The following is a 115,343-nucleotide window of genomic DNA, read 5'->3' as shown; positions in this document are numbered from 1 at the left end:
CAATAAATTACGTGCCAACTTTAAGCGTGGATAAATCATATTAAGCCAATCAGAATGAAATCGGCCATTAGATTCGGTATTACTTACCAATCTCCCGCCATCAGCATCCACTTGATTTGATCGTTCAAAATATAATTCCAGATCTTCCGTAAAGTTATCCTTGTACACAAAATCATTGCCAGTGTTATAAGGAGGATCAATGTAAATCATTTTCACCTTCCCTAAATATGTCTCTTGAAGCATTTTTAGTACATCAAGATTGTCACCTTCAATAAAAATATTTTTTGTAGAATCAAAACCAATGCTCTCCTCTCGCGAAGGCCTTAGAGTTTTAGCGATTGGCGAATTAGCAGTTAGAAGAGCCGCCCTCTTGCCTGGCCAGTTAATCTGATACCTCTCAGTAATTCCATCAACTACTGCCGCAGATAACTCTTGCTTCAATAAATCAAAGTCTATTTTTTTTGATAAATTACCGTTTTTATCAAATGCTTCGACGACGCAACTAGGAAACAATCTAAATATTGATTCAATATTTAGATCTGTAATATTTGCTGAATGCATTTTCATTTTTTCCATCTCATATCTTCCTGTTTCAAATTAAGCAGTTAATTGCTCAATTAAATTCTTTATTTCACGAAGTGAAGCATTAAGCTCCACTCTTTTATTGAATTGCTTCTCTTGTTTTAACTTTGATTCAATTTTCATCAATTCATTAGTATTCTTTTTAAATTCTTCATTTCTTTCAAATAATGCATCTACGCCCTCACCTCGTCTTGGTTCGATGGGACTTAATGCCTGCAAGACCTGTTCGTAAATTGAAGCGAGACTAAGTGAATATTGCAAATCAACCCTTTGACTATCAACTGCCAACCATTCAGTTGAGTAGTAATCAGTAAGCACCCATTTGCCATCAGCTGAATTACTCTTCCGCTTATAGGCAGCGACTAATCTAACCTTGTCACCGCTTTCAACTTCAAATAGAACCGGAAACATCACGGCCTGATCTATACATCGAAGTACATCATCGCCAAGATCGACTCCTTTGAGTACAACCTTGAAAACTTGTAGCTCGGGCACACCTTCAGTAGACGGTAGATTTATTGTTTCAGGTGCTAGCTTGTAGAGCCAAACTATCTGCTCAACCTGTTTTACAAACAGATCTTTTAGCTTTCTTGTCAGTGATCCATGTTCATAAAACTTGGTTTTTGGGATAACTCGCCCAAAATACGCTTGCTTAGGAAAGTTAAATAACGTGCTTGTCATTTAACTTCCTGCACAACAATGAAGGAAATAAGCTCAAACTCATCAAGTCCCGCAATCGTGTTGACTAACGCTGTTGTCTTGCCACTTGAAAACAAGCTATCTAAGTCCTTCTCTTCCTTCACGTCAATCATCGACTTGATCGCTTTACTTAGAAGTTCAGAGTGCCCTTGCATCTTGCGACCATCGGCTGTTTCATCATTAAATCGCCTGCAAGCATCTAGTACTGGCTCAACCTGACCTTTGCAGCTACTTCTTACCAAATCAAGCAGTGGCTTTACTTCCGTATGGTTAGCCACAACATTGCCGTCCTTGCCTACGTACACAAGGTAGTACGGGTGCAGACGATTATGCTGATTGATGTTGACGCTTTCGTTACGATTACGGAGTGTAAAGATTGCTCCAGCAGGTAGCCCTTGCTCTGGTTTAGCGGCAATGACGGCATGCATACCATTTGGTAAGCCTGCTAAGTCACCGTTTGTCTTTACGTAGTTCAACAAGTCCATGCGGAAGTCGTTCAACCCCAAATCGGTGATCGACACGCCTGTTTTTAAATCCTCAAGCTCAATCACCTCTTCTTGCAGTTTTCTCAGCTGTTCTTTTCGATAAGCAACATCATTAGCTTGCGAACTTAGTACGTTGTCATCGCCCGTAGCTGTCACGTCAGCAATCATCATCCGACTTTCGACACGCTCCTTCAGATTAATGTACTCATCAAGAGATATGTCAGGCCAGTAGTTAGCAAGCTGGATGCTGTCATTTTGCGATCCGATTCGATCAACTCGACCAAAGCGTTGGATGATGCGAACGGGATTCCAGTGAATGTCATAGTTCACCAAGAAATCGCAGTCCTGAAGGTTTTGACCTTCAGATATGCAGTCAGTACCTACAAGTATGTCAATGTCGGCTGACTCGTTCGGCAGGACACACATTTTCTCTTTGGATCTTGGGGAGAACAAGGTAAGCAACTCTTGAAAGTCATAGCTCCTTTTCAACGTGGACTTTGGTGCATCCTTACCAGTCACACGAGCACTGTTCAAGCCCTTTTCGCTTAGAAGCATAGGAGCAAGCTGCTCATAAAGGTAGTTGGCTGTGTCAGCAAAAGCCGTGAAGATCAATACTTTTTTGTTGCCAGCATTTATTGGGTTGTCGATTTTCTTAAAGATCAGGTCTTTAAGGTGCTGCAACTTAGCGTCATCGGCAGGCGTTATTTTTTTCATTGAAGTTAACAGAGCATCAATGATCTGCATGTCAACTTCAAGATCGTGTTTCCACGACGGCAAGTCCATGTCGGCAAGATTAATCTTTACCTTGCTGCCAATTTCATCATCACTTAGAAGAGGAACATCATCTTCGTCAGCCTCAAGCGTTTCAACCTTGTCCGTCCAATCACTTACTGAAGTAGCTGTACTGCCTTGATCGAATGCAGCAATCTTTTGCAAAGTACTGCTGTGATTGTTCTTAAGGCTTTGAAGAGTTAACCTGAACGACTCTACAGAACTTTCCAATCGCTTGAGCAAGTTAACGGTCATCAACGCTTGCAGACTCTTCTCACGGTCTAGCTGTCTTAACTTTCCTCGATTGCCCTCAACCTGCGTGTCATACATGTCCTCGTACTTTTTAAGGCGACTCGGCAGGATGTAGCTAACAGGTGCGTATACAGACAACTTCAAGAGGCTAAGCTGTTCAAAAATCTCATTGAAGCTCATCACATCTGTTCTGTGTGTGAGTTTGCAATTAAATGAAAGTGGCTTACGACGCTCAGGGAACTTGCCAATGTCAGTCGTATCGTAGAACGTCTGTATGTGCTTTCTAGAACGTGCAATGGTCACACTATCTAGCAGTTCAAAAAAATCAAAGTCCAGCGAATCAAGAATTGCTCGTGCTGTACGCTCTTCAGGTGGAAGCTTTGCCCAACGATTGAATGCAAGCTGAGCATTGCGGAAAATATCTTCCACTGACTTACCTGTCCGCAAGCGTTTGGTTAGATTTTCTGAGTCACCTTCATACGCTAATGCGAGCTGATTACGTAAATCAGTGAAACGGTTATTCACGGGTGTGGCTGACAACATCAACACCTTAGTCTTTACGCCTTGGCGAATAACTTGATTCATCAGCTTTTGATAGCGTGTCTCTTTGTCCTTGTATGCGTCGTTGTTACGGAAGTTGTGTGACTCGTCGATCACCACAAGATCGTAGTTGCCCCAATTAATTCGATTCAACGGCGTACCAAAAGACTCGCCCGAAGTTCTACTCAAATCAGTGTGAGCAAGAACATCGTAGTTAAAGCGGTCTTGAGAAAAGATGTTTGTCTTAAGGTTGCGGTTGTAGTTCAGCCAGTTATCAGCCAACTTCTTAGGACACAAGACAAGAACAGACTTGTTCCGAAGCTCGTAGTACTTAACGACCGCCAGAGCCGTGAACGTTTTGCCAAGTCCAACGCTGTCCGCAAGAATGCATCCGTTGTATGTCTCTAGCTTGTTAATGATCCCTGTTGCAGCATCTTTTTGAAAGTTGAACAGCTTCTTCCATATCTGCGTCTCTTGGTAGCCTGTTCGATCATTAGGCAGCACATCTTCATCAAGGTCTTCGAGAAACTCGTTGAATATGTTGTAGAGCATCAAAAAGTAGATGCGTTCAGGCGAGTTTTCTTGATACACAGACGCAATGTGGTCGCAAATCTGCGTTGTCACATCTTCAAGCTTGTCCGTGTCATTCCATATCTGTTCAAACAACGTCAAGTAGGTACTTGTAAAGGACTTGTCGTCCATCTTGTTTACTAGGTTCGAAACGGCATTGCCTTGCTGATAGCCAAGGTCAACGGCTGTAAAACCATGCAGTGGCATGTAGGCAGTGTCTAAGCCCTCTGACTGCACACATGCAAACTGCTGCATGGGTGCTCTAGACTTGTTTGACTTAAACGTAGCTTTACGACGTAACCAGTTAGCACATTCCTTGGCTATTGCTCTCTGAGTCAGTTTGTTGCGAAGCTGTATCTCAAATTCTGTACCGTAAAGACTCTTCTCACGATCAAGCTTAGGTATGTGAAACTCTCGACGCTCCTTGGTTACCTTGTCAGTAACTTCATCGGCTGTAAACGTTGGGGCTGTAAAGATGAATTGGAGTGAGTCGATCTTTTCAAGCTCAGTCTTCAAAGCTTCGTATGCATACATGGAGAAGCACGAAGCTGCTACCTTGAGACGGGATGCAGGCTTGAGCGTGCCTTTAAGGTCGTCACCTAACAGGTGATTGATGTTGTCTAGTAGCTCCATGGCTTAGCCCTGTGCCTTCGACTTTTTTTGCTGTTTCTTAGAGCTTTGTGCTGTGTCCACATGCTTGACAAAGTCCTTCATAAACTCCCGAAGCACTTGTGCTGCTGGAACATCCTTCTGATGACATGCAGACATGAACGCATCCCGTAGCTCAGGCTCTAGACGAATACGCATTCCAGCATCTTTCATGTCATTCTCTCGGTTACACAATGTGTATCCAATGTAACCCAAGTGGCATGTTTATGGAAAGTCTTTTTTATCAAACTGAGCTGCAAGCTGTCATAGCTGCTGCCCATGGTGGTCAGGGGTTAAAAATCATCATCTTGAAAGCGTAAGTACTGCCCAGCAACTTTTTACGCAGCTGAATTTTTTGACTTGCACAGCCTTTTTCGGTGAGCTGCAATGCTTTTAAAGCCCTACAAGCGGCGTATTGCCACGCAGAGCTACATGCACCAGCACTTTTGCTTAAAACGCTGTGTAGGGCTTGTACGCAAATCTTCGTCTAGCCGTGGCATTTGTGCCACGAAACGCAGCTAAATAGCACTGAGCATAAATTACACAAAACATGCTCAGTGCAGCTAAGTCGTTGATTTTATTGAGGCAAAAAAAGGCAAAAAAGGGGTAGGAATTTTGAACATACGAAAACATACTAATAGCACTGTTTCAATATCAAAGCGGAAAAGACAAATGACCAAGCAAGCTAAAACACTTAACGAACGCGAACTGCAACGTTTGCTGGATTTTGTGAACAAAACAAAAAACGCAAAACGCAATCGGGTGATCCTGCTGCTTACGCACTTGGCAGGAATGCGTATTGGTGAAGTTGCTGCTGTGCGTGTTTGCGATGTGCTTGCAAGCGATGGCACTGTGCGTGATGAAATTAACCTTACAGCTGCTCAAACAAAGGGCAACCGTAGTCGTAGCGTATTGCTTAACGAACGTATGCAAGCTGAGATTGCAAGCTATATCAGCACAGTTCGCGTTCGTGATCCAAAGCAAGCCCTTTTTGCCACACAACGCAGTGCAGCGTTTACAGCCAATTCACTTACCCAAGTTGTTAACGGCATTTATAAGCAGGCTGGAATGGACGGCTGTAGCAGCCACAGTGGTCGCAGAGGCTTTCTTACTAACCTAGCTGAAAAAGGCGTGAGTGTTCGCGTAATGATGGCACTTGCAGGACATGCAAATATGGCGACAACACAACGTTATATTGATTTACGTCCGGGTGTGCTGCGTAACGCTGTTGAATTAGTTTGAAAGCTTATTGCTTTTGCACATACATACCATCTTTAACAGTGTAGTCTGCCAATGCATTACTGACCATTTTTTCATCTGTAGTGTGATAGTAAGTGCGTTCTATTTGGGCAATAGAAGTTCCGCACATCTCAGCAATTGCAGTAATTGGCACATTACTATTCATACGTTTGGTAATAAAATAATGCCTACAGCTATAAGGCACTAAATCACGGTCTTGCCTGTTGATTTTCGCAATTTCTAAGATTTTATCGAAATGATATCCAATTGCTCGAGGTGAAATTTGACTGGTACCGTTATTACTAAAAACTAGATAGTCAGACAACATTGCTTTCGCTTCAGTGTCATTTGCTTTTTTAAAATGCAGTTTATGTACGAGCTTGAAAAGTCTTTCCAAATACCTTTCTGAATCTTTAACCGCAAATCTTCTGGTCTTTCCTGTTTTACTTGTAACGCCCCGAACAGTTATTTTTACAAGATCAAATTCTTTGGTTCTAGCCCTTTTATGCTCCATATCCTTAACATCAGCCCATGTAAGCTGCATCTGCTCTCCACGACGCATACCTGACATCAAAGAAACACCTAGGTAATAGCCAGTAATAGCTTTAGTTAGATTCTCTTTATTTTCTAGGTCTTTCTCAGCTTCGGCTATGTAGGCCCTCAAAGCAATTGTTATTTCATCAAATTCGTAATCTGTAAATGTGTTTCTACGGTTAGCTTCATCACCCGTATCTATGCGTGGAAGTTTCTTAAAGTCAAAACTGTCAATATACGTTTCACCACGTTTGTATAGCCACTTCATCATTGCATTGACTGTGGACTGCTCGTTTGCAATCGTAGTTGTACTTACCTGTAATTTCTTTTTACCTTTTGTGCGATTAATTAGGTAATCCTCACCGTCCGTCCGCTCAAGTTCTTTCAGCTTTACATCGCGACCAATAAAATTAAGCCAATGCTCAAGGTGCGTCTTGATAGTTCCATAACGGCCTTTAACAATGCCATTAGGCTGCCCTATTTCTTTCTCACGACTTTCAAGATACTTTTCTACGCCAATTTTAGTTGTGAGTGAAAAATACTTTTTCCCGGCAAGTTCGCCAGCTTTAAGCTCGTGATAGTGCAGCTTAGCCTTATCGATTGCCGTACTCTTATTTCGGGTTTTTAAACTAAATCGGGCGTATTTGTGCTCTTTGGTAAGCCACATTCGGAATTGCCAATACTCTCCACGCTTGTAAATTACAGCGTCATCAAATATTGCCTCTTCACCTTCTTCAAATGTTTTTTTCTTAAGCGTCATTTAGGGCTGCGGGTTGCTACGATTTTGAGTAGCTGCAATTTTGTGCAGCTTTACGTGCAACTTTAAGCTCGGTGCTTAATAAAATCAAGAACTTATTTTGGTGTGTGTCACTTCTGTGTAACTTCTAAATCGTTATAAATCAACAACTTACAATATAAAAACTACTCCCACTCAATAGTCGCAGGAGGTTTACCGGAAATATCGTAAACCACTCGGTTTATTCCCCTAACTTCATTGATAATTCTGTTAGATACTCTACCTAATAAATCATAAGGTAATTCAGCCCAATGAGCAGTCATAAAATCACTGGTAACCACTGCGCGTAAAGCAACCACATATTCATATGTTCTGCCGTCGCCCATCACACCCACAGATTTAACAGGTAAAAATACAGCAAAGGCTTGTGATACTTCGTCATACCAACCCGCTTGTCTTAATTCATCAATAAAAACAGCATCCGCACGTTGTAACAGATCAACAAATTCCGCTTTAATCTCCCCCAGAATTCTCACCCCTAAACCAGGACCTGGGAAAGGATGTCTGTAAACCATTTCCTGTGGCAGGCCTAAGGCAACACCCAGCGCGCGAACTTCGTCCTTAAACAGCTCACGAAGAGGTTCAAGTAACTGTAAATGTAGTGTTTCTGGTAAACCACCCACATTGTGGTGTGATTTAATGGCATGTGCTTTACCGCTCTTCGCTCCCGCTGATTCAATCACATCAGGATAAATGGTACCTTGAGCTAACCATTTAACTTGTTTTAACTTGTCCGACTCTTCTTGGAATACTTCAACAAAAATACGGCCAATAATTTTACGTTTTTGCTCCGGATCTGTAACGCCTTGAAGCTCTTTAAAGAAACGCTCCTTAGCATTCACGTGAATAACTTTGACACCCAAATGTTGAGCAAAAGTAGCCATTACCTGCTCAGCTTCTTGGTAACGCAACAACCCATGATCAACAAAAACACAAGTGAGTTGTTGGCCAATGGCTTGATGAATTAATGCCGCTGCAACTGAGGAATCCACACCACCTGAGAGTCCCAGCAATACTTCATCTTGACCCACAGTTTGGCGAATATGATTGACCGCTTCGCTCACATAATCAGGCATGGTCCAAGAGCTATCGCAGCCACAAATTTGATGCACAAAACGCTCAATGATTGCTCTGCCTTTTCTGGTGTGGGTTACTTCAGGATGAAACTGAACGCCATAAAAGCCTCTTGTTTCATCTGCCATACCCGCAATTGGAGTGGCCGCATTATCACAGATTACTTTAAAGCCTGATGGTAATTCAGTGACTTTATCGCCGTGACTCATCCACACTTCAAGTAAACCATGGCCTTGGTCATTAGTGCGATCTTGAATATCTTTTAGTAATGCTGAGTGACCTCTGGCACGAACCTCTGCATAGCCAAATTCACGATGGACTGCATTCTCAACGCGCCCCCCCAATTGTTGTGCCATGGTTTGCATGCCATAACAAATACCTAAAACTGGGACACCTAACTCAAACACTACTTGAGGTGCGGAAGGTGGAGTACTCTCAGTCACCGATGCCGGTCCGCCAGAGAGAATAATTCCCTGTGGGTTAAATTCACGAATGAATGCTTCACTGACATCATAGGGGTGCAATTCACAATACACCCCAGCTTCACGAACTCGTCTTGCAATCAACTGCACATACTGTGCACCAAAATCAATAATCAGAATTTTTTGTCGAGACATACACAATCAATCAATATGGTAATTAGGAGCTTCTTTTGTTATATGCACATCATGCACGTGTGATTCACGAATACCGGCATGGGAGATTTCCACAAACTCAGCTTTTGCATGAACATCCGTAATGGTCGGACAACCCAAATAACCCATAGAAGCTCGTACTCCTCCCATGAGTTGATGAATCACCGCTAATACTGACCCCTTATAAGGAACACGACCCTCTACCCCTTCAGGAACGAGTTTATCAGCATTGTTTTCACTGTCTTGGAAATAACGATCACTGGATCCTTGCTGCATGGCGCCCAGTGAGCCCATACCACGATAAGACTTGTAGGAGCGACCTTGGAATAACTCAATTTCACCAGGTGCTTCTTCAGTTCCGGCAAATAAACCACCAATCATGACAGCACTGGCTCCCGCTGCAATGGCTTTAGCAATATCTCCAGAATAACGAATGCCCCCATCAGCCACACAGGGTACTCCAGTACCTTGTAGCGCTTCTGCCACATTACGAATTGCAGTAATTTGCGGAACACCCACACCGGCAACAATACGTGTAGTACAAATAGAACCTGGACCAATACCCACTTTCACCCCATCAGCGCCAGCTTCAACCAAAGCCAGGGCACCCGCTGCTGTAGCAATGTTGCCACCAATCACAGGGACATCAGGGAAATGATGTTTAACCCAACGCACGCGATCAAGGACCCCTTGGCTATGTCCATGGGCAGTGTCTACCACTACCACATCCACTCCTGCAGCAACTAATGCAGCCACACGCTCGTCAGTCCCCTCACCCACTCCCACCGCCGCACCAACCAACAATCGACCACTTGAGTCTTTTGTGGCGAGAGGGTGCTCAGTGGATTTCATAATATCTTTAACGGTAATCAAGCCACGTAACTGGAACTGATCGTCTACCACCAACACTCGCTCAAGGCGATGTTGATGCATTAATTTCATGGCCACATCACGGGAATCGTTTTCATGCATGGTGACCAAACGATCGCGTGGCGTCATGACATTTTTAACAGGTTGATCTAAGCGACTTTCAAAACGCAAATCACGGTTGGTGACAATCCCTACTACCTGCTTACCCTCTAAAACAGGTAATCCTGAAATACGATATTGACGAGTCAGTGCAATCACATCCCTGACAGTCATGTCTGGGGTTACGGTTATTGGATCTTTCACCATACCTGACTCAAAGCGCTTTACTTTAGCCACTTCACGTGCTTGCTGTTCAATGGATAGATTTTTGTGAACGATACCAATCCCCCCCTCTTGAGCAAGAGCTATGGCTAGACGTGACTCGGTCACTGTATCCATTGCAGCTGAAATAAGAGGAAGATTAAGTGTTAATTGACGAGTGAGTCGGGTGCTTAAGGAGACATCCCGAGGCAACACCGTTGAGTGTGCAGGCAGTAATAACACATCGTCGAATGTGAGTGCCTTTTCTACTACACGCATGGTAAAACCCCTTGGCAAAACAATATTATACGCATGACTTAGCTGATCTTAAAGAGAAATTTAGGGTACATGAAGGAATTTAAAGGAAAATTCAAGTATTTAAACACGTTAGGCACGTTGGCGTCGTTGCTCTTTAGGGTTGACCAAACGTGGTCTATAGATCTCAACACGGTCCCCTTGATTGAGTTTTGTGTGATGTGGCCTTACCTTTCCGTTAATACCAAAAACCAACTGTGCTTTTTCATGTTGAGGGACATGGTCCAAGATATGACTCAATTGAATAGCATCTTCTAACGTCGTTAATTCTGGTACGCTTAATGACGTTAGCCATTGTTGATCACGTAGGGCATAGACCACCTTAATATCCACGTATTCCCCTACTATGCAAATCATCAGCGCGTGAGACAAAGGCATCTACCATGGTATTGGCTATGTGTTGAAATACTGGGCCCACTACCTTCTCTAGCAATTTACTCGAAAACGTCCACTCCAAGACGAATTCAATTTTGCATGCATCTTCTCTTAGGGCTTTAAAAACAAATTCACCTCGTAAATGCTGAAACGGGCCTTCCACCAATTCCATTAATACCCGCTCACCAGCCACTGAGGTATTACTGGTGGTGAATTGCTGCTTAAGACCATGAAAATTAATAAAAATCGTGGCTTTGGTGTGTTCTGCTTCACGCTCATGAATGACTGCTTCACTACACCAGGGTAAAAATTCAGAATAGCGTGGGATATCCTCCACCAATTGCCACATAGACAAAGCGGGATACATCACTAACACACTTTTTTCAACTCGTGTCATACCACTTCCATTTGAGTTAGAATAATCAATTCAACCTATTAAGATACCTGTAAATGAGTATTATCGACAACCGTAAAGCATTTCATGACTATTTTATTGAAGATCGCTTCGAAGCTGGCATTGTCCTGGAGGGCTGGGAAGTGAAGGCTATTCGAGCTGGTCGTGCACAAATTAAAGAAGCCTACATCACGGTTCTTAATGGTGAACTATGGCTGTTAGGCTCACACATTAGCCCCTTACAAACTGCCTCTACCCATGTTAAACCAGATCCCACCAGAACCAGAAAACTCCTGTTACATGGTAATGAAATAGCCAAACTAATTGGTCAGGTAGAGCGCGCTGGTTACACCTTAGTTCCTCTAAATATGCATTATGCAAAAGGGAGAATTAAAGTGGAAATTGGTCTTGCTAAGGGTAAAAAACAATACGACAAACGTGAAGCTGAAAAACAAAAAGACTGGCAACGTGAGCGTCAACGAATTCTCAAACAGGGTTGAGTTGACGAAATACAATACATTGTTTATAAATACATTTAATTGTCTTTCATTGTGAGTGTCTGTTAGAACTCAATAGTTTAGCCATCCAACCCCCGCCAGACACAATCAATAACCAATAATAAATAAAACTGATCAAATTCATCAAAAAGTCTGACTATCTCTTATAGTAATTTCTCGTTATTGTTATTCCTATAACACGTTTCACCCACAAACCATAAAAACACACGTGGGCCCATTCTTTATTTTGATTCACCATTGAGGAGAGAAGCCATGGCAGTAAAAAAGTATAATGCCGGTGTAAAAGAATACCGCAGTACTTATTGGGAACCCAATTACTCTGTAAAAGATACGGATATTCTTGCTTGTTTTAAGATCACCCCCCAACCAGGAGTTGATCGTGAGGAAGCCGCAGCGGCTGTTGCTGCTGAATCCTCAACGGGTACCTGGACCACCGTTTGGACCGATTTACTAACTGATTTAGATCACTACAAAGGTCGTGCTTATCAAATTGAAGACGTACCCGGCGATGACACCTGCTTTTATGCCTTCATCGCTTATCCATTTGATTTGTTCGAAGAAGGTTCTGTGGTTAACGTCTTTACCTCATTGGTAGGTAACGTATTTGGTTTTAAAGCCATTCGTGCGTTGCGTTTAGAAGACGTACGTTTCCCCATAGCCTACGTCACCACTTGCGGTGGCCCTCCCCATGGTATCCAAGTAGAACGCGACATCATGAACAAATATGGTCGCCCTCTGTTAGGTTGTACCATTAAGCCTAAACTTGGCTTGTCTGCTAAAAACTATGGTCGTGCTGTGTATGAATGTTTACGCGGCGGTTTGGATTTCACCAAAGACGATGAAAACGTTAATAGCCAACCCTTTATGCGCTGGCGCCAACGTTTTGACTTCGTTATGGAAGCCATTCATAAGGCAGAGCGCGAAACAGGTGAACGTAAAGGTCACTACTTAAACGTTACCGCTCCTACTCCAGAAGAAATGTATAAACGCGCTGAATACGCTAAAGAAATCGGTGCACCTATTATTATGCATGACTACATCACAGGTGGTTTTTGTGCCAACACGGGGCTTGCCAACTGGTGTCGTGACAATGGTGTGTTACTTCACATTCACCGTGCAATGCACGCTGTATTAGATCGTAACCCGCACCATGGTATTCACTTTAGAGTATTAACCAAGATCCTACGTTTATCTGGTGGCGATCACTTGCACTCAGGCACTGTGGTTGGAAAACTCGAAGGAGACCGTGCTGCCACATTAGGCTGGATTGATTTAATGCGCGAAAGTTTCATTAAAGAAGATCGTTCACGCGGTATTTTCTTTGACCAAGACTGGGGTTCTATGCCAGGCGTCTTGCCCGTTGCCTCAGGTGGGATTCACGTATGGCATATGCCGGCACTGGTTAACATTTTCGGTGATGATTCAGTTCTTCAATTTGGTGGCGGCACATTGGGTCACCCATGGGGGAACGCTGCCGGTGCTGCCGCTAACCGTGTGGCGCTAGAAGCTTGCGTAGAAGCGCGTAACCGTGGTGTCGCCGTAGAAAAAGAAGGTAAAACCGTATTAACTGATGCGGCTAAACACTCTCCAGAACTACGTGTTGCCATGGAAACCTGGAAAGAAATCAAGTTTGAATTTGACACCGTCGACAAACTCGACGTGGCACACAAATAAACCAGATTGCGAGGAGAAAAAATTATGTCTGAAATGCTCGATTATAAAAGCCGTTTAAGTGACCCTGCTAGCCGTAAATTTGAGACTTTTTCCTATTTACCAGCACTCACTCAAGAACAAATCCGTCAACAGGTTGAGTACATTGTAAAAAAAGGCTGGAACCCAGCCATTGAACACACTGAACCCGAACATTTGATGGATACCTACTGGTATATGTGGAAGCTACCCATGTTCGGTGAGACTGATGTGGATGCCATTTTGGCTGAAGCAGAATCTTGTCATAAAGCCAACCCCAACAATCACGTACGCTTGGTGGGTTATGACAATGACAAGCAATCTCAAGGGGCGGCCATGGTCGTCTATCGTGGTAAAACAGTCTAAGGTGTAGGCCTATGTCTGATCTACTCGATCAATACCGCATCCCAACAGAACCCTACTACCGTTCTGTTGCGGATGAGGTATCTCTCTTTGAAGCCGCTTACTCTGTGCGTATGCCAATGATGCTAAAGGGACCCACAGGATGCGGTAAAACCCGTTTTGTTGAATATATGGCCTACCGTCTTAATCGACCATTAATTACGGTAGCCTGTAATGAGGATATGACAGCCTCTGATTTGGTGGGACGTTTTCTGCTGGATCGTGATGGCACGCGCTGGCAGGACGGTCCTCTGGCAACGGCTGCTCGTCTGGGCGCAATTTGCTATTTGGATGAAGTGGTAGAAGCACGCCAAGACACCACCGTGGTGATTCACCCCTTAACCGATAACCGTCGTGTATTACCACTGGAAAAGAAAGGGGAGCTATTAAAAGCCCATCCTGATTTTCAGTTGGTTATATCCTACAATCCTGGTTATCAAAGCTTAATGAAGGATTTAAAACAATCCACCAAACAACGTTTTGGCGCGCTTGATTTTAACTATCCTGAACATGATATTGAGCGCGATATTGTGGCCCATGAAACGGGCGTGACCACTGAAATTGCCGATAAGTTAGTGGCCATTGCTGAACGAGCAAGAAACCTCAAAGGTCACGGTCTTGATGAGGGAATCTCAACGCGCATGTTGGTTTATGCAGGTAATTTAATTGCTAAAGGAGTATCGGCACACAATGCCTGTCGTGTGGCTCTAGTTCGTCCTATTACAGATGATCCTGATATGCGTGACGCATTAGACGCCGCCGTCACGACTTTTTTCTAGTCACTGACAATGACCTCTCAATTAGGTGAATACCAAGAACTGATTAGTGAATTGCCAGAGCGCGTGCAGGAGTTAGTACACGAGCACTGGCATGAAGCCTGTCGTTCTCTCTCGCCTTTGGGATTACATCATTACCTTCAAGGGGCACTCTCTCTCACCCACTTAAGACGTGGAGAAGAAGTCATATTGGCTTGGGTGACATGTTGCCCGTTAATTAGTAAAGATATTGGTGATGAGATACTTGATGATCTCATTAACTGCGCCCTTTCTTTGTCATCTAAAACCTCTGCAACGGTTGTGGAACGCGTCTTAAGTACTAGCCCCATTGCAGCAAGACGCTTAAACGATAAAGAACTTTTTGTGCAGTATTTACAGTTTCTCCAACAACTCTCAGCCAGCGCTCCACGGGGTATTCGACCCATGCTAGAGAATCTAGAGAGACTGTTTGAACAACTCACATTGGGAGGATTGCGACGCTGGGCTCAATGGGGAGCCAGTGCGTATAAAACCCAATTTGAAGAACAACTACAGTACTTTTCGCTCACCAGTCGTGAGTCTTTAGCTGTATTACAGCAAGAACGAAAAGGTGTCTTACTCGTTGATATTCAACGACGTATTAATATGTACTTACGAGCGCTCTGGGGACGTGACTTTTTTATGCGCCCCACCGCAGGTGACCTTGATAATCGACAAGGGAGCCAACCCTTCATTGAAGACTATTTATTTCATCTGCCTGATGCCCTAGATGATTTTGCTGGCATTTCAGCCATTGAACTCTATCGAGCCACCGCCGCCCATTGCGCAGCACACATGGTGGAGACGACAACTCCCTTATCTGCTGAAGCCTTGAATCCCTTACAAATGGCCATCATTGGACTGATTGAGGACGCCCGTGTTGAAGCATTGAGTTGTCAGCGCTTTCCTGGCCTTAAAAAACTATGGGGTGGTTTTCATACCATTACTCCAGAACAAAATCATCGTGCCGCAGATTACTTTGCTCGTCTAGCACGAGCATTAATTGACGACACCTATATTGACCCTGATCCATGGGTCAATGAAGGAAAAGTATTATTTACAACACAACAACAACGCCTTCACGATAACCAGCTCTCTTGGGATATCGGTGTCACGTTGGCTCATCGCTTCTTAGAAAAACGACTTGAATTTAATCCACGTCAAGATGTAATAACTATCCCCTATAGAGATGACAATCGCTATTTCTGGGAATTTGAGGGGTTTGATTTTGAGCGCGCTCTTGAAGCGGGATATGAATCCACCAAGCAAATCAGAAAACACGTTAATGTCATGGAAATGGCTAATGAAGTGGATGTAGAAAATGCGGGGGAAGATGCTGAGGAGATTTGGGTTTTGCCCACCGAACTCTATCCCTATGAAGACATGGGGGTATCTTACAATGAGAGTGAAGGGACTCCTCCTATCTCTGATCCCTATTACTACAGTGAATGGGATTACCACATTCAACTCGATCGTCCCTCGTGGAGTACAGTATTTGAAAAACACAGCAACAGTGACGATCCAGAAAAAATTAACGCTATTACCCTAGAACATAAACGTCTTATTTCACGCATGAAATTCCTTCTTGATGCCCTTCAGCCTCAAGGGGTGACGCGTTTGCGTAAACTCGAAGATGGCGATGAAATCGATTTAAATCGGGCCATTGATAGCGCCATTGAACTGCGAATGAATAAACAACCTGATCCGCGCATCATGATGCGCTCGATCAGAAAAGTGCGTGATATTGCCGTTTTGGTATTACTTGATCTCTCCCAATCCACCAATGACAAAGTGGTGGGTAGTGACAAAACTATTCTTGATTTAACCAGAGAGGCTGCTGCACTGTTAGCTGATGCCATACACAAGGTGGGTGACCCTTTTGCCATTCATGGCTTTTGTTCAGACGGACGCCATGAGGTCAGTTACTTTCGCTTTAAAGATTTTGACCAAGACTATAGCGATCAAGCAAAAGCCAAACTCTCTGGCATGACAGGACAATTATCCACACGCATGGGAGCGGCTCTACGTCATGCAGGTCAGCATATGGCCAAGCAGCGTGCACAAAAAAAATTGGTGTTATTGATTACCGATGGTGAACCCGCAGATATCGATGTACGTGATCCGCAATATCTGCGTCAAGACACTAAAAAAGCAGTAGAAAGTTTAGGACGTCAAGGGGTTCAGACTTTCTGCATGAGTCTTGATCCACGGGCAGATCAGTATGTGTCCCGGATTTTTGGTATAAAAAACTATATGGTGGTTGATCGGGTAGAACGCTTACCTGAAAAATTACCTCTACTGTATGCGTCACTCACACGCTGACGTATTACAATAAACAGACTATAAACATAAAAAAACAATAACAATAAGTAACCATAATTAAGCGCAGTATTTTTACATTGGGGAGGCAACATTATGCATTTGGGAAGAACAACCTTATCGAAGTTTCTCATTGAGAATATTAGTGGCACACAAGACGGTGCAGCTCTTGCAGCCTTACTCGTTGACGTGGCGGCAGCAGTTAAAGCCATTTCTGCTTTAAGTGCCAAAGGGGCTTTAGGAGGCGCCACGGGCACCCTTGATACCATCAACGTACAGGGCGAAACACAAAAACCTTTAGATGTTTTATCTAACACCGCCTTTGTTAATACCTTTCAGTTAGGTGGTTTAGTGGCAGGAGTTGCTTCTGAAGAGATGGATGACCCCTTCCCGATTCAACCTCCTCATACCAGAGGACCTTTCTTAGCTATTTTTGATCCACTTGATGGCTCATCCAATATTGATAGCAATGTCTCTGTGGGATCAATTTTTTCTATTCTACGTGCCCCTGAAACAGGTGAGCCTGTTTTACAAGATTATTTACAACCAGGTGTAAAACAAGTGGCGGCAGGCTATTCTGTCTACGGTCCAGCCACACTCATGGTAATTACGGTGGGTAATGGTACCCATGGTTTTACGCTTGATCGTGAAGTGGGGAATTTCATCTTAACCCATCCTAATATGCAAATTCCTGCTGATACCAATGAGTTTGCTATAAATACCTCTAATGAGCGTTTTTGGGAGCCTCCTGTCACGCGCTACATTGGTGAATGTAAAGCAGGCAAAACGGGTCCTCGAGAAAGAGACTTTAATATGCGCTGGATTGCCTCAATGGTGGCTGAAGTGCATCGCATTATGATGCGTGGCGGTATTTTTATGTACCCACGAGATACCAAGGACGTCAGTAAACCTGGTCGTTTACGCTTAATGTATGAGGCTAACCCCATGGGCTTCATTGTGGAACAAGCGGGAGGACGCGCATCAACTGGACGTGAGCGAATTTTAGATATTCAACCGGATCTCATTCACCAACGTGTACCCGTCATTTTAGGTTCGCGAAACGAAGTGGACCGGGTTGTACATTATCACGCCCAATATGATGCAGGGTCAGATCAACCTTATGAATCGCCACTCTTTAATGAGCGCGGTTTATATCGTCCATAAAATAATAACCACATAACATAACATCAAGCGAGGTCACCATGTCACGTAAACATCCTATTATTGCTGTAACCGGCTCTTCGGGTGCTGGTACTACCACTGTCATGAACAGTTTTAAACATATTTTTAGACGTGAAAAAATTCACGCACAAATTGTTGAGGGAGATTCCTTTCATCGCTACGATCGCAAAGCCATGCGCGCTGAAATGAAAGCGCAAGAAGAAAAAGGCAATATGAACTTTAGCCACTTTGGCCCTGAAGCTAACCTATTAAAAGAACTGGCAACACTATTTAAGTCTTACGGCGAAACGGGCACAGGTAAAATCAGAAAATACCTTCATGACGCAGGAGAAGCTGAACCCTTCAAACAAGAGCCAGGGACCTTTACACCTTGGATGGATGTGGAACAAGGTTCTGATTTAATGTTCTACGAAGGTCTACATGGTGCCTATGCGGATGCTGAAATCAATGTGGCTGCTAATGTTGATTTATTAGTGGGAGTGGTTCCTATTATCAACCTTGAGTGGATTCAAAAGTTGCATCGTGATCAAAAGTTACGTGGCTATTCACAAGAGGCTGTTACGGATACGATTTTGCGCCGCATGCCTGATTATGTCAGTCATATTTGCCCACAGTTCTCTAGAACTCACGTCAATTTCCAACGTGTTCCCACCGTTGATACCTCAAACCCATTCATTGCCAATGACATCCCCTCAGCTGATGAAAGTATGGTGGTCATTCGCTTTGCCAATCCTAAGGGTATAGATTTCCCCTACTTGCTTTCTATGCTCGATGATTCCTGGATGACACGACCTAATACACTGGTGATTCCTGGGGGTAAAATGGGACTGGCTATGCAATTGATTTTTACACCGATGATTATGAAACTGATGGATATTAAAAATAAGTCCTTTTAATTATGACACTTCAATTTGTTTTTTTTGATTTAGATGGCACCTTGATTGATACCGCAGGAGAAATCACTGAGGCCACCAACCGTGCTCTTGCTATGGATAACATCTCACCTCTACCAAGAGAGTTAGTGCAAAACTGGATTGGTAAGGGAACGGCTTGGTTATTTTCTCAAGCACTCGAGAGCGCCACAGGAGAAGGTAGCCAACAAGGTGCACGCTTTCAGCGTCTCTATCCTGAATTCTTAAAACAGTACGAAATTGTCACTGGACAATTGAGCGAACCCTTTTCTGATATGGAAAAGGTGTTGGCGCTAATAAAGAAAGAAGGAGTGAAATTGGGGGTGGTCACCAATAAAGAGCGCTCGTTAACCTTGCAACTTCTTGATCATTTAAATCTCACTCATTATTTTGATGTGGTGGTGGCAGGAGGCGACGCCAAACGAGGCAAACCCTACCCTGACCCACTGTTACTCGCTCTTGAGAAAGCAGGAGTAGATCGCTCTGGGATTCTTTTTGTGGGTGACTCAATTAATGATGTTGAGGCAGCTCGTGCCGCACAAATTTCCATCTGGGCCTTCACTCATGGCTATAATCATGGTTTACCCATTAGTGAAGCCAATCCTGATCGCGTCATCAATGGTTTTAACGATTTATACGAACAATTAAAAACAGAATTTACTTTTTTACCAATACATTAAATTAGAGAGGTATTAGAACATGGCACTCATCTCCTTAAGACAATTACTCGATCACGCAGCTGAAAACGGCTACGGACTTCCTGCTTTTAACGTCAATAACTTGGAACAAATTCAGGCTATTATGGAAGCTGCTAAAGCCACCAATAGTCCTGTCATCATGCAAGGTTCTGCTGGTGCCAGAAAATACGCAGGTGAACCCTTTTTACGTAAGCTTATTGAAGCTGCTGTGGAAATGTATCCAGAAATTCCTGTGTGTATGCACCAGGATCACGGCTCCAGCCCGTCAGTTTGTCAGCGCTCCATTCGTTCAGGTTTTTCTAGTGTGATGATGGATGGTTCTCTCATGGAAGACATGAAAACCCCCTCAAGCTTTGAGTATAACGTTGATGTAACGCGTCGCGTTGTGGATATGGCACACGCTGTTGGTGTGTCTGTTGAAGGTGAATTAGGTTGTTTGGGCTCACTTGAGTCGGGCATGATGGGTGAAGAAGATGGCCATGGTTCTGATGAACAATTAAGTCACGATCAACTCTTAACTGACCCCGAACAAGCTGCTGATTTTGTGCGTAAAACCCAAGTGGATGCGCTTGCAATTGCTATTGGTACCAGTCACGGAGCCTACAAATTCACCAAAGCACCAACAGGAGATACTCTGGCTATCTGGCGTGTTAAAGAAATCAATGCCCGTATCCCTAATACACACTTAGTCATGCATGGCTCCTCTTCTGTTCCTCAAGAGTGGTTAGAAGTGATTCGTGCCAATGGTGGTGACATCAAAGAAACTTATGGTGTGCCGGTTGAAGAGATTGTTGAAGCCATTAAGTACGGTGTTCGTAAAGTCAATATTGATACTGATATTCGTCTTGCAATGACCGGTGCTATTCGTGCTCACTTATTTAAAAACCCTGGTGAATTTGATCCGCGTAAATTCTTGAGTGACGCTAAAAAGGCGGCAGTAGGTATTTGTAAAGCGCGTTTTGAGGCTTTTGGTAGTGCTGGCCAAGCCGCCAAAATCAAACCTATTAGCTTGGAAATCATGAGCGAGCGTTACGCTAAGGGTGAGTTAACACCACAAGTAAAATAATTTAATCAAATTAGGGAGAGGAAAACCAATCATGACACAAGTGAGCACCAGCACAATGGCGAATGCAATTCGTGCATTAGCCATGGATGCCGTTCAAAAAGCCAATTCCGGCCACCCTGGAGCACCCATGGGTATGGCCGAAATGGCAGTAGCCCTATGGGGACGACATCTTAAACATAACCCTAAAAACCCACTGTGGCCTGACCGTGATCGCTTTGTGCTATCTAATGGTCACGCCTCTATGTTGATTTATGCCCTACTGCATTTAACAGGCTATGACTTACCTATTGAGGAAATTAAAAACTTTCGTCAATTACACAGCAAAACACCAGGTCACCCTGAATACGGTATAACTGCAGGGATAGAGACTACTACCGGCCCTCTCGGTCAAGGTATTACCAATGCTGTGGGGATGGCGTTAGCTGAACGAATGATGGCGGAACAATTTAATAAACCTAATCACGCTATTGTTGATCACTTCACTTACGTATTTATGGGTGATGGCTGTCTCATGGAAGGGATTAGTCATGAAGCCTGTGCATTAGCTGGAACCTTGGGACTCAATAAACTCATCGCCTTTTGGGACGACAATGGTATTTCCATTGACGGTCATGTGGAAGCCTGGTTTGCTGATGACACACCAAAGCGCTTTGAGGCTTATGGTTGGAATGTGATTCGTGCTGTGGATGGTCATAATGTTGAAGCCTTATCAACAGCTATTGAGAGCGCTAAAACCAGTTCAAAACCAACACTCATTTGTTGTCAAACCAACATTGGTCATGGCAGCCCCAATAAAGCCGGTACTCATGATGTTCATGGTGCACCACTGGGGCATGATGAAATCGCAGCCTCTCGTGCTGCACTCAATTGGCCTCACGCTCCTTTTGAAATCCCACAAGAAGTGTACGCGGCATGGGATGCATCTGCATCAGGTCAACAAGTCGAGCAAGCTTGGCAAGATAAATTCAATGCCTATGAAAAAGCCTACCCACAGGACGCCAAAGAATTTTTGCGACGCATGGCAGGTGATTTACCTAAAGAGTTTGAATTAACGGTGATGGAGTTTATTGCTAAGTGCCGTGATAAAGGAGAGACCATAGCTTCACGTAAGGCCAGTCAAAATACCTTAGAAGCCTATGGTCCAACACTGCCAGAGCTCTTTGGTGGTTCTGCTGATTTAACAGGATCAAACCTCACCAATTGGAGTGGTTCAAAATCGCTCAAAAAAGGAGTGCCAGGTAACTACTTAAGTTATGGGGTACGTGAGTTTGGTATGAGTGCCATTATGAATGGTGTGGCATTACATGGTGGCTTTATTCCCTATGGTGGCACCTTCTTAACCTTCTCAGACTATAGCCGTAATGCTTTGAGAATGGCCGCTCTCATGAGAATTCGCAGTATTTTTGTGTTTACTCATGATTCCATTGGTTTAGGGGAAGATGGTCCTACTCACCAGTCCATTGAACATGTGTCAAGCTTAAGGCTCATCCCCAATATGGATGTATGGCGTCCAGCCGATACCACAGAAACTGCTGTAGCCTGGGCTCAGGCAATTGAACGCAAACATGGTCCAAGTTGCTTGATCTTTAGCCGTCAGAACCTCCCTTTCCAATCACGGACCCCAGAGCAGATAGTAAATATCGCCAAGGGTGGCTATGTGTTGAAAGAAGCGGAAGGACTGGCACAGGCGGTCATTATTGCCACAGGCTCTGAGGTATCAATCGCAGTGGATGCTCAACAACAATTACTCAAAGAGGGGATTCCAGTACGTGTGGTCTCAATCCCTTCCACCTTTGCCTTTGATCAGCAAAGTAAAGAGTACATTGATAGCGTATTGCCTCCTGGTATACCACGTGTTGCTATTGAAGCCGGTTCCACTGCCCTTTGGTGGAAATATGGAACAAAAGCGGTATTAGGTATTGATACCTTTGGTGAGTCAGCTCCTGCTGGCGCACTCTTTAAACACTTTAAATTAACTGCTGAGCACTTAAGCTCAACTGTCAAATCGATCTTGTAGTTATTGCAGCGCAACAACCAATTGCTTGGTTGTTGCGTAATTTTCACTTGCAGTTTTCCATCTGTCACATTTTCGCAACAAACTCTTGACATAAATTTGCATTCATTCAGAATTGTAGTGTCGTACTTAGTCTTTAATTCTGTTTTAGTTATACATAGAAAAGTTCCACAAAAATATACTTGTCTGCACAACAAGGGCAGGATTAAAGGAATTTAAAAACTATTAGGGGGTTTTCACAATGAAAATTACTAGCTTTTTATTTAAAGCTCGGAGTGCTTTTTTAGCGCTCATGGGAGGGGTTGTACTACTCTCCTCATTGGATGCCAACGCTATTCCAGTATTTGCCCGTCAAACTGGATTTAAGTGTGTGGCCTGTCACGTAGGTGGGGAGTATCCACAATTAACTGCATTGGGTCGTTACTTTAAGTTAACAGGTTACACCCAAGGTGATGCTAAAAACATCTTTGGTGAAATGACTACTAACTTGGATCGTTCACCGTTTTCTGTATGGTTGCAAGCATCTAAACAGTGGTATGCAAATACTCAACCAAATGGGATAAATGGTACGGCACCTACTTCTGCGTTTGATGCACAAACTATTAGTTTATTTACTGGCGGTCACTTGACAGATAACTTAGGTGCTTTTATTCAATGGACTGCTGCCAAATATGATCCTTTAACTACAGTATCTACTGGACCAAGCACACCTTTAAATTGGACTGTATCAATAGATAACTCTGAAGTTCGTTTAGCAGACCATAGAGTTAATAGTTCTGGTGATTGGATTTATGGTGCATATCTTAATAACCGTATAACTATGTCCGACGTTTGGAATACGCAAGAAAATTGGACTTCAGATTGGATTGGTTATTTTAATTCAGGGTTTAACGGTGTAGCTGGTTTAGCACCTCAAACACAGCTTCAAGGTGGATTATCCCAACATAATGTAGTTGGACTAGGTACTTATTTATTCAAAGATAAAACCTGGTATGGTGAACTAGGTGTTTATAGAAAAGTCTCAAACGGGCCCTTATCTGTTTTTACAGAGGGGGTAGATGCTGCAAGTGCACCAAGCTATAACAATAACTTGTATACACGTTTTGGTTATAACAAAGAATGGGGACCTCATGAAGTCTTTTTTGGTCTTCACGGACTGTTTGGTTCAGGTGACCCTTATGGTGTAAACAATTTATTTAGCCTAGCAAATGCACAAGCCACATGGCAAGATATGGGGGTAGATGCACAATATCAATATATTTTAGACCCTCATTATTTCGCAGCACATTTCCGTTTAACACATGAAAATATGCAAAATAGCGCCCCTCTAGTTGGCGGAGTTGTAGCTAATAATGCTAATACATTAAATGAGTATTGGGCTGATATGACATACATTTATAAAGCTAAGTACGGTGCAATGTTATTCTTCCATGGTGCAAGAGGAACAAATGACACGACACTGTACTCTAGCGGAGTAAATGGTAGCCCTGATTGGGATTCAATTATGCCAAGTGTTTTCTGGGCACCTTATCAAAATATTCGTATTGGCGTAATGGAGACTTTTTATACACGTTTAGGTGGTACCACCTCAAACCTAATTACCAATGCCAATAACCTCCCAGGTTCATTAAGTCCACACTCATTTAACACTACCATGCTCTATGGCAGTGTAATTTATTAATATAGAGAGGAATGACTATGAAAACAATTACCAAAATCATCTCACTCTCAGCCATGACACTGGCTCTAGCCTCTTGTGCTGATTTGGGATCCAACCCAACTCATTCCAGTGAGAGAAGTCGTAATCTAAATAATCCAAACGTGACAGGATCTACTTATGCACAACAAGTTTGTTCAACTTGTCACGGATTAAATGGTCAATCAATTAATCCAACATTCCCAAACCTGGCTCATCAGACAAAAGAATATATAGCAGTTGAGTTACATGAATTAAAGGATGAGACGCGTCTTGACCCAGCTGCTCAACAATTCATGTGGGGTGTTGCTCGTAATTTAACTGACAAACAAATTGATCAACTTGCGGAGTATTTTTCTAAACAGCCTGCACCTGTTAATACAGCTTATGCTGATCCTAAACTAGTTGTTGAAGGTAAAAAAATATGGCAAGAAGGGAATCTATCAGGTGGTGTTCCTCCTTGTTCAGGTTGTCACGGAGAAAACGCTGAGGGTAATGCTAATATTCCGCGACTAGCTGGACAACATAGTGATTATATTTACAAACAATTAACCGTATTTAATGACGACTATGAGTTAGTAAATGATCACAAAGACATTCAAAGTAACCTTGAAGATCCGGGCGTTACTGAAAACGGTGAACCTTGGCGCGCCGGCAACAACGGTGCTGTTATGGAGCTTATGTCTCATGGCCTAAGTAAAGAGCAAAGAATGGCAGTAGCTAATTACTTACAAACATTAAGATAAACATTGCTTTTAGTAACAATAAAAAACCCTGCTTAGGCGGGGTTTTTTATTTCTGTCGTAATAATTATTACTTCTCTTGCTAAAGAAAGCCAATCTCGGTAAAGTAAAACTATCTTTCAATTTTTATCATAATCATTATGTTAAAAAACTTATTAATTTCATCAGTATTTGCACTTACCTTAATATCCTGTGCAAATAATTCCACAACAAGTTTTGGCTCTGGACAAGGTGATGCTGTTGATCCTGTTAAATCACAATTATTTGGCGACATGCCCCTGCCTCCTGGAATAAAACTTAATAACGATCACTCTATGATTTTAGGTGGTGGCAATAATTGGGCAGGACACGTGGAACTAGCTGGGAATCAAAGTTTAACTGATACCTATGTTTTTTTTAAAAATCAGTTTCCAGTTGCCGGATGGACTTTAGTCTCAGCAACAAAATCCAAATCAAGTTTATTAGTGTTTACAAAAGCTGACCGTATCGCAACTGTTGAGATAACAGATGGTGGAGGAATTATGGGTAGCAATTCAATTATCCTTCTCACAGTAGCTCCTAAAGACACTCTCGACCCTGGTGGATCATCGAGCAGCAGTCCTACTAACCTACCCGCAGGTCAACCAGCTCAATAATCACTTTTGTATGTTGATGCAATACTTACTGTATTTGCATGTAGACGAACGGTGATGTTGAGATCATTACCATAGCCGCCACCCATTACCACAGTGCAGGATGCCTTGTGCTTTCTTACCCAATTAAAGACCTCTTTATCGCGCTTTATTAAGCCCTCTTCTGTAATCTTAAGGCGCCCTAACCGATCATTGTCATGGGGGTCAACACCTGCCAAATAAAACACAAAATCAGGTTTTATTTGTTCCTCAATATGACTTAACGCATTTTCTAGTAAATCCAGATATATGACATCGTTACAACCATCAGGTAGAGCAATATCAAGATCACTTTTTTCTTTAGTGAAGGGATAGTTATTTTTACCATGCATAGAAAAGGTAAAAACATCTGAATATTGAGACAAAATAGCAGCGCTACCATCACCTTGGTGTACATCTAAATCAATAATAACAATACGCAAATCAGGATAATTGTCTAATAAAGCGAGTGCCGAGACTGCAATATCATTAAATACGCAAAAACCACTACCACGCTGGTAATGAGCATGGTGAGTTCCTCCGGCCAAACTCACTGCTATCTGATTTTTTAACGCAGTTAATGCAGCCTGATAGGTGGCTCCCACAGAGCGAAGAGATCTTTCCACCATTTTGGGGCTCCATGGAAAACCAATTTCCTTGATTTCTGACTCAGTGAGTGTTCCCTCTATGACACGATGAATATAATCCCTGTCATGGGCCAAAAGGAGATTTGTTAACTCAATTTTTGGTGCTTCATGAAATACAATATTTGGTAATTGACGAACCTCGTCAAAGAGCATGGCATATTTATCCATAGGAAAACGATGCCCAGGAGGAAGAGGTAATACAAAATGATGGCTATAGTAAACGTCTAACACATTGAATTAGTACGCATGCTCTTTCAACGCTTCCAGAGTAACCACCGAGAGTGCTCGCACATGAGTGCTTTGTAACACCACAGGAGGAGCCACTCCAGAAAGATAGGCTTCCTGCCAACGGGTTACACATAAACACCAACGATCTCCCGGTTGTAAGCCTTTAAATCGATATTCAGGACGAGGGGTAATAAGGTCATTCCCTCTTTTCAGAGAAAAGTGTAAAAACTCTTCGGTCATAACAGCACATACCACATGACTACCCACGTCATCCATACCCGTATGACAACATCCATCTCTAAAAAAACCTGTTAAAGGAGAATAAGAGCACGCCTCTAGTGGCCCATCCAGTACATTCTTAGCATTGATTTCCATAATTATCGACTTTTAAGACTCATCCTTGATAACACACTGATCTTATCAACTCTTTCATGTTTATAAACTGCTGCGATGTGAATAAACAATACCCCATATAAAGAGTAATTTAGCGTTGTGTGAATAATACCAAACACATGGTGTAGATATTCTTTTGTGACGGGATTTAAATTCATAATAAAACTGATTCTAGGCCATGATATTAAACCAAACAATGTCAATGGATGAGTACTGGCATCCTTCCATGCAGAATCATGTAACCAGCCGGTTAATGGAACTAATAGAATTAAAATATATAAAAGGGTATGCCCTAAAATTGCCAAACGTTTCTCCCATATTTTTAAATGAGTGGGCATGGTGGGGGCTTTGTGTGTAATACGCCAGAGAATACGTAAAGCAACTAATAATAAAACTGTAATACCTAATGACTTATGGAAATTAATAATTGGTCTAATTACACTCTCACCCCACCATTCATCCGTTAGTGCCAACACACCATTAAATAAGATTAATCCCGCAATAAGCCAATGGAGTAATTTCGCAAAATACGTGTAATTTTCAGAAGAAGTATTCATCAATCCGCCAAAACGTCAATAAAACAATTAGTTAGTAGAGTTTTTTAATTGTAAAGGGTTCCCTTAAAATGGAACCTAATAACAAAATCCCATTCAAAAGAAGTACCTTTAATTACTTGAATCATTATGAATCAACTTGATGTTGCTTTTTATCGCTGTTCGCCAAGGCTTGCTCCCCGCCCTGCCCCCCTTATAAGCTACATCTTGACCATTGGCGTCACACTGCTATGGTTAGGGCTATTAAGTCGTGCTGTTGCAGTTAATAGCCTCTTGGCCTGGTCTGCTGGTATTGTTTATGTGGGATATGATACGTTTTTGATTGTTTTTATCACACTGACTAGTTTTCCTTTAGTTTTCAAAGAAAAAGAAACCAAAAAAAATCCTCAATCAAGCAATCACACTGTGGGGATAATTATTCCAGCGTACAACGAGGCACCCGTATTGGTGAGAACACTTCACTCTCTCCTGACGCAAAGCGTCCAAGCTGACAAAATAATCTTAGCAGACGATGGCTCCACCGATAATACCAGTGACGTGTTACAAGAGTACCTTCAACTTGATAAGCCACAACTTGGACATATCAGCTCAGCCTCCCCTGTCTTTCCTAATGTCTATTGGCTACGCTTATCTCACGCAGGTAAAGCCCATACACTAAACCACAGCCTTACTCATTTACACACTGATCTTGTCATGACGGTGGATGCTGATACAAGACTCGATCCTATAGCCATAGCAGAAGCCAAAGATTATTTTAATCAACATAAAGAGGTGGTTGCTGCTACAGGTATTTTGACTCCTCAATGCTATCCTAATGTAAAAGGTAAAATTCTAGAATTCTTTCAGCGTTATGAATATGTCAGAAACTTTATTTCACGCTACAGTTGGATGCGAGTTGAAAGTTTATTACTGATCTCCGGTGCCCTTGCCCTATTCAAACGCGATGCGTTAATCGCTGTGGGTGGTTTTGATCATGAGTGTTTAGTGGAGGATTATGAAGTGATTCATCGTCTTCATCGCTACAGTGTTGAGCATCACCTTAATTGGCGTACTGCAGTTATTGGACAAGTGCAAGCCATCACAAGCTCACCTTCCACTGTCAGCTCCTTTTTAAAACAACGACGCCGTTGGTTTGCAGGCTTTCTTCAAACCCAACATTGGAACTTGGATATGATTGGTAACCCTAAATTTAAATTACTTGGGTTAATCATGATGCCCATCAAAACCTTCGATACCCACCAACCTGTCTATGGGTTATCTGCCTTCGCTCTGTTATTGTGGTATTTGGTCAGCGCTCAATGGCCATTAGTGATTGGTATCTTATCCATCATGTTAACCAAGGCGGTATTTGATAGTATTTATCATGTGTGGTCAGTTATTCTCTATCGACGCTGGACTGGACAAAAACATACTACGCCGCTTGTTTATGCATTGCTCTCCTCGTTTCTAGAGCCCTTTAGTTTTCAATTATTGCGCCACTTAGGAGCCACATTGGGCTGGCTTCACTTTATGACTGGACAACGTCAATGGGGTAAAGAATTACGTCGCGAGGCCTCTTAAGTTTATTTAACTTGATCAATCAAGTATGAGGGAATAGGTAATCCCTCTTGATGCCAAGAGTTTAAAAGCTCTTCTAGAGATTCTGTTTCATCAAATAAGCTTTTGTGAATCCCAGAGCGCACTAATACACTATCCATATTCATGGTTGAGGCACCCAGTACATCGTGATGAATAGAATCCCCTACCATCACAATACGATGAGGTTGCGTGAGATGATACTTTTCCATGGTGTACTCATAGACCAATGAATCAGGTTTACCGATAAACTCAACCAATCCCCCCAAGCTCTGAAAGTATTGACCATAAAACCCTACACTTGGCTGAATGCCATGTGGGGTAAAACGATTTATATCAGGATTAATACATAACAAGGGTAAATGGCGACGATTTATTTCTGACATCAGTTTCAAATAAAATGAATGTGATTGATCCTCTAGGAGTCCCGCTAAGACCACAGCCTGATAGTCATCTAAGTGAGTAAAATTCTGCTCTATCCCACCTAATGACTGATAGTCAGAGTCTAACCAAATCAATTTTTTAGAGGTGAAGGTACTTACTTTTGCGTGCTTAACAGACAATGCCCAACGAGCCACATCACCACTTGTCACAATATGTTGAGTAAACTGCGGAAGTAATCCGATTGCTAATAATCTTTGACGATTTATCTCAGCAGGTTTACCTGAATTACTCAAAATAATTATCTGTTTATTGAGTCCTGACAGTTTTTCTAAAGTCGCATTAACATGTGGATAGAGAGTTAATCCATTATGTAATACTCCCCATTGATCAAATAAAAAGGCTTGATAGTGCCTAGCAATTGACAGCAGTGAATCAATAGACCGAATTGTGTGATCACAGGAATCTATTCCATGTATTTTCATTATCGCTACTCCTTAAAAGAGACCAACCTAACAGGTTATCCATTGACCATGAGCATATTGTCTAAACTCATCATTCTGCCAACTCAGTACATGTAACCAGTGACCATCTACCAAGCTTTGTAATAGTGGATGTTTATTAATCACTGTCTCAATTGCACTCTCAGATGCATCAATAATGACCGTTAAACGTTGCGCCTCATGTAACCACTCCTTACCATCATGAAGCGATTGTTGAGCCAGTCCTATTCGTAAGTCACCACTATTACCCTCAAATACGCCAATGTCCCCACCCACAACGTTATGTAGTAATTTATTACCACTGCCAAATAAATCAGGCAGAGTACGCGAGGTGAAATAACTCATATTGATCCAATGAGCTACAATCATCGGTGCTAACAGTATTTGTTCTAATTGTGTTAAGTCAGCATCCTCATCAGCATTGTATTCATGGAGAAAGATCCTTCCCTGTAATTGACAGTGCCGAGTTTTGGAGCGTTTAGCCACGATCAGTGCAGCATTATTAATTAACCCCCATTCAGGCCTTACCTGAGCCCAATTGTGAGTTTTTTGTCTTTTGGATGCGTGAGTGAGACTTAACTGTGGATCTAATAATTGTTCTGTGGCTTGATTGAATACGCTTAACAGTGGCTCAAGTGATTTATCCTCACTCACATGAAGTAACTCAATACACTGGGCCGTTGTATTATGATGGGCTGCAATGAAGCGTGTATCCTGAGGGAGTGCATAGCCCTCCTCAGCCAACCGTTGACGTAATGTATAGTCATTAAGCAATTGCACCATCAATAAGGCATTAAGTGCTCCTGATTGACCGCCACAGGCACCACAATCTAAGGAGTGTTGATGAGGATTATTTACAGTTTGTGCGCCATGGCCAACGATAATAACGCGTTTGGCTAATTTATTATTAAGATCAGTTCCTTTTAAAAAGGCTTTGATAGCAGAGATCTTACTCTCCTCACTCATGGTAAGAGTTAACTGATTAATACCCTTAGAAACCTCTTGATAGTGATGAGGTAATTGAACAGTAGGACGTTTAAATAAATTAGCCACTAGAGAAAATAAATAGGTGAATCCCATTCCCTCAACCCATAATAAAGAAGAGAGAGGATGACTTTTGATCTGTTCTTGATAACATTGAACAGCATGACTCACCTGCTTCTTTATTTTTGCTAGTATTCCTGTCTGTGGGTCACTTGATGTATCTTTAACAAGACCAACTGGCTTCAATAACCCATGAAAATAATGGGTCTCTTGACCCGGTTGTTTATAAGTCACGGGGATACCAAAAAAACCAGCAAAACCCCGAGTTTCAATACCTGGATCTAGACTCTCGAGAGTTTGTCTCATGGGTTCAGAGCGGACATCAATACAAAACACCATTTGGGTATGGCATACATCAGTATTGTTTAAAGCCGTAGGTGCTGGCTGTAACACTTTAATTAATGTTTGTTGATACTGGTATTCTTTTAGCCACAAAGCACTATAGAGATAATTAAGGTGATCTTGTTGTGCTGTTGATTGATCATCACACCATTGTGCTTGCCAGTCAAACCAAGCTGAATCCTCTGTACGACTTGTGTCGTCAATTAAAAACTCCCAAGAGAGAATAATAGCTAATAAATCACTTAAAAAACTGCCTTTGAGTGCCCCCTCACCATACTGATCTTGGTAAGCGCACCACGAGGCCCAACCTGGAAAACTAAAGAGAGCCTGTTGAAACCATTTTTTCCAATGGAGTGAATTAACCGATAATTCATTAACAATAAAGGGGATTGCCCCTTGTGAATCGAAAGGTAATAATTTGATTCGTTGGCTTATTAATTGATTAAAACCAGCAAATTCTAAATTCCATCTTTTCTCAAGATGGTTTCTCCAGAATGCATATAATCCTTGCGGTGTGTCATCACGCCACTGGCTTTGTTGTTTATCTGCAAAGGCTGCTGTGGTTTGAGAAATTTGATAGCGAATTGCATGATGTAACTGACCGTTGAGTGGTTGTTTCTCATCAACAATCTGAAACAAGCTCTTTTTTGGTTGCAATGGCTGTGTTGCCTCATGGTCATTCCATTGAAGATTATCACCATGCAAAAAAGTATAGTGTTGAGCTTGTTTTTTTAATTCCTCATTATTTAAAACACTTGGTGCTAAAGGTATCGAAGGGGTATCTAACAATGACTGCCCAGTGCAAGCAGTAAACTCTGCAGCCCATTGTTTAAAGGGTGTATTAACTTTATGCCAAAAGGGATTGACAGCAATTTGCTGAGTTAGCGACCATTGTGGCGCAATAGATGTTAAGGCCTCTTTTAATGCAAGATCAAGTGTGTTTTTCAAGATGTCAGGGGATTCACTATAAGGTTTCATTTAATACTCTCCCAAGAGCATTGGTGACAAGTTGTTTTGGTTGATGAAAAACTGCCTCCACAGGCCGACTTACCCAGTTCGTCCACAAGGTATCTAAATAAAACCCTTCATAAGCGAGCGTATTAAGCCGTGATGAATTGGCTAACATTTGATGACTCATGATCAACCAATGGATAAGATAAGTGACAGCAAGAATGAAAAGTATGGGTAGTGTAATAAATGAGGGTAAGGGTAATTCTGTTGGGATCACTGGATGCAACAATACATGCAACATCATGAACACGGTAATAAATACGCATTGCATGATTAGTTTGACCCACACAGTCAGAACAGTATCTTGTTTCATTAACCATAAACCAGGAGACAACAGTAAAGCCAAAAATAGACTCTGTTGTATGGAAATGGCAGCATAACCCAACGAGTGATGAACCACTCTACCGGCCAAGAGTATGAATAGAATTGAGAGAGTGAAGGCTAATAGCGGTGACAACCATCTGGCTGATACCTCCCCAAACCTCTCTTTTAACTGTTGCTTAAGTGGTTGCTCATGAACCCGGTGCCCTGATAATAAAAACGCCTGCGCTTTATACAATGAATGGCCAAGTAAATGGATAAATGCCATTTCATACCAGCCTTGAGCACACTCAATAAGTAGAAAACTCATTTGCGCAGTGGTTGACCATGCCAATCTCACCTTTATAGAGACTCTCGTTAACATGACGATACTTGAGAGAATGAGACTAATGAGTGCCATAATGGCGACCACTTCTCGAACTGTAACGTAATGCGTCCACCAGGGATATAAACGTAGCCACATCATGCCCGACAAATTCACCACTCCTGCGTGCATAAAGGCAGAAACGGGGGTGGGTACTTCCATCACCTGTATAAGCCAACCATGAAAAGGCATGATGGCGGTTTTTAACATAAAAGCAACAGCAATAATCAGTAGATACAGCATGACACTACTTTCTTGGGTTAATGACAGCGCATGAGAGAGCGTTGTAATAGACCAAGAGTTGTAATGTATGGCTAAGCCAAATAGACCAATTGCCATTAATAAATTCGCAATCATGTCGTTCACGAATTGTTTATGAGCAATGGTATGGGTATGAGGACGATGTGGGTAGAACAACAATAATTTATTCACTAATAAGCCTACCACTACCCAGGATAAGTACACAGCAAGAATTGATTGGCTAAGTAATAGCACCACCACACAGGAAGTAAGACTAAGTAATAAACGGAGAAAATAAGCACGGTTTTTTTCACCATCTAAATAGTCATAGGCAAAAGAAAAAATAACAATACTCAATAACTCAACCAGAGTGAGTAGAGAGAAAGACAATAAGTGAGAGGTATCATGATTTTGAAAAGCACTCACAGACAAGGTGATAGTAATCAATAATGACAGAGTAAGAATCAAGGGTATTCTCTTTACAAGGTTCATTGAACTGTAGGAGAGAACAACGGTTAATCCATGCAATAGTAGAAGGAGTGGTAATGTCATTTTGTCTAACCATTAAAAATATAAGGTTAGTTTGACAGCGGGCTATTAATAAGTAAAATAGATAAAATGTATTTTATTATTCACTTTTATAGAACAATGTGAAATGAATCAACTCAACTATCATCATTTATATTATTTTTGGCGTGTGGCTAAAATAGGCCATTTAACACAATGCGCAGAGAAACTACATATTGCTCAATCAGCTCTGTCAGCGCAAATCAAACAATTAGAAGAGGAAATAGGCCAACCCCTCTTTCTACGTAATAATCGTAAACTAACCCTAACAGACACAGGCTACCAAGTACTACGGTATGCGGAGGCCATATTTAATTTAGGTAACCAATTACTAAATGAAATCAAACAAGGAATTGGTAGCAGCAACAAAATTATCCGTATTGGTGCAGTAGCCACCCTCTCTCGTAATTTCCAGGAGAACTTTATCCGCCCCATTTTTGAGGATCCTGAGGTACGTTTAGTATTAGAGTCAGCAAGCTTAAACGAATTATTAGAGCGTTTAAAACTTCATCACCTTGATTTAATCCTGTCCAATAAACCAATCGCCACAGACCATGAAGCCCATTGGCGTTGTCGATTGATTGCTAAACAGAGTGTGAGTTTAATTGGTCCACCACGACGTTCAAAAAAAGCCTTTAATTTTCCTGAAGACTGCCACAATTTACATTTACTGTTACCCGGCATAACCAGTGATATACGTAGCCAATTTGATGTATTGTGTGAATCACTTAACTTTCGGCCTGAACACTATAGTGAAGTGGATGACATGGCTATGTTACGTCTCTTAGCACGTGATAAGACGGGAGTAGTGTTGGTTCCTGAAGTGGTAGTACAAGATGAATTACAACAAAAAACCTTAGAAAAATACTGCACGCTACCTAATGTATCGGAGAACTTTTACGCCATTAGTTTAAACAAAGCCTTTCCTTCTGATATATTCAATAAATTGTTAGGAGATAATTAATTATTTTCTGTTAAAGTGCTGACTAACAAAATATCGCATATCCTGCATATTCTGTTTAAAGTGTCGACAGCCATCGCAAAACAGTAAATGAAAGCGAATATTGAGTTTTTCTAACCAAGTTAAGGATCGATCCTGCCCTTGGGAAATAAGCTCGGTGGTTTTATGACAATTCAACATTTTTTTTACTCGTATTTTCTAAAAACCAATTATTCTCTAGACATTCTCTTAATCGTAAACGTGCTCGATACAGTAAAACATTAATGTTAGTAACCGTTAAATCAAGACTGGCTTCAATTTCTTTTACCTCTAGCCCCAAATATTCGCGCATCATAAATATCTGCCCTTGTTTTTTTGGAAGATGCTCAAGACAGATTTCTAAAACTAACCAAAATTGTTTATCAATTGCAGTTTGTTCGGGGTTACTCCAAGCCGCAGGCTTCTCATCATCAAGCCACATCCCTTTTTGATCAAATAATTCATCAAGATTTGCCTCATCATCCTCAGTCATAGAGCTGATAGTAATCTGGCGTGATTTATGGCGAATTAAATCAATAATTTTATTCTTGAGAATAGCGAATAACCAAGTTTTAAAGGCTGACTCACCCTGAAATTGCTGGCTATTTTTTAAGGCCCCTAGGATGGCCTCTTGCACCACATCCTCTGCCATATGTTTATCACCCAACTGCATCATGGCAAACTTAATCATAGTTCGCCTTATCTCTTCAAGAAATTGGGGATTATTAAGTATAGCCGCCTCAAGTGTGCTCATAATGCATCCGATTAATAACTATGAGCATATTGTATCTAACAATACTAATTATCTCTCATCTTTTAATAAAATTGAGAATACCCCATCACTTCGATTCGTTTATCTAATAAGATTTGCCTATTGGGATTTAAGGATAGTGCCCTATCAATGCGTTTATCACGTTCATGTAACAGTTCTGGCAGCGATGTCTTAACTGCCAGTGACATTACCGTATTTAACCAATTGGCGATCAACTTATTAGGTAAATAACTATCCTGTTTACTGTCCGCATCATCAATCCGCCACTCTTTAGCGAATTTCAGTGTTTTTTTAGCTTCCTGCCAATAATCGCCAACCACCCATTGGTTAACCAAAAACCAACCGAGTGGCTCACCGGTTAAACTTAAGTCTAATGCGGCAATATGTGTTGTAATCTGCTGATTCAGTTCAATATGTGGTGGTTGCCAGCGTTTAAAAAAATGAATATGGAGAGAATCACGTTGACCGCTAGCATGGCGATGCATAAAACATTGTGCACCCGATTGCTCATCGATATAGTCATTGGGCGGATAATGATCTTCTTCGTTTTTAGAAATAGCTTTGCATGAAATATTTAGGGGAATATTCATGAATGCATGAATAATACTTCCAAAGCGTTCTCTTAAACGGTAATCACTCTCTGCAAACTGTCGATACGCCCTAGCGCTAGCGGTCATTTTAATGATTCCTTACATTTTTTTAGCACCACACTTAGGAGCGCATTTGGCACCACATTTATTCATTTTTGCACTACATTTTTTCATATCTTGCTGCTTATCTTTCATATTTTTACCAGCGCACTTGGTCATTTTTGCATTACATTTCTTACCACTACAGGGTGCACAGGCAGCATAAGCACCGCCTACTGCTGCTAATAATGAGGCTGTTGCTAATGCTGAGATCAGTTTTTTGTTTTTCATGTTAAATTCCTTAATCAAGTGTATTAATCAATTTGTCTAATAAGACAAAATATAGTCGTCACACCACAACTTTTATTACACTCTCAGGATACTTTTTTAGAATTTAAAATCCATTGCTCTAATGTCTGATAGAGAAAGAACAAAATCAGCATCATCAAACCGATGAAAATTAAAATTAAATAATTCAGCGAAGGTAGCGGGGCAAATGAAAACAACTGTGCCAGATAGGGAACATTAACAATTAACTGCAAGGAAAATAACGTAAGAATCACTACAACCCATGTCACTTTGGGTGTGTTAATCAAAGAGCTAGAAGCTAATTGAAAGACCAATAATAAGGCTAAATTAGCTAATACCAACACCTCAAAAGCCATAGCCCGCGATTGGTTCACTTCAGTACCAATATGAATCTGCCACTGATAAACCATCAACACAACCACTGTAATACATAATCCTTGGACAATACTTCCCCACAAATACTGCACGTTTAATAAATGCTCAGTCTGTAGTCTGGGGGCTCTCGTCATGATATCTTTTTGATTAGTGTGTGCTTCGAATACAATTGAGCAAACAGGGCCAATTACCAGCTCTAAAAAGGCAATGTGCATCGGCATTAAAATTTGTGGGTAGCCAAATAAAACAGGCAATAACGTTAAGCCTATCACTGGGATATGAACTGCTAAGGTATAAATGAGGGCTTGACGTAAGTTGGCAAAGATTTGTCGTCCAAGCCTAATGGCTGACACAATGGATAAAAAATCATCTTCCATTAACACTAAGGATCCTGCCTCACGAGCTACATCAGTCCCTCTCTTACCCATAGCAATTCCAATATGAGCTGCTTTCAGTGCGGGCGCATCATTCACCCCATCACCGGTCATAGCAACAATTTCGCCCTGCGACTTTAACATCTCCACAACCATTAGTTTTTGCTGAGGGGTCACCCTAGCAAATACATTGACTGTTTTCATGAGTGCCAATAAGTCCTGTTTACTAAGCCCAGCTAACTCTTCACCAGTAACGGTTTGGGTGTGATGTATTCCTGCCTGATGAGCCAGTGCCTTTGCCGTGTGCGGATGGTCTCCAGTCATCATAATGACTCTGATTCCAGCATGGTGACAGGTGGTTACTGCATCAGCTACGCCAACACGTAATGGATCATTAAATCCAACTAACCCCACCCATTGAAAATCAAACTCATGTTGATGTTGCGGCAACCGATCGGTTTTACCATATAACGCTTTCGCAACTGCTAACACTCGCCAACCCCGTTGAGCCATGTCAGCCACTGTTTGAGCTATGCGTTTTGATTGCATGTTATCTAAATGACACAAATCAATTATGGCTTCGGGTGCCCCTTTGGCGGCAACCACTCGCCTTGTCTGATCAAAAGATTGCCACAGATGTGACATTGCTAATAATTCAGGGGATAAAGCGTAAGCCTGTATGAGCGACCAATCAGGATGGTTATGTTCTGTATCAGATAAATGCTGTTTAAAAAACTGTAGAAAGGTCATCTCCATGGGGTCATGTGGAGTCATGTCACTTGCTAATACTGCGTACTCTAATAATTCATGAAACTCTTCTGGTAGTGATTGATTGTCTAGGGAGTTGATCTCAAGCAATGTATTTTCTACTGCAAGACCTGCTAAAACCATTCGATTTTCGGTCAACGTACCTGTTTTATCAACGCAAAGCACAGTCGTTTCGCCTAAGGTTTCAATAGCACTCAAGCGCCTTGTCAGTACACACTCTGATGCAATTCGTCTGGCACCCAGAGCAAAAAAGACTGTCATAATAACCGGAAACTCTTGAGGAAGAATTGCCATTGCCAAGGTAATCCCTGCTAACAGCCCCTCTAACCATCCTCCTTTTAGCCACCAATATAAGGATGATAAGAGTACACAAAGACCACCAGCGATCAAGGCTAAGCGTTTGGTTAATAATGTAATTTCTTGTTGTATGGGAGAAGACTCTAAGGAGAGACTTGTCAGAGAATGGCTAATCTTACCAAGTGCCGTTTTGTTACCAATCTCTGTGATCTCAATTAAGGCTCTACCACGCACAACCAATGTCCCTGCGTAGATAGAATCATGGTTAAACTTATTAACTGCTTCAGCTTCACCGGTTAACATGGATTCATCAATGGCTAAGTCCTGTCCATCTTGTACAACTGCATCTGCTGGAATACGATCTCCCTCAGACACCAAAACCACATCTTCACGAACCACATCTTGACCTGCGATTCGGGTTAATTGTCCATCACGAATAACTAAGGCTCTAGGACTGGCAAGATGTTTTAATGCATTCAATGCGTTTTCAGTTCTTCTCTCTTGCAAGACAGTAATCAACATAATAATGATGATAAAGCTCACTAAAGCCAATGCTTCTGCTATATCCCCTAACACAAAGTAAATAATGCCGGCACCCAACAACAATAAAAACATGGGTTCTTTGAGAATGTCTTTTGAGATGATTAATAATATACGCTCTTCATTAGCGTACAGAATATTCCTACCTTCACGTCGTTGACGTTCAAGTACGGTATTAGTATTTAAACCGTGCGGAAAAGAGGTATACATATTTCCTCATCATAGTTGTGATTCGGAAAAATTCAAGATAGGTATTTATACAAATTATGCCAGTTTTGAGAATTTCATACCCAACCATAAGCTAAAAAAGCGTTTCATGTTTAGATATATAGACGAATTCTTAAGTCCGCAATGAGAATTACTGAGCGTTCTTGTAAAGGCTCTCTGATGATGATTAAAACTGCTCTCCTAAACGGAAAAAGCCCTATTTCCTACTTATTAGCAGACCTGCAGCCGCAGATTTTTGCCACACGCTTGTACGTAGCGGCGCAGCGTGGCGACCGATGGTGAATGCTTACCTGTTGCCAGCGATTTTTCAAGACGGGCAACCGCCGGCGCTTGCCTGCCCATACGCGCAGCAAGTTCAGCCTGCGTCAGTCCCGCATCCTGCCTAGCCTTGAGTAAGGCATCGAGTAGCTCACCTTCTTCACGCTCGATGCGCTCAACCTCGGCCTTGACGCCGGAGCGCTTCATCAGGGTATTGATCACTTCATCATGAGTTTTCATGCTTAACCTCTTTCAAGCGGCTCATCGCCGTATCTAACTCGCGCACGGGAGTGCGGTTGGTCTTCTTCACAAAACTGTGCAACATCACGATCCGCCGTCCCACTTAGGTGCAGTAAAACACGCGCGCAATTCCTTCCGCACCTATGAGCCGAAGTTCAAACAAACCGTAATTCATGGCCTTGGTATGCGGCTCACCCAGATTGGGACCCAGCGCCATCATGCGCCGAGTTAACACCACATATCGCGCAGCCAACGTGTCGGGCAAGTTTAAGATCTCATCTTGGACGGTTTTGCTGTAATAGCGGATTACGTATTACATTACGAAAACAGTAACAAATTTGTTAATTTCAATCAAGCCTGTAACGATCGCCTTGCCGCACTAGAAGGAGCTGTGACTTGTCGAAGAAATGTATCAGATCAAACAGATAAGCTGATTATCGCCGAACATAACAAGGTAATTGACGCGTAAGAGAATTTGACTTTTTATAAATATAACGACACAAAGGAAGGGTTTCACCGTAAGATGAAACTGATTCAGAAAAGAGCTTATGGATTTAAAAACTTTGGCTCCACACCAAAAGAGGGGGCACCTTAATCGAATTAGTCTAAACTAAATCCTTGATTTTGCGATCAAAAAGGAGATTAAAGTGCCCAAGAACAATCTTATCCTAAATTTACCTGGTTTTTCCATAGTAAAAGTAAGTGGTTATCAACCTTTATTATTAGATGTGAAATATAACCGCTTAGCCCGCTGTAGCCACTGCCACAGTAAACAGGTACGTAAAAAGGCATCCTATATACGAACAGTTCATCATGAACTAATAGGCCATAGGCGCAGTATATTAAGGTTTAAAGCCTATAAGTTGTACTGCCATACCTGTTGTCGTTATGGTAACCAACAATTCCCAGGTATTAATAAATATCAACGTGCTACCTGGCGAGCTCAGGCAGCAGTATTTCATGACCATAGTCGTGGTGTATCTCAAAAAGACTTGGCTGAACGCTACAATAAAGGCAAAGCTACCATAGAACGTTGGTATCAACGTCACTACCAACAACAGCATGGAGAGCTCTTAACTAAGGTCTGTCCATTAGTGCTTGGTATTGATGAACACTTCTTTAGTAAGAAAGAGGGGTTTGCTACCACGCTTTGTGATCTACGAAAGCATAGGATCTTTGATGTGGTTCGTGGCCGTAGTGAGGGGGACTTAAAGGGCTATTTGCATCAGTTACCCGGCAAGGAGCAAGTTAAGGTCATCTGTATGGATTTAAGTAGTACCTATCGCTCTATTGTTAAAAAGTACTTCCCTAATGCATTAATTGTTAGCGACAGGTTTCATGTGATTCGTTTAATTCAACATCAGTGCATGATGACGTACAGAGAACTCTGTAGTGAGATAAAAAGCAATAGAGGGATCTTGGCGTTATTGAGAACAAGGCCGGACAACCTAAGTCAAGATAAAAAGGGCTAAAAGAGATCTGTTCTTAGCTCAACATCCAGCTATTGCAGCTATTTATCAATTCCAACAACAACTTCATACGTTGTTAATGAAAAGGGCTTTAACGCAACAGGCGTGTCGTGAAGTGATTCCTGTATTCCTAAATATGCTAACTGAGTTAAAACAAAGTGCTTTTAAACCATTATCTGCCTTAGGTAAAACACTCAGTTCATGGAAAGAAGAGATTGCGAGAATGTGGCGTTTTAGTAAATCTAACGGTATTACAGAAGGGTTTCACCGTAAGATGAAACTGATTCAGAGAAGAGCTTATGGATTTAGAAACTTTGAGAATTACAGAGTGCGTGTTAAGGTGCTCTGTGGATGATTAAAACTGCCCCCTTAAATGGGAAAGAGCCAAAACTTTGAGAATTACAGAGTGCGTGTTAAGGTGCTCTGTGGATGATTAAAACTGCCCCCTTAAATGGGAAAGAGCCGAAAGAGCCGACATAACCTAAAACTGGGGTGGCTGATGGGACTCGAACCCACGACAACCGGAATCACAATCCGGGACTCTACCAACTGAGCTACAGCCACCAGAGAAACATTGGCGTGCCCGACAGGAATCGAACCTGTAACCCCCAGCTTAGAAGGCTGGTGCTCTATCCGATTGAGCTACGGGCACCCATCAGGCTAACTAAAATGAGATTGGTCGGGGTGGAGAGATTCGAACTCCCGACATCCTGGTCCCAAACCAGGCGCGCTACCAGGCTACGCTACACCCCGAATTTGCTATTATCAACTGTCACAGAATAAAAATCAATCACCAAACGAATTTTTTTGCTTATCAAATTAGTTAACTAGTTGTATTAACAAATAGAATTTAATAAAAAATTATTGGATGATGTCTGCTCCCGGCGGAGGAGTAAAACGAAAATGCTCCGTTTGAAAATGTGGTGTTTTATTAAGCGCGCCAAAATGAATAATCACAGTATGCTTAAAACTGTCGACCAACTCCATCACCGCCAATGAGTTTTCATCAAAACCCATTCTAATAGACTGAAAGCCCGCCTCTTGAGTTTTAGGAGTGGCATTTACCCACTGCAATCCGTTATTTTCAGGAGCCTCAGTCAAATTAAATCCTTTTTCTAACGCATTGTCACCTGCAAGAAGTGCTGCTGGTGTGGATCCTAAACTGCTACCCAATGGTTTACGTGTTACCTGTTCTAAATCAGGATCCCAAATCCACAAATTCTTACCATCACCAATAATACTTTGTTGATAGGGTTTAATATAATTCCAACGAAATAAACCTGGCCGAGAAAACTCAAATACTCCTGTAGAGGTTTTACCAATGGGCTGACCCTTTTCGTTCAGACTAGTTTGGGTAAACGATGCGCTACCTTGTTTAGTATTGGTAATGAAATCATTTAATCGAGAGAGACCACTTGCCCAAACATTTAACGACAAACAACACGCCATTAACCCTATCAATACTGTATTTTTTTTAATCATTGCTCTCTTCCTGGGACTAATACTTCACGGTTTCCATTGGTAGCCATGGTGGATACCAACCCTGCTTTTTCCATTTCTTCAATCAATCGTGCCGCACGGTTATATCCTATGCGTAAATGTCTTTGTACAAGAGAAATTGAAGCGCGTCTTGTCTCTAAAACGATGGCTACTGCTTGGTCATATAATGGATCTTTTTCTGCTGAGCTATCGCCAAACAAATTCACTCCACCACCTTCAGCCTCTGAGGTATTAGCAGCACCATTGAGTATGCCATCAATATAATCAGGTTCCCCTTGTTTCTTGAGAAACTCTACTACTCGATGCACTTCATGATCAGCCACGTATGCGCCATGAACTCGTTGCGGATAGCCGGCTCCTGTGGGCAAATACAACATATCTCCTTGCCCTAATAATGATTCAGCACCCATTTGATCTAAGATCGTACGGGAGTCTACTCGACTGGATACCTGAAAGGATACCCGCGTAGGGATATTGGCTTTAATTAAACCTGTAATCACATCCACCGAGGGGCGCTGTGTGGCGACCACCAAATGAATACCAGCAGCACGCGCTTTCTGTGCTATACGCGCAATCAACTCCTCTACTTTTTTACCCACTACCATCATCAAATCTGCCAATTCATCAATCACCACCACAATATTAGGCAATTGAGTTAAAGGCTCTGGTTCATCTGGTGTCAGTGAAAAGGGATGCGGAATTGATTCCCCTGTTTCTTCAGCTTCTTCAATTTTTGTGTTGTAACCAGCTAAATTTCTCACCCCTAAAGCAGACATCAATTTATAGCGTTTATCCATTTCTGCCACGCACCATTGCAGAGCATGAGCAGCCTCTTTCATATCCACGACTACAGGCGCCAGTAAATGAGGAATGCCATCGTAAACGGATAACTCCAACATTTTAGGATCAACCAAAATCAAACGTACCTGTTGCGGGGTGGCTTTATAGAGTAAGCTTAAAATCATGGCATTAATGGCGACCGATTTACCTGATCCTGTGGTACCTGCCACAAGCAAATGGGGCATCTTAGCAAGATCCACTACCACGGGGTTTCCTGCTATATCCTTACCCATAGCCAGAGCCAATGACGACACCATATCGCCATAAGCTTGAGAGCCTACAATTTCAGAGAGTCTCACTGTTTCGCGTTTCGGGTTAGGTATTTCAAGCCCCATACAACTTTTACCAGGAATAGTCTCCACCACACGAATATTTCCCACCGACAAGGCCCGGCCTAAGTCTTTAATTAAATTCACTATCTGACTACCCTTCACCCCCACAGCAGGCTCAATCTCGTAGCGCGTAATAACAGGGCCAGGATAGGCAGCAAGAACCCTCACTTCCACATTAAAGTCAGCGAGTTTGCGCTCAATTAAACGTGAAGTGAATTCAAGAGTTTCTTGTGAAACCATTTCCCCTGAAGTCTCGGCCATATCAAGTAACGATAAGGGTGGGAGATCCGAGTCTGGCATATCTTGAAAAAGAGAGACTTGTTTTTCTTTAACAGCACGCGTTGACTGCGGAATTTGAACCACGGGAGGAGCGATAATTAAGGGCTCTTGTTCCTTGAATTGACGTCTTGCTTCAACCACAGTAGCTTCTCTCGCCACTTCAGCCTTACGCCCCACTCGCCTATCCTGCCAGGCACGTAGCTCGTTAATAGCACCTAACACCCCTTCTTCCACCTTGATACCGATCCATTCAGACAAACGAATCCACGACATACCCGTCGTCAACGATAAACCCGCAGCAAAAATTAACAATAACAGCATCAACGCGCCACTTATTCCTAGCGCAGTGGATAACCCATCAGCTAATTCACACCCAATAATGCCACCTGCACCACTACATGAACCTGCTCCTGTGGGGTTAAGAGGTAATCTGAAAGATGCGCCAGCAAAGCGCATGGCTTCGATGGCTGAAGAAGAAAACAATACAAACACAAAACCAATTACACTGGCCCAAAACCAATGTTTATGTTCGTAACTTTCTTTGATACCAAGCTGTACTTCACGGGCTTCTAACATAAAGTGATAGGCACGCCGCGCCATTAATAACAACCCAAACACAAACCATGCAGCTGAGAACCCATACAAGTAAAGTAACAGATCAGATAAATAAGCTCCCACTCTGCCACCCGCATTGGCTATCTCTTGCCCCGATGCCAACACTGACCAACCAGGATCACTACGATGGTAGGTAATTAAAATCATTGCCAAATACAGGGCACAAATAACTATTAATCCCCATAACGCTTCACGAATTAATTTCATGAGTTTTGCAGGAAGTGCTGTTGACTCTTCTGGGAGAGGCTTCGTTTTTGCCATATTCTTCAGTTAGTTATATTAATAAGAGACATTATATCTTGGGTTTGAGATGTTATAATCGTAGTTTTTTATACTGCGAGGATAGCATGAGCCAACCACAACATCATTCTCTCATCATTCTCGGTTCCGGCCCAGCAGGATATACAGCTGCAGTTTATGCCGCACGAGCCAATTTAAAACCCGTTCTCATCACTGGACTTAACCAGGGTGGACAGTTAATGACCACGACAGAAGTGGATAACTGGCCAGCCGATGTGGATGGCGTGATGGGGCCAGAATTAATGCAGCGTTTTCAGGCGCATGCAGAACGTTTTAAAACAGATATTATTTTTGATCATATTAATCAAGCACAACTTACCCAAAAACCTTTTTTACTCACTGGTGATAATGGTCAGTACACCTGTGATGCCTTAATTATTGCTACCGGTGCTTCTGCCTTATATTTAGGATTAGAGTCTGAATCTGCATTAATGGGTAAAGGTGTATCAGGTTGCGCCACCTGCGATGGTTTTTTCTACCGCAATGAGGATGTTGCTGTAGTGGGTGGTGGGAATACAGCGGTGGAAGAAGCGCTCTACCTATCCAATATTGCGCGTACAGTTACTCTTATTCATCGACGCGATAAACTGCGTGCAGAACCCATTATGATTGATCAACTGATGGATAAAGTAAAAGAAGGTAAAGTTAAGATTGTATGGAACCACGTGGTTGATGAAGTCCTTGGAGACAATGAAGGGGTCACAGGAGTACGTGTCAGAAACACACTTAATCAAGACACACAAGATATGGCGTTTCGTGGCGTGTTTATTGCCATTGGCCACCGTCCCAACACAGACCTTTTTGTGAATCAGCTCGAGATGGAAAACGGTTACATTATCACCCATGCAGGGCGCAATGGTGGCGCCACCCATACCAGTATCCCCGGCGTCTTTGCTGCAGGGGATGTACAAGACCATATCTATCGCCAAGCTATAACCAGTGCCGCAACAGGCTGTATGGCAGCTCTAGATGCACAGCGTTACTTAGAAAGCTTACATCACAGTCAATGAGATCTGTTATTGTTCTCATCTTACTGGGTGTTATCCTTTGGGGAGCGGGGCTTGGCTCTCGCTCCCTAATGCGCCCTGATGAAGGGCGTTACGCAGAAATTGCTCGTGAGATGGCCATAAGCCATGATTGGATTAGTCCGCGGTTAAATAATATTCTCTATTTTGAAAAACCCCCCTTGCAATACTGGGCCACAGCAACAGCCATCAACGCCTTAGGTGTCAACAACTTTAGCGCACGATTTTGGACTGCGCTATGTGGTTTATTAGGCATTGTCATCACTGCTTTTACTGCCCTTCGTTTATGGGGCAAGCTCGCCGCACTAGCAAGTACTGCCGTATTAAGTAGCTCTTTGTATTATGTGGCATTAGGCCACATTAATACGCTTGATATGGGAGTGAGTTTCTTCATTACTGTAGCGATGAATTGTTTCTTGCTCGCCCTGCATGAAAACCAAAGACGTTACATGTGGTTTGCTTGGCTTGCTGCAGCGCTGGCTTTTCTGTCAAAGGGATTAATTGGTCTTGTCTTACCAGGTGCTGCGCTAGTGATGACTACTGTTGTAACCTGGCGCTTTCAGGTATGGAAAAAAATACAATTGATACCTGGCTTATTTCTTTTTAGCCTAATTGCCCTACCTTGGCTTATCGCTATTCAATTAGCCCACCCTACTTTTTTACATTTCTTTTTTATTCATGAACACCTTGATCGCTTTACCACGACTATCCACCGTCGTGTAGAGCCATTCTGGTATTTCATTCCTATTTTATTAATTGGCTTTCTCCCCTGGACACTGCTCCTCTTCGCTAGTATCAAACAGGCACTCAATGCTCCTTTCAAATCTCATTTTTCTGCTGAGCGTTTTTTAGCAATATTTATAATTATTGTAATGCTGTTTTTTAGCATTTCAGACTCCAAACTTCCTTCCTATATTTTGCCTATCTTTCCTGCCTTGGCTTTGATTACAGGGCGCTATTTATCACAACGTAATCGATTACCTTTCTCGGTCTCAATGACTGGATTACTATGGGGCGCTTTCTTGGTCTTTGCAGGACTAGTATTACATTTCCCACAATGGGGAAATCAATTAGGTATTCACCCTGACCTCGATCCTGACATGGTTATTCCCTATCAAAACTTAGGGTTGGATTTATGCTATGCAGGGCTAGTCTGGGGGCTCTTTTTTATTCTTCATCGCCTCACTCCACAATACACTGCCCAGCTTGTTATGATTGGTTTTAGTGGACTAATCAGTACCCAGGTTATGCTGCTTGGTAGCCAAGCACTCTCCCCTATCGCCTCAATGGACAGTATTGCCAGTAAACTAAAGACAGAGTTCAGACAAGCTAGTCATATTTACAGTGTGGGAACCTACGATCAAACGCTTGATTATTATGTACAACGTACTGTTACGTTAGTGGACTTTAAGGACGAATTAGCCATGGGGTTAGAACTAGAGCCTCAACAATCTATTCCCTCTCTTGCCTCTTTTGCCCCAGTATGGGATAAAGATTTACAGGCTATTGCCCTCATGCAACCAAGCACCTATCAAGAATTACAACAGCAAGGGTTTGCCATGCGGGTGATCTACAAAGACTACCGGCATGTTATAGTGGCGCGCATATGAACACCATTTCTTTTTTATTAATTTTAACCGGCGTACTACTGAACGCCACAGCACAATTGTTGCTTAAAGCTGGTACCAACGCTATTGGCCACTTTGAATTTAACTTAAATAATATTTGGCCCATAGGTTGGCGCTTAGCCACAGAGATCCATATCTTAGGAGGATTATCCTGTTACGTGGTGAGTGTGGTGGTGTGGATTCTTGCGCTCTCTCGTGTACCTGTCTCGATTGCCTATCCGATGCTCTCCATTGGTTATATCGTGAATGCCTTAATTGCAGCCCTGTGGCTAGGAGAGAGTATGCCTTTTACTCGTGTGGCTGGAATTTTTATTATTATCTTGGGAGTATTGTTAATTGCCCGTAGCTAATCGCCCTTTTATTCCGTTTGCTCGTCCAACCATTGATGAAACCATGGTATCAGCAGTGTCTGATACCTTGCGCTCACTATGGATTACCTCAGGCCCCCAAGTTCAAGCGTTTGAAAAAGCCTTGTCTGTTATGCATGGCGATCGACCCGCTCGAGTATTTACCTCAGCGACGGCTGCTCTTGAAGTGGCACTTTTAACCATTGGAGTTGGGCCAGGTGATGAAGTTATCATGCCTGCGCAAACTTTTTTCTCGTGCGCTAACGCTATTAGACATACTGGTGCAACACCTGTATTTGTGGATGTTGATCCTGTTACGCGTAATATGGATTTAACCTTGGCACGATCTGCTATTACTCCTAAAACCAAGGTTTTGATGCCTACTCACTTTGCCGGTTATCCCTTAGACATGGATAAGTTGTATGCTCTTGCTCGTGAGACAGGATTACGTGTTATTGAAGATGCAGCTCTAGCTATTGGTAGTAAATGGCAAGATAAATTAATTGGCAGTTTTGGTGATATCGTCAGCTTTAGTTTTCATCCTAATAAAAATATTACGACCATTGAAGGCGGAGCACTTATATTTGCTTCTGAGGCTGAAGCCAAACTTAGTGAAGCCTATCGTTTTCATGGTATTTCACGTCTTCCTGATGGTACTCGTGATATTACTGTGTTAGGAGGAAAATATAATCTGCCAGATGTTAATGCACGCTTAGGTCTTTTGCAGTTACAACGCTTAGATGAATTCATTGCTAAACGCCATCTTTTAGTTGAACGTTATTTTGATCGGTTAAGTGGTTCACCTCTAACGCTTCCTGTTAGAGGTGACAGAGGACATAGCTGGAATTTCTTTGCTCCTTTGTTACCTTTAGAGCAAATCACGGTTACACGAAAAGCTTTAATGGATCTCCTTCATCAACAAGGAATTGGCACGGGTATCTCCTATGAAGCCATTCATTTGACTAGCCTGTATCGTCAGCTGGGTTACCGTGAAGGGGATTTTCCTCATGCAGAAAAAATTAGTCACAGCACACTCACCTTACCACTCTTTCCTACTCTTCATATTGAAGAAGTCGACTACGTCTGTGATACATTATTAGAACTGATTAATCACCATAAACGATAACAATATGACCGCCGTTAAATTATCAGTAGTAATACCGGTTTATAACGAAGAAGAAGGCCTACAAGCTCTCTTCGATCGACTTTATCCTGCCTTAGACAAACTCAATCGCTCCTATGAAGTGGTTTTCATTAATGATGGAAGCCGTGATCGATCCCCTGCGCTTTTACGTGAGCAATTTGAATTAAGGCCTGATGTGACTCGTGTGGTATTGCTCAACGGCAATTACGGACAACATATGGCCATCATGGCAGGTTTTGAACAGGTACGTGGCGACATCATTATTACCCTTGATGCTGACTTACAAAACCCCCCAGAAGAAATTCACAAACTCCTTAACGCCATGGATCAGGGACATGATTATGTGGGCACCATTCGTGCCCAGCGCCAGGATACCACCTGGCGCCGAGTTGCTTCACGTCTAATGAATCGTTTACGGGAAAAAATGACCCGTATTCATATGACCGACCAAGGGTGTATGATGCGCGCCTATGATAAAAAAATCATTCGCGCTATCTCCTCGTGCCGCGAAATCAACACCTTTATTCCAGCGCTAGCTTATACCTTTGCCTCAAACCCGACAGAGGTGACTGTCGCTCATGAGGAGAGAGCCGCCGGTGAATCCAAGTATTCTTTATATAGCTTAATTCGACTTAATTTTGATTTAATTACCGGTTTCTCGGTGGTACCCTTACAGTGGTTTTCATTAATGGGTATGGGATTATCTGTACTCTCTGCCTTATTTGTTATTTATTTGTTTATTCGCCGTCTCATTATTGGCCCAGAGGTTGAGGGAGTCTTTACCTTATTTGCAATCACATTCTTATTGATTGGTATTTTATTATTTGGTATCGGTTTATTAGGGGAATATATTGGCCGTATTTATCAACAAGTAAGAGATCGTCCACGCTTTTTGATTCAAGCCATTCTTGAATCAGATGAAAACAAATAAAAATAGTAATAATAACTATTAAAAAGGACTAGCTATGGTTAAAGCAGTGGTATTTGCCTATCACAATATAGGTGTTAAAGCACTCAAAGTACTGTTAAAACACAATGTAGATGTATCCTTGGTACTCACCCATGAAGATAATCCCAATGAACGTATTTGGTTTGATAGTGTGAAAGTACTGTGTCAAAAAAAGGGATTAAAAGTTATTACTCCAGATAACCCCAATCAACACAAAATAATAAAAAAAATTAAACACATTAAACCTGATTTTATTTTTTCTTTTTACTATCGCCATATGTTAAGCGAAGATATTTTAAAGTTAGCAAAACGTGGTGCGTACAATTTACACGGCTCATTATTACCTAAATACCGTGGGCGCGTACCCATCAATTGGGCGATTATTCATGGCGAAAGCGAAACAGGCGCCACCTTACATGTCATGACTAAAAAACCTGATCAAGGAGATATCGTCGCTCAACAAGCAGTACCTATTCATATTGACGATACTGCCAAAGAGGTATTTGATCGTGTTACTGATGCTGCTGTTAAAGCTCTTGATGATGTGCTACCCAAGTTAATCAAAGGTAAAGCACCACATCACAAACAGCACCTCCATGAAGGCAGTTACTTTAGTGGTCGCAAAGCAGAGGATGGCCAAATTAACTGGTCAAGCACAAGTTTTTCCATTCATAATCTGGTGCGTGCAGTGGCTCCCCCTTATCCAGGCGCATTTACTTACGTAAATGGTCAAAAATTAACTATCCTACGTACTTCATTAAAACCAACCAATGATGCTATAGCCAAAACCATGGGAGCAGACAACACACCACTCTACATTTTGGCTTTAGAGCTGGATGGACAGCCCCTTGATGGTGATGAATTCAAAAAACGCTTTCCCAAAGGGGTACGACCCGATTGCTAAAGTAAATTCATTTACTCAAAAAACAACGTTTAGGCTCAAGGTAAAGTAAAAGCTATTGGATCGCCTTAATAAAGTTCCCTAAAACCGGTATAATAGCTTTTTTAATTTTTGGTTGATGTCATGAAAAAGATATTAATTCTTGGGGTAAATGGGTTTATTGGTCATCATTTAAGTCAACGTATTTTAAACACTACCGATTGGGAAGTGTTTGGCATGGATATGCAGAGTGATCGTGTTAGTGATTTAATTGATCATCCCCGTTTTCATTTCTTTGAAGGTGACATCACAATCAATAAAGAGTGGATTGAATATCATATTAAAAAATGTGATGTGGTTCTACCCTTGGTTGCTATCGCTACTCCAGCCACTTATGTACAGCAACCATTACGTGTATTTGAACTTGATTTTGAAGCCAATCTACCGATTGTTAGAAGCTGTGTTAAATATAAAAAACGTATTCTCTTCCCATCCACCTCTGAAGTATATGGCATGTGTAAAGATGGCGAGTTTGATCCTGATAACTCAGACCTTATTCTTGGGCCCATTGAAAAACAACGCTGGATTTATTCATGCAGTAAACAGTTAATGGACCGTGTAATCTGGGCGTATGGTACTCAGGAAGGGCTTGATTTTACCCTATTTAGACCCTTCAATTGGATTGGTGCAGGACTCGACAGTATTCATACAGCTAAAGAGGGTAGCTCACGAGTTATTACCCAATTCTTTGGCCATATTGTGCGTGGCGAAAACATTAAATTGGTTGATGGCGGTACACAAAAACGTGCTTTCACCTACATTGATGATGGTGTATCAGCATTAATGAAAATGATCGAAAACAAAAATGGTGTTGCCAGCGGTAAAATCTATAACGTGGGCAACCCAGTAAACAACTACTCTGTAAAAGAGTTAGCACAGATGATGTTGAAACTTGCCATGGACTATCCAGAATACAGCGAGAGTGCCAAACAAGTTCAGTTGGTTGAAACCACATCAGAAGCCTATTACGGGCGTGGTTATCAAGACGTACAAAACCGTGTTCCAAAAATCACCAACACCTGTAATGATCTTGAATGGAAACCAACCGTTTCTATGCAAGATGCATTGAAGTTTATTTTTGACTCTTACCGTGGCCAAGTTGCCGCTGCTAAGGGATTGGTTGACTAATCATGTCTCAAGAGAACGAACCAGCAGTTCAAGTGGGTATTGTAATGGGTAGTCACTCAGACTGGGCCGTCATGGAACAGGCTGCGATCGTTCTCAAACAATTCAATGTTTCCTTTGAAACCAAGGTGGTGTCAGCCCATAGAACACCTGACATGATGTTTGACTATGCACACAGTGCAAGAGAGAGAGGCCTTTTATGTATCATTGCTGGTGCTGGTGGAGCAGCCCATTTACCTGGAATGCTTGCCTCAAAAACCACGGTTCCTGTACTAGGAGTCCCAGTCCCCAGTAAATACCTAGCAGGTCAAGACTCCCTCCTCTCCATTGTACAAATGCCAAAAGGGATTCCTGTGGCAACCTTTGCTATTGGCGAAGCCGGTGCCACAAACGCAGCCTTATTCGCCGTCAGTATTCTGGCGCAACAATCTCCACAACTGGTCCAACAACTCAGTCAATATCGTCTTGATCTTGAACAGTCTGTTAAGGCCATGACCCTTCCACCCCAACAGTAATGAGTAACACATTAGGTTTACTAGGTGGCGGCCAGCTGGGCAGAATGTTTTGTTCAGTTGCAAGACGTATGGGTTATGAAGTTATTGTTGTTGATCCTGATCCTGATGCGCCGGCTAAACATTTTGCCAGTGAACATATCTGTCTTCCCTATGAAGACCCAAAAGTATTGGATATATTAGTCAAACAATGTGCTGCAGTGACTACTGAATTTGAAAATATCCCTGCTCCCCTGTTGGCCGCTTTAGAAAAACAACTTATTGTGAGCCCTCCTTCTCAGGCGGTGGCAATTGCACAAAATCGTATTTTAGAAAAACGTTTTTTTAAGCAAGAAGGCTTTCCTGTTGGGCACTTTGTTGTGGCAGAGTCGGCTCAAGAGCTTTCTCAACAGTTACGTGATATTCATTATCCTGCGATTATTAAAACTGCGCGCTTTGGCTATGATGGTAAAGGTCAAGTAAGAGTAGCCAATGAATCAGAACTACTTAATACTCTCAACACACAACCAGGCTTATTTCCTATCATTGTTGAAGAACAAGTTCCCTTACGCCTTGAGATTTCTGTTGTTTTAGGGCGTAACAGACAGGGGCAGTTTAGTGTGTGGCCTATCGCAGAGAATAAGCACCGTAATGGTATTTTAGATATCACCATTGCTCCTGCAAGAATTCGTGATGAACTAGCGAATCGCGCACGTAAAATTGCCTGTGACATCGCTGACAAACTAAATTACGTGGGGGTGTTGGCAGTAGAGTTTTTTGTAACAGGTATTGATACATTACTGGTTAATGAAATGGCGCCAAGACCTCATAACAGTGGGCACTTTACCATTAATGCCTGTGTTACTGATCAGTTTGAACAACAACTACGAATTTTATGTAATTTACCCTTAGGTTCAGCTGAAGCGTTAACTCCTGCGGTTATGGTAAATATCCTGGGTGACATCTGGGAGTCAGGCTCGCCCCATTGGGATCAAGTATTGTCTGAGCCTACTGCAAGCCTTCATTTATATGGCAAAAAAGAACCAAGAAAAGGCCGTAAGATGGGACATGTTACCGTATTAGGGCACAGTGCAAGCGATGCCCTAAAAAAAGCAGAACACATTAAACAGATCCTACATATTCCAGATTAAACAGCGTCTTCGTTAACTTCACCGGTACGAATACGTACCACATGGCTAACATCCGTAACAAATATTTTTCCATCGCCAATCTTACCGGTTCTCGCTGCTGCAATAATCGCATCAATTGCAGTTTGTTCCATGGCTTCTGTGACTACTACTTCTATTTTAACTTTAGGTAAAAAATCAACCACATATTCAGCACCACGATAAAGTTCTGTATGTCCTTTTTGGCGACCAAATCCCTTCACCTCAGTAACGGTTAAACCAGAAATACCAATATCTGACAGCGCTTCACGAACTTCATCTAATTTAAATGGTTTAACAACAGCTGTAATTAATTTCATAGCATCCCCTATGCTTTTATCACTACTACCATAACTTAATACTTATCTTGCTGTAATAATAACATTAATTAGTAGTTAGGCGCGCAGCGTAACTAAAATGCTCGAATTCATCTATAAATAATATTTTCAAGTCGTTGTCAGATATAAAGAAAAACCGCCTAGCTTTAACCAGGCGGAAAGGGGTGCTTCACGAAGAGACCACTACAACACTTTAGAAAAACGCCGATGATCAGTTTCATGCCAAAGATAATAATCAAAGGTCATGGCAATAGCACGAATCACAAACCAACCGGCTTCATTCACTTCAATTAGCGTATCTGAGACAGACAATAATTTAGCCTCCTCAAACTCTGCAAGACGATCTAGCGCATCCGTAAAATAATCATTGAATTGGATATTAAATTGTTGTTCAACAGCTAACTTATCAACTCTCCCCTGGCACATAAGAGACATAATCACTTGACGTCTTAATTGATCGTCTTCATTCAGTTCAAGGGCTTTTTCAATAGGTAATTGACCAAGAGACAACGCCTGCGAATACGTATCAACAGTTTTCAGGTTTTGACTATAGCACTGCCCTACTTCACTAATTGCCGATACGCCAAAACCAATTAAGTCACAGTCTTTAAGGGTGTGATAACCCTGAAAATTTCTATGTAATTGTCCTTCTTTTTTAACACGCGCTAGTTCATCATGTGGAAGAGCAAAATGATCCATTCCTATGTACTCATATCCTTCCGCCATAAAGAAGCTTACCGCCTCATCTAACATATCGCATTTTTGTTGTGCGTTAGGTAAATCCTCTTGATTAATGCGTCGTTGTGGTTTAAAGCGTTCAGGTAAATGCGCATAACCATACAAGGCAATACGATCAGGACGAAGAGACACTACTTGCTGAAGAGTACGTAAAAATGAAGCTGGCGTTTGTTTGGGTAAACCATAAATCAAATCCATATTAATAGAATCAAATTGAAGTGCTCTGGCTTCTTTCATCAGGGACTGAACCGATGAAAAAGACTGAACACGATGAATCGCCAATTGAACATTAGGATCAAAATCTTGTATACCAAAACTTAGTCGATTGAACCCTAGTTGTTTTAGATGAGCTAACCGATCTTGATTAATAGTACGAGGATCCACTTCAATCGATTTTTCACAGTTATCACGCCAGTGAAACCGATAGTTCAAATGAGACATTAATTCACCCAATTGCTCATCAGTTAAAAAAGTGGGTGATCCCCCGCCTAAATGTAACTGAGCTACCAGAAGATCTTCTACCCGACCGTGATCGAGTAACCGAGCAATATGATCAATCTCACTAAATAAAGTTTGTAAATAAGACATGGCTGCGCCATGATTTTTAGTCACAATTTTATTACAACCACAGTAATAACAAATAGACTCACAAAATGGAATATGAATATATAGAGACAATACCCGTGGCTTATCACGACGTGCTTCAATAGCACGCTCTATAGCCTGCCCTTGCCTATCAGTATAAAAACGGTCCGCAGTAGGATAAGAAGTATACCGAGGACCCGGTATATCAAATCGACGTATTAACTCTGATGCAATCATGTCACACTATCCTATGTACTGTTAGAACCATTATGAGTTAATGACTAAAAAAAACGTTGATTTAAGTCAAACTTTTTAAGGACAGGTTACAATTAACCACTATGACACGAATTGCTTTATTTTCTGATATCCATGCCAACTTGGAAGCTTTTAGTGCCTGTGAAGAGCATGCACTTCAAGAAAAGGCAGAACTGTTTGCTTTCCTAGGTGACCATGTAGGTTATGGTCCTGATCCAGAGCGTATCCTTGATCGATTGATTAAATACCGTGATGAGGGACATATTGTTTTACTAGGAAACCATGATGAAGCGTGTTTAACTGGTCCCCAACTTATGAGTAATCATGCTAGAGATGCCATTTTATGGACTATCCCTCGTTTACAAAATTATCATTTTGAATTTATTTCCTCTCTTCCCTTTACCTATGAGTTACCACCCTTACTGTTAACTCATGCATCCGCTCATGAACCTGAAGGCTGGCATTATTTAAATAATGATGAAGAAATTAAACACAGTTTCAAAGAAGCCGAACAACCGATTGTAGTAGCAGGTCATGTACATCATCAAATGCTGTATTTTGAAGATGGTGAAAAAAACATACAGTCCTTTATCCCTACCCCAGGCCAGGTGATTCCTTTATCCACGAGACGGCGCTGGGCAGCGACCATTGGCTCTCTTGGTCAACCCAGAGATGGTAATAGCGCCTCTCAATACGCACTATTTGATAATCAACATAACACTCTTATTTTCCATCGAGTGCCCTATGATATTGATCGCACCATTTATAAAATTTACCATCGTGGTCTTCCCCCTACTCTTGCTGAGCGCCTCTCAAAGGGCCAATAACTATGGATGTATTAGAAAGAGGCACCCACGTTGATCGCTTTATTATCAAAGAATTACTGTACTCAGCAGGTGGTGCCTATCTTTATGAGGTGGAAACAAAAGAGATTAATACACCACTTATCATGAAAATCCCCAAACTAGGGCCAAGCCAACCGGTGTTTGGTTTAGTCAGTTTTGAAATGGAATGCTCTATTCTGCCTGTTCTCAAAGGATCTCATGTACCTCGTTTTATTGCTGCCAATCCGTTAGCCATTCAGCCCTACGTGGTGATGGAGAAGGTAATCGGTGAACCACTGATTAATTGGGTTAAACCCTTAGGTCTTTCTTTAGAAAAACTACAGCTATTGGGCATAGCCATAGCCAATGCTGCTCATAGCCTACATCGCCAAGACACAATTCATCTAGATATTAAACCTGACAACCTCATCATCAAAGAAAACAATGAGGTTGTCTTTATTGACTTTGGTTTTGCTCACCATAGCTTGTTACCCGATTTATTTGCAGATAACCCACGTCAAGCAATCGGTTCAACCCCTTATATCGCACCAGAACAAATTGAACATATTCGTCTTGACCCAAGAAGCGACCAATTTGCTATCGGGGTAACGCTCTATCAATTAGCTACGGGAGAATTACCCTTTGGCATACCTGTCACTTTAAAAGAACTACGTCAACGTCACTGGTTACGACCAACTCCCATTCGTCATTTACGTCCTGATCTGCCCGAATGGCTGCAAGAAATTATATTTACCTGTCTTGAACCCTTAGCAGAAAAACGTTTTGCCTCTACCGCCCTACTGGCTCGAGCTTTTGCTGATCCTGAGTCAATTATGATTACTGAACGAGGAAGACGTAGTCGTCCTGATTCAATGTGGGCTAGATTAATAAAAGGATTTAGACCTGCCATTGAAGTAAGTCCTGTACCACAGTACTCACCCAGTGAACAGGTCTCTAACGTACCATTAATTGCTGTATTAATTGATTTAGAGGACCATCATCCAGAACGTATTAAAGCCTTAAGATATGCCGTATTACGTGCTATGGAGCGCCATCCTGATAGTCATTTATCCGCTTTAAATATCATTGAAGTCCCTCTCGAGGGAGCACAAGAAAGTGGGGCTGCTGAACGCCATCATAAACATCGTATTTTACTTGAGCATTGGTTAAGACAATTACATATTCCTAAAGAAAGATGTAGTGCCCATGTTATTGAAACAACAGATATTGCTCAAAAGACTATTGATTTTGCAAAAAACAATTACGTAGACGTGATTATTGTTCTAGCTAACCAAGAAAGTAGCGGGAGCTTTCTACGGGTGAATAGATCAACAGTCACACGTCTTGTAGAGGAAGCTCCCTGCAGTGTGCATGTGGTTCGTCCAGGCAACTAAAAGTGGTAGCCTACACCTACGCCAAAGAGCGTCGGGTCAGGGTGTAAATTGAATGTACCACCAGCACCATTGGTAACGCCAACATTAATAAATACTTGCTTAATATCGGCATTCAATGACCAATGTTTATCTAATGCATAATCCACACCCACTTCAGCATCAGGACCAAAATTATTTTGTGTTAGCCCAAGACCGCTCACTAAATTGGTGTTAAAGGTTCTCATATAAGTCACCCCTGCACCCACATAGGGAGTGAACTTACCTATGGAATCAAAGTGATACTGAGCGTTTAATGTGGGAGGCAACTCTTGAAAGCTTCCTATATTGCCACCGCTTAGAGAGACACTATGACTGACTGGGTAAGATAAGACCAATTCAGCGGCCCAATGGGGATTAAAAAAATAAGTCACATCCACATCAGGCTGTAAACGCCCCCCCACTTGCATCGAATCCGTTGGTGCACCACCTGCTAGGCCACTGTCATTTGATTTTGTGTAGCGATGTCGAGTAACCGTACACGCACAAGCCATGGAGTGGTACCTTGTTGATCCGCAAAAGCTGTACTCATCCCCATGGCTGTGATGACCGACGCCAAAACAGTCTTTTTGACTATATGTTTCATATCCCCTCTCCCTCATAGCGTTAACTATGTTGTGCAATGCCCTATTGTTTCTAGTATTTTTTTATATTGTTATTATTTTTAAGCAATTTAATGAGCTAACATGTGCGAATAAGTCATCACCACATCAGCGATTAAAATAAACGTAGCAGCCACTGCAATAAGGTTATCTGTAAAAAAATCCATAATGGTTCTCCTTAATCAATAATGCTCACCGCGAGCACCATGAGAACCATAGTAAGGATTATTACAAGGTGAAATATTGATTTAGATCAAAGTTACGTTAGATGATCAGGCAGAGATGGTGACTGAATGTAATTTTTTTTCATCGATCAGGGTAATATGCCGTCCCTGTACTGTGATGAGTCCCTCTTCAGCAAAACGTGATAGGATTCGACTCACTGTTTCCAGCTTCAACCCTAAATAATTACCCATATCTTCTCGTGTCATGCGTAACACCAATTCTGACGCGGACTGCTGTCGGGCATGAAAACGTTGGGATAAGTTAATCAAGAAAGCAGCCATTTTTTCTTCAGCACGCATACTACCCAGTAACAGCATTAGATTGTGGTCTTTGACTATTTCAGAGGATAGAGTTTTATTAAAATTGTGTTGTAAACGACTCATTTCAGATTCTAGTTCTTCAAAGGAGTCAAAAGGAATTTTACATACTGTACTGTCTTCTAGTGCAATGGCATCACATGTGTGACGTTCATTACTAATAGCATCTAGCCCCATAATCTCACCGGATAACTGAAAACCGGTAATTTGACTACGGCCATCCTCGTGAAGGATGAGTGTCTTGAATGATCCTGTACTTATAGCAAATAAGGCCTCAAGAGGATCTCCCTGAGAGTATAGCAATTCTCCTTTTTTAACGGGTAGACGGTGCTCCATATACTGATCAATAACCAGTACTTCTTCATCGCTCAAGCCTGCAGGAAGACAGCGCTCACGAATGGTGCAGCAGCCACAAACGGATTTTAATTCAATCGGTTTTACCATAATCCCCGCTAATCTTTATCATATTAATTAACTATTAGTTAATGTTTATACTCAAACTAATTTTACTACTAAAAACTTTAATATCGAAATTTTTAAAATTCTTATATTTGGTTGCAATTTTTAATAAAGCCTTGTATATTTGTACGCATACGTACTATTTATATGTATTTGTATACCCTACTTTAATCAGGAGACAGTAATGAAAGCTTTATATATTAGTGCCTTGTTAGCGTTGGCGAGCACCTCAGCATTAGCAGCAGACAATACCTACACAACAGATCCTAACCATACTTTTGTACGCTTTTCTTACAGCCATTTTGGTTACACCACCCAATTAAGCCGTTTTGATACGGTATCTGGCTCAATTAATTTTAATGCTGCAGAAAAAACTGGTGACGCTGATATTACCGTTGATACCCGTTCTGTGAGCACTGGTTCAAAAATCTTCAACAACCATATTCAAGACGCTGATTTTCTTGATACAGAAAAATTCCCAACAGCCACATTCAAATCGACTAAATTTGTATTTGATGGCGATAAACCAAGTGCTGTAGAAGGAAATTTAACTTTAAAAGGGATTACCAAACCTGTTACCTTAAAAATTACTTCTTTCAAATGCATGCCTCATCCTATGACTAAGAAAGAAGCTTGCGGTGCTGATGCTACAACTACCTTAAAACGTACTGATTTTAATATGGGTAAATACGCCCCTTACGTTGGCGATGAAGTCACTGTATCCATCGCTGTAGAAGCCAGCAAGAAATAATCCACGTAAAGCGTAGTACCAAGTTGGTGCTACGCTCTTTTCTCATCAAAAATAATTGAATTAAATTAGCTCCTTTATCAAGCCCAGACGTATAAACAAATTCTATGAATCACCTGCTTTAATCCTTCACGGGAATACGAACGCCCTCTGGCGCATGGAGGAATGCAAATGGATTTAAAAACTGCCGCTGCCAAAATAACGTCCGGTCGACTTCACTCAATCTCGCCTCATCACAAATGGCTTGCCATTCATGTTCTATCACATTTACCTGATGGTTGATGATAGCAATCGCCTCTTGTCTTGCGAGCAAAAAGGAAGGAGCAGCAATAATGCATGTAGCTAAATGACTACTGCGATCTCCACCATGAATGAGCATAACTTGAGATGCCTGTTGCCCCGATCGTGATTGAGGGCAAATGTCATATGCAGGTGTTAAGGATAACTGATAACCGTCCCAGAATGCTGAGTGATTACGTGCATGATCATCTGTGTTACCACACAGAATATTAAAAACAATCCTTGAAAATAACTCACGTAACGTTGCTTTGGGCTCGCTGAAGCGATGGCGAATAATTTCTGCAAGCTTTTCATAGCTCGCATAGGCGGCCATCATTTCATCAAGTTCAAACAAGGTCAACGCTGAAACCATGGCACGCCTCCGCCATTGATCACCCTTAGTAACTTGGGCTTCCCCCAATATTACTGACACTCCTCCGGTCAGCCCAATCTTTCTCCACTCTGAAGAGCGAGGTTTGCCGCACGTCCAATCAACCACGCCCAATGGATAGAAAACGTACCGTCGCAATACCTAATCCTGTCATCACTAGCGACCCTGCTAGGTGAATGAGAACATGTAAGCTCGCCCACAGGTATTCTGCACGCATCAATAGGGCTACGGCTTCTGCAGAAAAGGTAGAAAAAGTCGTTAACCCACCCATAAACCCTGTGATAATAAATAACTTTGCTTCAGGAGGAAAACCAGCGCGCTCAGTAAAAAAAGCCACTGCTACCCCAACCAAATAACCGCCTATTAAATTAGCCGCTAACGTACCTAGAGGTAAGGTAGGGAATAGCGGATTAAGTACCATACTTAACCACCAACGAAGCCAAGCACCAAATGCTGCACCCACACCCACAGAAATTACAGCCCATACTCCCATATACTCTCCAAAACAGATCAAATTATATTCATTCAGATAGAAGCAAAGTGATAGACGAACATCCCTACACTTTCCCCTAACGGAAAAACTGTAGGCATTATCATCCTTTATTGAATAAGGCGGTTAGATAGGAAAATGCCATTTCCTGTAGCTTTGAATATAGCCATTTTCGGGATTCAAAACAACCCCTTTTAAACTGTATAAATATACAGTATTATAATTCCTATGACGCAACATTTGGCTTTTTTCCCTGCTCAAGAAGAGCAACATACACTGAATCTTTTACGCTATCTCATGCCTCACCCTGAGAGTACGTTCTTTTTTCGTGCTCAAAGCAATGCGTTACAGGCCTCTGGGATTGTTAAAGAAGATCTATTAGTGGTTGACCGTACACTTACTCCTCACTCAGGACAGGTAGTGGTAGCTTACCTACGTGATGAATTTGTGGTGCGTCGCTTAATCATTAGACATAACAAAGGCTATCTGGAAGCGGATGACCCACGGTATCGCACAATACAGTTAACCGACGCAGAGGACTCTCTTATCTGGGGAGTAGTGACATGGGTACTACATCGACCATAAATAGTGGTATTGCTCTTATTGATGGCAATAATTTTTATGTTTCCTGTGAACGGGTATTTAATCCTTCTCTAAGAAGGCGTCCTGTCGTCGTGTTATCCAATAATGATGGCTGCGTTGTATCACGCAGCAATGAAGCCAAAGCCTTAGGTATTGCCATGGGCACTCCTTTTTTCAAAGTAGCCCATTTAGTGAACAGCCATAACCTAGTGGCACTGAGTTCTAATTTCGCTTTATATGCCGATATGAGTGAGCGCATGATGCGCTTATTAAAACAGTTTGCACCCAGCCAAGAAATTTACTCTATTGATGAATGTTTTTTAGATATAAGCTCATACAAACAGCCTTTAGAAGAGTTTGGTTACACACTTAGAAAAACACTTCTAAAGCAATTGGGATTACCTGTAGGAGTGGGTATAGGGCCCACTAAAACACTGGCTAAATTGGCTAATCATCTGGCTAAAAAAAACCTAGAATTTAAAGGAGTATGTGTGTGGCCTCACTTATCACTAACACAACAACATGGCTTTTTAAAAATACTACCAAGCTCTACCCTGTGGGGAATTGGCGCCAACTTAGAACAGTCTTTAGCTAAGTTAAATATCTTTACACTCTGGGATTGTTACCATACCCCTCTATCTGTTATTCGTTCACACTTTAATGTCATGCTGGCTAGAACCATAACTGAATTAAGGGGCGAAGTGGCTCTGGCTTGGGAGGAGCATCCTTCAGCACGTAAACAAATTATTTGTAGCCGCAGTTTTGGTCAACCTACCCTTTCCTACTCATCTGTAGAAGAGGCTGTGATTTTTCATATGCATCGAGCAGCGCTTCAATTGCGTGAAGAAGGATCTCTTTGTCATACAGTGGGCGTATTTATTCGTACCAACCCCTTTCGTCAAAAAGAAATTCATTACAGCAATCATGCTCTTGAATCTCTAGCAATAAGTAGTGATGACACACGTCTTCTTAATCAAGCAGCGATCAGAGGATTGCAACGTATTTTCAAACCAGGACTGCTTTATCATAAAGTGGGCGTCGTATTACTTGATTTATCCGATAAAACCAAACAACAGCAACAGTTATTTAGTGACATTGATCTACACAGCAGTGAACGATTGATGCACTCCATTGACACACTCAACCAACGCTTTGGTGGCAACACCATTACCTTTGGCAGCAGTGCTCTTAAACATTTATCACGCTCTTGGTCTGTGCGCCTTGAAAAACGCTCACCTCGTTACACCACAGAATGGGATGAATTGGCTATTGCTTATTAACGTACTTCCGCTAACCACTCTTTGACCCAGTTATTAGCAGGATGCGTCAGTACCTGTTCTTTTTCTCCTGCCTGAATCACTTGGCCTTCGTTCATCAACACCAAATAATCCGCCATGAACACCGCCTCATGAATATCATGAGTCACAAATACCATAGGTAGTAACAGTTGGCGTTGTATCTCTATTAATTGATCACGTATGTGCCGGCGAGTCATAAAATCCAAAGCGGATAAAGGCTCATCCAATAACAGTAAACGCGGCTCACTCATCAGAGTGCGCGCTAGTGCTACACGTTGTCGTTGACCACCTGACAGTTGACGAGGAAAGAGAGAGAGAACCTCAGTCAATTGATAGCGCTGTGCAAAAGTTGTGGCTTTCTCTCGCGCATCCCTACTTGTTGGTGCACGATGTCCGTATACTATATTCTCTAGAGCACTCATGTGCGGAAACAATGCATCATGCTGAAAAACAAAACCCACCTGCCTGTCTCTGACGGACAAATTAATATTATTTGTCTGATCAAACCAACATTCCTCACCGAAACGAATAACTCCTTTATCAGGCCTAATCCATCCTGCTAAGGTTTGTAACAAAAGAGATTTACCTGCGCCAGAAGGACCTAACACAACGCTCAGTTGTGAAGGTAACTGTAATGCTACTTCTAAACTAAAACCAGGAAGTTGTGTGTGACAGTGAACGGCAAGCATCACCAACGACTCCGGGTTAATAAATAAGTGATCACCATAGACAAGACTGCGATGAGAGTTAACAACAAAGCCATGATCCACGCACTACGATTGTCCCCTGATTCAAACGCGGTATAAATAGACAAAGAGAGCGTAGCCGTTTTTCCGGGAATATTGCCCGCCACCATCAAGGTGGCACCAAACTCTCCTAACGCTCGCGTGAATGATAATATTGCTCCTGCCACAATACTATTACGAGACAAAGGAGCTATGACGCGAGTGAATGTTACCCATCCAGACTTACCTAAACTCTGACTCGCTAAAATGAATTCTTGATTAACTCCAAGAAAGCCTGAACGCGTAACGCGTACCATTAACGGTAATGACACCACAGAAGCCGCTACCACGGCAGACTGCCAGGTAAACAATATACTCATACCATTGAAGCGATACATTAAGGCACCGATCGGCCCGGTATGGCCTAACAAATAAACCAATAAAAATCCTACTACAGTGGGAGGTAACACTAAGGGAATGGCTACCATCGTATCAAGCCAGAGCCATTTTTTGGTTTGTCCAAAGACGAATAAGTACGCTAGAGCAATACCTAATATAACAACACACAATGTTGACCAACTCGCAATCCATAATGACAGCAGAAGTATCTGCCCAATCTCCATCATGGCGTTTGAAATCCATAATGAGCAAAGATAACTTTCGCCTCTCTACTGTTGAGATAATTAAGAAATTCTTGAGCTAATTGTTTATGTTGGCTGGCTTTAACAATAGCCGCTGGATAGACAATAGGTGTATGAGAATCCTCTGGAGCGTAAGCCGCGATACGTACTTTGTCAGCCATCTCTAGGGCATCTGTTTTGTACACAAGTCCTGCCTCTACATCCTGCTCAGCCACATAGGTCAATACTTGGCGAACGTGAGAGGCTAAAATTAAATGAGCTTCTACCTGATGAGTTAAATCATAAAAATGAAATACCTGAGTGGCGTACATTCCAGCAGGTACAAACCGAGGATCGCCGATACTAATTTTTTTGGCTTGGGCTAAATCTGTAAAATCATGAATCTCAGTCGAAGACTGGATGGGTACGATTAAAACCAATTGGTTATGAACCACTACACTGCGCGAGGCAGGGTCAATGAGGGAAGTGGTTTGCAAGGAATCCATGACTTTGTCTGAAGCACTAATAAATAGATCAACAGGTGCGCCTGCCTCAATTTGACGAGCGAGGGTACCTGACCCACCCCAATTAAAGCGCACTGTTGCTTGAGGATGGGTAGTCGAAAAATCCTGCGCGATTTGCTGAAGTGCATTAGTGAGACTCGCTGCTGCAGAGACAATTATCTCCTCTGCGTTAACCTGTATACTTAAACCCAGCAAGACTATAGCCCATAAAAAACGTTGCATACGAATATTCCTTACCTTAACCTAACATGCTTGTGCATCATCGAGAAGTGCACGTGCGCGATTCAAGATTTGTTGTTGTTGAGTCGTATCAAAGCGCTGCCACTGGCGATACACCATAGATAAACGATGATTTTTCATTAATTGATCACGATGTACATAATGAAAATGCCAGTATAACGCATTTAACGGACAGGCATTTTCCTCTTCACGGAGCTTAAAATTATAGTGACATCCTTTGCAATAATTACTCATTCTATTAACATAAGCTGCACTCGCCACATAAGGTTTGGTGGCAAGTAATCCACCATCAGCAAATTGGCTCATTCCTAACGTATTAGGTTGCTCTACCCATTCAAAGGCATCAATGTAAATGCCTAAATACCAAGCACTTAATTCTTGCGGTGAAAAACCAAATAACAAGGCTGTGTTACCAATAATCATTAAGCGTTGTATATGGTGTGCGTAGGCATATTGAAGAGACTGGCCAATTGACTGGGATAGACAACGCATTTTGGTCTTCCCAGTCCAAAACCACGATGGTAAAGGACGCTGATGCTGAAAAAAATTAGTACTCTGGTATTGATCACCGTGCGCCCAATAAAATATACGGATATATTCGCGCCAGCCAATAATTTGTCTAACAAACCCCTCTACCGCAGCAATACTTGCCCGACCTTGATAATAGGCATCAATAGCCCGATTCACCACTTCGCGCGAACTAATCATTTTAGTGTTTAAGGCAAAAGATAATAGCGAATGAAATAAGAAGGGCTGATCCACAACCATAGCATCTTGAAAGCGGCCAAAGTTAACTAAGCGATGTTCAATAAAGTCATCTAAATAACTGAGTGCTTCTTCACGGTTAAGTGGCCAAATAAAGTGTTCAGCATCAACCTCCCCCATAAATTGAATTGATTGTTGTTGGATGGTTTGCCACAAACCGTGATGATTATGTTCGATGAGTTTTGGAGGGGTGAGTGCCACATCATTGCGCCAAGGTTGACGATTGTCTTCATCAAAATTCCATTGCCCGCCCTCAGGTTGACCTGAGGCATCTAATAAAATGTGATGCTGTTTGCGCATGGCACGATAAAAGCGTTCCATTAACCATTGTTTGTTATTAAAGAAACGAACGCCATCAAGCCGTTGTGTATAAAAATGTTCAGTAGAAACGCAATCAAGCTGACCATTAAATTGATTTTTTAATGCAGCTAATAATGAATCCACACGAAATTCATCGGGTTCTTGATACTCAATACGTTGGCATTGGTAGTGTTGCGCTAACTGAAGTAGATTACTAGATAGACTATGTAAGTTTGCTTGATCATCAATTGTTAAATAGTGAACACGGTGTCCGGCAGTTGTTAAAGAGCGAGCAAAATCTCTCATGGCAGCAAAAATCCCTAGGATTTTTTGTCCATGATGAACAACATAATCTGTCTCATCACGACACTCCATTAACACATAAATGATCTTGTCATTTTTAGTTGCAAACCAAGAATGACAGGGATTAAGTTGATCGCCTAAAATAAGTCGCAATGTTGACATGAGCTAATCCGGGTTAAAATACTGTGTTAGAGAGAAACCACATTAAACTGTTCCTTGATTGAGTGAGAAAAACCATGAGCGAAGAAGTGATTACTGTAAAACCCAAAGCCGCCATCATTCTAGGCTACAGTGGCCTTATTCCTTTTATTGCCTTTAGCTTAAGTATTTTCCTTGATTCTTATCGTGCTAGTATTTGGCGCGATGCCCTACTTACTTACGGATCTGTTATTTTAAGTTTTGTTGGAGCACTACATTGGGCTTTTGCCATGCTTACCAAAGACCTATCGCCCCTAACACAGAAACAACGTTACGCATGGAGTGTTATACCAGCTTTAGTGGGATGGTTTGCTCTATTAATCCCTCCATTTGTTGCTGGCATTTCATTGGCAATTTTTTTCATCGTACACTATGACCAAGACAGGAGACTCAGTAAACACATGCCCTTACCCGCATGGTATTTACCCTTACGCTTACAGTTAACGGTTGTGGCGACTGTTGCTGTTTTAATAGCAGGACTAAGTGCACCCTAAATGACTCGTCCTTTCCAGAATTGATAAATCAGCATCAGCCAACCGATCATCATTAATAAGCCACCAATTGGGGTGATAGCACCCAGCCAATGAATATTTGTTAAGGCTAAGGCATAGAGTGACCCGGAAAAAATAATTATCCCAAGTATTAAGGCTTGTGTTGCACGCTCTAAGCCACTCACCCGTGAGGCACCTAAAGCCAATAAGGCTAAGCCATGCAACATTTGATAATGCACAGCAGTTTGCCACCATCCCTGTGCTTGCACACTTAAACGATGTTCCAGTGCGTGAGCGCCAAAAGCACCCATTAAAACCCCTAAAAACATAAAACAAGAACCAACTGTGAGAGTAAAACGCGTTTGATTCATGGTGATTTCCTCAACTATATCAGAGCCCTAGATACGCCTCACGAATATGAGGATCATTTTTCAACTCGTCTGCACTACCACTTTGCGTGATGGTTCCTGTCACCATTACATAGCCACGATCAGCAATTTCTAGAGCAGCGTAAATATCCTGTTCAACCAGCAATACAGTAATACCTTCGTTACGGATGGTACTTAAAATCTCAAGCAGTTGATCAACAATCACCGGCGCCAAACCAAGGCTCATTTCATCAACCAACAACAGTTTTGGGTTAGCCATTAACGCGCGTCCCATGGCACACATCTGCTGCTCACCACCTGACATACTGCCAGAGCGCTGCTGACGTCGCTCATACAATTTAGGAAAGAGTCCATAAACACGCTCAAGAGAGGCCTCTATAGCCGCTTTTCCCTGACGACGGTAAGCCCCCATCAAGAGATTTTCATGGACACTCATTTGATCAAACAGTAATCGTCCTTCCGGCACTTGTACCAAACCACTTTCAAATACTTTCTCTGGAGTTTCATCATATAAAGAACGCCCAGCAAAAGTAATATCACCACGCCCTTTAAGGGTTCTCGATAATGAGCGCAATAAAGTGGTTTTACCAGCGCCATTACTACCCACAAGTGCCACAATCTCACCTTCATTAACCCTAAAATGCAGATTATTTAATACATCCACATCGCCATAACCTGCGTACCAGTTATTTAACTGTAATAGAACCTTGCTCATACTCGTCGTTTCCCTAAATACGCTTCGATAACACGCGCATCATTTAATACTTCTTGCGGTGTTCCCGCCATAATTTGTTGACCATGATGAAGTACCAACAAGCGATCAGATAAAGACTGAATAACTTTCATCATGTGTTCAATCACCAGGATAGAAATTCCTGTTTCACGAACAACTTTAATGGCCTCGATCACTTCATCAATTTCCACCAAATTAAGACCGGCCATAACCTCATCTAGTAACAACAACGTCGGTTTCATGGCCATGGCCTTAGCAAGCTCAAGGCGTTTCCGATCAGGTCCACCTAATTCTTCTGCGCGTTGATGGGCTTTACTCTGTAAATCCATACGACTGAGCCACTCCATGGCTTCATCCCGCGCTTGAGATAAGGCTTTATTGGTAGTGGTAGTGCCATACAGTGCCCCCACTGCTACATTATCCAATACGGTAAGTCCAGGAAAGGGCTTCATGATCTGAAAAGTACGGCCAATACCAAGACGGGCACGTTCAAATGCGGGCAAGGCAGTAATATTTTGTCCTTGAAACACAATATCACCAGTAGTTGGAGTGAGTGTGCCACTAATCAAACTCACTAAGGTGGTTTTTCCTGCCCCATTGGGACCGATGAGTCCTACTGTCTCACCTGGCATAATATCTATGTGTACGCCATTAACAGCCAATAAACCGCCAAAGCGTTTGGAGATATTTTTTAAAGATAAAATAGGTGTAGTCATAGACGATACTGACGAATATTATGGATAAAGTAACGCCATCCGGTTACGGGAAATCTCAACCAACAATCGGTTAGTCCTTTGGGCATGAGTATCACAGCAACAACAATCACCACACCAAAGAAAAGGCTTGCAACACTTGATAACGTTGAAGACAACAATTCAGAAACAGCTGAAAGTAAAGCAGCACCAATCACAGGACCCAGTACTGACCCTGGACCACCAAACACCGCCATAATTATCATTTTCACATTTAGGCTTAAATCAAACGCACTATTGGGATCAATGAAAGTAATCCAGTAAGCATGAATGCCTCCTGCCAAGGAACTGAATACCCCCGCTAAAGTGAAAGCCAGCACTTTATAACGAGTTGTATTAACCCCCATAGATTGAGCCGCATCCTCGTTCTCACGAATAGCAATTAAGCCAAAACCAAAACGACTGCGTGATAACCAAAACACAGTCAGCGTAGCAATTACCAATAAACCAAGTGATAACTCATAAAACAACGTATCACTTCTTAACAAAGGAAGTACTAAACCAATATTTCTTCCAGCTATATCTAAGTTAGAAAAAATAGCACTCATCACCTGTGATAGAGCAAGGGTAGCAATGGCAAAATAATGACCGCGTAAACGTAATACAGGCACACCCATAGCTAAGGCAAATAACACTGAAAAAATAACCCCAATCACCAGCCCCACGCCAAATGGCAGATTCCATTGCACCATGGCAATGGCCACACCATAACTGCCTAAACCAAAGAATATGGAATTACCAAAAGAGGCATATCCAGCAAAGCCACCAATAATGTTCCATCCCTGAGCAAGAGTAGCCAACATCAATGCATTAATAGCAAATTGTACTAACGTCGGTCCTGCAATCCACGGTAGGACTATGAGTACACCTAACACTATTATCAACAATAAAGGAAGTAAGCGTTTCATTATGCTGTTTTCCCAAGTAACCCTTGCGGGCGAATAATTAATACCAATACCAACACACCAAAACTTGCCACATCAACAAAGGTGGGGCCCACATACAAAGCAGTAAGAGATTCAATTAATGCGAGTAGTATTCCACCAACAATCACACCTAAAGGATTTTCTAGTCCACCAATAATGGCAATAGCAAAACATTTAGCAGTCAGTGTGGCACCGATATAAGGAGTGATTTGTGAGACTACACCATACAAGTCTCCCGCAGCCCCAGCCAATGCCGCACCAATACCAAAAGTCAGTGCATAAATTTGTTTTGGATTAACCCCATATAATCTTGCTGCAGATAAATTTTGTGCAGTAGCCCGGATGGCACGCCCTACTTTTGTGTGCAACATCATTAACCACAATCCAACTGTAAGACACATGGCTACTACGAAAGAGAACAATTGTACTGTTGGGAAAGTTAAGTTAAACCAAGTCACATGCGTTCCTGCATAGGAGGGATTGATAGTTCTAAAGTCAGCGGTAAACAGTAATTGAGCAACAACCATAAAAATCACATCTAAACCAAATGTGATCAATAACGTATTGAACATTGGCGAACGCGCAATTAAACTTAATACATATCGTTGTAGCACATAGCCCAACATAAACAGCATAATCATGACAAGAGGCAGTGCTAAAAAGGGATCAATACCTAATAATGTAAATAAATAGTAGGCAGCATAGCCACCTAACATTATCAGTGCGCCGTGTGCAAGATTAACAATATTGAGAACACCCCACACCAAGGCAAGACCTAATGCCATAAGTGCATAGAGTCCCCCTAACAGTAGGCCATTCACAATAACTTGAAATAATAAGTCCATATTTTATTCTTTATTAACTAAAACGGGAGTGCGCTTTTCCAACCACGCACTCCCGTTACTTTACAATTATAAAGTTTAACGTTTATCCCAACTTGGCATTGGGTAAATTGGTTTGTTGATTAAACTCTGACCATAAATATCCACCACTGCGTCATGCTGAACTTGAATGACGGTTTGTGGCAAACTAATTTGGCCTTCCTTATTAAAGGCTACGGTGCCATACAATGATTTAAAGTTAAGTTGCGTGATGGCATCACGAACCTTCTTAGGATCAATACTGTTAGCTAACTCAATTGCTTTAGCAAAAGCTTCAACATCGGCAACCGCGGAAGCGGCATGGTAATCAGGATCGTAGCCAAACTTAGCTTTATAGGCACTGGCAAATACTTTAGCATCACCAAAATACTCATCTTTGTTTTGTGGTGAAGGCACCCAGGACGTCATCCCGAAAGCATAATTGGCATCTTTACCCAATGCGTGACGAAAATCTTCTGTTGGTACACCGACAGTAAAGGAGTACATCTTAGGATTAAAGTTTAGACTTTTGGCCTGACGTATAAAATTCAATACTTCAGTCTCATGTCCTGCAACTAATACTGCATCAGGATTAGTCGAGCGTAGCTTGGAAATTAAAGTTGAAAAGTCGCTGGCATTGGTACTGTAGCGTTCATCTTGTACCACTTTCATTCCAGCTTGTTTCACCCATTGACGTGTACCCTCAGCAACGGACACATCAAAAGCATCATCAGCATACAAAATAGCCACGGTCTTAGGTTGTGGGCCCAGAGTTTTCATCATACTAACGGTACTTTCAAAGTAACGGCTAGCTACCGGGAGTGTACCAAAGATGTATTTGTAGCCTCGATTAAAAATTTGATCGGAAGCACCACCACCTTGAATCATTGGTACTTGAAATTTCTCTGCCACAGACGAATCTGCCAAAGCAAAATTACTAGCAAAGGGCCCTAGCAAAAAGTTGACTTTATCTTGGTTAAGTAGCTGAACGTACTGACGAACGCTTAAGTTACTATCCGATTGGTTATCAAGGATTTTAAGTGCTAATTGATAACTTTTTCCGGCAATCTTAACGCCTCCTTTGGCGTTGATCTTGGCCACAGCAAAATTGTAACCATCGCGATAGTAACGGCCTGTATTAGCTAACGCACCGGTTTCTTGTACTGATGCACCCAAAGTAACCGTATCTTGTGCTAAAGCCTGTCCCATTACTAACACACTTGCCAGAGCGATTAGAGTCTTTTTCATAGAGCCTCTCCACACATATCGAAAAAAATAGTATTTTAACAGGTTATAAGAAATTATTTCACTGTTGCCATTTCTGTGTAAAAAAACTCCTTAAGCAGGAGTGAACTGATTATCGGTATTATTTCAGTACTTTTCCTGTGCTGTCAGATACAGATAAAAATAGCGGGATACCCTGAGCCACACTTTTTCCAACCGTGCAGAAATCCTCAAACTGATCAAGTATGCGATCTAAGTGATTAATCTCGTCAGCCGCTTTCCCTAATATTAATTCAATGTTGATTTTAACAACACGTAATCGACCTTCTGCATTACGACCTATTTCACCACTGGCATTGGCTTTTATAGGAGAAGCATGATTGTTAAATTTATGTAATGCAAAATGCAATGAGTCAGCCATACAATTTGCAACAGCAGCCAACAACAATTGACCAGGAGTGGGACCAATCCCCTGCCCTAATGGCGCGTCTTCATCACTTACTACAACAGGTTTATTGTCACCAAAATGAATTGCAAATTGAAATTGATTGTGTTGAATTAGTGATACATGAAGTTTTTCACTCATAGCATCCCTCCTACTAAGATATTTTTTTAAGAGCGCGTTGATGTTGTTGGATTAAATAGCCGAAAACAAAACCCAATAGTGGAATGGCCACAGCCACCAGTAAAAATAAACTGTTTTCATGCCAATGAGCCAACCATTGTGCAGATAAAATAACCCCTAAAGACTGTCCTAAAAAGAATAAAGAGGCAAATAAAGACACCGCTGTCCCTCTCACTTTAGGCGTCATCTGTGTAGCATTAGTTTGCATGGTGTTGTGAATCATATAATAACCCATACCCAGTAAATAACTCGATGGTATAGCAATCCACCAACCAGATACGATAGCCAACAATAACCAGCCAAGACCCAACAACCCACCACCAACGAAAGACAAACCCACCTCACCTAATAAGCCAACAAAATAACGCGCAAAAAAAGTATAAGAAAAGCCTCCGACACCAAAACTCATCATGACCATGCCACCTTGAGTCAGCGATAATCCCGCTTCGTGGTGAAGATAAGAGGGAATGAAAGCCAAGGGGCCAAAGACAAGTACTCCTTCAGTAAATACCGTAAATAACACCACCCTGGCCCACGGCGTTGTTAGTACCATACCAGTTTGTTTGATGATCCCTAAATGAGCAGAATGATGTTGAGGTGTATGGTGAGTCGTCGCGTTACTAACCGATTGCCAATATACGCCAATACCAATACTGAGATAACATAAAGCCATGAAGTAAAAGGCGTATTGGTAACCTAATTGATCAGTAAACAAGCCACCAATAAATTGTCCGCCAATTACCCCCAACACTTGACCTGCTAAAAAACGCGCTAAGGTAGCCTGCCGATCTTCATAGGCAATGGTATCCCCAATCCATGCCATTGATAAGGGAATGATGCCCGCCGCTGTGGCACCTGCCAGCAAACGAAAAAGATACAAGCCATTCATGGTGTCAGTTATAGCAGCACCAAGACTACCAATGGTACTCAATAGAGTCATTATGCCAATTAAGCGATACTTACCAACTCGGTCTCCCAATGGGCCATAGATAATCTGACAAAACCCATAGGCCACAGAAAACAATGAAATAACTAAAGAAGCCTCTTTGGCAGTAACGTGAAAATGGTTAACTAGGCTTGGTAACATAGGATCGCAAATCCGGTTAGCTGCGGCACTTGAAAATGCAGCAATGGAGAGCCACACGACAGCCTGCGAATGAAGAGCAGTTTTATTCTTATTCAGCGACATATTTTTTAGTAAGGTTCCAAATTAATTGAATAATATACACTTTTATCAGCGGTTGTTAAAAGCTTTTTTGCCAACGAGTAATTAACTTGGTTAGATTAAGACCTGTACTAGCATGTAATTGTTGGGCACGCGTTCTTAATTCTTGCCAATTTGGCGTATTAAGTGACAAATCCACTCCTGCAAAAGCAATAGTATTACCTTCATCGCCTGAGGGAAGATAGCCAAACTGCTGACCAAAAACCTGTTCTAAGTATCGAAGACTGCGTTGAAAGCGCAAACGGTAATTAAATAAATTAATTGTCACAATCCCCGTTGCCGTTAAATGCGACTGGCAGAGTTGATAAAACTCAATACTATCAAGGCGTCCTGCTTGCGCATTGGCATCAAAGCCATCAACCACTATTAAATCAAATTGCTGTTTACTCTGCTTAAGCCAATCAAAACCATCTGCACAATGTACCTCAAAGTTATCGCTATTATCAGGACATTTAAAAAACTGTCTAGCGCAGTGAATAACCCTTTCATCGATTTCCACAATGTGAATATGACTTGATTGAGCATATTTATATAAAAATTTTGCGAGTGAGGCACTACCAAGTCCAATCAGTAAAATCTGTTGAGGCATACCCTCATCACGCAAAATCAGTGAGAGCATCATCTCTTTGGTGTAGTCCAGTACCAACTGATAAGGTTTTGATACTTTCATTGCCCCCTGAATCCAGTCTGAACCAAAATGAAGGGTTCTAATTCCCATACTCTCTCGAATATCAACGCTGTAGGTCATAATATCTATCTATTTGTGTAATAAAAGGTATTATACGTGGTGATAATATATTGACTAAAGAAAGGTGAACACTCTTGATTCAATTGGTTGTTTTATTTTTTATCTTGTTAAGTATTTCTATGCATTCTTTTGCTGAACTCACCAATAATCCTCTAATTGGTGGCGGCATAGAAGTTCAACCAGCCTACGATGGATCACGCAATGAGGTGGCTTATCCTGTTCCTCTTATACGTTATTTTGGTCAGCATTGGTTTATTCGTGACACACAAGAAATATTAGAAGGAGGCTTACGCCAAGAGTTATTACCCGGTTTATTTATTGGTGCACAATTAGCCTATGAACCTGGTCGCCTTACTTATCAGTCTAATCTGTTACAACAACACCAAATACCAGGTATTGCCCCTAGCGCTTCAGTCGGTGGCCATATTGAGTGGGATACCCAATGGGGCCCTATGCCAATTAATTTATTACTCCGCGATCGTCAACGTATGGGTCCCGTAAGTGGTGCATTAATCGATGCCAGGCTCACTGCTGGCATTCTTGATTATCATCACTTAGGACTTGCTTTATACAGTCAAAGCACATGGGCCAACCATACCTATAACCAAGATTTTTATGGCGTCAATACTACTTTGGCAAATCAAAGTGGGCTCAGCAATTACACACCAGGAAGTGGTTTACTATTTAATTCCTTTGGGTTGATGGGTGGCTATAGCTTTAATAGCCATTGGGCACTATTTGGTTCAGTTGAAAATAGACGTATGACGAGTCTAGTCACTCAAAGCCCTTTAGTTGACGCAGGCAGTGTACGCTACATTAACCTTAGTCTAATTTACCAATATCCATAGGCTCTAGGAACAAACCTCCGAATAAACTGTCTCCACAAAATACCAGGTTACGAGTACACTATTTATTTTAATTTTATAACTAATTTTTTGAAGGACGAATCATGAGCCAAATTATCCCAGACGTGGCGCTTATTGATAACAGTGAAGAACGGGCTCCCTTAGTACTCGTATTAGATTGCTCTGGCAGTATGAATGATGAGAACAAAATTGGGCTCATGAATGACGGACTTAAAACGCTCTCTCAAGAGTTAAAAGATGATCCTATCACCGCTCGTTGTGGACGTATTTTAGTTATTGCCTTTGGCGGTGACAATAATGTGGAAATTATGGGTGAATGGACTGACGCGATGGATTTCACCCCACCCAATCTTTACGCAGGTGGGCTCACCCCAATAGGCGCTGCTATGCGTTTGGCTTTAGATGAAATTGAAACACAAAAAAATGAAATGCGGAATGCAGGTGTTCCCTACAAGCGTCCTATTCTCATGCTTCTATCTGATGGAGAGCCGACAGATGATTGGCAAGGGATCGCAGCCGCATGTAAAAATGCTGAAAATGCTCACAAAGTTAATATTATGTCGATTGGAATTGGAGCAAGTGCCAATAAAGACATATTAGGACAATTTAGTAATAAAGGCGCTTTAAGTCTTGACGGTTTGAAATTCAAAGAACTCTTTGTATGGCTAAGTCGCAGTATTCAGGCTGTATCAAGAGCACAAACTGGGACCACAGTACAACTTAATCCGGTAGACAGCTGGGCACAAATTTCGACCTAATAATCAGCTAAAAAGACATGAATTTATGAATTGGAGAGTATTTCAAGGCTCAGCCAGAGGTGGCCACCATATTGATCAAAACATACCTTGCCAGGACTACGTTTATTACCAAACCCACAATCAATTACTTTGTGCGGTAGTGTGTGATGGCGCAGGTTCAGCCAGTTTAAGTGATCAGGGGGCAGCTTTTTTTGCTGAACATATTACAAAAAAATTGATTAGTCGAGTAAGTATTGGGCCCTATACCAGTGAAGAGCTGACGCCTGTCATTGAAAGCTGTATCGCCGAGGTACGTGAAGAATTAATCGCCACACTCAATCCTGACCACACTCTTCGTGATTACGCTGCCACAGTAGTGGGATGCTTAATGAGTACTGAGGGAGGATGTTTCTTTCATATTGGTGATGGATTCGGTGTATATCAAGCAGATAACCAACCGGCCATTGTTTCTTTACCGGAAAATGGTGAATACGCATCAGAAACTTTTTTTGTGACAGGGGATGATTGGCAAGCTCATTTGCGTCTAACCCTATTACCGAGCCCTCAGAAAGGAACATACTGGGGCTTAATGAGTGATGGTGCAGCCACTTTTGCTATTGATAAACAGCGCACAGGTTTTTTCCCTGCGTTTATTAACCCAGTACTGAATTATTTAAAGCAAGTTGATGAATCAGCAGGTAGTGCCGCCCTACTCAATCTATTAGAAAGCCCAAAAACGACTGCTATCACGAGTGATGATAAAACACTCTTTCTTGCTACGTTAATTGAATAGCCTGCGCTATAGCGAGTGTATGTTTTCTCCTTCTTATAAGTTAGTGTGGCCAGATGGCAAAACTGAAAAAACACAACTCAACTCCATTGGGAAATCTGGCGGTGCCGGTGAAATTTTTAATATAACAAACCATCCACACTTGGTTGCAAAAGTTTATCATGCTGAAACCAAACCAGAACAACTTAAACAGTATGCACAAAAAATTCATTGGATGGTTCGTAATAAACCCGAGTTACCTACCCTCCCTCAGTCTATCCAGCATGTGGTTCAATTAGCCTGGCCCGTTGCCGAGGTATATAAAGGATCGTTCTTTGTCGGATTTGCGATGGAGAAAATCGATTTTGAACGAACCATTGAATTAGATTATTTATTAACTAGACGTCAAGCAGAACAAGCAGGCATCAGTGTTGATTTTGGTAAGTTAATGGCAGTGGCCTATAACTTATCCTCAATTATTAATACCTTACACAATAAAAAAATTGCTGTCGTTGATTTAAAACCAATGAATATCAAGGTATATAAAAATGAGTTATTGATATCAATTCTTGACTGTGATGGTTTTTGTATTTATGCCGATGATTTCCAATCAGATGCACCACAGGTTACACCAGAGTATTTGGCTCCAGAATTTCATAATAACGTAGTCAATCGCCCACACAATCAAGATGCCTTTGCGCTAGCAACAATTATTTTTAGATTACTGAATTATGGGATACATCCTTTTGTGGGGGTGTCAGATACCAAAATGAAATATCCCACTGAACTCGCGAATCGAATTCAACATACTCTTTACGCCTATGGCATGAAACCTCATGCCGGAATTCGACCTGTGCCAGCAAGTATTCATGAGACTTTCCCTGATGATATCAGAACTTTGTTTGACCGAGCTTTTGGCTGGGTGCCAGGGGGTAGACCAGGAGCCTATGAATGGGCAATGGTTACTGCTCAGTACGCCAATAAAAGTTCAGGACAAATGGATGTATGTGTCAATGGACATATTAAATTTGTAGAGAAATCATGTCCCACATGTATGCGTGATCAAATTTTACATCACCATCATCGCAATAAAACACGCTTAAAAGCCAAGTTAAAAGCCGTACCACAACGCACCATTCGTCATGTACATAAAACCATTAACCGTACTCATGCTAATCCTTTTCAGGCTGCATTAGCACAATATCAAGGACCCACAATTAACTACAGCGGCAATATTAACTTAAATGGCCCCAATGTCCCTTTGACCACCGCAACCGCTAATGCGCTAGCTACTGAAATTATCTGGGTGATAGGTCTACTTATTACTTATTGGTGGTTAAAATAATGAGTTTAACTTCTCTTGTTATCGTTCTTTTATCTCTGATTGTGGCCGTATTATGGCGCCCCCGACATAGAATTGATGGCTCTGCTTGGGGTTTACTGTTTGTTTTTATATGTTTCGGCTTAGTGACTTTATGGTTTGTTTTTCATCAAGATCTGGCTACCCGTTCGATTACTTTTAATCACTTCAAACCCAGTTTGTTTTATTGGACACTAGCAGTGGTGTTAGTGGTTTTTCCCAGAGTTGGTTGGGGGTATCCAGCCAAATGGATTATTGGTCCCTATTTTCCAATGGCCAATAGTGAATGGTTCTATCTTAATCAAGTATTGATTTTATTATATGTTTTCCTGGGTATTTTAAATGCCTATATGTTTTTAAAATTTAACGACTCAGTATGGATTGATTTTAAAGAAAGTTGTTATATGAACCTACTTGTCTTGATATTGGTACGTATTAACTTTATCTGGTTACATATTTTCAAAAATATTTTTGATTTAATAAAGCAATTATTTCAAAAAAACACTCCTTAACCTATTGATTTAATTTCATAAAAAAAAGATACATTTTAACACTAGACAAATTCTAAAAGAATTAGTAAGGTAACGAACAATCTTTTTTATCACTCAGGAGTACTTTAATATGACTATTAAATCCTTCGGTTACGCCGCTCACTCACCCACTGAGGACTTATCTCCTTTTCATTTTGAACGACGTGACCCTCGTGATACTGACGTAATTATTGATATTGAATACTGTGGTGTCTGTCATTCAGATCTTCACCAAGCCCGCAACGATTGGCAAAATAGTAAATACCCAATGGTTCCCGGTCACGAAATTATTGGTCGTATCAGCTTTGTAGGAAATAAAGTAACCAACTTTAAAGTTGGTGATCAAGTAGGTGTAGGTTGCATGGTAGATTCCTGCCAACATTGTCATCCATGCCATGAGGGCCATGAGCAATATTGTGATGAATTTCCAACTCTTACCTATAACGATGTCGATCGTCATGATCAACTACCAACTTATGGTGGCTATTCCAACCACATCGTTGTATCCCACAAATTTGTCGTTAAAGTACCAGAAACCCTTAACCTAGAAGGGGCAGCACCATTATTATGTGCAGGTATTACAACCTGGTCTCCATTGCGTCATTGGCAAGTTGGGCCCAACAGTAAAGTGGCTGTTGTAGGTTTAGGTGGACTTGGTCATATGGCCATAAAACTTGCTAAAGCATTAGGTGCTGAAGTGAGCTTATTTACCAGGTCAGCTAATAAAGAGGCGGATGCGAAACGTTTAGGTGTTGATCATATTATTCTCTCCACTGAAGAAAATGCGATGAATGGCGTTAAAAACAAATTTGACCTCATTATCGATACTGTTCCCTACGCCCATGATTTAAACCCTTACGTTCCTACCCTTACTATCAATGGAACACTGGTGTTGGTTGGCTACCTGGGTGATCTTGATCCTATGGTTAACTCCGTACCTCTTATTATGGGCCGCAAATCTATAGCCGGATCACTGATCGGTGGTATTAAAGAAACACAGGAATTACTAGACTTTTGTGGTAAACATAACATTACCTCAGATGTTGAAGTCATTAGTATGCAAGACATCAACCACGCCTATGAGAGAATGCTAAAAAGTGATGTGAAGTATCGTTTTGTCATTGATCTGAAAACCCTCAACAAGTAACCATTCATTAGAAACCTCAACTCTACAGAAGCGGAATATCCTGCTTCTGTAGCTGTTCTTATCGCCGTTTACCCCTCTTTTTTATTGTTAAAAGAATAACTTACACTCTTGCATTTTGTACGTATACGTACTATATTAGTACGTACAGAAACCAATTAACTACAAGGAGTCAATTCATGTCAAAAGTGGTCGTGGTTTATCACAGCGGTTATGGGCATACCAAAAAGCAAGCTGAGGCCATTGCAAATGGTGCTAAAGCAGCACTGATAGCAATTGATGCTGAAGGTAATATTAGCGAAGAAGAGTGGCAATTGTTAGATAATGCAAAAGCAATTATATTTGGCTCCCCCACTTATATGGGGACTGTCAGCTGGCAATTTAAAAAATTTGCAGACGCTTCGTCAAAAGCGTGGTTTACACAGAAATGGAAAGATAAAGTGTTTGGTGGATTTACTAATTCAGCAACCATGAATGGCGACAAGCATTCCACCATTCATTATTTTATCACTCTAGCCATGCAGCACTCAGGCATATGGGTCGGTACAGGACTCATGCCATCAAACGCAAAAAATGCTAACCGCGATGATATTAATTTTGTGGGCTCATTCGCTGGCGCCATGATGCAAACACCTTCTGATGCATCAAGTGATGAGGTCAATAGTGGCGATCTGGAAACAGCTCGCCTGTACGGTCAGCGTATTATGACATTCGTTGAAAAAAATTAAAGCAAGTAGGAGGTGGTCAATCTATACCACCTCCCTAATTTAAATTAATAAGCGTTGGATTCGATTTGTATTTGATCACTAATCTCCTTCACCCCTTCAACTTTACGTGCATCACGCAAGGCAACGTCCTTATCAGCAGGCTCAAACACCAATCCACCTAGAATCGCCGTACCTTTATACACAGTTACATCCACATGGCCTAAGAAGGTATATTTTTCATGTTTGTAATTTTCCAAAATTTGATCTTTGATTTTTTGATCAGCCGTTTCTTCTTCTGCTGTATAAGGCGTTTGTGTTGCGCAAGCTGTTAAAGCTGCTAGGAGAGCAAGACATAATGATCGTTTAAAAAAGTTTACTGTTTTCATATATTTTCCATCAAATTGATTATTACTTGGTATCAATTATGACAGTAAACACACAGAAAAAATCTATCAAATAAGTAAAAAAGGTAAGTTAATAACAATTTGTAATAACTTTTTCCTAACTTTACACTTAACCCATTGAATTACGTCATACTAAAAAAATTGATAACAAATTTTGGATAGGATTTCATGACAGTTTGGCTAAGATATGTACCTTGGTGGTTAACAGGTTTACTTTTCTTATATACAGAACTCAATACACCTGAAGATATTGGCTACTTCACCCTACTCTACTCTAAGTTATTTGCTATTTTGTTTTTAATTGGTTTATACGATCTATTCCAACAGCAACATTCCATTAACCGCAACTATCCACTGATTGGTCATCTTCGTTATCTGTTGGAATCAATCCGCCCTGAAATTAGGCAATATTTTGTTGAAAGTGATGAGGACAAAGTACCCTTTTCAAGAGCGCAGCGCTCATTAGTCTATCAACGAGCAAAAAAAGAATCCTCACAACGTCCATTTGGTACTTTAGAGCATACTGAAGCGTCAGGTTATCAAACTCTACTTCACAGCCTTAATCCTCAACCAATAGTAGATTTAACCCACTTAAGAACTGTCGTGGGGAGTGAGCAGTGTCTTCAACCCTACTCCATATCATTATTTAATATTTCAGCGATGAGCTTTGGTGCTCTATCTGCAAACGCCATCATGGCACTTAATCGAGGAGCAAAACTTGGGCAGTTTATTCAAGATACAGGAGAAGGATCAGTTTCTCCCTATCATTTGCAGTATCAAGGAGATTTGATTTGGCAAATTGCCTCAGGTTATTTTGGATGCCGCACTCAAGAAGGATTATTTGACCTCCAACGCTTTAGCGAAGTCAGTAATAAACCCAACATTAAAATGATTGAAATCAAACTATCACAGGGAGCGAAACCTGGCCATGGTGGAGTACTCCCAGGAGCCAAAGTCACCGCAGAAATTGCTATGACTCGATCTATTCCTGTTGGAGAAACTTGTACCTCTCCTGCGAAACATAGCGCCTTTAACAACCCGATTGAATTACTGGACTTCATCAATCTATTACGTGATAAATCTGGCGGTAAACCTGTTGGTATTAAATTGTGTATTGGTCAACCTAAAGAATGGTTCGCTTTAGTCAAGGCAATGATAATTACCCGCCAACATCCCGATTTTATTGTTATAGATGGTGCAGAAGGTGGTACGGGTGCCGCGCCTATTGAGTTTGTTGATCATGTTGGTTTACCACTTGAGGATGGTTTACATCTTGTGAACCAAACATTATTGGCTTGTGGATTACGAGGAAAAATTAAGATTGGCGCGTCAGGTAAAATTATTTCCGGTTTTGATCTATTTAAAGTATTAGCTTTAGGGGCGGATTGGGGTAATTCAGCTCGCGGTTTTATGTTTGCTTTAGGTTGTATTCAATCTCTCTCTTGCCACACTGACACCTGCCCCACTGGGATTGCAACACAAAACAAACAACGTCAAAAAGCACTTAACCCAGAAGATAAAGGAGTGAGAGTCTGGAACTATCACGATGCAACACTAAAAGCCTTAGCTGAGCTGGCAGCTAGCGTAGGTCTCCAGCATCCTAGTCAGGCGAATTTAGAATTGATTATGGAACGCCAAAGTAAAGGACAACTCATGCCACTATCAAACAAACTTTATCGCTTCCCTCAATCATTATTTACTGATACGTCACTCACCAACAAACCATACGTAGAAGGTGTACCCAACTACCTCATCGATGCTTGGAATCAGGCTTCTGCAGTCACGTTCTAAAAATTCATTAAGTGGTCGTTTTAGCAATGGTTGTTACTTGATGAGCAGAACTATGTTGCATATTGGTATAGAAAGCAGTGATTAACTCCTCATACTTTCTCCATGTTGCAACATTTAATGCCATCAAGTGTGATTGTTGTTGCAAAAAGAACTGGACCACTTCTTGGGCCTGGATCGGTTGATGGTTTTCAATAGATTTAACCACCTTATCAGTTAGATGATCGGTATTCTTTTTAATGTGATCAAGACGATCGGTCGCATACTCTTTTTGTACATTAAATAAGTTACTACTTAAGGTCCAAAATGGCATCCATATGGCATTTAGTTGTTCCATACTAATTGATTGAGTGTTCTTGTCATTGTTATTAGTAAAAGTCATTTTTCTCTCCCTATTTAATTCTCAATTGAGTGAATAAACTGCGTGATTTTTGGTGCAATCTGTTCACGAAATATACGACCGTTAAATGTGCCGTAATGACCAATATTAGGTACTAATAAATAATCTTTAAAGTGATCGGGTAAATTATTGGTGATCTGCAGTGCCGCCTGAGTCTGTCCAATACCACAGATATCATCTTTTTCACCTTCTATCACTAAAAGATGAGTTTTTTTAATGTGAGCAGTATCTACACGATGCCAACGGCTCATCATTTCACCTTTTGCTAGACTAAATTTCAGAAATACTTGATCAATGGTCTGTAAATAAAACTCTGCCGTTAAATCCATTACAGAAAGATATTCATCATAAAAGTCTTTCTTTTTTTCAGCGTCTTCATCATTACCCTCAACCAGAGACTCAAACATTGATTCAATAGATTGAAGATGGCGCTCAGGATTCATAGCCATAAAACTATTTAATTGTATAAATCCAGGATAAACCTTTCTACCGGCTCCCAAATTAGGAGGAGGAACAATTTGAATTAGATTTTTTTCAAACCAACCTAAATCATGTTCGATAGCAAATTGATTGACTACTGTAGGGTTTTGTCTTGCATCAATAGGTCCTGCAACAAGAGTGAGTGACTTTGGCTGGCATCGATCACCCCAATCAGCCATAATGGCAGTGGCAGCAAGTGCAGCGACGGTTGGTTGACATACAGCCAATACGTGAGTACCCGTTCCTAAGAAATGCATAAAATCAACTAAATAATCAATAAAATCATTGAGGTTGAATAAATCGGAAGCCAAAGGAATTTGTTTACAGTTTAGCCAATCAGTAATGTATACATCATGATGAGGTAAAAAAGTTTCGACTGTTTGTCGAAGTAATGTTGAATAATGCCCTGAATAAGGGGCGATAATAAATAATCGTGGTAACGACTTCTCACAATTCAGTTTTTTAAAATGAACCAACTGACAATATGCTCTTTTCAACACTACCTGATCTTCAACCAGATATCTGATGCCATCTATTTGGGTTTCATGTATGTTCCATTTCGGTTTTTCATGAATCCCTGAGAATTCCTCAAATACGGTAACCCAGGCATTAAGTGTATTAACCCATTGATCAGAAAAGCCTGAGTGAGGCATTTCTTTTATCAAGCTTTTAATAACTCGGCTTGACTGCCTTGCTGGACTTAACATTAAATTGAGTGATTCTTCAATAAAATAGAGCATATTTTTCTCGAATAATAAATAACTAATAGTTACTTTTAAACTATCAAGATATAAAAAACCGTTACTTTTTATAATAAGTTATTACTTAACACCTAAAAAATGACAATCGAATGACAGTCGTATGAAGTTAAAATAAAAAACAATAAAAACCATTAACCGGTAGCCTATAAATGAACTATTTCACTTAATATCTTCTAATTAATAATAAATTCATCTATTTTTTAAAATAAGTAACTTATTAATATCTTGGAATAAATATGAATAAACCTCATTTAATTTATTTTGCTGATCCCATGTGTTCATGGTGTTGGGGCTTTTCTCCTGTAATTGATGCTATACAGGCAAAATTTGGTGAACAATTACCGATTAAGTTGATAGTTGGAGGATTACGTCCTGGCAATCAACAGGCAATGGATGAGGCGGAGAAAGCGGATATTCGCAGTCATTGGGAACATGTTCATGAAGCGTCCAATCAACCTTTTGACTTTGGTTTTTTTAATCGCAATCATTTTGTTTACGATACGGAACCAGCAGCACGAGCAATTGTAGTCATTCGTCGACACAGTATGCAATTAGCTATTCAAGCATTAAAAGAAATACAACATGCATTCTATGCAGGTAATAAAGATGTAACAGATACAAATGAATTAGCGGCTATAGCAGAAAAATTAGGTCTTAATAAAGAGAGTTTTAAGACAGAGTTATTGTCAGAAGAAACCAAAGACGAAACATGGACAGATTTTGCACTAACTCATAACTCAGGTATACGTGGCTTCCCTACTCTGATTGCTGGAGTCAATGATGAAGAGCAGTTCACATTGATTACCCATGGTTTTCAATTGAGTTCAAAGATCATACCTGTATTGGATAATTGGCAACATAACTTAATTTCAACACAATGAATAGTTCACAACCATTAGAAAAATTAACCTTATTTTATGACGGAGCTTGTCCCCTCTGTCGAGCTGAAATACTTTTTTTATCGCGACGTAATCATGACGGACTACTTGACTTTATTGACATACAATCAGAGCGCTATCTACCTGAAAAAGTAGGTGTTTCCTGCGAACAGGCTTTATCAGCAATGTATGCGCAATATGCAAGTGGTCAGTTAATTCATGGGATAAGTGTCTTTCCTGAAGCATACAAAAGAGCCCAGTTACCGTTATTGGCATGGTTTTTCTCAAGAAAAACCTTACAGCCTTTATTTACAGTGGGCTATCGCTTCTTTGCTAAAAACCGCCATCAAATATCTAAACTAATTGGTCCTGCATTATTATGGATAGTTACAAAGAAACGGATTAGAGATAAGTAATTTTAAAACCTGCTGAATAATTACGTTATAGTGTATTCATTTATTAATCTTCTTGCTGAAACAAATTTATACTTCAACAACCACAATAGAGCCTTCACCACTATCCAGAATGTCATACTGAGTTTCAAAATGCTCAAATCCATTCGCTTGGATTAAATCAATAAATTTATCCTGATCTTCTAAAGCAGATATTTTATTTAACAACTTGTTATCCTCGATAAAGTAATCTACGTTACTTACAAAAAGATCACTACAATCAAACGCTTCAGGCAAAAAGATATCATAATAGTTACCGTTATCTTCTTTTTCTGGTAACTCGTCTTCGTTATATTCTAAAGTTGCGTAGGTCCATAAATTTGTAATGACAATTTCATCATCTTGATCATTTTTGTATATATCAGTGACATTAAAACTTTTGAAACATTCAAATTTATAGATTGTGTGCATTCGTTATATCCATGTTATGTATTTACAGAGCGAAAACTATCAAGTGTAGGAAACATATCGCATTTCATAAAGTTGATTGCTGTATCAGGTGTGGCTGTTAGCCAGTCATTAAATTGTTCTTCATCTAAAATAACGGGTGATCTTTTTTCATCATCTATCCTGTGAAACCTTTTCATAACAGGATGAGTATCAACATTACACGTTAACATAGTAAATGAAATAATTTTTTGGTTTGTTTCTTTATCTATCCAAGTATCCCATAGAGAAGCGATACCAATTGGTCGTTTATCAATTCTTTGTATACAGTATCGTTCAGGTTTACCCGACTCATAGGACGGCTCGAAAAAATTATCTAGAATACATAAGGCAAAGCGTCTATTAAACCAAGAGTCTTTATAAGATGGCTTGGTTTTGACGGTTTCATGTCTCGCATTATAAGTATATCTTTGAATCTTTTTATCTTTTGACCATGATGGAATTAAACCAAACTCTGCTAATCCACACTTATGTCTCTCATTTTTACGATCAAAGATGATTATGGGTGCTGGGTAAGAAGGAAAGACTTCTTTTGGATAAGTATGTGGAAGGTCTACATCGAGTACAGATTTAGTCCAATCTTTATTTTTAGTTGGTGTGAAGTTAATACACATTATTTAAACTATTTGGTTAAATCTCTGGCGGAGAGAGAAGAAGTGCCGTAAAACAGAAAAATCCTTATAAATCATAAACGCTTACAACCTTTTAAGACCAAAAATGTGCTCTCTTTGTCCGACCAAATTACACCCAAAATTTATCGGAAAAATTGAGTCTGGCAAGCCCTTAAGTAATTATTAAATCAAGTGAACTGGCACCAGCGCTCACATGACATCCCCTCACTTTAGGAAGCAAGACTTTTCTTCCCTCTCTCTGAGCGCTTTCTAACACCACCAAACCCTTGTTCGAGAAATCATGTACGTCATCGTAGATGCGCCTGGGATTGCGCCCCAACGATTTAGCAATGGCGTAAATCGATTCATTACCACTGGAAGAAATCAATTTTTTTAAAGTCTCGCGTTTCTTGGGATGAAAGTGGATAACGCATTCACTCACAGGAAAGCTCACATCTCCCACGACATAAAAACTCCAAATCGCATCTAATATCGCTTTTTTGCTTGCCTGAAATCGATTGCTATTGCGAATGGCAGGCCAGGTCTTGATAAATTGTTTTTCCCCCACCAACTCAATCAAATCGCGCGCGCGCATGTAATTGACACTCTGAGTAACCACATTGGCTTTTTGAAGATAAAACTCTTTTGACCAATTACGATACGTGAGCTTACCCTGGTCCCAGAAGGCCATGCGCTTTGCTCTTTCCCATTGTAGCGGTTCACTTTTTTTCATATCAATTACCAATCTCTTGAAGCGCCAAAGCTTGCTCTACCAAGGCGGGCTTCACATCCCCAATCAAGCTCAGATTTTCGAATGGCGGCAAGAACACTAAGTTTTCAAACTCATTGATCAAATCAATCCAAGGCATTGAAAAGGTATTGGCGCACAAGGCATCTATCGGAAAATTCGCGCCGTGTGCATTGGCATGCGCTAAAAATTTCTCAACACTTTCGATCTGTCCATTTAAAACATATACATCAAACAAATCCCGGGCAGTCTGACGAGCACCCTGCACTTCTTTGCCGTAACCAGTTCCAGAAATCGTGCGTAATTTGCGATGATATAAACCACCAATTTCTTCTGTCACGACCAGACCAAATTGTTTACGAGGCCATATGTCCGCATAAAGATCCTCTATAAACGAGACCTTAATCATTTGTTCCCCTACCATCGCATTGGCATGCAATTGACGGGCCCACTTACCATCAGACTGGGCATCCACACCCTCTAAACGTACGCCAATTTTGCCCAGCTCAACGGCTAGCTTTTCGGGGTTGAAGGCATAGCCTACAAAAAAATCGAGGTCGTACGAGACCCGATGCTTTAAGTAATAACGCGCTAAAGCAGTGCCGCCTGCTAAGATGGCATCTGGTATACCCAATTTTTCCAAGCTGGGGAAAATCGTGTCGAGGAGCTCGTCCTGAGCTTTGTATAAAGTAACCGTCATATATGACAGTTTATACATATTTCTAAGAAATTGCCACTACAGGTAAATATAAGCTGCTCGAAAGCGATCATTTAAAATGTGCTAGCACACCTACACCTTTGCAGACGGGAATATTCATAGAGGCCCTTGCGCAAATTAGTTACCCAACTAGCGCATCTAGGCAATCTTGATAGAACTCAATATCAAGCTTAGTCACCATGTCATCAGATAAGTCAAAAAGCTGATGACGACATGAGACCGACAAATAGTAGAGATTTAGTACTTTTTTAGCAATCTCCGCCAAATTCACCTCATTATGAATGGACTCGATGGGTCCCCTAAGTGTCACTTCACCAACTATCATTAGACCGTCTCGGACTGATTTTTTCAATAAAGCACCCGACAAAGCAATGAGTGCTGCAACGCTTTGTTATTAAAAAACCAATGGTTTTAGTAAAAATATTTACAGTGTTTTGCTAGATTTATTATTTAATAAGGTATTTTTATATGCTTATTTTTATTGTGGCCAATATCTTTTCCCTTCATATTAAGTAATAAGCCAGGAAGATCATATAGAATATATTCGAATACAAAGTTACATCTACAATGCTGGAATAACTTCATTTTGCGGTTTGTTTTTGCTCGGTTTTCCAAATACACGGAAAAGCCTTTAAAAATGGCGGAGAGGGGGGGATTCGAACCCCCGATACCTTGCGGTACGCCTGATTTCGAGTCAGGTACATTCAACCACTCTGCCACCTCTCCTGAATACGTGATTATACTTTTTAACCGTTTACTCGTAAAAGTTTTTGCTCGAGTACTTCCCAGCGCTGTAAACACGTTTCAATCTCGTGTTGCAATACTGCTAGACGATCTTGCAACTGTTTCACCTCATCTTTTTGGCTAACATAGAGTGATGGATCAGAAAGTCTTTCATTGATTGTGAGTTGTTCTTTTTCTAAAGTATCAATTTTTTCTGGAAGCGCCTCTAATTCTTGTAACTCTCGATTAGTCATTTTTTCAGGACGGTTTTTTGGTTTATCTCTTACTTCCTGAGTGATATGCTTTTTTTCAGTAGCTACAGTATTAGCCGTATCTTCGGTTTTCTTAAGAGAACGATTTACATAGGCCAACCAATCACTATAACCCCCAGCATTTTCCGTTACTTGGCCCTTACCATCGAGAACAATAACTTGCGTTACCACATTATCTAAAAATGCACGATCATGAGAAACTAAAAATAACGTTCCTTTATATTCACTGAGTAACTCTTCTAGCACCTCAAGTGTATCCATATCAAGATCGTTAGTGGGTTCATCGAGTACGACAACATTAGCAGGCTTCGCAAACAGTCTAGCCAGTAAAAGGCGGTTTCTCTCACCACCTGATAAGGATTTCACTTTCGCTCTAGTGCGCTCAGGTGGAAATAAAAAATCTCCCAAATAACTGACACGATGCTTACGTTGACCATTAATTTCTATAAAATCTGAACCAGGGCTAATGGTGTCTATCAATGTGGCTTCAGGATCGAGCTGTTCACGTAATTGGTCAAAGTATGCTACTTGTATTTTTGTACCTAACTTAACTGACCCCTCCTCAGGCTGTGACTCACCAAGCAAGGTCTTGAGTAAGGAGGTTTTTCCTGATCCATTGGGACCAATAATGCCAATTCTGTCTCCACGTTGAATGCGTGTGGAAAAAGAATCAATCAGTAGTCGATTTTCATAGGAAATTTTCACCTTATCCAACTCAACCACTAATTCTCCTGATTGATCACCTTCATGAAGATTAAGCTGCACTGATCCCACTCTGTCGCGTCGTCTTGATCGCTCAACGCGGAGTGCTTCAAGCCGCCTTACTCTACCTTCATTACGTGTTCGACGAGCTTCGATTCCTTTACGAATCCAAACTTCTTCTTGTGCCAGTAATTTATCGAATTTAGCTTGATGACTCTCTTCTACAGCAAGAAGCTCTTGTTTACGAAGTTGATAGGTGGCAAATGAATGACCAAAATGAGCTAACTGTCCTCGATCTAACTCAACAATATCTGTTGCCACATGGTCTAAAAAAGCACGATCATGAGTCACAAACACCACACTGCCTCTGAATTCTTTTAAGAGATTTTCAAGCCATTCAATAGCATCAATATCCAGGTGGTTTGTTGGCTCATCTAATACAAGTAACTGAGGATCATTAATTAACGCGCAGGCAATACCTAATTTCTTACGCCATCCACCAGAGAGCTGCGTAACAGTCTCATCACCTTTAAAACCAATACTATGAAGTAAAGTATCGATGCGATGTGTTGGCGCCCATTCATTATGCAGAAGGCTTGCTTGAGTCACAACATCTAATACGGTTTTATGGTCATCAAAATGATCTTCTTGAGCCACATATCCTACAATAAGCCCCGGTTGCAGCCAGCGCTCTCCACTATCAGGTAACACAGTCCCCAATACTATTTTTAATAGAGAACTTTTTCCTCCCCCGTTTCGACCAATCAAGCCGATACGCTGCCTCTCTTCTATAACAAGATTAACATTATCTAACAGAGCGTGATGGCCAAAGGCCAAGGATAAGTGACGCAGAGTAACTAAGGGCATGAATCATCGACTAAAAAAATTCGTATGATATTCTAGCAATAAAAACCTGTTGCGGGGCGCCATTATTTAAGCCCTTTAATACCCCCAGTGCATACTCTACCTCTTTGCCATTTGGAAAAAATAATTCTCCTTGAATTATCGGACCAATTTGGTGAGCGTTATCAATAGGTCGGTAGTAAGCTTCAAAACCTGGCTGAAATTGATTAGTAACACGGTAAGACAATGCATACCCTCCGCGTAGTGCATAGCGCATGGTTGCATTACTACCTAAATCCTTTTCTGCAAGAATATTTAAACGCTGTTGAAGTCTACCGGAGTCTTTTTCAATCAGAGGGCCAAACTCTAGTGTGTCAGCAATACCTGGTAAAATATGTTGGGAGTAAGCGGCTAAAAACCCCCAATCAACGGCATATTGGCCTCGATCGGTTAACTGAAAAGTATTTTCCCATTCATGACCGTAGAGTGTGTTACCTGTTCCAGGAAGGTGTTGATACTCAGTAAAATAAACTTCGCTTTTCCAATAATCTGTAAAAGTGTGGCCAAGAGACGTTAAAAAACCATTACTGGGAGCAAAACCTGGTCTTGAATCACTCACAGCATAAGCACGGCTTTCTAATTCTGTCTGTCCCTTGACCACATGGGGAGAATACACAACATAATCATCGTCAGCTAAAACACTTTTCATACTGGTTAGTAAAATCATAACTACACATATACCAACCCAATTGTTAGGTTTCATGGCTTTTCCTAACATGACTATTAATGACTACGAACTATACCTACTTCTTTTCTGTTGTAATCGTTATAAAAGCCGTACTCCCCTGCGCTATAAGGCCCCACATACTCTTTTGCCTGTCCTTTAGGTGGTGCAACTATTTCAGACGCAAAGGCTTTTCCTTCTAACTCAACCGGTTCAGAGGTAAGATTTTTCACAATTAAAGGGACTTTTTGACCCGCTGGTATATCAATCGTTTGCGGTTCAATCCCCTTGTCGGTAATGGTTAATATATAACTGTCTTGGGCGTAAGCTGATAAAGCTTGGGTTATGGATAAAAGAACACACAGTGACATGATGTTTTTCATAATGATTATTTCCTTAACAAGTTAAGTTAACTTTAAATGAGAATCATTATCATTGTCAAGTAAATAAGAATCATTTTCATTTAAAAAAATAGATTCTGATAAAATATTAAAAAATAAGCCCTGGTAGCTCAGTGGATAGAGCAACCCCCTCCTAAGGGGTAGGTCGCACGTTCGATTCGTGTTCAGGGCGCCAATTACATCAATCTTTAGAAAACTTATTATTCAAAAAAATAATTCGTCACACTTTAATCGCCATAGGAGTTTAAGGTGGCTACAATCAGGCAACTATCAAATAGCAAATCGTAAGTTCAAATTAGGCGCAAATCACTACCTTGCAAGACAAAATATTTAAAAAAACTCAGATGCACGTATTTGGGTAAGGTAAGTTGAATCGGAAATCGAAAGAAATATTTACATTGATGAAACCGAGGCTGAAACAACCTAATTAACCGAAATCATTAAAAGACATAAGATAGAAGTAACAATACAAAAACGTTCAATCAAAAAAGAACAATACTGCTTAAAAATCTTAACTGAGAGCTTTGCACAACAAGTAGTTCTAACGCTTAAGCGGTGTCTGTCATATCAAGTCGTAGCTAGGGCAATTGACGCCGTAACCAAACCGACCTTACATACAGAATTACGGGTATGTCGGCCCTTTCACCATATCCGCTAAATCCTAATCAGATTGGGATTTTTGACTTTTCTCAACTATGATAACCGTTTACGTGCGCTACCTAAGGAGCGTTGGGTATCCAAAATCCTTGTTTTTACCCAAAAAATAGCAGCTATCTCTATTTCTCTCCTCTGACCTCGAGAGCGTTCTCCAAGCCACTTTATTATAAAAAAGTAGGCGCTTAACAGCACCTACCTTGACCAGAGAAAACGCTACAATTAAGCCGACAATTCGGTTTTTTTCTGTGGCTTTTTCCCTAAAACCCCTGCCATTACTTCACCAATTATGCCGCCAAAGTTAGCTGATTCAACCACAAGAATAAGCATAGGCCCCCAGTAGTAGAGATTAAGTTGCAAGAAGAAATCACCCATAGGGTGAGCAATATAATGCAAATAGAGGTAGCTCAGTGGTCTTAACAACAAAGGGGGGAGACAAGCCACATATCTCCCACCCTTCTCACCGTATATTCTGGAAGTAACATAACCCACACCAAAGGGTACGAAAAACACATCAATCATCCATAACACATTAAATGTGGCAATCCCTTTGTACACCTCCACATTCACACCTAGAACTAAGTCACATACTAAATTAATAATGAAACCAACGATAACCCCATACAATCCTCGACGTTGATTAACAGTCATTGATCTACTCCTATTTTTGTTTTAATGACCCATTAGCTAATTTTTGCTTACAGCTCTCTAACACTCCTTGTGGCACATCAATTTTTGATCCCGACAGTACTTCATTACAATCAGCATGCGGAAAACTCATCGAACGGTACACCGTCACACCAATAAACAGAAACATACCCAATAACAGCACCACCATAGCAACAATCGTTTTCACATAGTCCCCTGATAATTTTATGTTTCTTGTAAAAAATGAAATTACATTAACACGGCTATTAACGCTAGATCAAACACTTCACCGTAGCCATGTTTGCCGATAGCGTCCATCAGGATCGTACTCATCGGTTTGTTTTTGTATGTTAAAGTGCCGACCACCACGAGGATCGGTTCCTTTACCCGCAATATAAAGCCAGTTGCCATAATTGCTATATACATCATAATCAATCAGTTGAGACTCAAACCAGCTTGCCCCCACACGCCAATCACCTTGATATTCATTTAACCAGAAACTTGCTACCACTTGTCTTAGTCGATTGGATAAATAACCCGTATGGTAGAGCTCACGCATGGCCGCATCAATAAGATCAACGCCAGTTTGACCATGACTCCAAGCAAAAAACTGTTGCTGATTAAAAGCGGGAGGTTGAGCCTGACTATTAACAGTCAAACCTTGAAATAAAAACAAATTAGTCTTTCGTTGATAAAACAGAAAACGAAAGTAATCACGCCACAGTAACTCAAACCACAGCCAATAGGTGCTCTCATTCGCACCCGATTGATTCTCAAACTCATCAACATAAACCATGAGTGTGCGTGCTGAAAGGATGCCGTGGGCGAGCCATACCGACCATTTAGAAGAATAATGAATACCCTGTAATTGATTACGAGTCGCTTTATAAGAGGAGGCATACCCTCCTTTGAAATAATCTTCAGTAATATAGGTCGTGATTTTTTTATAATCCGTTAACCACAGTCCATTGTGCACAGGAAGAGATGTGCGTGGATCAATTGAATACGCTTGGGTACTAGACAGCGTATTCTGGGCAAACTCACTATTACGCCATTCATCTGCCACATGTAAAGGAGGTAATTGATTGTGTTGTGGGGCTGTAAAACGAACGTTTTGCGCTTCAATCTTTTGCCGAAAACGAGTGAAACTCATCGGAAAATAACTCAGCACCTGTTTAACCAAGGCCTTATCAATCATGGTGGACTGAAATACAGTAATGACTTCAATACCCTGCTTTACTAAAGCACGAATCTCTTGTTCCTCTTCCTCAGCGGCAATGGTTTCTGCATAAATCCGCTGAATACCAAACTCTCTACACCACTCAACTAAGCAGACCACCGGGTCACCATTAGTTTGCCATAATACACTTCCCTGTCTTTCTAATTGCGTACGAAGATGTGCCAGTATGTGGCTCTTGAAAGCGCGATTGTGCTCTGCCTGACGGACAAAACCCCATTCAGTATGATCTTGAAATCGGGAGTTTTCGATATAGACGGGTAACACTTCTCGACACTCAGTGAGCGCTTGATGAAGTAAAGGGTTGTCTTCTAGACGACAGTCGCGACGAAACCAGTAAATTGCTCTTTGTATCATCTTAGCGCCTTATTTAATTTTACTATGGCGGCAACGCTCAGAGCAATATTTCACCTCGTCCCACACCTTGGCCCATTTTTTTCTCCAGGTAAAAGGTCTTTGGCAGACACTACAGATTTTAACCGGCAAATGTTCTTTTTTAACGCCCTTCATCGAATTCGAATCCCAATTGTAAATGGCTGGAGGTGGATATTGGTTTATTACGCGCTCGATTAGTGGTTCGTTTTCTTGAACCATGTCGCTCAACCACATCCCCTACCTTTTTTATAACTTGAACACTCTGACGACGTTCGAACAATTTAGTTTTAGCTTCGCGAATACTATTTTCATAATCAACGATAGGTCGAGGAATATCCCTACCTACATAAACCCCCAACTTATCCTGTAAAGACTGTGGCATACGCCAGGGTTCAAATATCCATGTATCAGGTACACGTTTAAGATAAGGACACCAGCGTCTAACAAACTCGCCTCGTGGATCATGGTCTTTGGCTTGTTTAATGGGATTATAAATACGCGGAATATTAATGCCTGTGGTGCCTGATTGCATCTGTATTTGGCTCCAATGAATACCCGGCTCATAATCAAGAAATTGCTGAGCCAAGAATAATCCAGTCTGGCGCCAATGTAACCATAACGGATAGGAGGCTACAGATACCAGTAATGCACGCATCCTAAAATTTAACCAGCCCTGATGAATTAACATGGCCATACACGCATCAACCAATGGCCAGCCTGTTTTACCCTGTTGCCACAGAGTGAGTTTATGTTGATCAAACTCATTTTCACGAAGTCCATCGTAACCACGATGCATATTACGCCATTCAATTTCGGGTTCACTCTCAAGCTTTTGAATGAAATGGCAGTGCCAATATAAGCGACTTAAAAAGGCTTGTAAGCCCTGACGCTTTATATCTCTTGGTGAGCCTGTTAGCCCTTCAAGCTCTAAACGCGTCCATTGAACGAGCTCGCGCATACTAATAGTGCCGTGACTTAAATAAACGGATAGTCGTGAGCAGGCTGTGGGCGCTGATAGCGGTGAAGAGATACCGCCTCGATAGCGTTTAGAGCCTAATTCCAGAAAATGTTGCCATGCGGCTAAAGCATGATGACGCCCCGCACGGGGGCGAACGTGCATATCAACAGCCTCAAAACCCAATTCTTTTGATGTTGGAATACGAATTTCTCTCAGGCTATCCTTACTCCACCAGGAACCATTATGAGTCTCAGGCAAAATCTGGAGCGGACGACTCATATGCGCCTCCCAAGCATCTTGCCACTCATCCCGCGAGCGCAATCTCCTTACTACACCAAACTGTTGAAACTGATGCCAAATGATACCCATATCGTCACACCATTTAGCCACCTGTTTATCGCGCTGATAACTCCAATTGTTACCTGTCTCCTCATGAGAATAGAGAGTGGAGAAAGGGTTTAGAGAGTGAACATGGGTTAATACCGCAACCGCGTCACCAGTGAGAATATGTAAATAGCCTCCTAACTCCTGAATTTGCCGATATAAATCCCTTAATGAAGCAAGGGTAAATTCATAGTGTTGGGCGGATTGGTCCGGTTGCTGCCATTGCTGGGGGTCGAGAATATAGAGACAAAAAACACGAGAGGCCAGTAAAGCCTGCCGTAAAGCTTCATGGTCGTGAATACGTAAATCTTTTTTAAACCAAACAACGCTATCCATGAGAAAACATCACCCTTGTTGGAGTCGTTGGCTAAGGTGGTAACCAGATAATATCGCCCCCTCCACTCGTCCACCCATTTGCCAATCTCCCACGGCACCAAGCCTAAGTGCGTTATCCCACAAGCTTGAAGGCAAGGCTTGGTTAAGAGATATAGCATGCTGCCATGAAAAGGGCATGATATCTCTAATTTCACTAGGTTGATTGAGTTCTCGCCATTGCTTGATGACAAAAGAGATGAAGTCATCTATCCCAATGGCGCTATTGATTACGCTCCATTGTTGATCAAAATGAAGTGTCCACGGTAATCCGGCTCTTCGTCCTGGTTTAGAACTGTTATTAGCAAGCCAGCGTAAGCTTCCTTGATTAATGAATGCGGCATCAAAATCAGGTTGTTCAACAAAGTTTAACAACGCCCCTTGTGTTGGTAAAAACACCACCTTGTCTAATAAGGGCAACCAACTAGGTTGAAGAGTACTAACGAGTTGAGTAACTATAGGAGCTGGTAGGGCACACAACACCCTATCAAACACGTCTTCACTGACACTCTCATCAGTAAATTGTAGCTGCCATTGATTAGCATTAATCTTAATGAGTTGACTGACCTCATGCTGACAACGTAGGTCAACATCCTCTACAAAAAACTGCATAAGTGCAGCCATAGTGGGTTGTGCTACCCAACGCTCCACTAAGTGATTGGCAACTGCATGGACGTCTTTAGTTCTATGACCTATCACTTTAATCTTGGGATTCCAACGCTGAACAAGACCCTGCTTTACCCATTTATCTAGTAAAAATTGGGTGACAGGTGAGCGTACTGTGAAATATTGCGCACCCGCATCAACCTCAAGTTCTACATCAGAAAAACAACCTAACCTGCCGCCAAAATTCAACTTTTTTTCAAAAACAGTTACAGAAAACCCTTGTTTTTGCAAATAATAAGCTGCACTCAACCCGGCTAAACCAGCGCCAATAACAGCAACGTTTGGAGGGCTCATGGTGACTTAGCGGCACGTGAGCGAGATGGACGACTCAAAATAAAGATCAATAATGCACCGAACAAAGCTAATATTGTGTGATTAACAGAGGAAATCTGAGACAAATAGCTACGCCAGGCAAAATCAGAGAGGATCATGTCCACACTTACGTACCCCAATAATGCGCCTGCCAAGACAATAATCGACTTAAAGCGATTCATTAAGTGCATCAAAAAGGTACTACCCACAATAATTAAAGGGATAGATAACATCAACCCAAATAACAATAAGAGCGGATTCCCACGGGCAATGGCTGCAACACTTAACACATTATCAAGACTCATCACCACATCAGCGATAACGATGGCTCGAATAGCCTGTGTTAACTGACTGGTGGCTGGAATATCTGATTCCTGATGGGACTCATGACGTCCTTTCACTAAGCGCAATGCTACCCAAAAAAGAAGCACTCCTCCAGCTGTCATAATAAAAGGGAAAGACAATAAACCTGCGGCGATAATAGTTAAGAACATTCTAAAAATAATGGCAGTCACGCCACCAATTAATAAAGCCATACGTCTATCACGACCCACCAGAGCACGGGCTGCCAAGGCGATCACCACAGCATTGTCACCACTTAAAACTAGGTCAATACCGACAATCTGTGGTAGTGCCAACCAAAAAGATAAATGATTAATTTGTTGCCACATATTTTATTTAACCGTTAACACGAGTTTTCCCATGTGTACACTAGACTCCATTGTTGCGTGAGCAAGAGCTACTTCACTTAAGGTAAATTGTTGATGGATAAAGGTTTTAATCTTACCTTGAGACAGCATCGGCCATACCTTCTCGACTAACTCATCACGTACTTTTTTCTTAAAACTTAATTCACGTGCGCGCAAGGTGGAGCCTGTGATGGTGAGCCTGCGGCGCATGACTTCAGCAAAATCCACAAGCACCTTTGATCCGCCTAAAAAGGCAATAATAACAATTCTACCGTCATCTTTTAAGGCTTTGATTTCTCTAGGTAAATAATCCCCTGCTACCATATCTAAGATGACATCAACCCCTTTTTTATCAGTCAATACTTTCACCACCTCAACAAAATCCTCTTGACGATAATTAATTGCCCTCTCTGCCCCTAAACTTTCACAAAAGGCGCATTTTTCAGGACTTCCCGCCGTAGCAAAAACACGATGACCCAGTGCGTTAACTAATTGAATTGCCGTAGCACCGATGCCACTACTACCCCCTTGTACTAAAAATGTTTCACCAGGAGAGAGTCGACCGCGTTGAAACACATTACTCCAAACAGTAAAAAATGTCTCCGGTAAGGTGGCTGCTTCCACTAAACTCATACCATTGGGAATGGGTAACAGCGTTTCTTGAGGGGCCACACAATATTCAGCATAGCCGCCACCGGTTACTAAGGCGCAACACTCTTGACCCACTTGCCAACCACTCACCCCCTCACCCACACTGACAATGGTACCGGCAATTTCCAAGCCCATAATCGGTGAGGCACCACTAGGTGGCGGATAAAAACCTGCACGCTGAAAGCAATCAGGGCGATTAATGCCCGCCGCCGCCACCTCAATTAACACCTCACCTTGAGAGGGCTTGGGAATATCTCCTTGTAGAATTTTAAGAACGTCAGGAGTGCCCGGTTGATCAAGGCCCACATAGCGCATAGTGCTAGGAAGAGATGCCATGAAGTAATCCTTTTAAATACAGTGTTAATTAATAGAGAATAACATTCTCTATGGGATAATGAGAATATGCATAGACGACTTTTAATTGATTCTTATTGGCGACCTTTTCTTACTCAGGGGCTAGTAAGTAAAGAAACAAAGAATTGGCTTACCTACCCTGCCTCACTCACAGAGCGTTTACGCCAGAGCTTTGGCGAGATAGAAGTAGTGGTATTACGGGATGAATTGGGTTTCCCCCTAGCTGATGAATATGGCTATGTAAACAACCCAAAACAGCCTTGCCGAGTGAGAGAAGTGTTGTTATGTCACCATGGCGAGGCATTAGTCTTTGCCCATAGCATTATCCCCCTCACCCCTCAACTATCTAAACACTACGCCTTAGCTAAGCTTGGTAACCAGCCACTTGGACATTGGCTATTTCAGCAACCGCAAATTAGCCGCCAAGCACTTTTTTTTAAACAATTAAGAGCACACCATAACCTCTATCGCCTCATTCCCACCCCCCAACACCCCTCTTATTGGGCTAGACGCTCATGGTTTAAATTACATAATGAAGGATTATTAGTCACTGAGGTGTTTCTTAAAAGAATGCCCTATTTCAAAGCATAATAGTATTAAAATGGTGCGCTTACCTCAAAAAACCCTATTAAAAATACTATAATTTTGTTTAATTAACAGCTTTAATTATATGTTTTTAAAAAATAATTTTAAATTTGTAACAAGATTATTCAAATGAACTATTTTGGTTCGTTTCTTGCTTAATAATAAACATAGTTAATTATTGAGATCAATTATGGATACATTAAAAAATAGTAGTGATGCACTCTTTATTCTGTTGGGCGCCATTTTAGTGTTTGCAATGCACGCTGGTTTTGCCTTTCTTGAATTAGGTACTGTGCGCCGCAAAAACCAAGTTAATGCATTAGTTAAAATTCTGATGGATTTTTGTATTTCTACCATTGCCTACTTTTTTATTGGTTACAGCATTGCCTATGGCGTAGATTTTTTTGCTTCAGCACAAACCTTGAGCGCTAAAAGTGGTTATGAATTAGTTAAGTTCTTTTTTCTACTTACTTTCGCCGCTGCTGTTCCTGCTATTATTTCAGGTGGTATTGCTGAGAGAGCGCGTTTTGGTCCACAACTCATTGCCACCTTTATATTAGTGGGTTTCATCTATCCATTCTTCGAAGGAGTTGCTTGGAATAACCATTATGGTATTCAAGATTGGCTAACCCATCATTTTGGCTTTGCTTTCCATGATTTCGCAGGATCTGTAGTAGTTCACGCCGTAGGCGGATGGATTGCTCTACCTGCGGTGTTACTGTTAGGCGCTCGCCATGGTCGCTACACACGCGATGGCCTGATCACAGCTCACCCACCTTCAAATATCCCGTTTCTTGCCTTAGGAGCCTGGATTCTTGCTATTGGCTGGTTTGGTTTTAATGTGATGAGTGCACAAACGCTGGATAAAATTAATGGTTTAGTCGCCCTTAATTCCCTTATGGCCATGGTTGGAGGAACACTCACTGCTTGGTGGATAGGGCGCAATGATCCTGGTTTTGTTTATAACGGTCCCTTGGCAGGGTTAGTGGCTGTATGTGCGGGATCGGATGTAATGCATCCATTAGGCGCTTTAGTCGTAGGTGGCGTAGCTGGAGTTCTTTTTGTGGTGATGTTCACTCAGGTACAAAATCGCTGGAAAATCGATGATGTACTCGGTGTATGGCCGCTACATGGGCTATGCGGTACATGGGGTGGTATTGCCGCAGGAATTTTTGGTCTGCCCTCATTAGGTGGACTGGGAGGCGTGTCACTCATGAGTCAATTAATTGGTACCTCTTTAGGTATTATCATTGCCCTTATTGGTGGCGCTGTAGTGTATGGGATTCTGAAACGAGTAGTAGGTATTCGTCTTGATCAAGAAGAGGAATATATGGGAGCTGATTTAGCCATCCACAAAATCAGTGCCACACCAGACTAATAAATTACATGAACAAGGACGTAGATCTCAATGCTCCACGTCCTTGTGCTTATAAAAACCACTTAATTCAACCTCACAATCATTCAGTTTCTCTATTCAGGTAAATCTTGGTGAGTGGTTTCAGGTAACAACCAAGGTAAAAATAATCCCAACACATAAATTAAACTAATAATTAAGGCTGCCATGGCTAGACTACCAAATGACTGAATGATGCTACCAGCTAGCACTGGAAATACCCAAGCTATAATCCGTGCCCCATTAAATATTACGCTAGCTGCGGTAGCGCGAACACTGGTTGCAAACAACTCAGGCGGATAAATCGCCATCCACACATAAGCACAACCTAAAGTAAAGAAACCGTTAATTGGGGTCAACCACAATAACCACTGTGGATCACGCACCCAGCCATAACAAATCCAAGTAATGATAAGAGAGCCTAAATAAGTTATAAAAAGGAAACGGCGTCTACCCAGTTTATCGATAATAAAACCAGCTATAAGATAAGCAACAACTGCCCCTATAGTGTAATACAGCCCTGAGCGAGCCCCCCACTCAGCAGGGTTTGGTAAACCAGCAGCCTTAGCCAAGGACACTGTATAACGCGGCAATAGGCTTGAAATTGCCCACCAACCAGTGGTGGTAGCAAGAGATAACAAGAAAGTAATGACCGTTCTACGTAGCGCTTCTTTTTCACGAAATAACTGAAATAAAGTAAAAGGACGTTTACCTGAATCCACCTGACTCGAACCTGTGGCCCCCCAGCGTTTCGAGAGAATCGCTGCCTTCCATTTTTCTGACTCGTCTAAATTGCGGCGTAAATACAATACAAATAAAGCAGGGATTGCCCCCACCACAAACATTAAGCGCCAGCTTTCAGCACCCAATGGGTGAGTTGTTGACAAGCCATACCATACCGCGGCAGCCAGTAAGGTGCCCCAACCAAAGCCTGACTGAAGGAATCCGGCGCCAATAGGGCGTGCACGATTAGGCCATGTCTCAGCCACCAACGAAATACCAGTAGCCCACTCACTACCCATTGCTAAGCCCGTTACAAAACGAAGCGCATCTAATTGATAGAAATTCTGTACCAATGCAGTCAAACCAGAAAATAAAGCGTATAAAAATACAGACCAGAGCATAACCCGACGTCGCCCCAAATAGTCAGCTAAAATCCCTCCTACTAATCCACCTATCCCCCATCCAAGTAGAGTGATACCAATCACTGTACCCGCATATAAGGGCCCTAAAGGAAGTAACTGAGCTGGCAGTAAGGATTTGAGTAACATGGGGATAACCACAATGAGTGCAAAGGCTTCGTAACCATCAAATACCCATCCCAGAAAGCTACCTAATAATATTTGCCAATGTTTAGCAGTAAGTCCTGCGCGCCAATTGGACTGTGTCATACTTAACTCTCCTTACTTAAAGCTGCAATAAATTTTTTTAATTATAGAGATTGTCACAAAAAATCGTTTTTAGGTTAGCATTAAGTTAAATAAATAACTATTCTTAAAATTCAACTTATCACCTTATGTCAAAAAATACAGGACCTCTCTCTGGAATTCGTGTGTTGGAAATGGGACAGCTCATCGCAGGCCCCTTTAGTGCCAAAACCCTTGGTGATCTCGGTGCTGAAGTCATCAAAATTGAACCACCAGAAAAAGGTGATCCACTCAGGCAATGGCGTCTTCTCCATGAGGGAACTTCGGTCTGGTGGGAAGTACAATCACGTAATAAACAAAGTGTCGCCATTGATCTTCGCCAACCAGAGGGGCAGCAGTTAGCTTATCGTTTGGCAGTGGAAGCGGATATTCTGATTGAGAACTTTCGTCCAGGTACACTGGAATCCTGGGGCATGTCCTATGAAAATCTTTCTCAAGATAATCCTGGTTTAATTATGTTAAGGATTTCTGGTTACGGCCAAACAGGACCCTACCGCGACTTACCTGGTTTTGGAGCAATTGGCGAGGCCATGGGTGGACTGCGTCACCTAACCGGGCAACCAGGTGAAGTACCCGTTCGCGTAGGGTTGAGTATTGGTGATACACTCGCCGCCCTACAAGGCAGCATCGGGGTGTTAGCTGCCCTATTTGAACGACAAAGAAATAATGGCCAAGGACAGGTCATTGATATGGCACTTTATGAAGCAGTTTTTAATTGTACCGAAAGCCTGCTCCCTGAGTACAGTGCCTTTGGCGCTATCAGAGGGCCTGCGGGAAGTGCGTTGCCTGGTATTACCCCAAGTAATGCCTATCCCTGCCTTGATGGCTATGTGTTAATTGCCGGTAATGGCGACAGCATTTATCAACGTCTCATGCGTGCCATAGGACGAGAGGATTTAGCTTACGACCCAGATCTTGCAAATAACAAAGGAAGATCCTTGCAAGCTGAACGAATAGATCAAGCAATCAGTGCCTGGACCCAACTCTACCCCATTGAAAAGGTACTTCAAACACTTGCAGAAGCATCAGTGCCAGCAGGTAAAATTTACACCATTAAAGATATCAGTGATGACCCACACTACCGGGCAAGAGAGATGATTGAAACAGTTACCACTGCCAACGGACTCAACATAGAAGTGCCTGGTGTTATCCCCAAACTCTCAAGAACACCAGGATCAATACGCCACAGAGCACCTCTCTTAGGTGAGCACACTAAAACAGTACTCCAACAACTAGGCTTAGATGACAATACCATTCACGCTCTAGAAGAGAAAGGAATTATTCAATGAAGGAAAAAATCGCCATCAATGAAGTGGTGACACGTGATGGTTTTCAGTCAGAAAAAGAATTTGTTGCCACCGCAGATAAAATCAAACTGATTAATGAATTATCCCAATGTGGTTACAGCGTCATTGAAGTGACGTCTTTCACAAGTCCTAAAGCCATCCCCATGTTACGCGATGCAGAAGAGGTGATGAGTGCAATTAAACGAGAACCTCATGTCACCTATAGTGCCCTTATCCCCAATTTACGAGGAGCTCAACGCGCCATTGACTGTCAAGTGGATTTGTTTAATCTGGTAATGAGTGTGAGTGAAAGCCATAATCGCGCAAATTTACGTATGAGTTGTGATGAGTCATTCGCCACCTTAAGTGAAGTGATTGCACTAGCCCATCATCATAATATACGCGTGAATATCTCCCTATCAACCAGTTTTGGTTGCCCCATAGAAGGAGCCATAAGCGAACAGACTGTGACTCGATGGATTCAGCGCTTTGCTCAATTAAAGGTATGGGGTATTAGCCTCTGTGATACGACGGGTATGGCCTACCCAAGTTTAGTCACCACATTAAGTCAACGCACACAAGAGTTATTTAGCGGTATCACAACTCTTCACTTTCACAATACACGTGGGATGGGACTTGCTAATGTGTTAGCAGGGATACAAGCTGGAATTCGCTCTTTTGATGCCTCTTTGGGAGGATTAGGTGGCTGCCCTTACGCGCCAGGCGCCACCGGTAATATCACCACAGAAGAGCTTGTTCATATGTTGGATTTAATGGGCTACGATACAGGTATGAATTTAGATAAATTACTCAACGCAGCTCAACAGTTAACAGACTTGATGGGGCGTATTCTACCCAGTCAACTGTTAAAGGCGGGACCGATTACACAATTGCATCAGCCCCCCACACAACCTCACTGAGGAGTCCCACCTAGCTCGATAGCTTTACCTTGTGAAAGAGATGTCAGGTATACACTCAAAGCGCCAAGCTCCTCGCTGCCATAATCAGGTGGAGTTCCCTCGATAGCACCACCGACACATTTACGAATTTGATCTTCAAGCGTCGTAATGTGACCTTGTCTGATACGAGGAAAGACGGCTGCGGCATTCATCAAACTTGGCATTGGCTTCCCATTAGGTAAATGGCCAGCTGTTCGGCCTCCTGCCACGTGACAGGTTTCACAGACACGACCGTTACCTTGAAATTTAGCTGTAGTAAATAATTGATGTCCTTCTTTGATTTTGGCTTCAACATCAGGATTAGAGGCTGCTTGGGCCATGCCCACTAAAAGTAAAGTAGTAAGGGTAGCAAAAGTACACTGCAGTAATCTCTTCATAATCTGACTCCTCTGTTTGTTTTTTTGATAACTCACACCATTACGTTAAATGTGAGAGGCCTATTATTAAGAATGCTTCTCAGACAACAATTGATTAATCGCAGTGATGTCTTGATCATTTAGGATACCCACCGCAAATTTAAGTTCAATGCGTGACAAGATCTGTTGGTAACGTGCATTAAAATACGTTGATTCAGCTTGAATATAGTCAGTGGCAGTGGTCAACAAGTCAATCATTGAACGTGTGCCGATACCAAAACCTGCCCGTGTTCCCTCTAAAGATAATTTAGCAGACTCAAGGGTCGCTCTGGCTGCCTCATAACTTGCCACACTATTTTTTAAATCAAGGAAAGCTTGGCGCGTATCCAGGGTGACTTGGTCTTTGACATTATTTAACTGATCTTCCTGAGCGCGCTCTAGACTATGGGCTTGCCCCACTTGCGCGGAAATCTGACCACCATCAATAAGAGGAATACTTAAACTTAAAATCGCTCCAGCTTGATTGGTTGTTAAATCAGGGAAAGTCTGTCCACGTATGTGTGCACCAACACCATTTAGGGTAACAACTGGCCAACGCGCACGTCGATTTATTTCCTCTTGTGCCTGTGCGGCCTTGACCTGTTCTTCAGCTTGGTGAATCAGGGGTTGGTTAGCCAAGGCCTGATTTACCCATTGCTCCATGTCATCGGGACTTGGGCCAAGAGGAGTAAATTCTTTTAAATCAGCGACACTCTTAATATCCGGTTGATGAGTGACTCGTTGTAACTGACTATATGAAATAGACAGTCGATTACGCGCATTGATTTGATCTGCTAATGCACTTTGCCAACGGGCTTTAGCTTCATTCACTGAAATAATATCGCCAGTACCGACACGTAAATTTTCTTCTGCTTGTTCTTTGATGTTTCTAAGTAATTTTTCCGCTTCATTGGCCACGGTTAATTGCGATTGAGCTTGTAGAATACCAAAGTATGCAACCGTGACCTGTCTTACTAATACCTGTTGAGCACTTAAGTACTGTTGTTCGCTGGCTCTAATCAAATCATCTGCCTGTCCCATCGCAGCTAAAGCCTGACCATTAAAAATAGCCTGACTCAAAGTAACACTGTAAGCATCTGTGGGGAATACCCCTTGAGTAGGACTACCGCCGGCAATTAGGGGACTAATATAAGAGCGATTTCGTCCGGCATCAGCACCGGCGTTGACATGTGGCAAATAAGCTGAATTGGCTAAAGGTCTTAGCTCTTTATTGGCTTCCAATTGGTGCTTTGCTTGCGCCAACTGAGGATTAGAATCAAAAGCCGCTTGATATGCATCCAGAAGGTTTTCTGCTCGCGCACTACCCACACAAAAGAGGGATACGACAAGGCACGATAAGAGAGGCGGTGTTAATGTATTAGTTAGTAACCTCATGCAATCACTCAACCAAATAAATAATTAGAAACCTTATTATCTCATAAATGCCGTAAATTGCTGAAAATTGATCAACTCAGCGAACCAAACTCATCTTGGTCTATATTTATATACCATGAACCAACATGCAGCTGATAGCGCACCAACAACGGATCTTATTACCCATAATTCTGGAGAGATGAAAAAAGCAACCATGGCAAGATTAAGCGCTAATATAAAAAAACCAATATAAAACACCCACTGTTTATTCACAATTATCCCCTAATCACTAGCGTTTTAATTTTAACCAACGATCAATTACTCCAAGAGCAACCAATACGAAGAATAAAATTAAACCAATCACAATACCACCAGCAAAAAATAATATTGACGAGTCCATAATGAGTTTTCTTTTTTAAAACTGTATTACTTTAACAGATATAACATGCAAGTTAATTACTAACTATTAATTAAAAAACGATAGAATTTCTGCCACTACCTCTGTTGGCTTTTCTTCAGGAATGTAGTGACCGCAGTGTAGAGCACGGCCATCTACCTCAGCGTGTGAAAAGTGTTTCCAGTCAGCAATTGGATTAAAACAGGTCTCTATGATACCTTTGCTTCCCCACAACACTCTTAAGGGTTGGGTGAGTTTTACGTTTTCATCTAAATTAATTTGATCATGAACAAGATCAATGCTCGCTGCCGCTCGATAATCCTCACACATGGCATGGACAATTGCTGGATTATTAATGCTAGCTTGATATTCTCGCCAGCATAGTGGATCAAAGATACTTACTCCCCCAGCTCGATCCATATGTTGCTGTAACCAAAACTCGGGATTGCTGTTAATCAATGTCTCTGGCACAGGGTATGGTTGAATCAGAAAGAACCAATGCCAATAACCCGTGGCAAATTGCTTGTTGGTCTTCTCATACATGGTATAAGTTGGAGAAATATCTAACACCATGAGTCTTTCTACCGCATCAGGGTAATCAAGCGCTAAACGATGGGCGACTCTCCCACCCCGATCATGACCACACACTGAAAAAGTGCGATATCCAAGATGAGTCATTAAGGCAATTTGGTCTTCTGCCATGGCTCTTTTGGAATAAGCAAGATGGGTAGCATCACTCGGGACTGATGAGGAATGACCATAGCCCCTTAAATCGGGAATAATGACATGAAAGTGCGCTAATAACTGAGGGACCACTTGATGCCAAATCGCTTTGGTTTGCGGGAAACCATGGAGTAATAATAGTGGAGGTCCTGACCCACCTGTTAAATAAGATATATCTACCTGTCCTGTGGAGGACTCATAGGAAAAGGTCTTTTCTGCACAATCCGGGAAAAGTTCAAGATTAGTCATATTGGTTTAAGAGCAACTTGATAATTATTGATTATAACGAAGAGAAGATGGCGTCCCCACGGGGATTCGAACCCCGGTTACCGCCGTGAAAGGGCGATGTCCTAGGCCTCTAGACGATGGGGACTTAGAATAAGGAACCAGAGGAATTCCTAACCATTCAAGCCTGCCATTATAACGTAAATAAACTTAAGTTGCCAATTTTTTGGGGATAAACCTATTATTTAATTTTGCAGTTGTTACACGTTTCTAGAACGATACCAATCCCGTGTAAATTTAAACCACATAAATGCAGTTATTAAAGCTATCGCTTTTTGCAAATACCATAGATTCTTGAACCCATACGGTTCACCAAACAAATTAAACAACACCAGTAACAATAATACCGTCAAAGGGATCCCGTAGTAGCGTCTATAATCACTTTTGTAGCGACTGACTAACCACAAACCACAGCTGGCACTTAACCAACCAATAATAAGACCTGCCAACACATCAATTGGCCAATGAACCCCCACAGCAATACGCGATAGAGCCACAGCGATTCCGATTATCCACAAGAGTATTGTTGACACACCCCGTGTTGGTAAACCTAAAGTGAGCAAACCAACACAAGTAAATATCGTCGTCGCATGCCCTGACGGGAACGAACTGTATTTTAAATATGGCCCCAATACGTCAAGATGATCTAATACAGCGGGAGGACGCAATTCATTTACGAGAGGCTTGAGGCCATGGGAAATCATATAAGCCAGTAAACTGGCCCATAACGTCGCCCACACCAAATCCGGTCGTCTTGCAATAAACCAAATCATGATGAGAGGCGTCACACCCGCATCGCCAAAAAATGTTAATACTTCCCAAACACCATCTTGTCGAATCTGCCTCAACCAAAAATGTAAAAACAAAAATAAATCACGATTCAATGACAAAGCTAAAATCACAATTAATAATATAGCTGCCAAGAGAATAGGTAACCCAATATGATGTTTATTTAATTTGTAGAAATAAGGCGCAACCATTTTAATTTACTCTCAATAACACTAAGCCACCTTCACTTTTTAGAATCTGATGTTGGGGATAATCGGCTAGTTGGTCAACACGTAAAAACACAAGCTCTCCTTGTTGTGCATGACGATTTTGAGTGGGGCGACCGAGCATAACAGCAAAGCTTGGCATACGATTATCTGCAACAACAGGTTGATTAAATTGCTTTGCGTAACGAGCAAGATCAATGACAGGTTGTTGCTGTAAATTAGCGATCGCGGGGAGAATTAAATATAACAACAATATATGACTGGAAAGCGTCACTGATAATCGTGTTGACTCAATCAGCGTATAGGTAAAAACAAAACGCAATAGCACAGCGAGTATGATTGTGGCGATAATAACAATGGTTAACCATACATAGTACTCATTATTAAATACATCATGTGTTCTTGATAACATCGCACTAATGTATGGGTTATGAAGTTGCGCTTTTATCGCTTCTATTTTACTTGGTAAGATTGCTAAGAGTAGCCATTCAATAACTGCTACCCCGCCCCACCATAGTGGATTTTTTAACGCGTTGACATACATTCCCATTAATAAAAAAAGAGGCGTCAAGCCAATTAACAAATAGTGAGGAAGTTTGGTTTGTGCAACGCTAAAAATGACGAACACACTAATAAACCAAACGAGTAAAAAACGCAGTAAAGGATTTTTATTTCTCTCTACAATACCTTTAAATAGGCTTCGTATTAAAAGAGTAGTATGTGGTAAAGCTATAAACAGTAATACAGGAAAGTAATACCACCAATGACCTGTATGTCCTTGAAGCGTTCCCACTAAACGTCCGACGTTTTCACGAAGTAAAAAATAATCAATAAAGGCTTGTCCCATTAAATGATATTGCATCACATACCAAGGAAGCGTAATCAATAAAAACAGTACCCATGCTGGCCAAAATAAAATCGCACGAAACCATTGGGAGAGTTTCTTTTCGGTTAAGAAAAAGAAAAAACTACTGACTAATGGAATCACTACAGCAATAGGTCCTTTAGCTAAGAAACCTAACGCCATCCATAAATAAACGCGTGGAATAAGTGCTGCACGTCCTGTTTTGAAATAACGATATATATCAAACAAGGTAGCAGCCACCAAGGCACTAAGTACTCCATCCATGGCAGCCGCTTGGGCTGAGACCACGACCCCTAAGGAAGAGGCACAGAATAACTGAGCTAATTGTCCTGTATGAGGATGTAAAAACTCGCGCGCAAAACGCATTATTAACCAAAGCCATAATAAACAGGCTAATTCTGAGGGAAGACGAAATACCCAAGGGTGAGCACCAAACAAATTGACTAAAGGCGCTTCAAGCCAGAAAGCCAAAATGGGTTTTTCATAAAAAGGTGAACCATTTAGTGTGGGAGTAATAAAGTCATGGCTGCTCGCCATTTCAATAGCCACCTCAGCATACTCTCCTTCATCCTCGTCAAATAAAGGTAAACGGGTCATGGCAACCCAAGTTAATATGAGTAGCAATAATAAAAAAACACCCCGCAAAGCTGTTACTCGAGGGGTGTTTTTCTGTTGTGTCACTAACTCCAAACCCATAGATTAGGAGTCACTCCAACGCTTACGTCCCTGACCTTGGCTCTGGTTTTGAGGACGTGGTCGTCTGGCGAAACCATCTTGCTGTTTTACCCCGTCAGGAAAAAAACGTGATTGGGTATGAAGCGGTGCTTGATCACCAAACATCGATTTATTGCGTCTAGCCCCTTCAGTACGAGGACGAGCTACTCCATCTGTACGAGGACGAGCCACTCCATCTGCACGATGACGGGCTGCGCCATCTGCACGTGGAGGACGAGCTACTCCATCAATACGAGGACGACCTGCTGCATCAGGACGTGAACGAGACACACCATCAGAGGCTGAGCGTGGACGAGTAACACCATCATAACGTGGACGCTCATCTTGCAAGAAGGCAGGTTGACCACCATCGAAACGACGTTTTTGAGAATGACGTGGCTGTCCTTCATTCTTATTAGAACCAAAGGAACGCCCACCAGCGCCAGCACCATGCCCATGACGTTGCCCTTGTGGTTTGCTCTTCTGGGGTTTAATCGGACGTTGTGGCTCAAAACCGGGAACGGTGTGAACATTAATAGACTTACCGGTGAAGCGTTCAATCTTTTTAAGATGCATGAGATCGCGACTTCCTGCTAAGGAGATAGCAGTTCCTTTTTTTCCTGCTCGCCCTGTTCTACCAATACGGTGCACATAATCTTCAGCCATTTTAGGTAAATCATAGTTGATAACATGCGAAATACCAGGAACATCAATCCCTCTAGCAGCAACATCGGTGGCTACTAACACACGAAAACGTCCTTGTCTTAATCCATCCAAAGTTCTGTTTCTTGCACCTTGATGCATATCACCATGTAATGCAGCGGCACGATGCCCCATACCAGCCAAGTCACTAGCTAATAAATCAGCATCACGTTTTGTGGCTGTAAACACAATTGCTTGATTCACTTCAGTATCCGTTAGCAAATGCGCTAACAAACGATTTTTATGTGCCAAGTCATCAACATAATGTAAACGCTGCTCAATATTTTCATGAGAGGCATGTAATTCAGTGGCCTCAATACGTACAGGATTTTTGAGTAATTGATTGGCAAGACGTAAAATCTCGCGATCCATGGTTGCTGAAAAGAGTAAGGTTTGACGGTTTTCAGACACGGCGCTAGCAATCTCTTCAACATCATCAATAAAACCCATATCAAGCATACGATCTGCTTCATCAAGCACCAACATCTCAACTTTTGATAAGTCAATACGTCCTTGATTCATTTGATCTATTAAACGTCCCGGTGTTGCCACTAATATTTCATAGGGTTTGGATAACATACGGTTTTGTACGTGATATGAAGTACCTCCCAAAATAGATACGATACGCACCTGTTTTAGGTATTTGCCGTATTTTTTAGCGGCCTCAGTGATTTGCGTTGCTAATTCACGAGTAGGTGACAAAACCAGTAATCGTGGACCACGGCCTGCGCCTTGAGTAGTAGAGAGCTTATGTAAGGCAGGCAACATAAAGGCAGCCGTTTTACCTGATCCAGTACGAGAAGTGACCAACAAATCAGAGCCGTTTAACAAAGCAGGGATAGATTGGGCTTGTACGGGGGTGGGCACAGTGTAGCCAGCCTCGTGTACCGCGCGTGTAATACGCTCGTCTAAGGGTAAATCATTAAAAGTAATTTCAGTGGTTTTTTCGTTCACAATCAATTTTCCAATATAAAAGTGCACCCTAGGAGAATTAACAAACACTTCTCCGAATCTCATCAGAGCACAAGATACATAGCGGAAACGTCCGCCGGTCAATGTCACTAACCGGCAAACCAGAAATTCGATGGTTGAAATATGGAGGTCAGAGACAACTTAAGTAAACTGAGTTACTTGCGAGCACTATACCGGATTTTCAGATAGATGCAAGTTTTTTTATTTATAGAGGTTTATAATCTTAAGGCTAATTAAGATTAATTAAAGAATTATCCTTTACGATTGTAAAATATTCTACACAATAGGGAATGACATCATGAATGCAGCGCATACTAAAATTCCAGCAACGCTTATTCCTGGAGATGGTATTGGTCCAGAAATTGTTGAATCCGTAGTCACTTTATTAGATGCTATTGACGCTCCTTTTGAGTGGGATAAACAAATTGCAGGAATGGCTGCAGTAAATGAACATCTTGACCCTCTACCTGAACCGACTTTAGCAAGTATTCGACGCACAGGGCTGGCTCTTAAGGGTCCTCTAACTACACCTGTCGGTGGCGGTTTTCGTTCAATAAATGTGCGCTTAAGAGAAGAGTTTAAGTTATACGCAAATGTTAGGCCGGCCAGTACTCAAATGCCTGGTGGACGTTATGAAGATATCGATATTGTCCTTATTCGAGAAAACCTTGAAGGGCTTTATGTGGGGTTTGACCACTATATTCCCATCGATAATGACCCACACGGAGCAGCGATTTCCTCCGGCGTAAATACTCGAGCAGGAAGCCGCCGTATTGCTCGTTACGCTTTTGATTATGCTGTAAAAAATAACCGTAAAAAAATAACCATTGTTCACAAAGCCAATATTCTAAAAGCACTAACAGGTATTTTTTTAGAGACCGCTCTGGAAGTGGCCAAGGATTATGGTAATTCAATTCAAGTTGAAGAGAGAATTGTAGATGCCTGTGCTATGCAACTTGTCATGAACCCTTCTCAATTTGATGTGATTTTAACAACCAATTTATTTGGTGACATTCTTTCCGATGAAATTGCAGGTTTGGTGGGCGGTCTAGGACTGGCACCTGGAGCTAATATTGGTGAACATGCAGCTATCTTTGAAGCAGTTCATGGCTCTGCTCCTGATATTGCTGGACAAGGTATTGCTAACCCTATGGCATTACTCTCCGCTGCAGCCATGATGTGTGATCATGTACAACGTAACGATCTTGGCGTTAAGATAAGACAGGCGATACATGACGTGCTGGTTGTCGATAATATCCGCAGCAAAGACTTGGGAGGGAATGCGAACACCAAAGAGATTACTCAAGCATTACTTAAGCGTTTAAAAGGGTAAACAGAGTTGCTAAACAGACATTCAAATAACTTTTTAAAGCTGTATTGGTTATTAGGTGGGTTAGCTGTGTTGAGCTTTTTACCTTCGCTGTGGTTTTACGTAGTGGGTGAGGAAGGGGTTTATACCATTGGTGCGATGGAAATGTGGATGCGTCACGATTATCTGCATCAAACCACCTTCGGCGAATTCTATAATAGACCTCCCATGATTGTATGGGCTATCGGAATGGTGGCAACACTCACCGGCTTCAAACAGATTGTTCTTGCAGCGCGCTTAGTGAGTTTACTATCAACCTTAGGGATGGCTTTCTTAACCGGCATCCTCGCTCGTTTAGTTATTAACGATCGAGGATTCATTTTATTCTCTAGTCTGATTACATTAACCTTAGGAGATTTATTCTTTTATCGTGGCTGGCTAGCCTATGCAGACCCATTGTTAGGTTTTTTTACCATGGCATCGATTACTCTTATGGTCTTTGGTCTGAAATACAATTCTCCATTTAAATTATTACTTAGTGGGATTTTTATAAGCGCCGCTTTTCTTACAAAATCTCTCACTCCATTTGCTATCTGGTACTCAGCTTTATTCGTTTTATCTTGGGATCACAAGAATAAACGTCTTCATTATGCTCGAGGTATATGGTTAATTATTCCTATTCCTGTATTGATTGCAGTGATCTGGTTTGGTGTTGTCAATCAACACCAACAAATGGGGCAATCTATGATGAGCGATGTCATACAAAAGGTGTTTGCATCTGAATCAATAGTGAGTTATGTGAAAAAGATAATTATTTTCCCCTTTAATACCGCACTGAATTTGTCTCCTTGGGTGCCACTAGCATTAGTTATACTTATCATTAAACGCCGTATTAATCACCCACTTATTCAACGCCTGTCATGGCTAGTTATTATTAATCTACTTCCCTATTGGCTTGCTCCACAGAGCCATATACGCTATTTAATCAGTCTTTATCCATTAATTGGTATTGTTTCAGCTTATATTATTTGGGTTAATCAAGACGCACTTCAGCCATGGATAAAACGATTATTGATTACTGAGGTTACTTTAAAGTGTATTTTTGTTTTATTTCTCTATCCTTACTATCAATCACATT

Annotated in this window: 119 protein-coding genes, 6 tRNA genes, 2 pseudogenes and 1 riboswitch (2 of these 128 cut by a window edge); of the genes and pseudogenes, 51 read left to right on the top strand and 76 right to left on the bottom strand. The window is 41.6% G+C overall.

The annotated features are described in order from the left end of the window. The 4 genes in view from FV185_RS02845 to FV185_RS02830 are tightly spaced (at most 21 nt apart) and all read right to left on the bottom strand, a layout consistent with a single transcriptional unit that may run on beyond the window. Nucleotides 1-576, bottom strand: the beginning of a protein-coding gene (locus FV185_RS02845; protein ID WP_067493354.1) for a site-specific DNA-methyltransferase. The gene continues 1,338 nt to the left of window position 1, outside the view; only the first 576 of its 1,914 coding nucleotides appear in the window; its start codon is at nucleotides 574-576; its stop codon lies beyond the left edge, outside the window. 21 nt (nucleotides 577-597) lie between these two features. Beyond that, entirely contained in the window at nucleotides 598-1,263 is a 666-nt protein-coding gene (locus tag FV185_RS02840) for a DUF4391 domain-containing protein (protein WP_067493353.1), read from the bottom strand. Beyond that, nucleotides 1,260-4,532 (bottom strand): helicase-related protein, encoded by a 3,273-nt coding sequence (locus FV185_RS02835; RefSeq protein WP_067493351.1) that lies wholly within the window; start codon nucleotides 4,530-4,532, stop codon nucleotides 1,260-1,262. Before FV185_RS02835 ends, FV185_RS02840 begins: the two co-directional genes overlap by 4 nt. A gap of 3 nt (nucleotides 4,533-4,535) precedes the next feature. Beyond that, on the bottom strand, nucleotides 4,536-4,742 hold the full coding sequence (locus FV185_RS02830) for a plasmid-related protein (protein WP_231862149.1): 207 nt from the start codon (nucleotides 4,740-4,742) through the stop codon (nucleotides 4,536-4,538). Nucleotides 4,743-5,219: 477 nt separating this feature from the next. Between FV185_RS02830 and FV185_RS02825 the strand changes: the two genes are divergently transcribed. Further along, the gene (locus FV185_RS02825; RefSeq protein ID WP_067493347.1) at nucleotides 5,220-5,789 is read left to right on the top strand and encodes a tyrosine-type recombinase/integrase; all 570 of its coding nucleotides are present in this window, start codon (nucleotides 5,220-5,222) and stop codon (nucleotides 5,787-5,789) included. Between the two features lie 4 nt (nucleotides 5,790-5,793). Here the strand turns inward: FV185_RS02825 and FV185_RS02820 are convergent, their stop codons facing one another. From FV185_RS02820 to FV185_RS02800, 5 genes are all read right to left on the bottom strand, one after another. After that, nucleotides 5,794-7,080, bottom strand: a complete 1,287-nt coding sequence (locus FV185_RS02820) for a tyrosine-type recombinase/integrase (protein WP_067493345.1) — start codon at nucleotides 7,078-7,080, stop codon at nucleotides 5,794-5,796. A 161-nt stretch (nucleotides 7,081-7,241) separates the two neighbouring features. Beyond that, nucleotides 7,242-8,807, bottom strand: coding sequence for a glutamine-hydrolyzing GMP synthase (gene guaA, locus FV185_RS02815; protein WP_067493344.1), 1,566 nt, complete (start codon nucleotides 8,805-8,807; stop codon nucleotides 7,242-7,244). A 6-nt stretch (nucleotides 8,808-8,813) separates the two neighbouring features. Then, nucleotides 8,814-10,274, bottom strand: coding sequence for an IMP dehydrogenase (gene guaB, locus FV185_RS02810; protein WP_067493342.1), 1,461 nt, complete (start codon nucleotides 10,272-10,274; stop codon nucleotides 8,814-8,816). Nucleotides 10,275-10,382: 108 nt separating this feature from the next. Then, nucleotides 10,383-10,643, bottom strand: a complete 261-nt coding sequence (locus tag FV185_RS02805) for an RnfH family protein (protein ID WP_197457731.1) — start codon at nucleotides 10,641-10,643, stop codon at nucleotides 10,383-10,385. Further along, nucleotides 10,633-11,082, bottom strand: coding sequence for a type II toxin-antitoxin system RatA family toxin (locus FV185_RS02800; protein WP_067493339.1), 450 nt, complete (start codon nucleotides 11,080-11,082; stop codon nucleotides 10,633-10,635). Before FV185_RS02800 ends, FV185_RS02805 begins: the two co-directional genes overlap by 11 nt. Nucleotides 11,083-11,135: 53 nt before the next feature. Here FV185_RS02800 and smpB point away from each other — a divergent pair, with 53 nt between their 5' ends. From smpB to FV185_RS02735, 13 genes are all read left to right on the top strand, one after another. Further along, nucleotides 11,136-11,579 (top strand): SsrA-binding protein SmpB, encoded by a 444-nt coding sequence (gene smpB, locus FV185_RS02795; RefSeq protein ID WP_067493337.1) that lies wholly within the window; start codon nucleotides 11,136-11,138, stop codon nucleotides 11,577-11,579. Between the two features lie 270 nt (nucleotides 11,580-11,849). Continuing rightward, nucleotides 11,850-13,271, top strand: a complete 1,422-nt coding sequence (locus tag FV185_RS02790) for a form I ribulose bisphosphate carboxylase large subunit (protein WP_067493335.1) — start codon at nucleotides 11,850-11,852, stop codon at nucleotides 13,269-13,271. A 24-nt stretch (nucleotides 13,272-13,295) separates the two neighbouring features. Further along, complete coding sequence (locus FV185_RS02785) at nucleotides 13,296-13,652, top strand: ribulose bisphosphate carboxylase small subunit (RefSeq protein WP_067493333.1); 357 nt, start codon at nucleotides 13,296-13,298, stop codon at nucleotides 13,650-13,652. A gap of 11 nt (nucleotides 13,653-13,663) precedes the next feature. Then, nucleotides 13,664-14,467, top strand: coding sequence for a CbbQ/NirQ/NorQ/GpvN family protein (locus FV185_RS02780; protein WP_067493332.1), 804 nt, complete (start codon nucleotides 13,664-13,666; stop codon nucleotides 14,465-14,467). 9 nt (nucleotides 14,468-14,476) lie between these two features. Next, the gene (locus FV185_RS02775; RefSeq protein WP_067493330.1) at nucleotides 14,477-16,804 is read left to right on the top strand and encodes a nitric oxide reductase activation protein NorD; all 2,328 of its coding nucleotides are present in this window, start codon (nucleotides 14,477-14,479) and stop codon (nucleotides 16,802-16,804) included. A 93-nt stretch (nucleotides 16,805-16,897) separates the two neighbouring features. Next, nucleotides 16,898-17,965 carry a class 1 fructose-bisphosphatase gene (locus FV185_RS02770; protein ID WP_067493328.1) on the top strand — a complete coding sequence of 356 codons (1,068 nt, stop codon included), beginning with the start codon at nucleotides 16,898-16,900 and terminating at the stop codon, nucleotides 17,963-17,965. A gap of 38 nt (nucleotides 17,966-18,003) precedes the next feature. Further along, entirely contained in the window at nucleotides 18,004-18,879 is an 876-nt protein-coding gene (locus FV185_RS02765; RefSeq protein ID WP_067493326.1) for a phosphoribulokinase, read from the top strand. A 2-nt stretch (nucleotides 18,880-18,881) separates the two neighbouring features. Further along, nucleotides 18,882-19,574 carry a phosphoglycolate phosphatase gene (gene gph / locus FV185_RS02760; protein ID WP_067493325.1) on the top strand — a complete coding sequence of 231 codons (693 nt, stop codon included), beginning with the start codon at nucleotides 18,882-18,884 and terminating at the stop codon, nucleotides 19,572-19,574. Nucleotides 19,575-19,593: 19 nt separating this feature from the next. Further along, the gene (fba, locus tag FV185_RS02755) at nucleotides 19,594-20,658 is read left to right on the top strand and encodes a class II fructose-bisphosphate aldolase (protein WP_067493323.1); all 1,065 of its coding nucleotides are present in this window, start codon (nucleotides 19,594-19,596) and stop codon (nucleotides 20,656-20,658) included. A gap of 31 nt (nucleotides 20,659-20,689) precedes the next feature. Then, nucleotides 20,690-22,675, top strand: coding sequence for a transketolase (tkt, locus tag FV185_RS02750; protein WP_197457730.1), 1,986 nt, complete (start codon nucleotides 20,690-20,692; stop codon nucleotides 22,673-22,675). 238 nt (nucleotides 22,676-22,913) lie between these two features. Beyond that, nucleotides 22,914-24,353, top strand: a complete 1,440-nt coding sequence (locus FV185_RS02745) for a hypothetical protein (protein ID WP_067493321.1) — start codon at nucleotides 22,914-22,916, stop codon at nucleotides 24,351-24,353. A gap of 17 nt (nucleotides 24,354-24,370) precedes the next feature. Then, entirely contained in the window at nucleotides 24,371-25,114 is a 744-nt protein-coding gene (locus tag FV185_RS02740) for a c-type cytochrome (RefSeq protein WP_067493319.1), read from the top strand. A 137-nt stretch (nucleotides 25,115-25,251) separates the two neighbouring features. After that, nucleotides 25,252-25,746 (top strand): hypothetical protein, encoded by a 495-nt coding sequence (locus FV185_RS02735; RefSeq protein ID WP_067493317.1) that lies wholly within the window; start codon nucleotides 25,252-25,254, stop codon nucleotides 25,744-25,746. On the opposite strand, the gene FV185_RS02730 is transcribed toward FV185_RS02735, so the two are convergent. From FV185_RS02730 to FV185_RS02720, 3 genes are read right to left on the bottom strand one after another with little or no spacing between them, the layout of a single operon-like run. Continuing rightward, nucleotides 25,740-26,639: a histone deacetylase family protein gene (locus FV185_RS02730; RefSeq protein WP_197457729.1), complete on the bottom strand. Its 900-nt coding sequence runs from the start codon at nucleotides 26,637-26,639 to the stop codon at nucleotides 25,740-25,742. The two genes, FV185_RS02735 and FV185_RS02730, sit on opposite strands and share 7 nt — an antisense overlap. A gap of 6 nt (nucleotides 26,640-26,645) precedes the next feature. Beyond that, nucleotides 26,646-27,011: a DUF2237 family protein gene (locus tag FV185_RS02725; RefSeq protein ID WP_067493315.1), complete on the bottom strand. Its 366-nt coding sequence runs from the start codon at nucleotides 27,009-27,011 to the stop codon at nucleotides 26,646-26,648. A 2-nt stretch (nucleotides 27,012-27,013) separates the two neighbouring features. Further along, the gene (locus FV185_RS02720) at nucleotides 27,014-27,586 is read right to left on the bottom strand and encodes a cytochrome b (protein WP_067493314.1); all 573 of its coding nucleotides are present in this window, start codon (nucleotides 27,584-27,586) and stop codon (nucleotides 27,014-27,016) included. Nucleotides 27,587-27,712: 126 nt separating this feature from the next. Between FV185_RS02720 and FV185_RS02715 the strand changes: the two genes are divergently transcribed. After that, nucleotides 27,713-29,143, top strand: a complete 1,431-nt coding sequence (locus tag FV185_RS02715; RefSeq protein WP_067493312.1) for a glycosyltransferase family 2 protein — start codon at nucleotides 27,713-27,715, stop codon at nucleotides 29,141-29,143. A 2-nt stretch (nucleotides 29,144-29,145) separates the two neighbouring features. Here FV185_RS02715 and FV185_RS02710 read toward each other — a convergent pair whose 3' ends face one another. Genes FV185_RS02710 through FV185_RS02700 form a run of 3 tightly spaced genes read right to left on the bottom strand, consistent with a single transcriptional unit; the run spans nucleotide 29,146 to nucleotide 33,916 of the window. Beyond that, a complete protein-coding gene (locus tag FV185_RS02710; RefSeq protein ID WP_067493310.1) occupies nucleotides 29,146-30,024 on the bottom strand; it encodes a TIGR01459 family HAD-type hydrolase in 879 nt (292 codons plus the stop codon). A gap of 27 nt (nucleotides 30,025-30,051) precedes the next feature. Next, nucleotides 30,052-32,406 carry a putative inorganic carbon transporter subunit DabA gene (locus tag FV185_RS02705; protein WP_067493308.1) on the bottom strand — a complete coding sequence of 785 codons (2,355 nt, stop codon included), beginning with the start codon at nucleotides 32,404-32,406 and terminating at the stop codon, nucleotides 30,052-30,054. Continuing rightward, the gene (locus FV185_RS02700) at nucleotides 32,393-33,916 is read right to left on the bottom strand and encodes a proton-conducting transporter transmembrane domain-containing protein (protein WP_082786994.1); all 1,524 of its coding nucleotides are present in this window, start codon (nucleotides 33,914-33,916) and stop codon (nucleotides 32,393-32,395) included. The genes FV185_RS02705 and FV185_RS02700 overlap by 14 nt, the downstream gene beginning before the upstream one ends. Nucleotides 33,917-34,019: 103 nt before the next feature. Between FV185_RS02700 and FV185_RS02695 the strand changes: the two genes are divergently transcribed. Then, entirely contained in the window at nucleotides 34,020-34,895 is an 876-nt protein-coding gene (locus FV185_RS02695) for a LysR family transcriptional regulator (protein WP_067493304.1), read from the top strand. On the opposite strand, the gene FV185_RS09845 is transcribed toward FV185_RS02695, so the two are convergent. The 7 genes and pseudogenes from FV185_RS09845 to FV185_RS09840 all read right to left on the bottom strand — a co-directional run bounded on the left by FV185_RS09845 (nucleotide 34,896) and on the right by FV185_RS09840 (nucleotide 40,007). Further along, nucleotides 34,896-35,072 (bottom strand): zf-HC2 domain-containing protein, encoded by a 177-nt coding sequence (locus FV185_RS09845; protein WP_156474157.1) that lies wholly within the window; start codon nucleotides 35,070-35,072, stop codon nucleotides 34,896-34,898. Continuing rightward, nucleotides 35,056-35,664: a sigma-70 family RNA polymerase sigma factor gene (locus FV185_RS02690; RefSeq protein WP_067493301.1), complete on the bottom strand. Its 609-nt coding sequence runs from the start codon at nucleotides 35,662-35,664 to the stop codon at nucleotides 35,056-35,058. The genes FV185_RS09845 and FV185_RS02690 overlap by 17 nt, the downstream gene beginning before the upstream one ends. A 62-nt stretch (nucleotides 35,665-35,726) precedes the next feature. Continuing rightward, nucleotides 35,727-36,359, bottom strand: coding sequence for a DUF6969 family protein (locus FV185_RS02685; RefSeq protein ID WP_067493299.1), 633 nt, complete (start codon nucleotides 36,357-36,359; stop codon nucleotides 35,727-35,729). Nucleotides 36,360-36,371: 12 nt separating this feature from the next. Further along, on the bottom strand, nucleotides 36,372-36,602 hold the full coding sequence (locus FV185_RS02680) for a hypothetical protein (protein WP_067493297.1): 231 nt from the start codon (nucleotides 36,600-36,602) through the stop codon (nucleotides 36,372-36,374). An 83-nt stretch (nucleotides 36,603-36,685) separates the two neighbouring features. Next, a complete protein-coding gene (locus FV185_RS02675; protein ID WP_067493295.1) occupies nucleotides 36,686-39,184 on the bottom strand; it encodes a cation-translocating P-type ATPase in 2,499 nt (832 codons plus the stop codon). A gap of 228 nt (nucleotides 39,185-39,412) precedes the next feature. Continuing rightward, nucleotides 39,413-39,700 (bottom strand): helix-turn-helix domain-containing protein, encoded by a 288-nt coding sequence (locus FV185_RS02670; RefSeq protein ID WP_067493294.1) that lies wholly within the window; start codon nucleotides 39,698-39,700, stop codon nucleotides 39,413-39,415. Beyond that, nucleotides 39,687-40,007, bottom strand: a pseudogene (locus tag FV185_RS09840) (type II toxin-antitoxin system RelE/ParE family toxin). Before FV185_RS09840 ends, FV185_RS02670 begins: the two are co-directional and overlap by 14 nt. Here FV185_RS09840 and FV185_RS02665 point away from each other — a divergent pair. The 3 genes and pseudogenes from FV185_RS02665 (at nucleotide 39,981) to FV185_RS02660 (ending at nucleotide 41,524) form a co-directional block, all read left to right on the top strand. Then, nucleotides 39,981-40,169 (top strand): hypothetical protein, encoded by a 189-nt coding sequence (locus tag FV185_RS02665; RefSeq protein WP_067493292.1) that lies wholly within the window; start codon nucleotides 39,981-39,983, stop codon nucleotides 40,167-40,169. The pseudogene FV185_RS09840 and the gene FV185_RS02665 sit on opposite strands and share 27 nt — an antisense overlap. 6 nt (nucleotides 40,170-40,175) lie before the next feature. After that, nucleotides 40,176-40,295: a transposase gene (locus FV185_RS09835; RefSeq protein ID WP_156474155.1), complete on the top strand. Its 120-nt coding sequence runs from the start codon at nucleotides 40,176-40,178 to the stop codon at nucleotides 40,293-40,295. A 52-nt stretch (nucleotides 40,296-40,347) separates the two neighbouring features. After that, nucleotides 40,348-41,524 (top strand): annotated as a pseudogene (locus FV185_RS02660) (ISL3 family transposase). A gap of 133 nt (nucleotides 41,525-41,657) precedes the next feature. Here the strand turns inward: FV185_RS02660 and FV185_RS02655 are convergent. From FV185_RS02655 to FV185_RS02635, 5 genes are all read right to left on the bottom strand, one after another. Beyond that, a tRNA-His gene (locus FV185_RS02655) sits at nucleotides 41,658-41,733 on the bottom strand. An 11-nt stretch (nucleotides 41,734-41,744) separates the two neighbouring features. Next, nucleotides 41,745-41,821: transfer RNA gene (locus FV185_RS02650), tRNA-Arg, on the bottom strand. 24 nt (nucleotides 41,822-41,845) lie between these two features. Then, nucleotides 41,846-41,922, bottom strand: a tRNA-Pro gene (locus FV185_RS02645). Nucleotides 41,923-42,030: 108 nt separating this feature from the next. Next, nucleotides 42,031-42,651, bottom strand: a complete 621-nt coding sequence (gene lolA / locus FV185_RS02640) for an outer membrane lipoprotein chaperone LolA (RefSeq protein WP_067493290.1) — start codon at nucleotides 42,649-42,651, stop codon at nucleotides 42,031-42,033. After that, nucleotides 42,648-44,996, bottom strand: a complete 2,349-nt coding sequence (locus FV185_RS02635) for a DNA translocase FtsK (protein WP_067493288.1) — start codon at nucleotides 44,994-44,996, stop codon at nucleotides 42,648-42,650. Before FV185_RS02635 ends, lolA begins: the two co-directional genes overlap by 4 nt. Before the next feature lie 86 nt (nucleotides 44,997-45,082). Here FV185_RS02635 and trxB point away from each other — a divergent pair, with 86 nt between their 5' ends. From trxB to FV185_RS02590, 9 genes are all read left to right on the top strand, one after another. Then, nucleotides 45,083-46,045: a thioredoxin-disulfide reductase gene (trxB, locus tag FV185_RS02630; RefSeq protein ID WP_067493286.1), complete on the top strand. Its 963-nt coding sequence runs from the start codon at nucleotides 45,083-45,085 to the stop codon at nucleotides 46,043-46,045. Then, nucleotides 46,042-47,670 carry a phospholipid carrier-dependent glycosyltransferase gene (locus FV185_RS02625; protein WP_067493284.1) on the top strand — a complete coding sequence of 543 codons (1,629 nt, stop codon included), beginning with the start codon at nucleotides 46,042-46,044 and terminating at the stop codon, nucleotides 47,668-47,670. Before trxB ends, FV185_RS02625 begins: the two co-directional genes overlap by 4 nt. Further along, nucleotides 47,667-48,038, top strand: a complete 372-nt coding sequence (locus FV185_RS02620; protein WP_067493282.1) for an EamA family transporter — start codon at nucleotides 47,667-47,669, stop codon at nucleotides 48,036-48,038. The genes FV185_RS02625 and FV185_RS02620 overlap by 4 nt, the downstream gene beginning before the upstream one ends. Beyond that, on the top strand, nucleotides 48,025-49,161 hold the full coding sequence (locus FV185_RS02615) for a DegT/DnrJ/EryC1/StrS family aminotransferase (protein WP_156474154.1): 1,137 nt from the start codon (nucleotides 48,025-48,027) through the stop codon (nucleotides 49,159-49,161). The genes FV185_RS02620 and FV185_RS02615 overlap by 14 nt, the downstream gene beginning before the upstream one ends. Nucleotides 49,162-49,165: 4 nt before the next feature. Then, on the top strand, nucleotides 49,166-50,110 hold the full coding sequence (locus FV185_RS02610) for a glycosyltransferase (protein WP_067493280.1): 945 nt from the start codon (nucleotides 49,166-49,168) through the stop codon (nucleotides 50,108-50,110). A 34-nt stretch (nucleotides 50,111-50,144) separates the two neighbouring features. Next, complete coding sequence (locus tag FV185_RS02605; RefSeq protein ID WP_067493278.1) at nucleotides 50,145-51,032, top strand: formyltransferase; 888 nt, start codon at nucleotides 50,145-50,147, stop codon at nucleotides 51,030-51,032. A 120-nt stretch (nucleotides 51,033-51,152) separates the two neighbouring features. After that, on the top strand, nucleotides 51,153-52,196 hold the full coding sequence (locus FV185_RS02600; protein ID WP_067493276.1) for a bifunctional UDP-4-keto-pentose/UDP-xylose synthase: 1,044 nt from the start codon (nucleotides 51,153-51,155) through the stop codon (nucleotides 52,194-52,196). A 2-nt stretch (nucleotides 52,197-52,198) separates the two neighbouring features. Beyond that, the gene (gene purE / locus FV185_RS02595; protein ID WP_067493273.1) at nucleotides 52,199-52,708 is read left to right on the top strand and encodes a 5-(carboxyamino)imidazole ribonucleotide mutase; all 510 of its coding nucleotides are present in this window, start codon (nucleotides 52,199-52,201) and stop codon (nucleotides 52,706-52,708) included. Further along, nucleotides 52,708-53,835: a 5-(carboxyamino)imidazole ribonucleotide synthase gene (locus FV185_RS02590; RefSeq protein ID WP_067493270.1), complete on the top strand. Its 1,128-nt coding sequence runs from the start codon at nucleotides 52,708-52,710 to the stop codon at nucleotides 53,833-53,835. The genes purE and FV185_RS02590 overlap by 1 nt, the downstream gene beginning before the upstream one ends. Here FV185_RS02590 and FV185_RS02585 read toward each other — a convergent pair. Together FV185_RS02585 and hemN are read right to left on the bottom strand one after the other, a co-directional pair. Then, entirely contained in the window at nucleotides 53,832-54,170 is a 339-nt protein-coding gene (locus FV185_RS02585; protein WP_067493268.1) for a P-II family nitrogen regulator, read from the bottom strand. The genes FV185_RS02590 and FV185_RS02585 overlap by 4 nt on opposite strands. Nucleotides 54,171-54,371: 201 nt before the next feature. Then, entirely contained in the window at nucleotides 54,372-55,748 is a 1,377-nt protein-coding gene (gene hemN, locus FV185_RS02580; RefSeq protein ID WP_067493267.1) for an oxygen-independent coproporphyrinogen III oxidase, read from the bottom strand. A 101-nt stretch (nucleotides 55,749-55,849) separates the two neighbouring features. On the opposite strand from hemN, the gene FV185_RS02575 reads away from it, so the two are divergent. Both FV185_RS02575 and FV185_RS02570 read left to right on the top strand, forming a co-directional pair. Further along, nucleotides 55,850-56,593, top strand: a complete 744-nt coding sequence (locus FV185_RS02575; RefSeq protein ID WP_067493265.1) for a metallophosphoesterase family protein — start codon at nucleotides 55,850-55,852, stop codon at nucleotides 56,591-56,593. 2 nt (nucleotides 56,594-56,595) lie between these two features. Further along, nucleotides 56,596-57,984 (top strand): protein kinase domain-containing protein, encoded by a 1,389-nt coding sequence (locus FV185_RS02570; protein ID WP_067493263.1) that lies wholly within the window; start codon nucleotides 56,596-56,598, stop codon nucleotides 57,982-57,984. Here FV185_RS02570 and FV185_RS02565 read toward each other — a convergent pair. The 3 genes from FV185_RS02565 to fnr form a co-directional block, all read right to left on the bottom strand. Then, entirely contained in the window at nucleotides 57,981-58,514 is a 534-nt protein-coding gene (locus tag FV185_RS02565; protein WP_197457727.1) for an OmpW/AlkL family protein, read from the bottom strand. The two genes, FV185_RS02570 and FV185_RS02565, sit on opposite strands and share 4 nt — an antisense overlap. Then, on the bottom strand, nucleotides 58,454-58,606 hold the full coding sequence (locus FV185_RS09640; RefSeq protein WP_197457726.1) for a hypothetical protein: 153 nt from the start codon (nucleotides 58,604-58,606) through the stop codon (nucleotides 58,454-58,456). Before FV185_RS09640 ends, FV185_RS02565 begins: the two co-directional genes overlap by 61 nt. A 288-nt stretch (nucleotides 58,607-58,894) precedes the next feature. Then, a complete protein-coding gene (fnr, locus tag FV185_RS02560; protein ID WP_067493259.1) occupies nucleotides 58,895-59,608 on the bottom strand; it encodes a fumarate/nitrate reduction transcriptional regulator Fnr in 714 nt (237 codons plus the stop codon). Nucleotides 59,609-59,807: 199 nt separating this feature from the next. On the opposite strand from fnr, the gene FV185_RS02555 reads away from it, so the two are divergent. Continuing rightward, complete coding sequence (locus FV185_RS02555; RefSeq protein ID WP_067493258.1) at nucleotides 59,808-60,374, top strand: YceI family protein; 567 nt, start codon at nucleotides 59,808-59,810, stop codon at nucleotides 60,372-60,374. Between the two features lie 118 nt (nucleotides 60,375-60,492). Here the strand turns inward: FV185_RS02555 and FV185_RS02550 are convergent, their stop codons facing one another. Both FV185_RS02550 and crcB read right to left on the bottom strand, forming a co-directional pair. Next, entirely contained in the window at nucleotides 60,493-61,179 is a 687-nt protein-coding gene (locus FV185_RS02550; RefSeq protein WP_197457725.1) for a type II toxin-antitoxin system HipA family toxin, read from the bottom strand. Continuing rightward, on the bottom strand, nucleotides 61,142-61,534 hold the full coding sequence (gene crcB, locus FV185_RS02545; protein WP_067493254.1) for a fluoride efflux transporter CrcB: 393 nt from the start codon (nucleotides 61,532-61,534) through the stop codon (nucleotides 61,142-61,144). The genes FV185_RS02550 and crcB overlap by 38 nt, the downstream gene beginning before the upstream one ends. Nucleotides 61,535-61,618: 84 nt before the next feature. Further along, nucleotides 61,619-61,689, bottom strand: a riboswitch (Fluoride riboswitch). 70 nt (nucleotides 61,690-61,759) lie between these two features. Between crcB and FV185_RS02540 the strand changes: the two genes are divergently transcribed. Next, the gene (locus FV185_RS02540; protein WP_067493252.1) at nucleotides 61,760-62,116 is read left to right on the top strand and encodes a LexA family protein; all 357 of its coding nucleotides are present in this window, start codon (nucleotides 61,760-61,762) and stop codon (nucleotides 62,114-62,116) included. Continuing rightward, the gene (locus FV185_RS02535) at nucleotides 62,095-63,393 is read left to right on the top strand and encodes a Y-family DNA polymerase (protein WP_067493250.1); all 1,299 of its coding nucleotides are present in this window, start codon (nucleotides 62,095-62,097) and stop codon (nucleotides 63,391-63,393) included. Before FV185_RS02540 ends, FV185_RS02535 begins: the two co-directional genes overlap by 22 nt. Here the strand turns inward: FV185_RS02535 and FV185_RS02530 are convergent. Genes FV185_RS02530 through FV185_RS02515 form a run of 4 tightly spaced genes read right to left on the bottom strand, consistent with a single transcriptional unit; the run spans nucleotide 63,390 to nucleotide 67,050 of the window. Next, nucleotides 63,390-64,181, bottom strand: a complete 792-nt coding sequence (locus tag FV185_RS02530; protein ID WP_156474152.1) for a sulfate/molybdate ABC transporter ATP-binding protein — start codon at nucleotides 64,179-64,181, stop codon at nucleotides 63,390-63,392. The genes FV185_RS02535 and FV185_RS02530 overlap by 4 nt on opposite strands. Continuing rightward, nucleotides 64,100-64,762, bottom strand: coding sequence for a molybdate ABC transporter permease subunit (gene modB / locus FV185_RS02525; protein WP_067493246.1), 663 nt, complete (start codon nucleotides 64,760-64,762; stop codon nucleotides 64,100-64,102). The genes FV185_RS02530 and modB overlap by 82 nt, the downstream gene beginning before the upstream one ends. Then, on the bottom strand, nucleotides 64,759-65,502 hold the full coding sequence (gene modA / locus FV185_RS02520; protein ID WP_067493244.1) for a molybdate ABC transporter substrate-binding protein: 744 nt from the start codon (nucleotides 65,500-65,502) through the stop codon (nucleotides 64,759-64,761). Before modA ends, modB begins: the two co-directional genes overlap by 4 nt. A 21-nt stretch (nucleotides 65,503-65,523) precedes the next feature. After that, on the bottom strand, nucleotides 65,524-67,050 hold the full coding sequence (locus tag FV185_RS02515) for a cryptochrome/photolyase family protein (protein WP_067493242.1): 1,527 nt from the start codon (nucleotides 67,048-67,050) through the stop codon (nucleotides 65,524-65,526). A 74-nt stretch (nucleotides 67,051-67,124) separates the two neighbouring features. Here FV185_RS02515 and FV185_RS02510 point away from each other — a divergent pair, with 74 nt between their 5' ends. Further along, complete coding sequence (locus tag FV185_RS02510; protein WP_067493240.1) at nucleotides 67,125-67,580, top strand: DUF3429 domain-containing protein; 456 nt, start codon at nucleotides 67,125-67,127, stop codon at nucleotides 67,578-67,580. Here FV185_RS02510 and FV185_RS02505 read toward each other — a convergent pair. From FV185_RS02505 to FV185_RS02465, 9 genes are all read right to left on the bottom strand, one after another. After that, nucleotides 67,577-67,948, bottom strand: a complete 372-nt coding sequence (locus FV185_RS02505) for a DUF423 domain-containing protein (protein WP_067493238.1) — start codon at nucleotides 67,946-67,948, stop codon at nucleotides 67,577-67,579. The two genes, FV185_RS02510 and FV185_RS02505, sit on opposite strands and share 4 nt — an antisense overlap. Nucleotides 67,949-67,967: 19 nt before the next feature. Continuing rightward, nucleotides 67,968-68,681 (bottom strand): ABC transporter ATP-binding protein, encoded by a 714-nt coding sequence (locus FV185_RS02500; RefSeq protein WP_067493236.1) that lies wholly within the window; start codon nucleotides 68,679-68,681, stop codon nucleotides 67,968-67,970. Beyond that, nucleotides 68,678-69,415, bottom strand: coding sequence for an ABC transporter ATP-binding protein (locus FV185_RS02495; protein ID WP_067493234.1), 738 nt, complete (start codon nucleotides 69,413-69,415; stop codon nucleotides 68,678-68,680). Before FV185_RS02495 ends, FV185_RS02500 begins: the two co-directional genes overlap by 4 nt. Further along, nucleotides 69,412-70,359: a branched-chain amino acid ABC transporter permease gene (locus FV185_RS02490; RefSeq protein ID WP_067493232.1), complete on the bottom strand. Its 948-nt coding sequence runs from the start codon at nucleotides 70,357-70,359 to the stop codon at nucleotides 69,412-69,414. Before FV185_RS02490 ends, FV185_RS02495 begins: the two co-directional genes overlap by 4 nt. Next, nucleotides 70,359-71,222 carry a branched-chain amino acid ABC transporter permease gene (locus FV185_RS02485; protein WP_067493231.1) on the bottom strand — a complete coding sequence of 288 codons (864 nt, stop codon included), beginning with the start codon at nucleotides 71,220-71,222 and terminating at the stop codon, nucleotides 70,359-70,361. The genes FV185_RS02490 and FV185_RS02485 overlap by 1 nt, the downstream gene beginning before the upstream one ends. 75 nt (nucleotides 71,223-71,297) lie before the next feature. Next, nucleotides 71,298-72,485, bottom strand: a complete 1,188-nt coding sequence (locus FV185_RS02480; protein ID WP_067493229.1) for an amino acid ABC transporter substrate-binding protein — start codon at nucleotides 72,483-72,485, stop codon at nucleotides 71,298-71,300. Nucleotides 72,486-72,603: 118 nt separating this feature from the next. Next, complete coding sequence (locus FV185_RS02475; protein WP_067493226.1) at nucleotides 72,604-73,047, bottom strand: OsmC family protein; 444 nt, start codon at nucleotides 73,045-73,047, stop codon at nucleotides 72,604-72,606. A gap of 13 nt (nucleotides 73,048-73,060) precedes the next feature. Continuing rightward, entirely contained in the window at nucleotides 73,061-74,275 is a 1,215-nt protein-coding gene (locus FV185_RS02470) for an MFS transporter (protein WP_067493224.1), read from the bottom strand. 55 nt (nucleotides 74,276-74,330) lie between these two features. Then, the gene (locus FV185_RS02465) at nucleotides 74,331-75,059 is read right to left on the bottom strand and encodes a fused MFS/spermidine synthase (protein ID WP_067493222.1); all 729 of its coding nucleotides are present in this window, start codon (nucleotides 75,057-75,059) and stop codon (nucleotides 74,331-74,333) included. Nucleotides 75,060-75,133: 74 nt separating this feature from the next. On the opposite strand from FV185_RS02465, the gene FV185_RS02460 reads away from it, so the two are divergent. From FV185_RS02460 to FV185_RS02430, 7 genes are all read left to right on the top strand, one after another. Beyond that, nucleotides 75,134-75,907, top strand: a complete 774-nt coding sequence (locus FV185_RS02460) for a MipA/OmpV family protein (RefSeq protein WP_067493219.1) — start codon at nucleotides 75,134-75,136, stop codon at nucleotides 75,905-75,907. A gap of 101 nt (nucleotides 75,908-76,008) precedes the next feature. Continuing rightward, the gene (locus tag FV185_RS02455) at nucleotides 76,009-76,683 is read left to right on the top strand and encodes a vWA domain-containing protein (protein WP_067493217.1); all 675 of its coding nucleotides are present in this window, start codon (nucleotides 76,009-76,011) and stop codon (nucleotides 76,681-76,683) included. 25 nt (nucleotides 76,684-76,708) lie between these two features. Further along, on the top strand, nucleotides 76,709-77,455 hold the full coding sequence (locus FV185_RS02450; protein ID WP_067493215.1) for a PP2C family serine/threonine-protein phosphatase: 747 nt from the start codon (nucleotides 76,709-76,711) through the stop codon (nucleotides 77,453-77,455). Nucleotides 77,456-77,474: 19 nt separating this feature from the next. Then, complete coding sequence (locus FV185_RS02445; protein ID WP_067493212.1) at nucleotides 77,475-78,776, top strand: protein kinase domain-containing protein; 1,302 nt, start codon at nucleotides 77,475-77,477, stop codon at nucleotides 78,774-78,776. Continuing rightward, nucleotides 78,776-79,303 (top strand): septation protein IspZ, encoded by a 528-nt coding sequence (locus tag FV185_RS02440; protein WP_067493210.1) that lies wholly within the window; start codon nucleotides 78,776-78,778, stop codon nucleotides 79,301-79,303. Before FV185_RS02445 ends, FV185_RS02440 begins: the two co-directional genes overlap by 1 nt. A 109-nt stretch (nucleotides 79,304-79,412) precedes the next feature. After that, nucleotides 79,413-80,468, top strand: coding sequence for an NAD(P)-dependent alcohol dehydrogenase (locus FV185_RS02435; protein WP_067493208.1), 1,056 nt, complete (start codon nucleotides 79,413-79,415; stop codon nucleotides 80,466-80,468). A 176-nt stretch (nucleotides 80,469-80,644) separates the two neighbouring features. Continuing rightward, entirely contained in the window at nucleotides 80,645-81,193 is a 549-nt protein-coding gene (locus tag FV185_RS02430) for a flavodoxin family protein (protein ID WP_067493206.1), read from the top strand. Between the two features lie 44 nt (nucleotides 81,194-81,237). On the opposite strand, the gene FV185_RS02425 is transcribed toward FV185_RS02430, so the two are convergent. Further along, nucleotides 81,238-81,558, bottom strand: a complete 321-nt coding sequence (locus FV185_RS02425; RefSeq protein ID WP_067493204.1) for a BON domain-containing protein — start codon at nucleotides 81,556-81,558, stop codon at nucleotides 81,238-81,240. Between the two features lie 186 nt (nucleotides 81,559-81,744). Between FV185_RS02425 and FV185_RS02420 the strand changes: the two genes are divergently transcribed. Next, complete coding sequence (locus FV185_RS02420; protein WP_067493202.1) at nucleotides 81,745-83,367, top strand: FMN-binding glutamate synthase family protein; 1,623 nt, start codon at nucleotides 81,745-81,747, stop codon at nucleotides 83,365-83,367. Nucleotides 83,368-83,374: 7 nt separating this feature from the next. On the opposite strand, the gene FV185_RS02415 is transcribed toward FV185_RS02420, so the two are convergent. Then, entirely contained in the window at nucleotides 83,375-83,746 is a 372-nt protein-coding gene (locus FV185_RS02415; RefSeq protein WP_067493200.1) for a hypothetical protein, read from the bottom strand. 14 nt (nucleotides 83,747-83,760) lie between these two features. Continuing rightward, nucleotides 83,761-84,984 (bottom strand): polyhydroxyalkanoate depolymerase, encoded by a 1,224-nt coding sequence (phaZ, locus tag FV185_RS02410; protein ID WP_067493198.1) that lies wholly within the window; start codon nucleotides 84,982-84,984, stop codon nucleotides 83,761-83,763. 257 nt (nucleotides 84,985-85,241) lie between these two features. On the opposite strand from phaZ, the gene FV185_RS02405 reads away from it, so the two are divergent. Further along, complete coding sequence (locus FV185_RS02405; protein WP_067493196.1) at nucleotides 85,242-85,886, top strand: DsbA family protein; 645 nt, start codon at nucleotides 85,242-85,244, stop codon at nucleotides 85,884-85,886. Next, nucleotides 85,883-86,299, top strand: coding sequence for a thiol-disulfide oxidoreductase DCC family protein (locus tag FV185_RS02400; RefSeq protein ID WP_067493194.1), 417 nt, complete (start codon nucleotides 85,883-85,885; stop codon nucleotides 86,297-86,299). The genes FV185_RS02405 and FV185_RS02400 overlap by 4 nt, the downstream gene beginning before the upstream one ends. A 66-nt stretch (nucleotides 86,300-86,365) precedes the next feature. On the opposite strand, the gene FV185_RS02395 is transcribed toward FV185_RS02400, so the two are convergent. The 9 genes from FV185_RS02395 to FV185_RS02355 form a co-directional block, all read right to left on the bottom strand. Next, nucleotides 86,366-86,746 (bottom strand): hypothetical protein, encoded by a 381-nt coding sequence (locus FV185_RS02395; RefSeq protein ID WP_067493192.1) that lies wholly within the window; start codon nucleotides 86,744-86,746, stop codon nucleotides 86,366-86,368. 14 nt (nucleotides 86,747-86,760) lie between these two features. Beyond that, nucleotides 86,761-87,396 carry an SOS response-associated peptidase gene (locus tag FV185_RS02390; RefSeq protein WP_067493190.1) on the bottom strand — a complete coding sequence of 212 codons (636 nt, stop codon included), beginning with the start codon at nucleotides 87,394-87,396 and terminating at the stop codon, nucleotides 86,761-86,763. Nucleotides 87,397-87,565: 169 nt separating this feature from the next. Next, nucleotides 87,566-88,126: an HVO_A0114 family putative DNA-binding protein gene (locus tag FV185_RS02385; RefSeq protein ID WP_067493188.1), complete on the bottom strand. Its 561-nt coding sequence runs from the start codon at nucleotides 88,124-88,126 to the stop codon at nucleotides 87,566-87,568. 1 nt (nucleotide 88,127) lies between these two features. Beyond that, nucleotides 88,128-88,841, bottom strand: a complete 714-nt coding sequence (locus tag FV185_RS02380) for a nucleotidyl transferase AbiEii/AbiGii toxin family protein (protein ID WP_067493186.1) — start codon at nucleotides 88,839-88,841, stop codon at nucleotides 88,128-88,130. Nucleotides 88,842-88,980: 139 nt separating this feature from the next. Beyond that, nucleotides 88,981-89,211: a hypothetical protein gene (locus FV185_RS02375; RefSeq protein ID WP_156474151.1), complete on the bottom strand. Its 231-nt coding sequence runs from the start codon at nucleotides 89,209-89,211 to the stop codon at nucleotides 88,981-88,983. A gap of 286 nt (nucleotides 89,212-89,497) precedes the next feature. Next, nucleotides 89,498-89,585, bottom strand: a tRNA-Ser gene (locus FV185_RS02370). 20 nt (nucleotides 89,586-89,605) lie between these two features. Continuing rightward, a complete protein-coding gene (locus tag FV185_RS02365; RefSeq protein ID WP_067493182.1) occupies nucleotides 89,606-91,423 on the bottom strand; it encodes an ATP-binding cassette domain-containing protein in 1,818 nt (605 codons plus the stop codon). A 10-nt stretch (nucleotides 91,424-91,433) separates the two neighbouring features. After that, on the bottom strand, nucleotides 91,434-92,162 hold the full coding sequence (locus FV185_RS02360; protein WP_067493180.1) for a hypothetical protein: 729 nt from the start codon (nucleotides 92,160-92,162) through the stop codon (nucleotides 91,434-91,436). 20 nt (nucleotides 92,163-92,182) lie between these two features. Next, nucleotides 92,183-92,506, bottom strand: coding sequence for a cupredoxin domain-containing protein (locus FV185_RS02355; protein WP_067493178.1), 324 nt, complete (start codon nucleotides 92,504-92,506; stop codon nucleotides 92,183-92,185). Nucleotides 92,507-92,623: 117 nt separating this feature from the next. Between FV185_RS02355 and FV185_RS02350 the strand changes: the two genes are divergently transcribed. Further along, nucleotides 92,624-92,699 (top strand) — tRNA-Arg (locus FV185_RS02350). Between the two features lie 701 nt (nucleotides 92,700-93,400). Here FV185_RS02350 and FV185_RS02345 read toward each other — a convergent pair. The 8 genes from FV185_RS02345 to FV185_RS02315 all read right to left on the bottom strand — a co-directional run bounded on the left by FV185_RS02345 (nucleotide 93,401) and on the right by FV185_RS02315 (nucleotide 99,785). Continuing rightward, the gene (locus tag FV185_RS02345) at nucleotides 93,401-93,829 is read right to left on the bottom strand and encodes a hypothetical protein (RefSeq protein WP_067493176.1); all 429 of its coding nucleotides are present in this window, start codon (nucleotides 93,827-93,829) and stop codon (nucleotides 93,401-93,403) included. A gap of 10 nt (nucleotides 93,830-93,839) precedes the next feature. After that, on the bottom strand, nucleotides 93,840-94,034 hold the full coding sequence (locus tag FV185_RS02340; RefSeq protein ID WP_067493174.1) for a hypothetical protein: 195 nt from the start codon (nucleotides 94,032-94,034) through the stop codon (nucleotides 93,840-93,842). A 78-nt stretch (nucleotides 94,035-94,112) separates the two neighbouring features. Beyond that, a complete protein-coding gene (locus FV185_RS02335) occupies nucleotides 94,113-95,420 on the bottom strand; it encodes a DASH family cryptochrome (RefSeq protein WP_067493172.1) in 1,308 nt (435 codons plus the stop codon). A gap of 9 nt (nucleotides 95,421-95,429) precedes the next feature. Next, a complete protein-coding gene (locus tag FV185_RS09830; RefSeq protein WP_082786990.1) occupies nucleotides 95,430-95,573 on the bottom strand; it encodes a DUF2256 domain-containing protein in 144 nt (47 codons plus the stop codon). Next, nucleotides 95,560-97,116: a cryptochrome/deoxyribodipyrimidine photo-lyase family protein gene (locus tag FV185_RS02330; RefSeq protein WP_067493170.1), complete on the bottom strand. Its 1,557-nt coding sequence runs from the start codon at nucleotides 97,114-97,116 to the stop codon at nucleotides 95,560-95,562. The genes FV185_RS09830 and FV185_RS02330 overlap by 14 nt, the downstream gene beginning before the upstream one ends. Before the next feature lie 9 nt (nucleotides 97,117-97,125). Beyond that, on the bottom strand, nucleotides 97,126-98,112 hold the full coding sequence (locus FV185_RS02325; RefSeq protein ID WP_067493168.1) for an NAD(P)/FAD-dependent oxidoreductase: 987 nt from the start codon (nucleotides 98,110-98,112) through the stop codon (nucleotides 97,126-97,128). Then, nucleotides 98,109-98,801 carry a TerC family protein gene (locus FV185_RS02320; protein WP_067493166.1) on the bottom strand — a complete coding sequence of 231 codons (693 nt, stop codon included), beginning with the start codon at nucleotides 98,799-98,801 and terminating at the stop codon, nucleotides 98,109-98,111. The genes FV185_RS02325 and FV185_RS02320 overlap by 4 nt, the downstream gene beginning before the upstream one ends. Nucleotides 98,802-98,804: 3 nt before the next feature. Further along, nucleotides 98,805-99,785, bottom strand: coding sequence for an NAD(P)H-quinone oxidoreductase (locus FV185_RS02315; protein ID WP_067494216.1), 981 nt, complete (start codon nucleotides 99,783-99,785; stop codon nucleotides 98,805-98,807). A gap of 87 nt (nucleotides 99,786-99,872) precedes the next feature. Here FV185_RS02315 and FV185_RS02310 point away from each other — a divergent pair, with 87 nt between their 5' ends. Both FV185_RS02310 and FV185_RS02305 read left to right on the top strand, forming a co-directional pair. Then, nucleotides 99,873-100,415 carry a chorismate--pyruvate lyase family protein gene (locus FV185_RS02310; protein WP_067493165.1) on the top strand — a complete coding sequence of 181 codons (543 nt, stop codon included), beginning with the start codon at nucleotides 99,873-99,875 and terminating at the stop codon, nucleotides 100,413-100,415. Between the two features lie 184 nt (nucleotides 100,416-100,599). Continuing rightward, a complete protein-coding gene (locus tag FV185_RS02305; protein WP_067493163.1) occupies nucleotides 100,600-101,787 on the top strand; it encodes an ammonium transporter in 1,188 nt (395 codons plus the stop codon). A 92-nt stretch (nucleotides 101,788-101,879) separates the two neighbouring features. Here the strand turns inward: FV185_RS02305 and FV185_RS02300 are convergent, their stop codons facing one another. Then, a complete protein-coding gene (locus FV185_RS02300; protein WP_067493161.1) occupies nucleotides 101,880-103,193 on the bottom strand; it encodes an MFS transporter in 1,314 nt (437 codons plus the stop codon). 125 nt (nucleotides 103,194-103,318) lie between these two features. Between FV185_RS02300 and FV185_RS02295 the strand changes: the two genes are divergently transcribed. Then, nucleotides 103,319-104,518, top strand: coding sequence for a CaiB/BaiF CoA transferase family protein (locus FV185_RS02295; protein WP_067493159.1), 1,200 nt, complete (start codon nucleotides 103,319-103,321; stop codon nucleotides 104,516-104,518). Beyond that, complete coding sequence (locus tag FV185_RS02290) at nucleotides 104,515-105,435, top strand: hydroxymethylglutaryl-CoA lyase (protein WP_067493157.1); 921 nt, start codon at nucleotides 104,515-104,517, stop codon at nucleotides 105,433-105,435. The genes FV185_RS02295 and FV185_RS02290 overlap by 4 nt, the downstream gene beginning before the upstream one ends. Here the strand turns inward: FV185_RS02290 and FV185_RS02285 are convergent. The 8 genes from FV185_RS02285 to FV185_RS02255 form a co-directional block, all read right to left on the bottom strand. Further along, the gene (locus tag FV185_RS02285) at nucleotides 105,429-105,851 is read right to left on the bottom strand and encodes a c-type cytochrome (RefSeq protein ID WP_067493156.1); all 423 of its coding nucleotides are present in this window, start codon (nucleotides 105,849-105,851) and stop codon (nucleotides 105,429-105,431) included. The genes FV185_RS02290 and FV185_RS02285 overlap by 7 nt on opposite strands. 66 nt (nucleotides 105,852-105,917) lie before the next feature. Beyond that, on the bottom strand, nucleotides 105,918-107,264 hold the full coding sequence (locus FV185_RS02280) for a TolC family outer membrane protein (RefSeq protein ID WP_082786989.1): 1,347 nt from the start codon (nucleotides 107,262-107,264) through the stop codon (nucleotides 105,918-105,920). A 90-nt stretch (nucleotides 107,265-107,354) separates the two neighbouring features. Beyond that, on the bottom strand, nucleotides 107,355-107,516 hold the full coding sequence (locus tag FV185_RS09515; protein WP_156474150.1) for a hypothetical protein: 162 nt from the start codon (nucleotides 107,514-107,516) through the stop codon (nucleotides 107,355-107,357). A gap of 193 nt (nucleotides 107,517-107,709) precedes the next feature. Continuing rightward, on the bottom strand, nucleotides 107,710-108,612 hold the full coding sequence (locus FV185_RS02275; protein ID WP_067493151.1) for an alpha/beta fold hydrolase: 903 nt from the start codon (nucleotides 108,610-108,612) through the stop codon (nucleotides 107,710-107,712). A 48-nt stretch (nucleotides 108,613-108,660) separates the two neighbouring features. Beyond that, a tRNA-Glu gene (locus FV185_RS02270) sits at nucleotides 108,661-108,736 on the bottom strand. Nucleotides 108,737-108,848: 112 nt separating this feature from the next. Then, the gene (locus FV185_RS02265; protein WP_197457724.1) at nucleotides 108,849-109,571 is read right to left on the bottom strand and encodes a phosphatase PAP2 family protein; all 723 of its coding nucleotides are present in this window, start codon (nucleotides 109,569-109,571) and stop codon (nucleotides 108,849-108,851) included. A gap of 58 nt (nucleotides 109,572-109,629) precedes the next feature. Next, nucleotides 109,630-111,189, bottom strand: a complete 1,560-nt coding sequence (locus FV185_RS02260; RefSeq protein ID WP_197457723.1) for an ArnT family glycosyltransferase — start codon at nucleotides 111,187-111,189, stop codon at nucleotides 109,630-109,632. An 18-nt stretch (nucleotides 111,190-111,207) separates the two neighbouring features. Continuing rightward, on the bottom strand, nucleotides 111,208-112,878 hold the full coding sequence (locus tag FV185_RS02255) for a DEAD/DEAH box helicase (protein ID WP_229347198.1): 1,671 nt from the start codon (nucleotides 112,876-112,878) through the stop codon (nucleotides 111,208-111,210). 316 nt (nucleotides 112,879-113,194) lie between these two features. Here FV185_RS02255 and FV185_RS02250 point away from each other — a divergent pair, with 316 nt between their 5' ends. Continuing rightward, on the top strand, nucleotides 113,195-114,229 hold the full coding sequence (locus tag FV185_RS02250; RefSeq protein ID WP_067493145.1) for an isocitrate/isopropylmalate dehydrogenase family protein: 1,035 nt from the start codon (nucleotides 113,195-113,197) through the stop codon (nucleotides 114,227-114,229). Nucleotides 114,230-114,235: 6 nt separating this feature from the next. After that, nucleotides 114,236-115,343 carry the 5' portion of an ArnT family glycosyltransferase gene (locus tag FV185_RS02245; RefSeq protein ID WP_067493143.1) on the top strand. It continues 305 nt past the right edge of the window, so only the first 1,108 of its 1,413 coding nucleotides appear in the window; its start codon is at nucleotides 114,236-114,238; its stop codon lies beyond the right edge, outside the window.

The organism is Ferrovum sp. PN-J185, assembly GCF_001581925.1.
Taxonomy (GTDB): domain Bacteria; phylum Pseudomonadota; class Gammaproteobacteria; order Burkholderiales; family Ferrovaceae; genus PN-J185.
This window is presented reverse-complemented; position numbering and strand designations above follow the sequence as displayed.

Bases quoted from the DNA above. Each gene is read 5' to 3' on its own strand.
- FV185_RS02840 (WP_067493353.1), bottom strand. From the start codon at position 1,263: ATGACAAGCACGTTATTTAACTTTCCTAAGCAAGCGTATTTTGGGCGA.
- FV185_RS02835 (WP_067493351.1), bottom strand. From the start codon at position 4,532: ATGGAGCTACTAGACAACATCAATCACCTGTTAGGTGACGACCTTAAA.
- FV185_RS02825 (WP_067493347.1), top strand. From the start codon at position 5,220: ATGACCAAGCAAGCTAAAACACTTAACGAACGCGAACTGCAACGTTTG.
- FV185_RS02820 (WP_067493345.1), bottom strand. From the start codon at position 7,080: ATGACGCTTAAGAAAAAAACATTTGAAGAAGGTGAAGAGGCAATATTT.
- guaA (WP_067493344.1), bottom strand. From the start codon at position 8,807: ATGTCTCGACAAAAAATTCTGATTATTGATTTTGGTGCACAGTATGTG.
- guaB (WP_067493342.1), bottom strand. From the start codon at position 10,274: ATGCGTGTAGTAGAAAAGGCACTCACATTCGACGATGTGTTATTACTG.
- FV185_RS02800 (WP_067493339.1), bottom strand. From the start codon at position 11,082: ATGACACGAGTTGAAAAAAGTGTGTTAGTGATGTATCCCGCTTTGTCT.
- smpB (WP_067493337.1), top strand. From the start codon at position 11,136: ATGAGTATTATCGACAACCGTAAAGCATTTCATGACTATTTTATTGAA.
- FV185_RS02790 (WP_067493335.1), top strand. From the start codon at position 11,850: ATGGCAGTAAAAAAGTATAATGCCGGTGTAAAAGAATACCGCAGTACT.
- FV185_RS02785 (WP_067493333.1), top strand. From the start codon at position 13,296: ATGTCTGAAATGCTCGATTATAAAAGCCGTTTAAGTGACCCTGCTAGC.
- FV185_RS02780 (WP_067493332.1), top strand. From the start codon at position 13,664: ATGTCTGATCTACTCGATCAATACCGCATCCCAACAGAACCCTACTAC.
- FV185_RS02775 (WP_067493330.1), top strand. From the start codon at position 14,477: ATGACCTCTCAATTAGGTGAATACCAAGAACTGATTAGTGAATTGCCA.
- FV185_RS02770 (WP_067493328.1), top strand. From the start codon at position 16,898: ATGCATTTGGGAAGAACAACCTTATCGAAGTTTCTCATTGAGAATATT.
- FV185_RS02765 (WP_067493326.1), top strand. From the start codon at position 18,004: ATGTCACGTAAACATCCTATTATTGCTGTAACCGGCTCTTCGGGTGCT.
- gph (WP_067493325.1), top strand. From the start codon at position 18,882: ATGACACTTCAATTTGTTTTTTTTGATTTAGATGGCACCTTGATTGAT.
- fba (WP_067493323.1), top strand. From the start codon at position 19,594: ATGGCACTCATCTCCTTAAGACAATTACTCGATCACGCAGCTGAAAAC.
- tkt (WP_197457730.1), top strand. From the start codon at position 20,690: ATGACACAAGTGAGCACCAGCACAATGGCGAATGCAATTCGTGCATTA.
- FV185_RS02745 (WP_067493321.1), top strand. From the start codon at position 22,914: ATGAAAATTACTAGCTTTTTATTTAAAGCTCGGAGTGCTTTTTTAGCG.
- FV185_RS02740 (WP_067493319.1), top strand. From the start codon at position 24,371: ATGAAAACAATTACCAAAATCATCTCACTCTCAGCCATGACACTGGCT.
- FV185_RS02735 (WP_067493317.1), top strand. From the start codon at position 25,252: ATGTTAAAAAACTTATTAATTTCATCAGTATTTGCACTTACCTTAATA.
- FV185_RS02725 (WP_067493315.1), bottom strand. From the start codon at position 27,011: ATGGAAATCAATGCTAAGAATGTACTGGATGGGCCACTAGAGGCGTGC.
- FV185_RS02720 (WP_067493314.1), bottom strand. From the start codon at position 27,586: ATGAATACTTCTTCTGAAAATTACACGTATTTTGCGAAATTACTCCAT.
- FV185_RS02715 (WP_067493312.1), top strand. From the start codon at position 27,713: ATGAATCAACTTGATGTTGCTTTTTATCGCTGTTCGCCAAGGCTTGCT.
- FV185_RS02710 (WP_067493310.1), bottom strand. From the start codon at position 30,024: ATGAAAATACATGGAATAGATTCCTGTGATCACACAATTCGGTCTATT.
- FV185_RS02705 (WP_067493308.1), bottom strand. From the start codon at position 32,406: ATGAAACCTTATAGTGAATCCCCTGACATCTTGAAAAACACACTTGAT.
- FV185_RS02700 (WP_082786994.1), bottom strand. From the start codon at position 33,916: ATGACATTACCACTCCTTCTACTATTGCATGGATTAACCGTTGTTCTC.
- FV185_RS02695 (WP_067493304.1), top strand. From the start codon at position 34,020: ATGAATCAACTCAACTATCATCATTTATATTATTTTTGGCGTGTGGCT.
- FV185_RS09845 (WP_156474157.1), bottom strand. From the start codon at position 35,072: ATGTTGAATTGTCATAAAACCACCGAGCTTATTTCCCAAGGGCAGGAT.
- FV185_RS02690 (WP_067493301.1), bottom strand. From the start codon at position 35,664: ATGAGCACACTTGAGGCGGCTATACTTAATAATCCCCAATTTCTTGAA.
- FV185_RS02685 (WP_067493299.1), bottom strand. From the start codon at position 36,359: ATGACCGCTAGCGCTAGGGCGTATCGACAGTTTGCAGAGAGTGATTAC.
- FV185_RS02680 (WP_067493297.1), bottom strand. From the start codon at position 36,602: ATGAAAAACAAAAAACTGATCTCAGCATTAGCAACAGCCTCATTATTA.
- FV185_RS02675 (WP_067493295.1), bottom strand. From the start codon at position 39,184: ATGTATACCTCTTTTCCGCACGGTTTAAATACTAATACCGTACTTGAA.
- FV185_RS02670 (WP_067493294.1), bottom strand. From the start codon at position 39,700: ATGAAAACTCATGATGAAGTGATCAATACCCTGATGAAGCGCTCCGGC.
- lolA (WP_067493290.1), bottom strand. From the start codon at position 42,651: ATGATTAAAAAAAATACAGTATTGATAGGGTTAATGGCGTGTTGTTTG.
- FV185_RS02635 (WP_067493288.1), bottom strand. From the start codon at position 44,996: ATGGCAAAAACGAAGCCTCTCCCAGAAGAGTCAACAGCACTTCCTGCA.
- trxB (WP_067493286.1), top strand. From the start codon at position 45,083: ATGAGCCAACCACAACATCATTCTCTCATCATTCTCGGTTCCGGCCCA.
- FV185_RS02625 (WP_067493284.1), top strand. From the start codon at position 46,042: ATGAGATCTGTTATTGTTCTCATCTTACTGGGTGTTATCCTTTGGGGA.
- FV185_RS02620 (WP_067493282.1), top strand. From the start codon at position 47,667: ATGAACACCATTTCTTTTTTATTAATTTTAACCGGCGTACTACTGAAC.
- FV185_RS02610 (WP_067493280.1), top strand. From the start codon at position 49,166: ATGACCGCCGTTAAATTATCAGTAGTAATACCGGTTTATAACGAAGAA.
- FV185_RS02605 (WP_067493278.1), top strand. From the start codon at position 50,145: ATGGTTAAAGCAGTGGTATTTGCCTATCACAATATAGGTGTTAAAGCA.
- FV185_RS02600 (WP_067493276.1), top strand. From the start codon at position 51,153: ATGAAAAAGATATTAATTCTTGGGGTAAATGGGTTTATTGGTCATCAT.
- purE (WP_067493273.1), top strand. From the start codon at position 52,199: ATGTCTCAAGAGAACGAACCAGCAGTTCAAGTGGGTATTGTAATGGGT.
- FV185_RS02590 (WP_067493270.1), top strand. From the start codon at position 52,708: ATGAGTAACACATTAGGTTTACTAGGTGGCGGCCAGCTGGGCAGAATG.
- FV185_RS02585 (WP_067493268.1), bottom strand. From the start codon at position 54,170: ATGAAATTAATTACAGCTGTTGTTAAACCATTTAAATTAGATGAAGTT.
- hemN (WP_067493267.1), bottom strand. From the start codon at position 55,748: ATGATTGCATCAGAGTTAATACGTCGATTTGATATACCGGGTCCTCGG.
- FV185_RS02575 (WP_067493265.1), top strand. From the start codon at position 55,850: ATGACACGAATTGCTTTATTTTCTGATATCCATGCCAACTTGGAAGCT.
- FV185_RS02570 (WP_067493263.1), top strand. From the start codon at position 56,596: ATGGATGTATTAGAAAGAGGCACCCACGTTGATCGCTTTATTATCAAA.
- FV185_RS02565 (WP_197457727.1), bottom strand. From the start codon at position 58,514: ATGGCTTGTGCGTGTACGGTTACTCGACATCGCTACACAAAATCAAAT.
- FV185_RS09640 (WP_197457726.1), bottom strand. From the start codon at position 58,606: ATGAAACATATAGTCAAAAAGACTGTTTTGGCGTCGGTCATCACAGCC.
- fnr (WP_067493259.1), bottom strand. From the start codon at position 59,608: ATGGTAAAACCGATTGAATTAAAATCCGTTTGTGGCTGCTGCACCATT.
- FV185_RS02555 (WP_067493258.1), top strand. From the start codon at position 59,808: ATGAAAGCTTTATATATTAGTGCCTTGTTAGCGTTGGCGAGCACCTCA.
- crcB (WP_067493254.1), bottom strand. From the start codon at position 61,534: ATGGGAGTATGGGCTGTAATTTCTGTGGGTGTGGGTGCAGCATTTGGT.
- FV185_RS02540 (WP_067493252.1), top strand. From the start codon at position 61,760: ATGACGCAACATTTGGCTTTTTTCCCTGCTCAAGAAGAGCAACATACA.
- FV185_RS02535 (WP_067493250.1), top strand. From the start codon at position 62,095: ATGGGTACTACATCGACCATAAATAGTGGTATTGCTCTTATTGATGGC.
- modB (WP_067493246.1), bottom strand. From the start codon at position 64,762: ATGATGGAGATTGGGCAGATACTTCTGCTGTCATTATGGATTGCGAGT.
- modA (WP_067493244.1), bottom strand. From the start codon at position 65,502: ATGCAACGTTTTTTATGGGCTATAGTCTTGCTGGGTTTAAGTATACAG.
- FV185_RS02515 (WP_067493242.1), bottom strand. From the start codon at position 67,050: ATGTCAACATTGCGACTTATTTTAGGCGATCAACTTAATCCCTGTCAT.
- FV185_RS02510 (WP_067493240.1), top strand. From the start codon at position 67,125: ATGAGCGAAGAAGTGATTACTGTAAAACCCAAAGCCGCCATCATTCTA.
- FV185_RS02505 (WP_067493238.1), bottom strand. From the start codon at position 67,948: ATGAATCAAACGCGTTTTACTCTCACAGTTGGTTCTTGTTTTATGTTT.
- FV185_RS02500 (WP_067493236.1), bottom strand. From the start codon at position 68,681: ATGAGCAAGGTTCTATTACAGTTAAATAACTGGTACGCAGGTTATGGC.
- FV185_RS02495 (WP_067493234.1), bottom strand. From the start codon at position 69,415: ATGACTACACCTATTTTATCTTTAAAAAATATCTCCAAACGCTTTGGC.
- FV185_RS02490 (WP_067493232.1), bottom strand. From the start codon at position 70,359: ATGAAACGCTTACTTCCTTTATTGTTGATAATAGTGTTAGGTGTACTC.
- FV185_RS02485 (WP_067493231.1), bottom strand. From the start codon at position 71,222: ATGGACTTATTATTTCAAGTTATTGTGAATGGCCTACTGTTAGGGGGA.
- FV185_RS02480 (WP_067493229.1), bottom strand. From the start codon at position 72,485: ATGAAAAAGACTCTAATCGCTCTGGCAAGTGTGTTAGTAATGGGACAG.
- FV185_RS02475 (WP_067493226.1), bottom strand. From the start codon at position 73,047: ATGAGTGAAAAACTTCATGTATCACTAATTCAACACAATCAATTTCAA.
- FV185_RS02470 (WP_067493224.1), bottom strand. From the start codon at position 74,275: ATGTCGCTGAATAAGAATAAAACTGCTCTTCATTCGCAGGCTGTCGTG.
- FV185_RS02465 (WP_067493222.1), bottom strand. From the start codon at position 75,059: ATGACCTACAGCGTTGATATTCGAGAGAGTATGGGAATTAGAACCCTT.
- FV185_RS02455 (WP_067493217.1), top strand. From the start codon at position 76,009: ATGAGCCAAATTATCCCAGACGTGGCGCTTATTGATAACAGTGAAGAA.
- FV185_RS02450 (WP_067493215.1), top strand. From the start codon at position 76,709: ATGAATTGGAGAGTATTTCAAGGCTCAGCCAGAGGTGGCCACCATATT.
- FV185_RS02445 (WP_067493212.1), top strand. From the start codon at position 77,475: ATGTTTTCTCCTTCTTATAAGTTAGTGTGGCCAGATGGCAAAACTGAA.
- FV185_RS02440 (WP_067493210.1), top strand. From the start codon at position 78,776: ATGAGTTTAACTTCTCTTGTTATCGTTCTTTTATCTCTGATTGTGGCC.
- FV185_RS02435 (WP_067493208.1), top strand. From the start codon at position 79,413: ATGACTATTAAATCCTTCGGTTACGCCGCTCACTCACCCACTGAGGAC.
- FV185_RS02430 (WP_067493206.1), top strand. From the start codon at position 80,645: ATGTCAAAAGTGGTCGTGGTTTATCACAGCGGTTATGGGCATACCAAA.
- FV185_RS02425 (WP_067493204.1), bottom strand. From the start codon at position 81,558: ATGAAAACAGTAAACTTTTTTAAACGATCATTATGTCTTGCTCTCCTA.
- FV185_RS02420 (WP_067493202.1), top strand. From the start codon at position 81,745: ATGACAGTTTGGCTAAGATATGTACCTTGGTGGTTAACAGGTTTACTT.
- FV185_RS02415 (WP_067493200.1), bottom strand. From the start codon at position 83,746: ATGACTTTTACTAATAACAATGACAAGAACACTCAATCAATTAGTATG.
- phaZ (WP_067493198.1), bottom strand. From the start codon at position 84,984: ATGCTCTATTTTATTGAAGAATCACTCAATTTAATGTTAAGTCCAGCA.
- FV185_RS02405 (WP_067493196.1), top strand. From the start codon at position 85,242: ATGAATAAACCTCATTTAATTTATTTTGCTGATCCCATGTGTTCATGG.
- FV185_RS02400 (WP_067493194.1), top strand. From the start codon at position 85,883: ATGAATAGTTCACAACCATTAGAAAAATTAACCTTATTTTATGACGGA.
- FV185_RS02395 (WP_067493192.1), bottom strand. From the start codon at position 86,746: ATGCACACAATCTATAAATTTGAATGTTTCAAAAGTTTTAATGTCACT.
- FV185_RS02390 (WP_067493190.1), bottom strand. From the start codon at position 87,396: ATGTGTATTAACTTCACACCAACTAAAAATAAAGATTGGACTAAATCT.
- FV185_RS02385 (WP_067493188.1), bottom strand. From the start codon at position 88,126: ATGAAAAAAAGTGAACCGCTACAATGGGAAAGAGCAAAGCGCATGGCC.
- FV185_RS02380 (WP_067493186.1), bottom strand. From the start codon at position 88,841: ATGACGGTTACTTTATACAAAGCTCAGGACGAGCTCCTCGACACGATT.
- FV185_RS02365 (WP_067493182.1), bottom strand. From the start codon at position 91,423: ATGCCCTTAGTTACTCTGCGTCACTTATCCTTGGCCTTTGGCCATCAC.
- FV185_RS02360 (WP_067493180.1), bottom strand. From the start codon at position 92,162: ATGAAACCTAACAATTGGGTTGGTATATGTGTAGTTATGATTTTACTA.
- FV185_RS02355 (WP_067493178.1), bottom strand. From the start codon at position 92,506: ATGAAAAACATCATGTCACTGTGTGTTCTTTTATCCATAACCCAAGCT.
- FV185_RS02345 (WP_067493176.1), bottom strand. From the start codon at position 93,829: ATGACTGTTAATCAACGTCGAGGATTGTATGGGGTTATCGTTGGTTTC.
- FV185_RS02335 (WP_067493172.1), bottom strand. From the start codon at position 95,420: ATGATACAAAGAGCAATTTACTGGTTTCGTCGCGACTGTCGTCTAGAA.
- FV185_RS09830 (WP_082786990.1), bottom strand. From the start codon at position 95,573: ATGAAGGGCGTTAAAAAAGAACATTTGCCGGTTAAAATCTGTAGTGTC.
- FV185_RS02330 (WP_067493170.1), bottom strand. From the start codon at position 97,116: ATGGATAGCGTTGTTTGGTTTAAAAAAGATTTACGTATTCACGACCAT.
- FV185_RS02325 (WP_067493168.1), bottom strand. From the start codon at position 98,112: ATGAGCCCTCCAAACGTTGCTGTTATTGGCGCTGGTTTAGCCGGGTTG.
- FV185_RS02320 (WP_067493166.1), bottom strand. From the start codon at position 98,801: ATGTGGCAACAAATTAATCATTTATCTTTTTGGTTGGCACTACCACAG.
- FV185_RS02315 (WP_067494216.1), bottom strand. From the start codon at position 99,785: ATGCGCTATGTGGGCCTTGATCAACCGGGCACTCCTGACGTTCTTAAA.
- FV185_RS02310 (WP_067493165.1), top strand. From the start codon at position 99,873: ATGCATAGACGACTTTTAATTGATTCTTATTGGCGACCTTTTCTTACT.
- FV185_RS02305 (WP_067493163.1), top strand. From the start codon at position 100,600: ATGGATACATTAAAAAATAGTAGTGATGCACTCTTTATTCTGTTGGGC.
- FV185_RS02300 (WP_067493161.1), bottom strand. From the start codon at position 103,193: ATGACACAGTCCAATTGGCGCGCAGGACTTACTGCTAAACATTGGCAA.
- FV185_RS02295 (WP_067493159.1), top strand. From the start codon at position 103,319: ATGTCAAAAAATACAGGACCTCTCTCTGGAATTCGTGTGTTGGAAATG.
- FV185_RS02290 (WP_067493157.1), top strand. From the start codon at position 104,515: ATGAAGGAAAAAATCGCCATCAATGAAGTGGTGACACGTGATGGTTTT.
- FV185_RS02285 (WP_067493156.1), bottom strand. From the start codon at position 105,851: ATGAAGAGATTACTGCAGTGTACTTTTGCTACCCTTACTACTTTACTT.
- FV185_RS02280 (WP_082786989.1), bottom strand. From the start codon at position 107,264: ATGAGGTTACTAACTAATACATTAACACCGCCTCTCTTATCGTGCCTT.
- FV185_RS02275 (WP_067493151.1), bottom strand. From the start codon at position 108,612: ATGACTAATCTTGAACTTTTCCCGGATTGTGCAGAAAAGACCTTTTCC.
- FV185_RS02250 (WP_067493145.1), top strand. From the start codon at position 113,195: ATGAATGCAGCGCATACTAAAATTCCAGCAACGCTTATTCCTGGAGAT.